At 67.6% G+C, this 91,932-nt stretch carries 91 protein-coding genes and 3 tRNA genes; 56 read left to right on the top strand and 38 right to left on the bottom strand.

The annotated features are described in order from the left end of the window. Positions 1-92: 92 nt before the first annotated feature. Positions 93-1,100 carry a GTP 3',8-cyclase MoaA gene (moaA, locus tag F804_RS0112255; RefSeq protein ID WP_022708035.1) on the bottom strand — a complete coding sequence of 336 codons (1,008 nt, stop codon included), beginning with the start codon at positions 1,098-1,100 and terminating at the stop codon, positions 93-95. Positions 1,101-1,241: 141 nt separating this feature from the next. Here moaA and F804_RS0112250 point away from each other — a divergent pair, with 141 nt between their 5' ends. Then, the gene (locus tag F804_RS0112250) at positions 1,242-1,736 is read left to right on the top strand and encodes a hypothetical protein (protein ID WP_028725941.1); all 495 of its coding nucleotides are present in this window, start codon (positions 1,242-1,244) and stop codon (positions 1,734-1,736) included. On the opposite strand, the gene F804_RS16460 is transcribed toward F804_RS0112250, so the two are convergent. Next, complete coding sequence (locus tag F804_RS16460; protein WP_022708033.1) at positions 1,721-2,374, bottom strand: DNA alkylation repair protein; 654 nt, start codon at positions 2,372-2,374, stop codon at positions 1,721-1,723. The genes F804_RS0112250 and F804_RS16460 overlap by 16 nt on opposite strands. A 115-nt stretch (positions 2,375-2,489) precedes the next feature. Between F804_RS16460 and aroA the strand changes: the two genes are divergently transcribed. Next, on the top strand, positions 2,490-3,821 hold the full coding sequence (gene aroA, locus F804_RS0112240; protein WP_022708032.1) for a 3-phosphoshikimate 1-carboxyvinyltransferase: 1,332 nt from the start codon (positions 2,490-2,492) through the stop codon (positions 3,819-3,821). A 26-nt stretch (positions 3,822-3,847) separates the two neighbouring features. Here the strand turns inward: aroA and F804_RS0112235 are convergent, their stop codons facing one another. After that, on the bottom strand, positions 3,848-5,746 hold the full coding sequence (locus F804_RS0112235; RefSeq protein ID WP_022708031.1) for a propionyl-CoA synthetase: 1,899 nt from the start codon (positions 5,744-5,746) through the stop codon (positions 3,848-3,850). Positions 5,747-5,903: 157 nt separating this feature from the next. After that, a complete protein-coding gene (locus tag F804_RS0112230) occupies positions 5,904-8,183 on the bottom strand; it encodes an NADP-dependent malic enzyme (RefSeq protein ID WP_022708030.1) in 2,280 nt (759 codons plus the stop codon). 122 nt (positions 8,184-8,305) lie between these two features. On the opposite strand from F804_RS0112230, the gene F804_RS0112225 reads away from it, so the two are divergent. The 6 genes from F804_RS0112225 to F804_RS0112200 all read left to right on the top strand — a co-directional run bounded on the left by F804_RS0112225 (position 8,306) and on the right by F804_RS0112200 (position 13,679). Continuing rightward, positions 8,306-8,704, top strand: a complete 399-nt coding sequence (locus F804_RS0112225; RefSeq protein ID WP_022708029.1) for a cytidine deaminase — start codon at positions 8,306-8,308, stop codon at positions 8,702-8,704. Further along, positions 8,701-9,981 (top strand): thymidine phosphorylase, encoded by a 1,281-nt coding sequence (locus tag F804_RS0112220; protein ID WP_022708028.1) that lies wholly within the window; start codon positions 8,701-8,703, stop codon positions 9,979-9,981. Before F804_RS0112225 ends, F804_RS0112220 begins: the two co-directional genes overlap by 4 nt. Continuing rightward, positions 9,978-11,159: a phosphopentomutase gene (locus F804_RS0112215; RefSeq protein ID WP_022708027.1), complete on the top strand. Its 1,182-nt coding sequence runs from the start codon at positions 9,978-9,980 to the stop codon at positions 11,157-11,159. Before F804_RS0112220 ends, F804_RS0112215 begins: the two co-directional genes overlap by 4 nt. Further along, a complete protein-coding gene (locus F804_RS0112210) occupies positions 11,156-12,115 on the top strand; it encodes an adenosine deaminase (RefSeq protein WP_022708026.1) in 960 nt (319 codons plus the stop codon). The genes F804_RS0112215 and F804_RS0112210 overlap by 4 nt, the downstream gene beginning before the upstream one ends. Beyond that, positions 12,112-12,747: a uracil phosphoribosyltransferase gene (gene upp, locus F804_RS0112205; RefSeq protein ID WP_022708025.1), complete on the top strand. Its 636-nt coding sequence runs from the start codon at positions 12,112-12,114 to the stop codon at positions 12,745-12,747. Before F804_RS0112210 ends, upp begins: the two co-directional genes overlap by 4 nt. A gap of 68 nt (positions 12,748-12,815) precedes the next feature. Continuing rightward, a complete protein-coding gene (locus tag F804_RS0112200) occupies positions 12,816-13,679 on the top strand; it encodes an SPOR domain-containing protein (protein WP_022708024.1) in 864 nt (287 codons plus the stop codon). Here the strand turns inward: F804_RS0112200 and hemE are convergent. Next, on the bottom strand, positions 13,676-14,704 hold the full coding sequence (gene hemE, locus F804_RS0112195) for a uroporphyrinogen decarboxylase (protein ID WP_022708023.1): 1,029 nt from the start codon (positions 14,702-14,704) through the stop codon (positions 13,676-13,678). The genes F804_RS0112200 and hemE overlap by 4 nt on opposite strands. A gap of 73 nt (positions 14,705-14,777) precedes the next feature. On the opposite strand from hemE, the gene hemC reads away from it, so the two are divergent. Continuing rightward, entirely contained in the window at positions 14,778-15,716 is a 939-nt protein-coding gene (hemC, locus tag F804_RS0112190) for a hydroxymethylbilane synthase (protein WP_028725940.1), read from the top strand. 4 nt (positions 15,717-15,720) lie between these two features. On the opposite strand, the gene lexA is transcribed toward hemC, so the two are convergent. The 7 genes from lexA to F804_RS0112155 form a co-directional block, all read right to left on the bottom strand. After that, on the bottom strand, positions 15,721-16,443 hold the full coding sequence (gene lexA, locus F804_RS0112185; RefSeq protein WP_022708021.1) for a transcriptional repressor LexA: 723 nt from the start codon (positions 16,441-16,443) through the stop codon (positions 15,721-15,723). An 89-nt stretch (positions 16,444-16,532) separates the two neighbouring features. Next, the gene (locus F804_RS0112180; RefSeq protein ID WP_022708020.1) at positions 16,533-17,711 is read right to left on the bottom strand and encodes a molybdopterin molybdotransferase MoeA; all 1,179 of its coding nucleotides are present in this window, start codon (positions 17,709-17,711) and stop codon (positions 16,533-16,535) included. Continuing rightward, complete coding sequence (gene moaC, locus F804_RS0112175) at positions 17,708-18,181, bottom strand: cyclic pyranopterin monophosphate synthase MoaC (protein WP_022708019.1); 474 nt, start codon at positions 18,179-18,181, stop codon at positions 17,708-17,710. The genes F804_RS0112180 and moaC overlap by 4 nt, the downstream gene beginning before the upstream one ends. Further along, on the bottom strand, positions 18,178-18,969 hold the full coding sequence (gene trpC, locus F804_RS0112170; RefSeq protein ID WP_022708018.1) for an indole-3-glycerol phosphate synthase TrpC: 792 nt from the start codon (positions 18,967-18,969) through the stop codon (positions 18,178-18,180). Before trpC ends, moaC begins: the two co-directional genes overlap by 4 nt. Positions 18,970-18,978: 9 nt before the next feature. Beyond that, positions 18,979-19,644 (bottom strand): uracil-DNA glycosylase, encoded by a 666-nt coding sequence (locus F804_RS16455; RefSeq protein WP_022708017.1) that lies wholly within the window; start codon positions 19,642-19,644, stop codon positions 18,979-18,981. Then, complete coding sequence (gene trpD / locus F804_RS0112160; protein ID WP_022708016.1) at positions 19,641-20,660, bottom strand: anthranilate phosphoribosyltransferase; 1,020 nt, start codon at positions 20,658-20,660, stop codon at positions 19,641-19,643. The genes F804_RS16455 and trpD overlap by 4 nt, the downstream gene beginning before the upstream one ends. Further along, positions 20,657-21,247, bottom strand: a complete 591-nt coding sequence (locus F804_RS0112155) for an anthranilate synthase component II (protein WP_022708015.1) — start codon at positions 21,245-21,247, stop codon at positions 20,657-20,659. The genes trpD and F804_RS0112155 overlap by 4 nt, the downstream gene beginning before the upstream one ends. Positions 21,248-21,433: 186 nt before the next feature. Here F804_RS0112155 and F804_RS17020 point away from each other — a divergent pair, with 186 nt between their 5' ends. Genes F804_RS17020 through trpE form a run of 4 tightly spaced genes read left to right on the top strand, consistent with a single transcriptional unit; the run spans position 21,434 to position 26,650 of the window. Next, entirely contained in the window at positions 21,434-22,033 is a 600-nt protein-coding gene (locus F804_RS17020; RefSeq protein ID WP_022708014.1) for a hypothetical protein, read from the top strand. Then, positions 22,030-23,214, top strand: a complete 1,185-nt coding sequence (locus F804_RS0112145) for an aminotransferase (protein ID WP_169447696.1) — start codon at positions 22,030-22,032, stop codon at positions 23,212-23,214. Before F804_RS17020 ends, F804_RS0112145 begins: the two co-directional genes overlap by 4 nt. A gap of 35 nt (positions 23,215-23,249) precedes the next feature. Further along, the gene (locus tag F804_RS0112140) at positions 23,250-25,145 is read left to right on the top strand and encodes a SurA N-terminal domain-containing protein (protein ID WP_040596027.1); all 1,896 of its coding nucleotides are present in this window, start codon (positions 23,250-23,252) and stop codon (positions 25,143-25,145) included. Then, entirely contained in the window at positions 25,145-26,650 is a 1,506-nt protein-coding gene (trpE, locus tag F804_RS0112135; RefSeq protein ID WP_022708011.1) for an anthranilate synthase component I, read from the top strand. The genes F804_RS0112140 and trpE overlap by 1 nt, the downstream gene beginning before the upstream one ends. A gap of 54 nt (positions 26,651-26,704) precedes the next feature. Here the strand turns inward: trpE and F804_RS17015 are convergent, their stop codons facing one another. The 4 genes from F804_RS17015 to fabI form a co-directional block, all read right to left on the bottom strand. Further along, complete coding sequence (locus F804_RS17015; RefSeq protein ID WP_022708010.1) at positions 26,705-27,472, bottom strand: PRC-barrel domain-containing protein; 768 nt, start codon at positions 27,470-27,472, stop codon at positions 26,705-26,707. 141 nt (positions 27,473-27,613) lie between these two features. After that, positions 27,614-28,102, bottom strand: a complete 489-nt coding sequence (gpt, locus tag F804_RS0112120) for a xanthine phosphoribosyltransferase (protein WP_022708009.1) — start codon at positions 28,100-28,102, stop codon at positions 27,614-27,616. A gap of 36 nt (positions 28,103-28,138) precedes the next feature. After that, complete coding sequence (locus F804_RS0112115; protein WP_022708008.1) at positions 28,139-28,747, bottom strand: LysE family translocator; 609 nt, start codon at positions 28,745-28,747, stop codon at positions 28,139-28,141. A gap of 13 nt (positions 28,748-28,760) precedes the next feature. Next, the gene (gene fabI / locus F804_RS0112110) at positions 28,761-29,588 is read right to left on the bottom strand and encodes an enoyl-ACP reductase FabI (protein WP_022708007.1); all 828 of its coding nucleotides are present in this window, start codon (positions 29,586-29,588) and stop codon (positions 28,761-28,763) included. A gap of 82 nt (positions 29,589-29,670) precedes the next feature. On the opposite strand from fabI, the gene pdxH reads away from it, so the two are divergent. The 8 genes from pdxH to F804_RS0112070 all read left to right on the top strand — a co-directional run bounded on the left by pdxH (position 29,671) and on the right by F804_RS0112070 (position 35,849). Beyond that, positions 29,671-30,285, top strand: coding sequence for a pyridoxamine 5'-phosphate oxidase (gene pdxH / locus F804_RS0112105; RefSeq protein ID WP_022708006.1), 615 nt, complete (start codon positions 29,671-29,673; stop codon positions 30,283-30,285). Positions 30,286-30,421: 136 nt separating this feature from the next. Then, positions 30,422-31,015, top strand: a complete 594-nt coding sequence (locus F804_RS16440) for a cold-shock protein (protein ID WP_051142374.1) — start codon at positions 30,422-30,424, stop codon at positions 31,013-31,015. Further along, entirely contained in the window at positions 31,002-31,487 is a 486-nt protein-coding gene (locus tag F804_RS0112095) for a DUF192 domain-containing protein (protein WP_022708005.1), read from the top strand. Before F804_RS16440 ends, F804_RS0112095 begins: the two co-directional genes overlap by 14 nt. A gap of 42 nt (positions 31,488-31,529) precedes the next feature. Next, positions 31,530-31,606: transfer RNA gene (locus F804_RS0112090), tRNA-Pro, on the top strand. A 199-nt stretch (positions 31,607-31,805) separates the two neighbouring features. Continuing rightward, entirely contained in the window at positions 31,806-32,315 is a 510-nt protein-coding gene (locus F804_RS0112085) for a sterol desaturase family protein (protein WP_022708004.1), read from the top strand. After that, positions 32,312-33,460 (top strand): lycopene beta-cyclase CrtY, encoded by a 1,149-nt coding sequence (gene crtY / locus F804_RS0112080; protein WP_022708003.1) that lies wholly within the window; start codon positions 32,312-32,314, stop codon positions 33,458-33,460. The genes F804_RS0112085 and crtY overlap by 4 nt, the downstream gene beginning before the upstream one ends. Further along, positions 33,457-34,941 (top strand): phytoene desaturase, encoded by a 1,485-nt coding sequence (locus F804_RS0112075; protein ID WP_022708002.1) that lies wholly within the window; start codon positions 33,457-33,459, stop codon positions 34,939-34,941. The genes crtY and F804_RS0112075 overlap by 4 nt, the downstream gene beginning before the upstream one ends. After that, on the top strand, positions 34,938-35,849 hold the full coding sequence (locus tag F804_RS0112070) for a phytoene/squalene synthase family protein (protein ID WP_040596018.1): 912 nt from the start codon (positions 34,938-34,940) through the stop codon (positions 35,847-35,849). Before F804_RS0112075 ends, F804_RS0112070 begins: the two co-directional genes overlap by 4 nt. Here the strand turns inward: F804_RS0112070 and F804_RS16435 are convergent. From F804_RS16435 to F804_RS0112055, 3 genes are all read right to left on the bottom strand, one after another. Next, positions 35,846-36,757 (bottom strand): polyprenyl synthetase family protein, encoded by a 912-nt coding sequence (locus F804_RS16435; RefSeq protein ID WP_169447695.1) that lies wholly within the window; start codon positions 36,755-36,757, stop codon positions 35,846-35,848. The genes F804_RS0112070 and F804_RS16435 overlap by 4 nt on opposite strands. Before the next feature lie 141 nt (positions 36,758-36,898). Beyond that, on the bottom strand, positions 36,899-38,074 hold the full coding sequence (locus F804_RS0112060; protein ID WP_022708001.1) for an acetyl-CoA C-acyltransferase: 1,176 nt from the start codon (positions 38,072-38,074) through the stop codon (positions 36,899-36,901). Positions 38,075-38,085: 11 nt separating this feature from the next. Continuing rightward, positions 38,086-38,832 carry an SDR family NAD(P)-dependent oxidoreductase gene (locus F804_RS0112055; RefSeq protein ID WP_022708000.1) on the bottom strand — a complete coding sequence of 249 codons (747 nt, stop codon included), beginning with the start codon at positions 38,830-38,832 and terminating at the stop codon, positions 38,086-38,088. Between the two features lie 102 nt (positions 38,833-38,934). Between F804_RS0112055 and F804_RS17010 the strand changes: the two genes are divergently transcribed. Beyond that, complete coding sequence (locus F804_RS17010) at positions 38,935-39,897, top strand: AraC family transcriptional regulator (protein ID WP_028725935.1); 963 nt, start codon at positions 38,935-38,937, stop codon at positions 39,895-39,897. On the opposite strand, the gene F804_RS0112045 is transcribed toward F804_RS17010, so the two are convergent. Together F804_RS0112045 and F804_RS0112040 are read right to left on the bottom strand one after the other, a co-directional pair. After that, a tRNA-Leu gene (locus F804_RS0112045) sits at positions 39,876-39,959 on the bottom strand. The genes F804_RS17010 and F804_RS0112045 overlap by 22 nt on opposite strands. Before the next feature lie 52 nt (positions 39,960-40,011). Continuing rightward, complete coding sequence (locus tag F804_RS0112040) at positions 40,012-41,439, bottom strand: NAD(P)H-hydrate dehydratase (protein WP_245540361.1); 1,428 nt, start codon at positions 41,437-41,439, stop codon at positions 40,012-40,014. Positions 41,440-41,630: 191 nt separating this feature from the next. On the opposite strand from F804_RS0112040, the gene F804_RS0112035 reads away from it, so the two are divergent. The 3 genes from F804_RS0112035 to F804_RS0112025 all read left to right on the top strand — a co-directional run bounded on the left by F804_RS0112035 (position 41,631) and on the right by F804_RS0112025 (position 43,893). Then, complete coding sequence (locus F804_RS0112035; protein ID WP_022707998.1) at positions 41,631-41,969, top strand: P-II family nitrogen regulator; 339 nt, start codon at positions 41,631-41,633, stop codon at positions 41,967-41,969. Between the two features lie 79 nt (positions 41,970-42,048). Continuing rightward, positions 42,049-43,455 carry a type I glutamate--ammonia ligase gene (glnA, locus tag F804_RS0112030; RefSeq protein WP_022707997.1) on the top strand — a complete coding sequence of 469 codons (1,407 nt, stop codon included), beginning with the start codon at positions 42,049-42,051 and terminating at the stop codon, positions 43,453-43,455. Between the two features lie 174 nt (positions 43,456-43,629). After that, on the top strand, positions 43,630-43,893 hold the full coding sequence (locus tag F804_RS0112025; protein WP_022707996.1) for a hypothetical protein: 264 nt from the start codon (positions 43,630-43,632) through the stop codon (positions 43,891-43,893). 49 nt (positions 43,894-43,942) lie between these two features. On the opposite strand, the gene F804_RS0112020 is transcribed toward F804_RS0112025, so the two are convergent. Continuing rightward, entirely contained in the window at positions 43,943-45,010 is a 1,068-nt protein-coding gene (locus F804_RS0112020; RefSeq protein ID WP_022707995.1) for an alkene reductase, read from the bottom strand. Between the two features lie 186 nt (positions 45,011-45,196). On the opposite strand from F804_RS0112020, the gene F804_RS16425 reads away from it, so the two are divergent. From F804_RS16425 to F804_RS0111995, 5 genes are all read left to right on the top strand, one after another. Then, positions 45,197-47,746 (top strand): cation:proton antiporter, encoded by a 2,550-nt coding sequence (locus tag F804_RS16425; RefSeq protein WP_022707994.1) that lies wholly within the window; start codon positions 45,197-45,199, stop codon positions 47,744-47,746. 33 nt (positions 47,747-47,779) lie between these two features. Beyond that, positions 47,780-50,071 (top strand): Tex family protein, encoded by a 2,292-nt coding sequence (locus tag F804_RS0112010; RefSeq protein WP_022707993.1) that lies wholly within the window; start codon positions 47,780-47,782, stop codon positions 50,069-50,071. 10 nt (positions 50,072-50,081) lie between these two features. Further along, the gene (locus tag F804_RS0112005; protein ID WP_022707992.1) at positions 50,082-51,323 is read left to right on the top strand and encodes an AGE family epimerase/isomerase; all 1,242 of its coding nucleotides are present in this window, start codon (positions 50,082-50,084) and stop codon (positions 51,321-51,323) included. A 107-nt stretch (positions 51,324-51,430) separates the two neighbouring features. Then, entirely contained in the window at positions 51,431-52,501 is a 1,071-nt protein-coding gene (locus F804_RS0112000; RefSeq protein ID WP_022707991.1) for a sensor histidine kinase, read from the top strand. Positions 52,502-52,561: 60 nt separating this feature from the next. Further along, on the top strand, positions 52,562-53,332 hold the full coding sequence (locus F804_RS0111995; protein ID WP_022707990.1) for a transglutaminase-like domain-containing protein: 771 nt from the start codon (positions 52,562-52,564) through the stop codon (positions 53,330-53,332). On the opposite strand, the gene cbiB is transcribed toward F804_RS0111995, so the two are convergent. Together cbiB and F804_RS0111985 are read right to left on the bottom strand one after the other, a co-directional pair. Further along, entirely contained in the window at positions 53,325-54,224 is a 900-nt protein-coding gene (gene cbiB / locus F804_RS0111990; protein ID WP_022707989.1) for an adenosylcobinamide-phosphate synthase CbiB, read from the bottom strand. The genes F804_RS0111995 and cbiB overlap by 8 nt on opposite strands. Further along, positions 54,221-54,763, bottom strand: coding sequence for a histidine phosphatase family protein (locus F804_RS0111985; RefSeq protein WP_022707988.1), 543 nt, complete (start codon positions 54,761-54,763; stop codon positions 54,221-54,223). Before F804_RS0111985 ends, cbiB begins: the two co-directional genes overlap by 4 nt. A gap of 157 nt (positions 54,764-54,920) precedes the next feature. On the opposite strand from F804_RS0111985, the gene F804_RS0111980 reads away from it, so the two are divergent. From F804_RS0111980 to F804_RS0111950, 7 genes are read left to right on the top strand one after another with little or no spacing between them, the layout of a single operon-like run. Then, positions 54,921-56,081: an isovaleryl-CoA dehydrogenase gene (locus F804_RS0111980; RefSeq protein WP_022707987.1), complete on the top strand. Its 1,161-nt coding sequence runs from the start codon at positions 54,921-54,923 to the stop codon at positions 56,079-56,081. Then, the gene (locus F804_RS0111975) at positions 56,081-57,613 is read left to right on the top strand and encodes an AMP-binding protein (RefSeq protein WP_022707986.1); all 1,533 of its coding nucleotides are present in this window, start codon (positions 56,081-56,083) and stop codon (positions 57,611-57,613) included. Before F804_RS0111980 ends, F804_RS0111975 begins: the two co-directional genes overlap by 1 nt. 2 nt (positions 57,614-57,615) lie before the next feature. After that, entirely contained in the window at positions 57,616-58,062 is a 447-nt protein-coding gene (locus F804_RS16420; RefSeq protein ID WP_022707985.1) for a lysozyme inhibitor LprI family protein, read from the top strand. Positions 58,063-58,082: 20 nt separating this feature from the next. Next, a complete protein-coding gene (locus tag F804_RS0111965; RefSeq protein ID WP_022707984.1) occupies positions 58,083-59,687 on the top strand; it encodes a carboxyl transferase domain-containing protein in 1,605 nt (534 codons plus the stop codon). 7 nt (positions 59,688-59,694) lie between these two features. Next, positions 59,695-61,623: an acetyl/propionyl/methylcrotonyl-CoA carboxylase subunit alpha gene (locus tag F804_RS0111960; RefSeq protein WP_022707983.1), complete on the top strand. Its 1,929-nt coding sequence runs from the start codon at positions 59,695-59,697 to the stop codon at positions 61,621-61,623. Next, positions 61,616-62,479 carry a hydroxymethylglutaryl-CoA lyase gene (locus tag F804_RS0111955; RefSeq protein ID WP_040596015.1) on the top strand — a complete coding sequence of 288 codons (864 nt, stop codon included), beginning with the start codon at positions 61,616-61,618 and terminating at the stop codon, positions 62,477-62,479. Before F804_RS0111960 ends, F804_RS0111955 begins: the two co-directional genes overlap by 8 nt. Continuing rightward, positions 62,472-63,254 (top strand): crotonase/enoyl-CoA hydratase family protein, encoded by a 783-nt coding sequence (locus tag F804_RS0111950; protein ID WP_028725932.1) that lies wholly within the window; start codon positions 62,472-62,474, stop codon positions 63,252-63,254. The genes F804_RS0111955 and F804_RS0111950 overlap by 8 nt, the downstream gene beginning before the upstream one ends. 60 nt (positions 63,255-63,314) lie before the next feature. On the opposite strand, the gene glyA is transcribed toward F804_RS0111950, so the two are convergent. Beyond that, positions 63,315-64,610 (bottom strand): serine hydroxymethyltransferase, encoded by a 1,296-nt coding sequence (glyA, locus tag F804_RS0111945; protein WP_022707982.1) that lies wholly within the window; start codon positions 64,608-64,610, stop codon positions 63,315-63,317. A gap of 176 nt (positions 64,611-64,786) precedes the next feature. Between glyA and F804_RS0111940 the strand changes: the two genes are divergently transcribed. Further along, the gene (locus F804_RS0111940; RefSeq protein WP_022707981.1) at positions 64,787-65,548 is read left to right on the top strand and encodes an NAD kinase; all 762 of its coding nucleotides are present in this window, start codon (positions 64,787-64,789) and stop codon (positions 65,546-65,548) included. Positions 65,549-65,552: 4 nt separating this feature from the next. Here the strand turns inward: F804_RS0111940 and F804_RS0111935 are convergent, their stop codons facing one another. The 3 genes from F804_RS0111935 to F804_RS0111925 form a co-directional block, all read right to left on the bottom strand. Further along, entirely contained in the window at positions 65,553-66,566 is a 1,014-nt protein-coding gene (locus tag F804_RS0111935) for a hypothetical protein (protein WP_022707980.1), read from the bottom strand. A gap of 76 nt (positions 66,567-66,642) precedes the next feature. Beyond that, entirely contained in the window at positions 66,643-67,551 is a 909-nt protein-coding gene (gene rpoH / locus F804_RS0111930) for an RNA polymerase sigma factor RpoH (protein ID WP_022707979.1), read from the bottom strand. Positions 67,552-67,692: 141 nt separating this feature from the next. Further along, positions 67,693-68,715, bottom strand: a complete 1,023-nt coding sequence (locus tag F804_RS0111925; protein WP_022707978.1) for an RluA family pseudouridine synthase — start codon at positions 68,713-68,715, stop codon at positions 67,693-67,695. Between F804_RS0111925 and F804_RS0111920 the strand changes: the two genes are divergently transcribed. Beyond that, on the top strand, positions 68,714-69,019 hold the full coding sequence (locus tag F804_RS0111920; RefSeq protein WP_022707977.1) for a DUF6476 family protein: 306 nt from the start codon (positions 68,714-68,716) through the stop codon (positions 69,017-69,019). The two genes, F804_RS0111925 and F804_RS0111920, sit on opposite strands and share 2 nt — an antisense overlap. On the opposite strand, the gene F804_RS0111915 is transcribed toward F804_RS0111920, so the two are convergent. Continuing rightward, complete coding sequence (locus F804_RS0111915) at positions 69,016-69,264, bottom strand: accessory factor UbiK family protein (protein WP_022707976.1); 249 nt, start codon at positions 69,262-69,264, stop codon at positions 69,016-69,018. The genes F804_RS0111920 and F804_RS0111915 overlap by 4 nt on opposite strands. A 130-nt stretch (positions 69,265-69,394) precedes the next feature. Here F804_RS0111915 and lgt point away from each other — a divergent pair, with 130 nt between their 5' ends. From lgt to pgeF, 3 genes are read left to right on the top strand one after another with little or no spacing between them, the layout of a single operon-like run. Then, positions 69,395-70,276, top strand: coding sequence for a prolipoprotein diacylglyceryl transferase (gene lgt, locus F804_RS0111910; RefSeq protein WP_022707975.1), 882 nt, complete (start codon positions 69,395-69,397; stop codon positions 70,274-70,276). Continuing rightward, positions 70,273-71,316, top strand: coding sequence for a class I SAM-dependent methyltransferase (locus F804_RS0111905; RefSeq protein ID WP_028725930.1), 1,044 nt, complete (start codon positions 70,273-70,275; stop codon positions 71,314-71,316). Before lgt ends, F804_RS0111905 begins: the two co-directional genes overlap by 4 nt. A 1-nt stretch (position 71,317) precedes the next feature. Then, on the top strand, positions 71,318-72,085 hold the full coding sequence (gene pgeF / locus F804_RS0111900; protein WP_022707973.1) for a peptidoglycan editing factor PgeF: 768 nt from the start codon (positions 71,318-71,320) through the stop codon (positions 72,083-72,085). Positions 72,086-72,094: 9 nt separating this feature from the next. Here pgeF and F804_RS0111895 read toward each other — a convergent pair whose 3' ends face one another. Beyond that, complete coding sequence (locus F804_RS0111895) at positions 72,095-72,595, bottom strand: Lrp/AsnC family transcriptional regulator (protein WP_022707972.1); 501 nt, start codon at positions 72,593-72,595, stop codon at positions 72,095-72,097. A gap of 144 nt (positions 72,596-72,739) precedes the next feature. Here F804_RS0111895 and trxB point away from each other — a divergent pair, with 144 nt between their 5' ends. The 4 genes from trxB to F804_RS0111875 all read left to right on the top strand — a co-directional run bounded on the left by trxB (position 72,740) and on the right by F804_RS0111875 (position 77,994). Continuing rightward, the gene (trxB, locus tag F804_RS0111890) at positions 72,740-73,735 is read left to right on the top strand and encodes a thioredoxin-disulfide reductase (protein ID WP_028725929.1); all 996 of its coding nucleotides are present in this window, start codon (positions 72,740-72,742) and stop codon (positions 73,733-73,735) included. Positions 73,736-73,951: 216 nt separating this feature from the next. After that, positions 73,952-75,661, top strand: a complete 1,710-nt coding sequence (locus tag F804_RS0111885; protein WP_022707970.1) for a bifunctional sulfate adenylyltransferase/adenylylsulfate kinase — start codon at positions 73,952-73,954, stop codon at positions 75,659-75,661. A gap of 111 nt (positions 75,662-75,772) precedes the next feature. Continuing rightward, a complete protein-coding gene (locus F804_RS0111880; protein WP_022707969.1) occupies positions 75,773-77,185 on the top strand; it encodes an MFS transporter in 1,413 nt (470 codons plus the stop codon). Next, positions 77,182-77,994 (top strand): TolB family protein, encoded by an 813-nt coding sequence (locus F804_RS0111875; protein ID WP_022707968.1) that lies wholly within the window; start codon positions 77,182-77,184, stop codon positions 77,992-77,994. The genes F804_RS0111880 and F804_RS0111875 overlap by 4 nt, the downstream gene beginning before the upstream one ends. Here the strand turns inward: F804_RS0111875 and F804_RS0111870 are convergent. Both F804_RS0111870 and F804_RS0111865 read right to left on the bottom strand, forming a co-directional pair. Further along, complete coding sequence (locus F804_RS0111870) at positions 77,988-78,209, bottom strand: DUF1150 family protein (RefSeq protein ID WP_022707967.1); 222 nt, start codon at positions 78,207-78,209, stop codon at positions 77,988-77,990. The genes F804_RS0111875 and F804_RS0111870 overlap by 7 nt on opposite strands. Before the next feature lie 10 nt (positions 78,210-78,219). After that, complete coding sequence (locus tag F804_RS0111865; RefSeq protein WP_022707966.1) at positions 78,220-78,630, bottom strand: Hsp20 family protein; 411 nt, start codon at positions 78,628-78,630, stop codon at positions 78,220-78,222. A 198-nt stretch (positions 78,631-78,828) separates the two neighbouring features. Between F804_RS0111865 and F804_RS0111860 the strand changes: the two genes are divergently transcribed. Genes F804_RS0111860 through F804_RS0111845 form a run of 4 tightly spaced genes read left to right on the top strand, consistent with a single transcriptional unit; the run spans position 78,829 to position 81,062 of the window. Continuing rightward, positions 78,829-79,047: a YdcH family protein gene (locus F804_RS0111860; protein WP_022707965.1), complete on the top strand. Its 219-nt coding sequence runs from the start codon at positions 78,829-78,831 to the stop codon at positions 79,045-79,047. 59 nt (positions 79,048-79,106) lie between these two features. Continuing rightward, positions 79,107-79,592: a 5-(carboxyamino)imidazole ribonucleotide mutase gene (gene purE / locus F804_RS0111855; protein ID WP_028725927.1), complete on the top strand. Its 486-nt coding sequence runs from the start codon at positions 79,107-79,109 to the stop codon at positions 79,590-79,592. Next, on the top strand, positions 79,585-80,619 hold the full coding sequence (locus tag F804_RS0111850) for a 5-(carboxyamino)imidazole ribonucleotide synthase (protein ID WP_022707963.1): 1,035 nt from the start codon (positions 79,585-79,587) through the stop codon (positions 80,617-80,619). Before purE ends, F804_RS0111850 begins: the two co-directional genes overlap by 8 nt. After that, positions 80,616-81,062: an NUDIX domain-containing protein gene (locus F804_RS0111845; protein WP_022707962.1), complete on the top strand. Its 447-nt coding sequence runs from the start codon at positions 80,616-80,618 to the stop codon at positions 81,060-81,062. Before F804_RS0111850 ends, F804_RS0111845 begins: the two co-directional genes overlap by 4 nt. Before the next feature lies 1 nt (position 81,063). Here F804_RS0111845 and purF read toward each other — a convergent pair whose 3' ends face one another. The 3 genes from purF to radA all read right to left on the bottom strand — a co-directional run bounded on the left by purF (position 81,064) and on the right by radA (position 84,700). Then, complete coding sequence (gene purF / locus F804_RS0111840) at positions 81,064-82,554, bottom strand: amidophosphoribosyltransferase (protein ID WP_022707961.1); 1,491 nt, start codon at positions 82,552-82,554, stop codon at positions 81,064-81,066. 132 nt (positions 82,555-82,686) lie between these two features. Beyond that, entirely contained in the window at positions 82,687-83,280 is a 594-nt protein-coding gene (locus F804_RS0111835) for a CvpA family protein (RefSeq protein WP_022707960.1), read from the bottom strand. A gap of 43 nt (positions 83,281-83,323) precedes the next feature. After that, positions 83,324-84,700 carry a DNA repair protein RadA gene (gene radA, locus F804_RS0111830; protein WP_022707959.1) on the bottom strand — a complete coding sequence of 459 codons (1,377 nt, stop codon included), beginning with the start codon at positions 84,698-84,700 and terminating at the stop codon, positions 83,324-83,326. Positions 84,701-84,819: 119 nt separating this feature from the next. Here radA and F804_RS0111825 point away from each other — a divergent pair, with 119 nt between their 5' ends. Continuing rightward, a complete protein-coding gene (locus F804_RS0111825; protein WP_022707958.1) occupies positions 84,820-86,121 on the top strand; it encodes a lipoprotein-releasing ABC transporter permease subunit in 1,302 nt (433 codons plus the stop codon). After that, positions 86,114-86,773 (top strand): ABC transporter ATP-binding protein, encoded by a 660-nt coding sequence (locus F804_RS17005; RefSeq protein ID WP_022707957.1) that lies wholly within the window; start codon positions 86,114-86,116, stop codon positions 86,771-86,773. The genes F804_RS0111825 and F804_RS17005 overlap by 8 nt, the downstream gene beginning before the upstream one ends. Positions 86,774-86,794: 21 nt before the next feature. Here the strand turns inward: F804_RS17005 and selD are convergent, their stop codons facing one another. Beyond that, on the bottom strand, positions 86,795-87,856 hold the full coding sequence (gene selD, locus F804_RS0111815) for a selenide, water dikinase SelD (RefSeq protein ID WP_022707956.1): 1,062 nt from the start codon (positions 87,854-87,856) through the stop codon (positions 86,795-86,797). A 158-nt stretch (positions 87,857-88,014) separates the two neighbouring features. Between selD and tig the strand changes: the two genes are divergently transcribed. The 3 genes from tig (at position 88,015) to F804_RS0111795 (ending at position 89,993) form a co-directional block, all read left to right on the top strand. Continuing rightward, a complete protein-coding gene (gene tig / locus F804_RS0111805) occupies positions 88,015-89,349 on the top strand; it encodes a trigger factor (RefSeq protein WP_028725926.1) in 1,335 nt (444 codons plus the stop codon). Between the two features lie 101 nt (positions 89,350-89,450). Beyond that, positions 89,451-89,873, top strand: a complete 423-nt coding sequence (locus F804_RS0111800; RefSeq protein ID WP_022707953.1) for a DUF1489 family protein — start codon at positions 89,451-89,453, stop codon at positions 89,871-89,873. A 46-nt stretch (positions 89,874-89,919) separates the two neighbouring features. Then, positions 89,920-89,993, top strand: a tRNA-Gly gene (locus tag F804_RS0111795). 77 nt (positions 89,994-90,070) lie between these two features. Here F804_RS0111795 and F804_RS0111790 read toward each other — a convergent pair. Together F804_RS0111790 and F804_RS0111785 are read right to left on the bottom strand one after the other, a co-directional pair. Further along, positions 90,071-91,135, bottom strand: a complete 1,065-nt coding sequence (locus F804_RS0111790) for a tyrosine-type recombinase/integrase (protein ID WP_051142371.1) — start codon at positions 91,133-91,135, stop codon at positions 90,071-90,073. Between the two features lie 197 nt (positions 91,136-91,332). Beyond that, positions 91,333-91,590, bottom strand: coding sequence for a DNA cytosine methyltransferase (locus F804_RS0111785; protein WP_028725924.1), 258 nt, complete (start codon positions 91,588-91,590; stop codon positions 91,333-91,335). 79 nt (positions 91,591-91,669) lie between these two features. Here F804_RS0111785 and F804_RS16410 point away from each other — a divergent pair. Further along, positions 91,670-91,932 (top strand): IS5 family transposase (locus tag F804_RS16410; protein WP_040596020.1); only part of this gene is annotated, 263 nt, incomplete at its 3' end.

Here is a 91,932-nt window from a genome sequence, read left to right as displayed (position 1 = left end):
GTGGTCGTGGCGCTTCCATGATGAACTTGTCCCAGAGGGCATCCTTCCGCTGTTGAGAAAGGATCGCACAATCAAACCGTAGGATCAAACAACTAGCCGCCCGTATGGCTCATGTGGCGGGTCATCTGGCCGCCGACGGATTGCCGGGAATAGTCGAAATCGTGGCCCTTGGGCTTCAGCGCGATCGCATTGCGGATCGCGTCGCGGAGGGGGGCGTCGTCGGAATGGGCGCGCAGGGGTGCGCGCAGGTCGGCGCGGTCTTCCTGGCCCAGGCACATGAACAGCTCTCCGGTGCAGGTCAGGCGCACGCGGTTGCAGCTTTCGCAGAAATTGTGGGTCAGGGGCGTGATGAAGCCGATCTTCTGGTCCGTCTCCTCCAGCCGGACATAGCGGGCGGGGCCGCCGGTGCGTTCGGGCAGGTCGGTCAGGGTGTAACGCTCGGCCAGGCGGGCGCGCAGGTCGGACAGGGGCCAGTACTGGTCCAGCCGGTCCTCGCCGCCCAGATCGCCCATGGGCATCACCTCGATGAAGGTCAGGTCGTGGCCTTCATCGGCGCACCAGCGGGTGATGTCGAACAGCTCGTCCTCGTTGACGCCCTTCAGCGCCACGACGTTCAGCTTGACCCGCAGGCCCGCATCCCTGGCGGCGCGGATGCCGTCCAGAACCTGGGGCAGGCGGCCCCACCGGGTGATCCGCGCGAACTTGTCCGCGTCCAGCGTATCCAGCGAGACGTTGACGCGCCGGACGCCGCAATCGAACAGTTCCTGCGCGAAGCGGCCCAGCTGGCTGCCATTCGTGGTCAGGGTCAGTTCTTCCAGCCCGTTGCCCAGGTGGCGCGACATGTTGCGGAAGAAGCCCATGATGCCGCGACGCACCAGCGGTTCGCCGCCGGTGATCCGCAGCTTCTGCACGCCCATCCCGACGAAGGTGGAACACAGGCGGTCCAGTTCCTCCAGGGTCAGCAGCTCGGCCTTGGGAAGGAACTGCATATGCTCGGCCATGCAATAGACGCAGCGGAAATCGCAGCGATCCGTGACCGACACCCGCAGGTACGAGATCGGGCGGGCGAAGGGGTCTATCAGCGGGGCTGGATGCGGCATCTGGCTCATGCGGTGCAATCTAGGCATGCGGCGCGCCGCTCACAAGCGCGGGCGTGATCGTGGCGGTGGTGGACCTTTCGCCGCGGCGCGTGCAATCTGGCCCCCAAGCCTGATGAGGAGATCCTGATGCGTATCGGAACCATGGCAAAAGTCCTTGGCCTTGGCGTGATGCTGGCCGGCTGCGCGCAGATGACGCAGACCGGCGCAAGCGCGCCCGACGCCAAGCCCGAAGCGACCCCCGCCACGGCGGAACAGGTGTCTGCCGCCACCGCGATCACCCGCGCCCCGGCACCGCGTCCGGCGGCCCGCGCGACGGTCGCACAGCTGGACACGACGACGCCCGAACAGCGCGCCGCCGCAGCCGAGGTTCCGACCGAGGCGTCCGAGAAGAAGCTGGGCACGACCGTAGGTTCGCTCGGGAACCCGACCGAGGGGGGGCTGTGGATGAAGACCCCGCTGGTCAAGTCCCGCACGCCGGGGCGGATCGTCTATCCGGCGAACGGCAAATCGGCCAAGGTCGAGCTGATTCCCCTCACGACCGGCGGCAGCGGCAGCCAGGTTTCCCTGTCCGCGCTGCAATTGCTGGGCGTGTCCCTGACGGATCTTCCGACGCTGGAAGTCTACTCGGGGTCTTGATCCGGCTGGTCCTCGACGACCTTCTCGGCCGGTTTCCACGCTGCGGCCCGTTCGGGGTCGTGGCGTGCAAGATCGGACAGCAGCGCCGCGACCGCCTGGCGCACCGCGCCGTTGCCGTCGTGATGCAGATGCGCGGCCCATTCCAGCGCGCGGTCGCGGATCGCGATATCGGCGGGCTTGGGGTGGTTCATCTTGGCCCAGTGGTTCGTCATGGTCATCAGCAGGCGCCGCTGCAGCGGGTTGCGCGATTCCATGAACGGCTCCAGGTCGCCAAGGCGGGCGGGATCCGACGCCAGGCGGCGCTGACCGGCGGCCGCGACTGCATCGGCGATGTCCAGCGCGTCCACCGCGGGCGCCCATTCCATGATCGCGGCCCAGGCGCCGTCATCGGGACGCATCCGCGCCTGCAGCATCAGCTTGGCGGCGGCGATGCGGGCCTCGTGGATGTCGCTTTCCCACAGCTTGCGGGCAAGGGTCACGCGTTCCTCGGGGGTCAGCGCCGCGCGCCATCCGGCGACCAGCGGCTCCAGCTGGGCGGGCGCGATGCCAAGCGTCTCGCGATCGCGCTTGTGGCGGGCGGCCATCTTCGCGGCGCGGTCGGCGTCGCCCAGGGCGCGCAACTGTTCGATTTCCTGCATTCGGGGTCCTTTCCGTTTCAGCCCTTCTAGAAATCCCGCGCCCTCGCGGCAAGAAGGTGGTGGAAGCGCCGCACGGCCCACGCTAGAAGCGCTTGCGTTAACACGAGGTAGCCCCATGTCCCATTCCGCCGAACCCCGTCCGATGACCTCTGGCAAATGCGGCCCGCTGTCGGGTGAGGCGCAGGTGCCCGGAGACAAGTCGATCAGCCACCGCGCGCTGATCCTGGGCGCGATGTCGGTGGGGCAGACGCGCATCACGGGCCTTCTGGAAGGGCAGGACGTCCTGGATACCGCCAAGGCGATGGAGGCGTTCGGCGCCACCGTCACGCGCCACGGTCCGGGCAGCTGGACGGTGGACGGCGTGGGCGTGGGCGGCTTCGCCTCGCCCGAGGGGGTGATCGACTGCGGCAACAGCGGCACGGGCGTGCGCCTGATCATGGGTGCGGTGGCCACGACGCCGATCACCGCGACCTTCACCGGCGATGCCAGCCTGTCGCGCCGTCCGATGGCGCGCGTGACCGACCCGATCGCGGAATTCGGCGCACGCATCACCGCGCGCGAGGGCGGGCGCCTGCCCATCACCATCGAGGGCGCTGCCGATCCCGTTCCCGTCACCTATCGCACGCCGGTCGCCAGCGCGCAGATCAAGTCCGCGATCCTGCTGGCCGGTCTGAACGTCCCCGGGGAAACCGTCGTGATCGAGTCCGAACCCACCCGCGACCATTCCGAACGCATGCTGGCGGGCTTCGGCGCCGACATCCGGGCCGAGACGACTGCCGACGGCCATGTCATCACCCTGCAGGGCCGCCCCGAGCTGCGCGCCCAGAACGTGGCCGTGCCGCGCGATCCCTCCAGCGCGGCCTTCCCGGTGGCGGCTGCCCTGATCGTTCCGGGGTCCGAGATCCGCGTGCCGGGCGTCAGCCGCAACCCGACGCGCGACGGCCTGTACGTGACGCTGCTGGAGATGGGCGCAGACATCACCTTCGAGAACCCGCGCGAAGAGGGCGGCGAGCCGGTCGCCGACCTGCTGGTGCGGCATGCGCCGCTGAAGGGCGTGACCGTCCCCGCCGAACGCGCGGCCAGCATGATCGACGAATTTCCGATCCTGTCGGTGATCGCATCCTATGCCCAAGGGACGACCGTGATGAACGGCGTGGCCGAGCTGCGCGTCAAGGAAAGCGACCGCATCGACGCGATGGCCCGGGGCCTTGAGGCGAACGGCGTCAAGGTCGAGGAGACGAAGGACAGCATGACCGTCCACGGCACCGGCAGCGTCCCGGGCGGCGCGCAGGCGGTGACCCATCTGGACCACCGCATCGCGATGTCCTTCATGGTGCTGGGCCTGAATGCCGAGAACGCCGTCGGCATCGACGATGCGGGGCCGATCATGACCTCGTTCCCGGATTTCGTTCCGCTGATGGAACGGCTGGGCGCCAGCTTCGGGTAAGGGAAAGGGGGCCGCGGCCCCCTTCTTCATGCGCTGGCCTTCATCGGGTATCCGAGGGCTGCCAGCGCGGCCTCGATTTCGGTCAGGATGGCGGGGTCGTCGATGGTTGCGGGGGTCGTGACCTCGTGCCCGTCCGCGATCTTGGCCATGACGGCGCGCAGGATCTTGCCCGAGCGCGTCTTGGGCAGGCGTTCCACGATGCAGGCCAGCTTGAAGCAGGCGACGGGGCCGATCCGGTCGCGGACCATTGCGATTGCCTCGGCCACGACATCCTCGGGCGGGGTGGTGACGCCCTTCTTGAGGCACAGAAGCCCAAGCGGGATCTGACCCTTCAGCGCATCCGCGATCCCGATGACCGCGCATTCCGCGACGGCGGGGTGGGCGCCCAGCACCTCCTCCATCGCGCCGGTCGACAGGCGGTGGCCCGCGACGTTGATGACATCGTCGGTGCGCGCCATGATGAACAGGTATCCGTCATCATCGACATAGCCCGCATCTCCGGTCTCGTAATACCCCGGAAAGCGTTCGAGATAGGCCTTGCGGAAGCGCGCCTCGGCATTCCACAGCGTCGGCAGCGTGCCGGGGGGCAGGGGCAGGCGGATGGCGATGGCGCCCAGTTCGCCCGCAGGCATCGGCCGTCCCTCTGCGTCCAGCACCTGCACGTCGTATCCGGGCATCGCGACGGCGGGACTGCCCTTGCGGATCGGCAGGGTCTCGATCCCCAGGGGGTTCGCGGCGATGGCCCAGCCGGTCTCGGTCTGCCACCAGTGGTCGATGACGGGGACCTTCAGGTGATCCTCGGCCCAGGTGATGGTGTCGGGATCGGCGCGTTCGCCCGCAAGGAACAGGGCCTTCAGGCACGAGATGTCATGGCCGGGGATCATGCGCCCTTCGGGATCGTCGCGACGCACGGCCCGGATCGCCGTCGGCGCGGTGAAGAAGCTCTTGACCCCGTGCTGCGCGATCACCCGCCAGAAGGTGCCCGCATCGGGGGTGCCGACAGGCTTGCCCTCGAACACGATGGTCGTGGCCCCCGCGATCAGCGGGCCATAGCAGATATAGCTGTGACCGACGACCCAGCCCACGTCCGAGGCCGCCCAGAACACGTCGCCCGCGCCGATGTCGTAGATGTTCGACATGCTCCAGGCCAGGGCGACGAGGTGCCCCGCCGTGTGGCGCACCACGCCCTTCGGCTGACCGGTCGTCCCCGAGGTATAGAGGATATAGGCCGGATGGTTTCCCGCCACCGGCACGCAGTCGGCGGGTTCGGCATCGCGGGTGATCCGGTCCCAGTCCAGATCGCGCCCCCCGATCAAGGACGCGGGTTCCTGTTCGCGCTGCAGGATCACGCAGAATTCGGGCTTGTGCCGCGACTGTTCGATCGCGCGGTCCAGAAGCGGCTTGTAGGGTACGATGCGCCCCGGTTCGATCCCGCAGGACGCCGCGATGATCGCGCGCGGTTGCGCGTCGTCGATCCGCACCGCCAGTTCGTGAGAGGCGAAGCCGCCGAACACGACCGAATGGATCGCGCCCAGCCTTGCGCAGGCCAGCATCGCGACCAGCGCCTCGGGGACCATCGGCATGTAGATGATCACGCGGTCGCCCGCCCCGACGCCGCGTTCGGCCAGCGCGCCCGCCAGCCGCGCGGTCCGGTCCCGAAGTTCCGCATAGGTCAGCCGCGAGATGCTGCCCGTGATCGGGCTGTCATGGATGATCGCGATCCGGTCGCCATGGCCCGCCGCGACATGGCGGTCCACCGCGTTCCAGCAGGTGTTGACCATGCCGTCCGCGAACCATTCGCCCGCCGGACCCTGGTCGAAAAATGCGGCCGACGGCGCGTGATCCCAGTCGATGGCCTGCGCGGCGGCGGTCCAGAACCCCTCGGGGTCGGCCTTCCACGCATCATGGATGTCGCGATACGACATGGCAGTTCCTCCCTCTCCCTTGCGGGTATCCTAGCGCGGGAAAGGGGGCGTCCGGCAAGCGTGTTAGCGCCCTGCATTCGCAAACTGTGATGCGGAGTTTGCAAAGGCCGAAAGCGAACGGCGGCCCCGAAGGACCGCCGCCGCATGTTTGCAAAGATCAGCCGTAATGGGCGACCGGCGTTCCGGCCAGCACGCTCATGTTCAGCAGGCCGCGCGTCGTGATCGAGGGGGTCACGATATGGGCGCGGTTGCCCATGCCCATCAGGATCGGCCCGACCTCGAGCCCGCCTGCCTTCATCTTCAGCGCGTTGCGCACCCCCGAGGCCGCGTCGGCATTGCCGAAGACCAGGATGTTCGCAACACCCTCCAGTCGCGATCCGGGGAAGATGCGGTTGCGGATGTCGGGGTCCAGCGCGCTGTCCACGTGCATTTCGCCGTCATACATGAAGTCCGGCTCTCGGGCGTCCAGCAGGGCCATGGCCTCGCGCATCTTGCGGCCGCTGTCGCTGTCCAGGTTGCCGAACTGCGAATGGCTGCACAGCGCGACGCGGGGCGTCAGGCCGAAGCGGCGCACATGGCGCGCGGCACCGCAGACGGTTTCGGCGATCTGTTCCGGCGTCGGGTCCTGGTGGACCTGCGTGTCGGCGATGAACAGCGGGCCGTCCTCGAGGATGATCATCGACAGCGCGCCCTGCGGACGCAGGCCGCCACGGGCCAGGATCTCGCGGACATAGCGCAGGTGCCAGCTGTACTGCCCGAAGGTGCCGCAGATCAGGCTGTCGGCTTCGCCCCGGTGGACCATGACGGCACCGATCGCGGTGGTGTTGGTGCGCATGATCGCCCGTGCGATGTCGGGGCTGACGCCCTGGCGCGCCATCAGCGTGTGATAGGTTTCCCAATAGTCGCGATAGCGCGGATCGTTCTCCGGGTTCACGATCTCGAAGTCGCGCTCGGGGCGGATGGGCAGGCCCGCGCGCTCGGCGCGCATGGCGATGACCTCGGGGCGGCCGATCAGGATCGGGACGTCCGTGGTTTCTTCCAGCATGGCGTTCGCGGCGCGCAGCACGCGCTCGTCCTCGCCCTCGGCGAAGGCGATGCGACGGGTCGCGGTCGCGGCGGCGTCGAAGACCGGGCGCATGATCATGGCCGAGCGGAAGACCGAACTGTCGAGCTTCTGCTTGTAGGCGGCCACATCCTCGAGCGGGCGGGTCGCCACGCCGCTGTCCATCGCGGCCTTGGCCACGGCGGTGCTGACGATGCCGACCAGGCGCGGGTCGAAGGGCTTCGGGATCAGGTAGTCGGCGCCGAAGGTCAGCGTTTCGCCGCGATAGGCGGCGGCGGCCTCGGCCGCGGTGGTCGCGCGGGCCAGTGCGGCGATGCCTTCGATGCAGGCGATCTTCATCTCGTCGTTGATCGTGGTCGCGCCCACGTCAAGCGCACCGCGGAAGATGAAGGGGAAGCACAGGACGTTGTTGACCTGGTTCGGGTAATCGCTGCGCCCCGTGGCGATGATCGCATCGGGCGCGACCTCGCGGGCAAGGTCGGGCATGATCTCGGGCATGGGGTTGGCCAGCGCGAAGATGATGGGCCGCGATGCCATGCGGGCGACCATCTCGGGTTTCAGCACGCCGGGGCCGGAGAGGCCCAGGAACAGGTCCGCGCCGTCGATCACGTCGTCCAGCGTCCGCTTGTCGGTCGCCTGCGCATAGGCGGCCTTCTGCGGGTTCATGTCTTCCTGCCGGCCCTCGTGCACCAGGCCGTGGATGTCGCACAGCCAGACGTTCTCGCGCTTGACGCCCAGCTTCAGCAGCATGTCGAGGCAGGCGATGCCCGCCGCTCCGCCGCCGGTGGACACGATCTTGATGTCCTCGAACTTCTTGCCGGCGATGCGCAGCGCGTTGGTGGCCGCCGCGCCCACGACGATGGCGGTGCCGTGCTGGTCGTCGTGGAAGACGGGGATGTTCATCTTCTCGCGGCAGATCTTCTCGACGATGAAGCAGTCCGGCGCCTTGATGTCCTCCAGGTTGATCGCCCCGAAGGTCGGCTCCAGCGAGCAGACGATCTCGGCCAGCTTCTCGGGGTCGGGCTGGTCCACCTCGATGTCGAAGCAGTCGATATTGGCGAATTTCTTGAAGAGGACGGCCTTGCCCTCCATCACCGGCTTGGATGCCAGCGCGCCGATATTGCCAAGCCCCAGCACCGCGGTGCCGTTGCTGACCACCGCGACCAGGTTGCCGCGGCTGGTATAGCGTGCGGCGGTCGAGGGGTCGGCCTTGATCTCGACGCAGGCCTCGGCCACGCCGGGCGAATAGGCGCGCGAGAGGTCGCGCCCGTTTGCAAGCGGCTTCGTCGCGCGGATCTCCAGCTTACCCGGTCGCGGGAATTCGTGATAATCCAGCGCTGCCTGTCGCGCCTTGTCCTGCCTGCGGTCTTCCATTTCTGCCTCCGGTTCCGGAATTGGTTGACCGTTAAATCATTTCGACGGCCAAGAACAGCGGCCTTGCACCCATCCGCACGCGGGCGCAGAAAAGAGGGCAGGATTTTCAGGAAGGCCCCGGCATGAGCAACGATCTGGTCGATACCGCGCGCGACGTGCGCGAAAGGGCATACGCCCCCTATTCGCGCTTCAAGGTGGGGGCCGCGGTGCGCTGCGCCGACGGGTCGGTCCACGCGGGCTGCAATGTCGAGAACGTCGCATATCCCGAAGGCACCTGCGCCGAGGCCGGCGCCATCGCCGCCATGATCGCCGCCGGACAGACGCGCCTGACCGAGGTCGCCGTCATCGCCGACAGCCCCGCGCCCGTGCCCCCCTGCGGCGGCTGCCGCCAGAAGCTGGCCGAGTTCGGCGATGCCGACACGCCCGTCACGCTGGCGACCACGGATGGCGTCGTGTTCCACACGACCATCGGCGACCTGCTGCCCGGTCGATTCGACGCGGGCCACATGGCGCGCACATGACCGACCCCAGGCCGGTGATCGCGTCCCTGCGCAACGGGCGGGGACTGGACGGCCCGGGCGCCGCGCTGATCGCGCAGGGCCTGGCCGACGGGTCGGTCAGCGACGCGCAGGCGGGCGCCTTCGCGATGGCCGTGCTGACGCGCGGGACGGGCGATGCGGGGCGCGTGGCGCTGACGCGCGCGATGCGCGATTCGGGCGACGTGCTGCACTGGGATCTGTCGGGTCCGGTCGTGGACAAGCATTCTACCGGCGGCATCGGGGATACGACCAGCCTGATCCTTGCGCCGCTGCTGGCGGCTGCGGGGGTCTTCGTGCCGATGATCTCGGGGCGGGGGCTGGGCCATACGGGCGGCACGCTGGACAAGCTGGAGGCCATCCCAGGCTTCCTCTGCGACCAGCCCGAGGACGCGTTCCGCCGCATCGTGGCGCAGGTCGGCTGCGCCATCGTGGCGGCGACCGGCGATGTCGCGCCCGCGGACCGCAGGCTCTATGCCATTCGCGATGAAAGCGGGACGGTCGAATCCATCGACCTGATCACGGCCTCGATCTTGTCGAAGAAGCTGGCCGCCGGGATTGACGCGCTGGTGCTGGACGTGAAGGCCGGTTCCGGCGCCTTCATGCGCGAGGATGGCGGCGCGCAGCGTCTTGCGCAGGCGCTGGTATCGACCGCGAACGGGGCGGGATGCCGCTGTTCGGCGCTGATCACCGACATGGACCAGCCGCTGGCCCGCTCGGCGGGCAATGCCCTCGAGGTGCACGAGGCGATCCGCGTGCTGCGCGGCGAACGCGGCCCCCTGCGCGACCTGACGCTGGCGCTGGCTGCGGAATGCCTGTCGCTTGCCGGGCGTCCGGCGGATGCGCTGGAGGGGCTTCTGGACGGCGGCGCGGCGGCCGAGGTCTTCGGGCGGATGGTCGCGGCCCAGGGCGGGCCTGCCGATCTGGTCGAGCGGCCCGATGCTCATCTGCCGCAGGCCCCCGTCATCTGTCCGGTTCCGGCACCCGCAGGGCGTGTCGGACATATCGACGTGACCGCGCTTGGCCATGCCGTCGTGGCCCTTGGCGGCGGTCGCGTCCGCAAGGACGAGGCGATCGACCATGCCGTCGGCCTGACCGCTCTTGCGAAGCTGGGCGAGGAGATCGGTCCCGACCGTCCGCTTGCGATGGTCCACGCCGCCGACGACACCGCCGCCGAGGTCGCCATCGCCGCCGTGCAGGCGGCCTATGGCCCGGGCGACGGCGAAACCGGCCCCCTCGTCCGCGAGAGGATCACCGCATGAGCCGCGCCTTCCTGATCGTGATGGACAGCGTGGGCATCGGCGGTGCGCCCGATGCCGACCGCTTCTTCAACGAGGGGCTGCCCGATACCGGGGCGAACACGGTCGGTCATATCGCGCAGGCGCAGGGGCTGGCGATGCCGAACCTTGCGCGGCTGGGCCTCGGGTCCGCCGTGCGGCTGGCATCGGGGCTGGACGCGCCGGGGCTGGGGGGCGAGCCGCAGGGCCTGTGGGGTGCCGCGACCGAGATCTCGAACGGCAAGGACACGCCTTCGGGCCATTGGGAGATCGCGGGCGTTCCCGTTCCCTGGGACTGGCACTATTTCCCCGACACGAACCCCGCCTTCCCCCCCGAGGTGACGGCCCGCATCTGCGAGATCGCGGGCACGGACGGCATCCTTGCGAACTGCCACGCATCGGGCACGCAGGTGATCGAGGATTTCGGGGCCGAGCATCTGCGGACGGGACGACCCATCTGCTATACCTCGGTCGACAGCGTGCTGCAGATCGCCGCGCACGAGGAGGCCTTCGGGCTGGACCGCCTGATCGCGCTGTGCGAGGGGCTGGCCCCCATGCTGCACCGGATGCGGCTGGGCCGTGTCATCGCGCGACCTTTCCTTGGCGATGCGCCGGGCAATTTCCAGCGCACACCGAACCGCCGCGATTTCGCAATCGCGCCGCCCGCGCGGACGATCCTGGACATCGCCGCAGGGGCAGGGCGCGCGACCCACGCCATCGGCAAGATCGGCGATATCTTCAGCCATCGCGGCATCGCGCATCTGCACAAGGGCAGATCCGACGCGGATCTTGCGCAGCACCTGGTCCGCCTGGGGTCCGAGGCCGAGGAAGGTAGCCTGACCTTCGCCAATTTTGTCGAGTTCGACACGAATTACGGCCATCGGCGCGACGTTGCGGGCTATGCCCGGCAGCTGGAATGGTTCGACGGCGTTGCGGGCCGGCTGATCGACGCGCTGCGCCCCGGCGACCTTGCGGTCTTCACCGCCGATCACGGCAACGACCCGACATGGCGGGGCACCGATCACACCCGCGAACGCGTGCCGGTGCTGGGTCACGGCGTGGGGCCGCGCGCCGTGGGGCAGGTGGGCTTCGCCGATATCGGGGCCTCGGTCATGGCACATCTGGGCCTGCCCGCGCCCGAACAGGGAAGGAGCTTCCTGTGAAGAAGCTGGAACTGCACCTGCACCTGGAAGGCGCGGCCCCGCCCGCCTTCGTGCGCGACCTTGCCGCCCGCAAATCCGAGGATGTGGGCGGCATCTTCGACGAAAGGGGCAATTATGCCTATCGCGGCTTCGACGAATTCCTGAAGGTCTACGAGGCCGCGACCAGCGTGATCCGCGGACCCGAGGATTATGCCCGCCTGCTGGAGGTCGTGCTGGAGAACTGCGCCGAGAACGGCGTGATCTATGCCGAGCTGTTCGTCTCGCCCGAATTCTGCGGGGGCGGCGACCTGGCCGCATGGCGCGAGCATCTGCACGCAATGACCGAGATGGCCGCGAAGATGCGCGGGCAGGGGATCGACAGCCGCGCGATCCTGACCTCGATCCGGCATTTCGGCCCCGAACGGTCGAAGGCCACCGCGATCTGCGCGGCGGAAACCGCGGGCGACTGGGTCACCGGCTTCGGCATGGGCGGGGCCGAGGGCGTGGGCCGCGCGACCGATTACGCCTGGTCCTTCGACTGCGCGCGAGAGGCGGGCCTGGGCCTGACCTGCCACGCTGGCGAATGGGGCGGCCCCGACAGCATCCGCGACGCCCTGTCGCTCGGCTGCTCGCGCATCGGGCACGGCGTCCGCGCGATCGAGGACAACGCCCTGGTCGAGCGCCTGGCCGAGGACGGGATCACGCTGGAGGTCTGCCCGGGCTCCAACATCGCGCTCGGGGTCTATTCCCGGCTGCGCGACCACCCCATTGCGAAGTTGATCGAACGCGGAGTCCGCGTGACCGTATCCACCGACGATCCGCCATTCTTCCACACCACCATGCGGCAGGAATACGACGCGCTTGCCCGGGTCTTCGACTTTGCCGAGCCGGAATTCGACCGCATCGCCCATTGGGCCATTGACGCCGCCTTCTGCGACGACGATACCCGCGCCCGCCTGCGAAAGGAGTTCTCGTGACCCAACCCCATCTGACCGTCGTCACCCACCCGCTTGTCCAGCACAAGCTGTCCGTCATGCGCCAGAAGGACCTGTCGACCGCCGGTTTCCGTCGCCTGCTGCGCGAAATCAGCCTGCTGCTGGCCTACGAGGTCACGCGAGAGCTGGAGCTGACGACCACCCGCGTCCAGACCCCCATCTGCGAGATGGACGCCCCCACGCTGGAGGGCAAGAAGCTTGCGCTCATCTCTATCCTGCGTGCGGGCAATGGCCTGCTGGACGGGATCCTGGAACTGATCCCCGGTGCGCGGGTCGGTTTCGTGGGCCTGTATCGCGACCCCGAGACGCTGAAGCCGGTCGAATACTACTGCAAGGTCCCGCGCGAGCTGGACGCCCGCATGACCATCGTGGTCGATCCGATGCTGGCCACGGGCAACAGCTCGGTCGCGGCCATAGACATGCTGAAGGAACGAGGCGCGAAGAACCTGCGCTTCCTGTGCCTGCTGGCCGCGCCGGAAGGCGTGGAGCGCATGCGCGAGGCCCATCCCGACGTGCCGATCTATACCGCCTCGCTGGATGAGAAGCTGGACGAACACGGCTATGTCGTGCCGGGTCTTGGCGATGCGGGCGACCGGATGTTCGGCACGAAATAAGGCCGGCGTTAACCCCGCCTTCAATCCTGCCCCGCTAGAAGGGGCGGGAATTGCAGCGGGGATGAAAGATGGCGGTCTGGCGATACGGTTCGATCTGGTTTTGCCTTGTCGGGGTGGCAAGCGCCGCCCCGATGCCGCCCCCGCCCGCAGGTTTCGCGGGCGATCAGTATATCGATGCGCAGGGCTGCGTGTTCCAGCGTGCAGATACGGGCTGGACCGCGCGGCTTGACGGTGCGGGCACTGCCCTTTGCGGCTTTCCGCCCAGCATTGCGGCGACGTCCGTTGCCATCCCCGAACCCGATGCCGAGGCTGTCCTGGTCGAGAAGTTGACCGAAGGACTGCGCCCCGAGGAGTTCGCGGCGGGCCCCAAGCCGACTGCAGAGCGTCTGCCCCCTCCGCCCTCGCGTCACCCCGACCCGTTGCAGACGGCGATCGCGGGGGCCGTCGCGATGGATCCGGTCCTGCGGCAGAAGGCCGGTCTGTCCGGCCCGCAGGATCTGTGCGCCCGCATGGGCTATCGCCCGGATCCCCAAGCGGTGGTGGGGCTTGGGCTATGCCCCGGAATGTCGGTGCCGAAGCCCGTTGCAGCGACCCCGGAACCTGTGCCTGCGCCTTCGCCTGCTGTCAGACAGAAGCGACCCGCACCGCCCAAACAGGCAAGACCAGAGCCGCCCGCGGCACGGCCGCGCCCGCCCGGCGACCTGATCGCCGCGGGTGCCCGATATGTGCAGGTGGGGGCATTCGAGGATGCAGGCGCGGATGCCGCCCTGCGCCGCATCGCCGCGCAGGGGCATCCCACGGCGCAGATCAGACCGAATGGGGACAAGGGCCCGCGCATCGTCCTTGCGGGCCCCTTTGCCGATCGCGCATCTTTGGCGGCGGCTCTGGCCGCCCTGCGCAGCGCGGGCTTCGCGGGCGCCGTCGCGCGCTAGGCGCTGCGCACCGCGTCGATCATCCGGGCGACATTGTCGGGATCCGCGTCGGGCGTGATCCCGTGGCCCAGGTTGAACACGTGCGGACCGTTGCGCAAAGCACGCGTGATGCGCTGCGCCTCGGCGACCAGTTCGGGGCCGCCGGTGACCATGTGCTGGGGGGCCATGTTGCCCTGCACGCAGATCTCGGGCTGGACATTGGCGGCAACCCATTCGGCCGAGACCGAATTGTCGGTCGCCACGCAATCCGCACCGGTCGCCGCCGCAAATCCGACATAGCGGTCGCCAGCCTCGCGCGGGAAGGCGATGACGGGAACGCCGGGATGCCGCTCCTTCAGCGCCGCGATGATCCGCTTGGCCGGTGCCACGGCGAAATCGTCGAAATCGCGACCCTTGAGGCTGCCCGCCCAGCTGTCGAACAGCTTGACCACCTCGGCCCCCGCGTCGATCTGCCGCGACAGGTATTCGACCGTCGCGTCGGTGATCCGGTCGATCAGGGCGCTGAACGCCGCGCGATCCGCATCCTTCCAGGCATGGGCGGGGCCTTGGTCCTTGGTGCCGCGACCCGCCACCATGTAGGTGGCAACCGTCCAGGGCGCACCGGCAAAGCCGATCAGCGCGGTTTCCTTGGGCAGTTCCCGCGACAGGATGCGCACCGTCTCATAGATCGGGTTCAGGCGTTCGTGGATCTCGTCCACGGGTTTCAGCCGCGCGACCTGATCTGCCGAGGTGATCGTCGACAGGCGCGGCCCTTCGCCCGTCACGAACCACAGATCGGCGCCAAGCGCCTGCGGCACAAGCAGAATATCGGCAAAGAGGATTGCCGCGTCGAAGCCAAAGCGCCTGATCGGTTGCAGCGTGACCTCGGCCGCCAATTCCGGATTGTAGCACAGCGACAGGAAGTCGCCCGCCTGCGCACGCGTCGCGCGGTACTCGGGCAGATAGCGACCGGCCTGGCGCATCATCCAGATCGGCGGGGTGTGAAGGGTCTCGCCCTGAAGGGCGCGCAGCAGAAGTTTGGTCATATGGCCTCCTGCTCGCCATGAAGGTCACGGGCAGCCCGTTGTCAACCCGCGCCCCGGCAGCTATGCCAGCGGCATGAACACGATGCCCGACCCCACCCGCCCCCTGAAGATCGGAACCCGCGGATCGATCCTTGCGCTTGCGCAGGCGCACGAGACGCGCGACCGCCTGATGGCCGCGCACGGCCTGCCGGTCGATGCGTTCGAGATCGTCGTCATTAAGACCACGGGCGACCGCATCACCGACCGCGCGCTGCGCGAGATCGGCGGGAAGGGGTTGTTCACGCGCGAGATCGAAGAGGCCCTGACCGAAGGCGGGATCGACATCGCCGTGCACTCGATGAAGGACATGCCGACGCTGCAGCCCGATGGGTTGGTGATAGACTGCCTGCTGCCGCGAAACGATGTGCGCGATGCCTTTGTCAGCCTGAAACATGACAGCATCGCCTCGCTGCCGAAGGGGGTCGTCGTGGGGTCGTCCAGCCTGCGCCGTCGTGCGCAGCTGGCGCATCGTCGCCCCGATCTGCAACTGGTGGAGTTTCGGGGCAACGTGCAGACGCGCCTGAAGAAGCTGGAAGATGGCGTGGCCGAAGCGACATTCCTCGCCATGGCCGGCCTGCGCCGCATGGACATGACCGACGTGGCGCGAGGCGCTGTCGATCCGGAGGAAATGCTGCCGGCCGTCGGGCAGGGCGCCATCGGGATCGAACGTCGCGAGGGTGATGATGCGGTCGCAGCGCTTCTTGCGCCGATCAACCACGTCGAGACGGCGGATCGTCTGCGTGCGGAACGGGCGTTCCTTGCACGTCTTGATGGTTCTTGCGAGACGCCGATTGCAGGTCTTGCCGATCTGGACGGCGACCGCCTGATCCTGCGCGGTGAGATCCTGCGTCCCGATGGAAGCGAGGTTCACGCAGCCACGCGCGAAGGCGCGATCAGCGATGGTGCAGCCATGGGCCAGGATCTGGCCGACGAGCTTCTGAAACGCGCCGGCCCCGGCTTCCTGACCCTGTAAGCGGTCAATAGCTGCGGATAAGGCCCACCAGCCGCCCCTGGATGCGGACCCGGTTCTCGGGCAGCATGCGGGTTTCGTATGCGGGGTTCGCGGCTTCGAGCGCAATCATCGAGCCGCGGCGGCGATAGCGTTTCAGCGTCGCCTCCTGATCATCGATCAGGGCAACGATGATATCGCCATTCTCGGCCGTGTCCTGTTCGCGGATCACCACGACATCGCCGTCATTGATCCCGGCCTCGATCATCGAATCGCCGGTGACCTCCAGCGCGTAGTGATGTTCGCGGCCGGCAAGCATCGTGCCCGGTACGGCCACGTGATGCGAGATCTCGGAAATGGCCTCGATCGGAACGCCTGCCGCGATGCGGCCCATCAACGGCAGTTGCACGGCGGGGCTGTCGACGACCGTCAAGGCACCGCGCGGGCGCGGCGGACGGGTGTTCGAGATGACGCGCGGGGTGAAACCGCCCGACGCCTGATCCGAGGGTGCCTCTGCCTCGGTCAGATGCGCGAGGGCGTCGGGAAGGCGCAGCACCTCGAGCGCGCGGGCGCGATGCGGAAGGCGGCGGATAAAGCCGCGTTCCTCCAGTGCGGTGACCAGCCGATGGATGCCAGACTTGGACCGCAGATCCAGTGCATCCTTCATTTCGTCGAATGATGGCGGGACGCCGTCGCGCAACATGCGCCGTTGGATGAATTCCAGCAGTTGGATCTGCTTCTTGGTGAGCATGCCCGCCCTCGTCATCTATGTTCCGTTATTGTTCTATCCTAGCCCGCGAATCGCGTCAATCACAACAACATCGCAGGGTGAACAAAGAGTTAACGGTTGATCCTGACGATCTGGACCTGGCTTCCCTGCGCCCTTTCCGGATCATGCGCGGGACGCAACAGCAGAGCGTCCGCCTCGGCCATGATCGAAAGGCGTGCCGAGTCCTGATCGGCAAAGGGGGTCACCGTCAGCGCGCCGTCCACGGTCGCCAGCCGTGCCCGAAGATAGTGCTGGCGCGGGCCCTCGGGGCCCAGATCCACACCCAGCCGGGCCGTTTCTGTACGCGCGACATCGGCAAATCCCTGCATCCTCCTGATCAGAGGTTGCATGAATATCATCGCGCAAACCATTGCAGAAACAGGGTTTCCGGGCAGGCCCAACATCGCCAACGGCCCCATGCTGCCTGCCATCAGGGGTTTGCCCGGTCGCATGGCGATCTTGTAGAAGGCGCGTGTCATTCCCGCTTCGGCTGCGACCTTGCCGATCAGATCGTGATCGCCGACCGAGGCCCCGCCAATCGTGACCAGAAGGTCGGCACCCTTGGCCGCGCGAAAGGCGGCGTGCAGGCTTTCCTCGGTGTCGCGGGCGATGGGCAGGATCTGGGGCGTTCCGCCCGCATCCTCGACAAGGGCCGCGATGGCAAGATCGTTCGAGCTGACGATCTGACCCGGACCGACATCCTCTCCGGGTCGGACCAGCTCGTCGCCGCCTGCGAGGATGGCGACGCGGGGGCGTGCGGCGACCGTCACCTCGGGGATGTTCATCGCCGCAAGCAGTCCGATATCGGCAGCGTTCAGAACCCTGCCGGGGGCAATCGCGTCGCCCTTGGTAAAGTCGTTTCCTCGGGCGCGGATGTTGCTGCCGCGGGACCGCGTCTGGACGCGGATCGTGTCGCCGTCACGCAAGACGTTTTCCTGCAGCTCGACATGATCGAAGCCCTGCGGGACAGGCGCGCCGGTAAAGATGCGGATTGCGGTCCCCTGAGCGGCCTTGCCCTGCCACGGATGGCCCGCTGCGCTCGTCCCGACGACCTGCAACGGCAGGGCAATGTCTTCGGCGCGCATCGCATAGCCGTCCATCGCGGAGGCGTCGAAGGGCGGCTGCGTCAGTCGCGCGACGGCGGGTTCCAGCAGCACGCGCCTGCGCGCCTGCGCCAGCGTCACCGTCTCGGGTCGAGGCGCTGTCGCCAGCGCAAGGACCTTGGCCAGCGCCTCGTCGACCGAGATCACGACGCGGCCTCGTAATCGACGGACTTGCCGCCGGATTTCTGCAGCAGGCGGATGCCCTCGATTCGCATCGACTTCTCGGCAGCCTTCAGCATGTCATAGACGGTCAGGCAGGCGGTGCTGACGGCGGTCAGGGCCTCCATCTCGACGCCGGTGCGCCCGGTGGTCCGGACGGTCGCGGTGACGCGGATGCCCGGCAGCGCGTCGTCGGGCACGAGGTCCAGCGTCACCTTCGAGATCGGCAGCGGATGGCACAGCGGGATCAGGTCCGAGGTGCGCTTGGCCCCCATGATCCCGGCCAGCCGTGCGACTCCCATCACGTCGCCCTTGGCCGCGCCGCCCCTGGCAAGGGCCAGCGTTTCGGCGGACATGACGACGTGGCCAGTGGCGACAGCCTCGCGCCGGGTCTCGTCCTTGTCGGACACGTCGACCATGTGGGCCTGACCCTGCGCGTCGAAATGCGTCAGGCTCATGCCGGAACGTCCAGGATGGCGCGGGTGGCAGCGGCGACATCGTCCTGCCGCATCATGCTTTCGCCGATGAGGAAGCGGCGAGCGCCCACCTCCATCATCGCGCCAAGGTCGGCGGGCGTGAAAAGCCCGCTCTCGCAGACCACGTCGCGATCCGCAGGTATGCGCGGCGCCAGTTCGCGCGTCACATCAAGTGTCACGTCGAAGGTATTGAGATTGCGGTTGTTTATCCCGATCATGGGCGACTTCAGGCGCAGCGCGCGATCCAGTTCATCGGCATTGTGCACCTCGATCAGGGCGTCCATGCCCCAATGGATCGCGGCATCCTCCAGCTCGGCCGCCAGGGCATCGTCGACGGATGCCATGATGATCAGGATGCAATCGGCTCCCCAGGCGCGGGCCTCGGCGACCTGGTAGGTGTCATAGAGGAAATCCTTGCGCAGCGCGGGCAGGTCGCAGGCGTCGCGCGCCGCGGTGAGGAACTCGGGTGCGCCCTGGAAGCTGGGGCCGTCGGTCAGCACCGAGAGGCAGGCGGCACCACCGGCCTGATAGGCGCGGGCCAGCGCGGGGGGATCGAAATCGGGCCGGATCAGGCCCTTGGACGGGCTGGCCTTCTTGATCTCGGCGATCAGCGCGGGCCCGCTCTTCGCCTTTTCCGTCAGCGCATCCGCGAAACCGCGCACGGGCGATGTGGCGCGTGCGGCGGCCTCGACCTCGGCCAGCGGGCGGGCGGCTTTGGCGGCGGCGATCTCTTGCAGCTTGTAGGCCTTGATCTTGTCCAGAATATCCATGGCCGTCTTCTATCCTTCCTGCGAGGGTGCGAAAAGTCCCCCGGTTCCGATCCAGTCTATGGCAGGTTCGTCCCGCGCGGTCAGCCAGTCGTTGACGCGGCTGAAGGGGCGGCTGCCGAAAAATCCCCGTCGTGCCGACAGGGGCGAGGGGTGCGCGGTCTCGATCAGCAGATCGACGTCGCGGGGCATGCCCTTCAGCGCCTTCTGCGCATGCGCCCCCCAGAGGATGAACGCCACGGGGCGGTGCGACTGCGCCAAGGCCACTGCCTGCCGCGCAAGGCCGTCCCAGCCCCATTTCGCATGGACGCCCGCCTGCCCGGGCAGCACGCTGAGCGATGTGTTCAGCAGCAGCACGCCCTGCGCCGCCCAGTGCGACAGGTCGCCGTCATTCGGGCGTTCGCCAAGGTCGTCGGCCATCTCGCGATAGATATTGGCCAGCGATCGCGGCAGCGGCGTTTCCGGCGTGACCGAGAAGGCAAGCCCGTTCGCGTGGCCCGGCGTGGGATAGGGGTCCTGACCCAGGATCACGACGCGGACATCCTGCGGCGGCAGTCCCTCGAGCGCGGCAAAGACGCGATCGGGTCCCGGCAGGAAATCGTCCGGGAGGCGGTTGCGGATCGCGGGCCACGGGTCGTCGAAGAAGGGCAGGTCGGCCCAAGGCGCGGGCGGTCTCACGTTTCCGGTGCGCCCGTCACGTCGGACAGGGCCGCAAGCCGCGCCTTGGCAGCGCCGCTGTCGATGGCGGTCGCGGCCATCGCGGCACCCGCGCGCAGATCGTCCACCTTGCCCGCCACCAGCAGGGCTGCAGCCGCGTTCAGCAACACCGCGTCGCGATAGGCGCCGGTCTCGCCGTCCAGCAGCCTGCGGAAGGCGGCGGCGTTATAGGCAGGCTCTCCTCCGACGATGGCTTCGAAGGGGTGACGGGGCAGGCCGGCATCCTCGGGGGTGATCGTGAATTCGGCGATGCGGCCGTCCTTCAGCTCGCAGACCTTGCTGGGTTCCGCGATCGACAGCTCGTCCGTGCCGTCGCCGCCATGGACAAGCCAGGCCGCGTCGCTGCCCAGATCGCGCAGCACCTCGGCCATGGGGCGGATCCAGTCGGCGCTGAAGGCACCGGTCAGCTGGCGCCGCACCGATCCTGGATTGGTCAGCGGCCCCAGCAGGTTGAAGACGGTGCGGGTCCCAAGCTCGGTCCGGGGCGGGCCGACATGGCGCATGGCAGGGTGGTGCATGGGCGCCATCATGAAGCAGATGCCCGCGCGGTTCAGCGCGTCCTGCGCAACGGTGGGGCCGCCCATGACGTTGATGCCCATCTGGGTCAGCGCATCCGCCGCGCCCGATTTCGACGACAGGTTCCGGTTGCCGTGCTTGGCCACGGGAACGCCCGCACCCGCCACGACGAAGGCCGTCGCGGTCGAGATGTTCAGCGTGCCCTTGCCGTCGCCTCCGGTGCCCACGATGTCCATCGCGCCTTCGGGCGTCGTGATGCGGTTCATGCGGGCGCGCATGGCGCGGGCGGCGGCGGCGATCTCGTCCACGGTCTCGCCTCGGACGCGCAGGGCCATCAGCAGCCCGCCGATCTGGGCGGGGGTGGCCGCGCCGTCGAACAGGATCGAGAATGCCTGCTCGGCCTCGGGGCCGGTCAGGGGGCGGGTCGCGGCGATGCCGATCAGCGGCCGGATATCGGTCATGCCGCTTCCTTCGCGGCTTCGCAGCGGCGCAGGAAGTTGCGGATCATCTCGTGCCCGTTCTCGGATGCGATCGATTCGGGGTGGAACTGCACGCCCTCGATGGGCAGCGCCTCGTGGATCAGCCCCATGATCGTCCCGTCATCCGAGGTCGCGGTGACGCGCAGGCTGTTCGGCATGCTTTCGGGTTCGACCGTCAGCGAGTGATAGCGCGTCGCGTTCATGGGCGAGGGCAGGCCCGCGAAGACGCCGGTGCCGTCATGGCTGATCGCATCGACCTTGCCATGCAGGATGCGGTTGGCGCGGACGACCTTGCCGCCGAAGGCCTCGCCGATGGCCTGGTGGCCCAGGCAGACGCCGAACAGCGGGATCTCGCGTTCGGCCGCGGCGCGGATCAGGTCGATGCAGATGCCCGCCTGCGCCGGATCGCAGGGCCCGGGCGAGATGACGATCCCGTCCGCGTTCATGGCCAGCGCCTCCTCGACGGTGATCTGGTCGTTGCGGCGCACGACGACCTCGGCCCCGGCCTCGCCCATGTAATGGACCAGGTTCCAGGTGAAGCTGTCGTAATTGTCGATCAGAAGGATCATGTCGGGCCACCTGTGGGCTTTGGGTCGTGCAGTGGGTCGCAGGGGCGGTTTCCCCCTGCTTCGGCGTCGGCTATAGATGTGGCAAAGCGCGACCGGGGGTCAAGACCGACAGCCCGGAAAACGTGCGTGATGACAGGCAGGGACGGCCCCTTCGTGGGGTTCGGACCGAAGCGAAAGCAGGGCGGAATGGCGACGGGTTTCGGAAAAGGGGCGTTTCACGGTGCGCTGATCGGCGTGGCGGGGCTGGTCGCGCTGTCGCTGGCGGCGCCGCTGGACCGACCGGCCCCGGAACAGCCCGAGCCTGCACCGGCTGCCACGCCCGAGCCCGCGCCCCGCGATCCCGACGCCCCCGTCGCCGACGAGGTCGGCCTGCCGGTCGGGTCCGAGTTCGGACGCGGCGGCGATGTCGCGCCGCGTCTTCCCGCACCGGTCGCCGAGACATCCCGCCAGTCCGAGCCGATGGCGGTGCGCGCGCCCGTGGCCGAGCCCGCGCCCGTTCGCGCACCCGTCGACAACGCCCGCCCTCAGACCCAAGGGCAGCCCGAAGGGCCGGTCCAGTCCCGCCCCGACAGCGCCGAGATCGCCCCGCAGCTGGACCTGCCCGCAGCGCCGCAGGCCACGCGCACCGACGCCGCGGCCCCGCGGCCCCAGCAGGGCGCCGCGCCCGACAGCCTGCCCGAACGCCCCGCAACGGGCGACACCGCCCAGCCGCCCGCACTGCCGTCGCCCGCGCTGGATTTGTCGCTTCCCGATCTCTCTGACCTGCCCGGAATAGAACAACGCTGATGCGCCCCCTCAATCCCGCCCTGACCCAGACCTTCGTGCCGCCCGTGATGGAGGCCCGCCGCTGGCTGGATGGCGTCAGCTTCACCCCCGAACGCCCGCTGATTAATGTCAGCCAGGCCGCCCCCGTCGCGCCCCCGCCCGAGGCGCTGCGCCGCGTCATCGCGGATGCCGCGCTGAACATGCCCGAGGCGCATCTTTACGGTCCGGTGATGGGCGATCCGGAATTGCGGCAGGCGGTGGCGGATGCCTTCTCGTTGCCCGGGGTGGCGCTGGACGCATCGCAGGTCGCGATCACGCAGGGCTGTAACCAGGCGTTCTGCGCCGCGATCGCGGCCCTTGCCGGTCCGGGGGACGAGGTGATCCTGCCGACGCCGTGGTATTTCAACCACAAGATGTGGCTGGACATGGCGGGCGTCCGCGCCGTCCCCTTGCCCTGCCGCGAGGGGATGCTGCCCGACCCCGACGAGGCCGCGCGCCTGATCACCGAGCGCACGCGTGCCATCGTGCTGGTCACGCCCAACAATCCCACCGGCGCGGAATATCCGCAGGGGCTGGTCGCGGCTTTCCACGACGTGGCCAGCCGCGCGGGCCTGACGCTGATCGTGGACGAGACCTATCGTGATTTCGATTCGCGTCCCGGTCCGGTCCACGACCTTCGCGCCCGCGATGGCGGCCGTGTCGTGCAGCTCTACAGTTTCTCGAAGACCTACCGCCTGACGGGCCACCGGGTAGGCGCGCTGATCGCGGATGCGGATTTCATGGTCGAGGTCGAGAAGTTTCTCGACACCGTCGCGATCTGCCCCAACCAGCTGGGCCAGATCGCGGCGCTGTGGGGGATGCGCAACCTTGGCGACTGGGTGCAGGGCGAACGGGCCGAGATCCTTGCGCGCCGTGCCGCCACGGTCGACAAGCTGGGCGCGATCCCCGGCTGGACGCTGAAAAGCGCGGGCGCCTATTTCGCGTGGCTGGAACATCCCTTCGACGAGCCCTCGAACGAGCTGGCCCGCCGCATGGTCGCCGAGGCCGGTGTCCTGGCGCTGCCCGGCACCATGTTCGCCCCGGATGACGACCCGCAGGGCCCGCGCCATCTGCGCATCGCCTTCGCCAATGTCGACGTGGACGGGATCGGCATTCTGGCCGACCGGCTGGCCGCACTTGTGGCTGACGTGCCCGCGTCCTAAAGACAGCAGCGACAAGACCACGAGGAATGCCGACCATGCCCAATCTGCGCACCAAGGGGAAATCGTCCATCGTCTGGATCCTGATGGGTCTGATGGTGATGGGGCTGGGCGGCTTCGGCGTCACCAGCTTCTCGGGCGGGTCCACCCGTCTGGGCAAGGTCGGCGATACCGACATCACCGCCCAGGATTACGGTCGTGCCCTGCAGGCGCAGATCAACGCGATTTCCCAGCAAAGCGGTCAGCGCATCACCATGGCGCAGGCCCGCGAGATGGGCGTGCCGCAATCGGTCGTCCAGCAGCTGGTCTCGGCCGCGGCCCTGGCCGAAGAGGCGGGCCGCATCGGTGTGTCGGTCGGCGACAGCCAGGTCGCGCAGGCGATCCGCGGGCTGGGCGCCTTCCAGGGGCCGAACGGCGATTTCGACCGCACCGCCTATGGCCAGGTCCTCCAGCGCGAGGGCTATACCGAGAGCAGCTTCGAGGAACAGATCCGCGAGGATGAGGCCCGCCTGATCCTGCAGCGTGCCGTCGTGGGCGGCGTCGCGGCACCCGATGCGATGGTCGATCAGACCGCGCGCTGGATCCTGCAGACCCGCGACCTGTCCTGGGTCGAACTGACCGAGGCCGATCTGACCGAAGGCCTGGCGACCCCCGACGACGAGACGCTGCGCGCCTGGCATCAGGCCAATGCCGACCGCTTCACCGCCCCCGAGACGCGCAAGCTGACCTATGCCTGGGTCACACCCGACCGGCTGGCCCCCGAGGTCGAGCTGGACGAGGACGCCCTGCGCGCGACCTATGAACAGCATATCGACGAATACCAGCAGCCCGAGCGCCGCATCGTCAGCCGCCTGGTCTTCCCCTCGCAAGAGGAGGCGGATGCCGCGCTTGCGCAGATCGAGGCCGGTGAGGCCGATTTCGACAGCTTCGTGCTGGCACGCGGCCTGACCGCCGAGGATGCGGATATGGGCGAGGTGACCGAGGCCCAGCTTGGCGCGAACGGCCCCGAGGTCTTCGCGCTGCAGGACACGGGCGTCGCAGGCCCGCTGCAGACCGATCTTGGCCCGGCGCTGTTCCAGGTGAACGCGATCCTCGATCCGATCGACATCCCGTTCGAGCAGGCGCAGGAGGATCTGCGCACCGAGGCCGCCATCGACCGCGCCGCGCGCCAGATCGCGACCCGCAGCCCGGACTACGAGGATCTTCTGGCCGGCGGCGTCCCGCTGGAGGAGATCGCCGAGGATACCGAGATGGAGCTGGGCCAGATCGACTGGACCGCCGAACTGCAGCCCGAGGGCGGCAGCATCGCAGGCTATGACGGCTTCCGCGAGGTTGCCGCACAGATCACCGCAAGCGATTTCCCCGAACTGCACGAGCTGGCCGATGGCGGCGTCTTCGCGGCCCGGCTGGACGAGATCGTCCCGCCTTCGCTGATCCCCTTCGAGGAGGTCCGCGACGAGGTTGAGGCCGACTGGCGCCAGTCCGAGATGCACCGCCAGCTGCTGGCGCGCGCCGCGGACCTGCGCCTGCAGGAAATGTCGGATGACGTGCCCGCATCGGTCGATGCCGAACCCGCCCAGCCCGCCCGTCAGGACGCGCCGCTGGACTGGACCGCCGAGACCGACCTGTCGCGCGACGCCTATCTTGGCGATCTGCCGCAGCAGATCCTGTCGCAGGCCTTCGATCTGGACGAGACCGGAGAGACCGAGGTCGTCGATGCGGGTAATCGCGTCTTCCTCGTGCGGCTGGACCAGGTGACCGAGGCCGACCTGTCCGACGACAACGCCGCAGGCATCCGCGATGCGCTGAGCGCGCGACTGAACCAGTCGCTGCAGGGCGACATCTTCGACTTCTATGCGCGCCACGTGCAGCGCAACCTGGATGTGACGGTCAACCAGCAGGCCGTCGAATCCGTCAATTCCCAGGTGCAGTGATGCAGATCCATCCCGAGTTCTCGGCCTTCGAGGCCGAATGGAATGCCGGCCGCAACCAGCTTGTCACGATCAGCCTTGCGGCCGACCTGGACACGCCCGTCAGCCTGATGCTGAAACTGGCCGAGGCCGGACCCCAGAGCTTCATGCTGGAATCCGTGACCGGCGGCGAGGTTCGCGGCAGGTACTCGATCGTGGGGATGAAGCCCGACCTGGTGTGGCAATGCCGCGACGGCAATGCGCGGATCAATCGGCAGGCGCGCTTCTCGGACCAGTTCGAGGACGATCCGCGCCATGCGCTGGACAGCCTGCGCGCGCTGATCGCCGAGAGCCGGATCGAGAACATGCCCGACGGCGTGCCCCCGGTCGCGGCGGGGCTGTTCGGGTACCTGGGTTACGACATGATCCGGCTGGTCGAGAACCTGCCCGATGTGAACCCCGATCCGCTGGACCTGCCCGACGCGATCCTGATGCGCCCGTCCGTGGTGGCGGTGCTGGACGGGGTCAAGGGCGAGGTCACGCTATGCGCGCCCGCATGGCATGACGGCGACGACAATGCCCGCGCCGCCTATGCCCGCGCCGCCGAACGCGTGATGGAGGCGCTGCGCTCGCTGGACCGTCAGCCCTCGGAACCCCGCGCCCTGGGCGAGGACCGCCAGATCGGCGAACCCGTCTCGAACTTCGCGAAGGCCGACTACCTGGGCGCGGTCGAGAAGGCCAAGGAATATATCCGCGCCGGGGACATCTTCCAGGTCGTCCCGTCGCAGCGCTGGAAGATGGACTTCCCGCTGCCGCCCTTCGCGCTCTATCGCAGCCTGCGCCGGACGAACCCGTCGCCCTTCATGTTCTACCTGAACATGGACGGCTTCCATATCGTCGGTGCCAGCCCCGAGATCCTCGTGCGCCTGCGAGAGGGAGAGGTGACGATCCGTCCCATCGCAGGCACGCGTCCGCGTGGTGCCGACGAGGCCGAGGATCGCGCGCTGGAAGAGGATCTGCTGTCGGACCAGAAGGAGCTGGCCGAACATCTGATGCTGCTGGACCTGGGTCGCAACGACGTGGGTCGCGTCGCCCGCCCGGGCACCGTCCGCCCGACCGAGAAATTCGTGATCGAGCGTTACAGCCACGTCATGCATATCGTCTCGAACGTCGTCGGCGAACTGCGCGAGGGCGAGGATGCACTGTCCGCGCTGCTGGCCGGTCTGCCTGCGGGCACGGTTTCGGGTGCCCCGAAGGTCCGCGCGATGGAGATCATCGACGAGCTGGAGCCCGAGAAGCGCGGCGTCTATGGCGGCGCGGTCGGCTACTTCGCCGCCAATGGAGAGATGGACATGTGCATCGCCCTGCGCACCGGCGTCATCAAGGATGACAGCCTGTATATCCAGGCGGGCGGCGGCGTCGTCTATGACAGCGACCCCGAGGCCGAGTTCCAGGAGACGGTGAACAAGAGCCGCGCCCTGCAACGCGCCGCCGAAGGTGCGGCCCGCTTCGTGCGCGGCAACGGCTGACATGAAAAAGGCGGCCCGATAGGGCCGCCTTATCTTGGATCAGTCCAAGGCAGATCAGTTCGCCGGAGTGGTCTCGGGCGCGTTCGGATCGTTGCCCGTCATGTCGCTCTCGGCTTCTTCCATGTTGGCTTCGGTGTCACCGGCCTCCATGTCGCCCGGTTCCATGTTCTCACCGTCCATCGGCGCGGTCGGCTCGGCCATCGGATCCTCGCCCTCGGCAGCCATCGGATCGGCGGCCATCGGGTCGGCAGCCTCGTCGCCGCTCATGGCGTCGGTGGTCTCGGCCTCGGTCGCGGCCTGATCGCGGAAGACGTATTCCGGCGCGGCGTCGGCCTGTTCCTGCGTCAGGGTCGCGGTGATTTCCTGCGCGTCCGAGTTGACCGTCAGGTCGGTCCAGGGCAGGGCGATCTGCTTCTCGCCGATGCCGAGGAAGCCGCCGACGCCGATGATCGCGGCCTTCATCTCGCCGGTGTCGCCGTCGATGATCAGGTCGTTGATCTCGCCGATATCGTCGCCTTCAGGCGAGGTGACGTTCGTGCCGGTGATCCAGTCGAGGCGCAGCTCGTTCTGGGCCTGCTCGACCTCGACCATCTCGGCGGCCTCGGCTGCGGCTGCTTCCTGCTCGGCTGCGGCGGCATCGGCCTCGGCGTCCGCGGCCATCGCATCTTCGCCAGCCGGGTCGTTCGCCGGGTCGGTGGCCATCGGCTCGGTCTGGGTCATCGTGTCTTCTGCGGCGGGTTCGGTTGCCATGCTATCCTGAGCGTATGCGGCACCGAAGCCGATCGGCAGGACCAGGGCGGTCGTCATCAGAATGTTGCGCATGTCAATCTCCTTTTGACTGCGTGGCACGCTGCCACGTTGGATGAATGGACAATGCACAATCTGAAAGCACGGTTCCCAAGACAAAGGGCACCGGTGGAAAGCCGCCGGTGCCCTGAAACCTTGTCGAAAGGTCCGTGATTCTCAGTCTTCGCCCCGGAAAGGCTGCACATACTGCAGCGCCATGTCCCAGGGGAAGAAGATCCAGGTGTCCTGGCTAACCTCGGTCACATAAGTGTGAACCTGCGGTTTTCCCTTCGGCTTGGCATAGACGGTGCCCAGATGCGCCTTCGGATACATCTGGCGGACCAGTTCCAGCGTGCGCCCGGAATCGACCAGGTCGTCGATGACGAGGATGCCTTCGCCGTCGCCCATCAGTTCGGGATCGGGCGATTTCAGGACCTTCAGGCCGCCCTGTTCCTGCTTGTGATAGGATTTCACGCTGATCGTGTCGATCGTGCGGATGTCCAGTTCGCGCGCGACGATCATCGCGGGCACAAGGCCGCCGCGGGTGATCGCGACGACCGCGCGCCAGTCCTTGCCGTCAAGGCGCCACGCCAGGGCGCGCGCGTCGCGGTGCAGCTGGTCCCAGCTGACGTGAAAACCTTTTTCGTGGGGCAGGCGATCGTTCATCGTTCCCTTCCTTCAATTCTGGCCGGCGGGGCCTTCTCAGTGACGCAGGATCAGCGAGGCGCCGAGGGCGGCGATGGCCAGCCCCGCGCCGCGGTCGATCCAGAACTTGGCTGCGTGATAGCGTTTCCGGAGAACCGGCAGCGCCATGAGCAATGCAAGCGCGGTATAGAAGAAAAGCTCGACCGACAAGGCTGTCAGGTAGATCGCGCCCTTGTCCATCGGGGCAAGGATGGCGGGAAAGATCGACAGCAGCACGGCCGAGTAGAAGAGCGCGGGCTTGGGGTTCGACATGTTCAGCGCGATGCCGCCGGCAAAGCCCATGCCGGGATTTCCGCCCTCGGGCAGGGGATCGGCGGCATGGCGCCACATCTTCAGCCCGATATGGATCAGGTAGGTGCCGCCCGCCACCTTCATGGCGATCAGCGTCCAGGGGGCGACGCGGAACAGCGCCGTCAGCCCCAGCAGCGCAAAGAGGCACCAGAACGACGCCCCGAGCGCCAGCCCCCAGCCATAGGCCAGCGCCGACCTGCGCCCAAGCGAGAATGCCCCCTGGCTGACCGCGATCACGCCGGGACCCGGCGACAGGATCGCGGCCGTCAGGGTGGCCACGAACAGGGCCAGCTGATCCAGCGTGATGTTCAGCAAGGCCCTGCCGTCCTCAGTCCTTCTTGGTCGTGGCGATGTCGGGCGCGTCCACGGCCTTCATCCCCACCACGTGATAGCCCGCATCGACGTGATGCGTCTCGCCGGTGACGCCCGAACCCAGGCGCGACAGCAGGTACAGCGCCGAGTTCCCAACGTCTTCCTGCGTGACATTGCGACGCAGAGGAGAGTTCAGCTCGTTCCACTTCATGATATAGCGGAAATCGCCGATGCCCGAAGCGGCCAGCGTCTTGATCGGACCCGCGCTGATCGCGTTCACGCGGATGTCGTCCTTGCCGAAATCCTCGGCCAGGTAGCGGACGGACGCCTCGAGCGCGGCCTTGGCGACGCCCATGACATTGTAATGCGGCATGACGCGTTCGGCACCGTAATAGGTCAGCGTCAGCATCGAGCCGCCATCCGTCATCATCGCGGCGGCGCGACGGGCGACGGCGGTGAAGCTGTAGACGGAAATGTCCATCGTCATCAGGAAGTTCTCGCGCGTGGTCTCGGCATAGCGGCCGCGCAGCTGTTCCTTGTCCGAGAAGCCGATGGCGTGGACGAGGAAGTCGATCTTGCCCCATTTCTCGGACAGGGCCGCGAACAGCTGGTCGATCGACTCGCCATCCGACACGTCGCAGGGCAGCACGGTATTCGAGCCCAGTTGGGCCGCCAGCGGGTCGACGCGCTTCTTGAGCGATTCACCCTGATAGCTGAAGGCAAGCTCGGCCCCCTCGGATGCAAGCGCCCTGGCGATGCCCCAGGCAATCGACTTGTCGTTGGCAAGCCCCATGATGAGGCCGCGCTTGCCGGCCATCAGGCCGCCCTTGTGATCGCTTGACATGTAATGTCCCCCGCGCTTTCAACCCAGTATCAGCGGTGATTAGGCCAACTGCCCTGCCGCATCAAGCACAAGGACCAGCGCCATGACCGACCGAGGCGGAATATTCGCGGGCGACGACCCCTTCGAGATCGTCCGTTCTTGGCTGCAAGAGGCCGAGCAGTCCGAACCGAACGACCCCAATGCCATCGCCCTTGCGACCTCTGACGCCACGGGAATGCCCGATGTGCGGATGGTCCTGCTGAAGGACGTGGACGGGCAGGGGGCGGATGGCAGCTTCGTCTTCTACACCAACTACGAAAGCGCGAAGGGCATGCAGCTGGCCGAGAATGCCCAGGCGGCCTTCGTGATTCACTGGAAGTCGCTGCGCCGCCAGATCCGCGTCCGCGGCCATGTCGAACGCGAAGAGGGTCCGCAGGCCGACGAATACTATGGCAGCCGCGCCCTGCAGAGCAGGCTGGGTGCCTGGGCCTCGCGGCAGTCGCGCCCGCTGGACAGCCGCACCAGTCTGATGGCCGATGTCGCCAAGGCCGGTCTGCGCCACGGAACGCAGCCCGAACGGCCGCCCTTCTGGGGAGGTTTCAGGATTCGTCCGACCCAGATCGAGTTCTGGGCGGATGGCGCATTCCGGCTTCATGACCGATTTGTGTGGACAAGAAACGGGCAATCCGATTGGGATATCAAACGATTGTGTCCCTGACGATCGGCGACATCACGCCACTGTCGTTAAATATAGGAGGACAAGCGCTATCTCCGGCGGGTATGTTGTTGTGGAGAGTTAATACTGCGAATATTCTCTGTATCTTGATTGGTTCAATAGTGACTGTGGGAAAGCGATGACAGAAGACAGCGGCATGAAGCTGGCGACCGGTTTGGTGAAGTGGTTCGACCCCGCCAAAGGTTACGGCTTCATCCTCAATAGCGAAGGTGGGGCGGACATTTTGCTGCATGCGAATGTCCTGCGCAACTTCGGCCGCAGCTCGGTCGCGGACCAGTCCCGCGTGACCGTCAAGGTCCAGGACACGCAGCGCGGCGTCCAGGCCGCCGAGGTCCTGTCGATCGAACCGCCCGAAAGCGACGGCCAGCCCCCCATCGCCGATCTGGATGCCGAGGTGATCGAGCATCTGGACGCGCTGCCGCTGCGTCCGGCCCGCGTCAAGTGGTTCGACAAGGCCAAGGGCTTCGGCTTCGCCAACATCTTCGGCCACCCCGAGGACGTGTTCATCCATATCGAGGTGCTCCGTCATTCCGGCTTCTCGGACCTCGTGATCGGCGAGGCGATCTGCCTCCGCGTCGTCGAGGGTCCGCGCGGGCTGATGGCCGCGCAGATCGCGGCATGGGACCTGGCGCTGCATGACCGGAACGAGGATGCGCAGGGTCAGCAGGATCTCGGCGCCGAGCAGTCCTATCTTGCCCATGTGGCCGAGTAAGGCCGCAGCGCTTCTTGCGGTCCTGATGCCCGCCGCCGCGGCGGCGGTGGAATGCGCGCCCGGCAGTCTTGTCGTCGATACCGGTGCGGAAACGCTCGGGTTTCGGGTCGAGGTCGCGGACAGCCCCGAAGAGCGCGCGCAGGGCCTGATGTTCCGCAAGGAGCTGCCTGCGGGCACCGGAATGCTGTTCATCTACGAATCGCCCCAGCCGGTGTCCTTCTGGATGCGCAACACACTGATCCCGCTGGACATGGTCTTTGCGGATGAAACCGGCGTCATCCGCCACATCCACCGCAATGCGCGCCCGCTGGACGAGACGCCCATTCCGGGCGCGGCGGTCGGCGATCCGGACCCCGACCGGCTGTTCGTCCTCGAAATCGCGGGCGGAGAGGCGGATCGCCTTGGCCTGAAGCCCGGTCAGCCGATGGCGCATCCGGGCATGGGCGACAATGCGGTCCTGGCCTGCGACTAGGTCTTTCCCTTGCCGGAACAATCGGCTAAAGCCTTCCGCAGTCGGGGCGTAGCGCAGCCTGGTAGCGCGACGGTTTTGGGTACCGTAGGTCGGAGGTTCGAATCCTCTCGCCCCGACCATCTTCGGGAAAACATTAATATTTCCAGCGACGGAACGCGTGATGCGCCTGCCGCGTTCGGCGGCGAATGTCACGGATGATCCGCCTATGAGCCCTGAACGCAGATGTCACGCGATGCCCTTTGGTCGCACCCCGATGGGCTGGTCATGCACCGCGCGGCAGCGTAGCCTGTTCCCTGTCATATCAAGCAAGGGGCCGGCATGAGCACTTGGGCCGCAATCCTGACCGTCATCCTGACCGTCGCCGCGATGGAGCTGACGGCCTACTCCGTCCATCGGTGGATCATGCATGGCCCCCTGGGCTGGGGCTGGCATAAATCGCACCACGACGAGGATCACGACCACGCGCTCGAGAAGAACGACCTCTATGGCGTCATCTTCGCGGTAATCTCGATCGTGCTGTTCGCGATCGGCGCGATGGGGTCGGATCTGGCCTGGTGGCTGGCGGTGGGGGTCACCTGCTACGGGCTGATCTACTATTTCCTGCATGACGGCTTGGTGCATGGGCGCTGGCCGTTCCGCTATGTCCCCAAGCGCGGCTATCTTCGTCGCGTCTACCAGGCACACAGGATGCATCACGCGGTCCATGGCCGCGAGAACTGCGTCAGCTTCGGTTTCATCTGGGCGCCCTCGGTCGACAGCCTCAAGGCAGAGCTGAAACGCTCGGGCGCGCTGCTGAAGGACCGCGAAGGGGCGGATCGCAATACATGAGCCATGATCTGCTGATCGCGGGCGCGGGGCTGTCCGGTGCGCTGATCGCGCTTGCCGTTCGCGACCGCAGACCGGATGCGCGCATCGTGATGCTCGACGCGCGGTCCGGCCCCTCGGACCAGCACACCTGGTCCTGCCACGACACGGATCTTTCGCCCGAATGGCTGGCGCGCCTGTCGCCCATTCGTCGCGGCGAATGGACGGATCAGGAGGTCGCGTTTCCCGACCATTCGCGCCGCCTGACGACAGGCTATGGCTCGATCGAGGCGGGCGCGCTGATCGGGCTGCTGCAGGGTGTCGATCTGCGGTGGAATACGCATGTCGCGACGCTGGACGATACCGGCGCGACGCTGACGGACGGCTCGCGGATCGAGGCTGCCTGCGTGATCGACGCCCGTGGTGCCGTCGAGACCCCGCACCTGACCGTGGGTTTCCAGAAATTCGTGGGCGTCGAGATCGAGACCGACGCCCCCCATGGCGTCGAGCGCCCGATGATCATGGACGCGACCGTTCCGCAGATGGACGGGTACCGCTTCATCTATCTGCTGCCCTTCAGTCCCACCCGCATCCTGATCGAGGATACGCGCTACAGCGACGGCGGCGATCTGGACGATGGCGCGCTGGCGCAGGCGTCGCTGGACTATGCCGCCAGGCGGGGCTGGACCGGGCAGGAGATGCGGCGCGAAAGGGGCATCCTGCCCATCGCGCTGGCCCATGACGCCATAGGCTTCTGGCGCGACCACGCGCAGGGGGCGGTGCCGGTTGGGCTGGGGGCAGGGCTGTTCCACCCCGTCACCGGATATTCGCTGCCCTATGCCGCGCAGGTCGCGGATGCCATCGCGGCGCGCGACCTGACGACCGCGTCCGCCCGTCGCGCGGTGCGCGGCTGGGCCATCGATCGCGCGGATCGCGACCGCTTCCTGCGGCTGCTGAACCGGATGCTGTTCCGCGGCTGCCCGCCCGACCGTCGCTATCGCCTGCTGCAGCGGTTCTACCGCCTGCCGCAGCCGCTGATCGAGCGCTTCTATGCCGGGCGCCTGACATTGGCCGACCGGCTTCGCATCGTCACCGGACGCCCGCCCATTCCGCTGTCGCAGGCCGTGCGCTGCCTGCCCGAACGCCCCCTGCTGCAGGAGAGAGCATGAGTTCCGCCATCGTCATCGGCGCAGGTTTCGGCGGGCTTGCGCTTGCCATCCGCCTGCAATCGGCCGGCATCGCGACCACCATCGTCGAGGCCCGCGACAAGCCCGGCGGCCGCGCCTATGTCTGGAACGATCAGGGCCACGTCTTCGATGCAGGCCCGACGGTCGTGACCGACCCCGACAGCCTGCGAGAGCTGTGGGCCCTCAGCGGCCAACCGATGGAGCGTGACGTGACGCTGCTGCCGGTCTCGCCCTTCTACCGGCTGACATGGGCGGACGGCCGCAGCTTCGAATACGTGAACGACGACGACGAGCTGATCCGCCAGGTCGCCTCCTTCAATCCCGCCGATGTCGATGGCTATCGCCGCTTCCACGATTACGCCGAGGAGGTCTATCGCGAGGGGTATCTGAAGCTGGGGACCACGCCCTTCCTGAAGCTGGGCCAGATGCTGAACGCCGCGCCCGCGCTGATGCGCCTGCAGGCATACCGCTCGGTCCACAGCATGGTGGCGCGCTTCATCCAGGACCCGCATCTGCGGCAGGCCTTCTCGTTCCACACGCTGCTGGTCGGCGGGAACCCGTTTTCGACCAGCTCGATCTATGCGCTGATCCATGCGCTGGAACGGCGCGGCGGCGTCTGGTTCGCCAAGGGCGGCACCAACCAGCTGGTCGCGGGCATGGTCGCCCTGTTCGAGCGTCTTGGCGGCACGCTGCTGCTGAATGCCCGCGTCACGCGGATCGACACCGAGGGCGATCGCGCCACGGGCGTCACGCTGCTGGACGGGCGGCAGTTGCGCGCGGATACGGTGGCCAGCAACGGCGACGTGATGCACAGCTATCGCGACCTGCTGGGCCATACCCGCCGCGGGCGCACCAAGGCCGCGATCCTGAACCGGCAGCGCTGGTCGATGTCGCTGTTCGTGCTGCATTTCGGCCTGTCCAAGCGCCCCGAGAACCTGGCCCACCACAGCGTCATCTTCGGCCCGCGCTACAAGGGGCTGGTGAACGAGATCTTCAACGGGCCACGCCTGCCGGACGATTTCTCGATGTATCTGCATTCGCCCTGCGTGACCGATCCCAGCCTGGCCCCCGAGGGGATGTCCACGCATTACGTCCTTGCGCCCGTTCCGCATCTGGGCCGCGCCGATGTCGATTGGGAAGCCGAGGCCCCGGGCTATGCCGAGCGCATCTTCGAGGAACTGGAGCGCCGCGCCATCCCCGACCTGCGCAAGCACCTGACCGTCAGCCGCATCTTCAGCCCCGCCGATTTCAGCACCGAACTGTCGGCCCATCACGGCAGCGCCTTCTCGGTCGAGCCGATCCTGACGCAATCCGCCTGGTTCCGCCCGCATAACCGCGACCGCGCGATCCCGAACTTCTACATCGTGGGGGCGGGCACGCATCCGGGTGCGGGCATCCCGGGTGTCGTTGGCAGCGCCAAGGCCACGGCGCAGGTCATGCTGTCGGACCTGGCCGTCGCATGACCGATCTGACGGCGACTTCCGAAGCGGCCATCGCGCAGGGTTCGCAAAGCTTCGCGCAGGCGGCCAAGCTGATGCCGCCCGGCATCCGCGAGGATACGGTCATGCTCTATGCCTGGTGCAGGCATGCGGATGACGTGATCGACGGGCAGGTGATGGGTTCTGCCCCCGAGGCGGGCGGCGACCCACAGGCGCGGCTGGATGCGCTGCGCGCCGACACGCTGGCCGCGCTGCACGAGGACGGCCCGATGTCGCCGCCCTTCGCGGCGCTGCGCCAGGTCGCCCGGCGGCATGATTTCCCGGACCTTTGGCCGATGGACCTGATCGAGGGTTTCGCGATGGATGTCGCGGATCGCGAATACCGCAGCCTGGATGACGTGCTGGAATATTCCTACCACGTCGCGGGGGTCGTGGGCGTGATGATGGCGCGGGTGATGGGCGTGCAGGACGATGCGGTGCTGGATCGCGCCTGCGATCTGGGCCTTGCGTTCCAGCTGACGAACATCGCTCGCGACGTGATCGACGATGCCGCCATCGGGCGCTGCTATCTGCCTGCCGACTGGCTGGCCGAGGCGGGGGCGACGGTTGAGGGTCCGGTGCCTTCGGACGCGCTCTATTCCGTCATCATCCGCCTGCTTGACGCGGCCGAGCCCTATTATGCCTCGGCGCGGCAGGGGCTTCCGCATCTGCCGCCGCGCTGCGCGTGGTCGATCGCCGCCGCGCTGCGTATCTATCGCGCAATCGGGACGCGCATCCGGCAGGGTGGCCCCGAGGCCTATCGCCAGCGGATCAGCACGTCGAAGGCTGCCAAGATCGGGCTTCTGGCGCGCGGAGGCTTGGACGCGGCCGCATCGCGCCTGCGCGGCGGTGAAATCAGCCGCGACGGCCTGTGGACCCGACCGCGCGCCTAGGCGCTGCGGCGGATGTCATGCGGCAGCACGCGGGCCAGCAGGTCCGCGATCTGCCCCCCGCGGAACAGCCGGGTGCGCATCAGCTCGTCCAGTTGCGCGCGGCTGGCGCGGTAATGCTGCGCCACGTCGCCCATCTGTCCGACCGCCATCAGGCCGCGCTTTGGGCCGGGGGCGGCGGTGTCGCGCCCCGTATCCTTGCCGGTGCTGGCCTTGTCGCCGATCACGTCCAGCAGGTCGTCATAGGACTGGAAGACCCGACCAAGCTGACGCCCGAAGGCCATGAGCTGCTCGGTCTCGGCCTTGTCCAGACCCTTAATAATGGACAGCATCTCGAGGCCCGCGACGAACAGCACGCCGGTCTTGAGGTCCTGTTCACGTTCGATCCCGGCGGCGTCCTTGGGGGCGTGCAGGTCCAGATCCTGCCCTGCGCACAGCCCCACCGGTCCCATCGCGCGCGACATGGATGCGACCAGCCTTGCGCGCTGATCCGGCGTCGCGCCGCGCGCCTCGCCCAAAATCCGCATGGCCTCGGTGATCAGGGCGATGCCCGCAAGCACCGCGCGCCCCTCGCCATGGGCGACATGGGTGGCGGGCTGACCGCGACGGGTCCTGGCATCGTCCATGCAGGGCATGTCGTCGAAGATCAGCGATGCGGCATGGACCATCTCGACCGCGCAGGCGGCATCGACCATCGCATCGCAGACCCCGCCCGAGCTTTCGGCGACCATCAGCATCAGCACGGCGCGAAAGCGTTTGCCGGGGGACAGGGCGGCATCGCTCATGGCCGCGCCGAGCGGGGCCGAGACCACGCCGAACTGGCCCGAGATCTGCGCCAGCCTGATCTCGACCAGATCGCGTAGGGGGAATTGCTGCTTGGGCGTCATCGGTGCCTTCGTTGCGTCAGTCATGCGACCGGATCGGCAACGCCCCATGCGCCTGCCACATCGCGTCACGGGCATGGCCCGAAGACAGGTCGACGCAACCACAACAGGCGTGGCCGTTTCCGGTTCCCCCATCGTGCACGAAAAACGCGGATTCGCGCAAATGAATTAGCTCAGCCGTTCCAGCGCGATGGCCGTCGCCTCGCCCCCGCCGATGCAGACGGATGCGGCCCCGCGCGTCGCGCCCCGCGCCGCCATCGCGTTCAGCAGCGTGACCATGATCCGCGCCCCCGACGCGCCGATGGGATGCCCAAGCGCGCAGGCCCCGCCGTTGATGTTCGTGGCATCGTGTGGCAGGCCAAGCTCCTTCATCGCGATCATGGCGACGACGGCGAATGCCTCGTTCACCTCGAACAGGTCGTAATCGCCAAGGCGGGTGTCCGTGCGGTCCAGCAGCTTGCGCATCGCGCCGATGGGGGCCGTCGGGAACAGGCCGGGACGGTCGGCATGGGTCGCATGACCGATGATCCGCGCGATCGGCGTCAGGCCCAGCTTCTCGGCCTGCGACTGGCGCATCATCACCAGCGCCGCCGCCCCGTCCGAGATCGACGAGCTGTTCGCCGCCGTGACCGTGCCACCGTCACGGAAGGCGGGCTTCAGATGGGGGATCTTCTCGGGGCGGGCCTTGCCGGGCATCTCGTCGGTATCGACGGTGGTCTGCACCTTGCGTGCCGTGACGGTCACGGGCGCGATCTCGGCGGCGAAGGCACCGCTGGCGATGGCGTCCTGCGCGCGGGCCAGGCTGGTCAGCGCATAGTCGTCCTGCGCCTCGCGGGTGAAACCGTGATCGCCGGCGCAATCCTCGGCGAAGGTGCCCATCAGGCGGCCCTTGTCATAGGCGTCCTCCAACCCGTCGAGGAACATGTGATCCAGCACACGGTCATGGCCCATGCGCATCCCCGACCGCGCCTTGGGCAGCAGGTAGGGGGCGTTCGACATGCTCTCCATCCCGCCGGCGACGACGATGCCCGCCGATCCCGCGGCGATCAGGTCATGGCCCAGCATCGCGGCCTTCATGCCCGATCCGCACATCTTGTTGATGGTGGTCGCGCCCGCCGACAGCGGCAGTCCGGCGCCAAGCGCCGCCTGACGTGCCGGTGCCTGACCCTGGCCCGCGGGCAGGACGCAGCCCATCAGCACCTCGTCCACCATGTCGGGCGACAGGCCGTTCAGCGCGGCGCGGATCGCGGCCGCGCCAAGGGTCGGGGCATCCATCGCGGCAAGATCGCCCTGGAATGCCCCCATCGGGGTGCGCATCGCGCCGGTGATGACGATGGGGTCCATGAAACGCTCCTTCACTTGGGGGCCATGCGCAATGCGCCGTCGAGGCGGATGACCTCTCCGTTCAGCATGGGGTTCGCGATGATGTGGTGCAACAGCGCCGCGTATTCCGACGGCTCTCCCAGCCGCGAGGGGAAGGGCACCGCCGCGCCCAGGCTGTCCTGAACGTCCTGCGGCAGCCCCTCCAGCATCGGGGTGCGGAAGATGCCGGGCGCGATGGTCATGACGCGGATGCCGTGCCGCGCAAGGTCGCGGGCCATCGGCAGCGTCATGCCCGCCACGCCCGCCTTGCTGGCCGCATAGGCGACCTGTCCGATCTGTCCGTCCTGCGCCGCGATCGAGGCCGTGTTGACGATCACGCCACGCTCGCCCCGGACGGGCTCGTTCCGGGCCATCGCCTCGGCTGCAAGGCGGGCCATGTTGAAGCTGCCGATCAGGTTGATCGTGACCGCACGGGCAAAGCTGTCCAGTCCATGCGGCCCGTCGCGGCCCAGCATCCGTTCGCCCGGCGCGATGCCCGCGCAGTTCACAAGGCCGTCCAGCCTGCCGAAGCGGTCGGTCGCCAGCGCGATGGCCGTCTGCGCAGCGGTCGCGTCGGTCACGTCGCAGGCCGCGTGAACCGCGCCTTCGGGCGCGTCCTTCGGTTCCGCCAGATCGGCCAGCACGACCTTCGCGCCGCCTTGGGCCAGCATCCGCGCCGAGGCCGCCCCCAGACCCGATGCGGCGCCCGTGACGACAAAGACCCGTCCCTCGATTTCCATGTCTCTCCCCCCCTTGATCCTTCGCGCCATCCTAGCCCTCGGGGCATTGCAAACAATGCCATCACGCGACAGGATCGGTGATCGGTTTTGCAATGACGGGCCATGGATCAGCACATCATCTCGGAAGGGTTCGTGCGCGATGCGCTGGTGGCGGCGGGGCAGGGCGGGCCCACGCGCATCGGGCCCGTCACTGCATCGGAATACGGCGCGATCTGGCGCGACCTTGCGCAGCGGACAGGCTGCGAGTTCTTCGGAATGGGCACGCGCCCCATGCCGCCGGGGGCCTTCGCGATGATGGCGCATGCCGTGCTGGACGCGCCCGATCTGGGGCGCGCGCTGCGTCGTGCGCTGCGGTTCATGGGGATGATGCTGACCGATCCGCAAGGGCGGCTGCTGATCGCGAACGGCCAGGCGCGGATCCTGCTGGAGGATGCCCGTGGCCCCGTCGGCGCCTTTGCCGCGCGGACCTACTGGCTGATCATCCTGGGCCTGATGTGCTGGCTGGTCGGGCGCAGGCTGCCCCTGTCGCAGGTGGATTTGTCCTGCGAGGCGCCGTTGAACCGTGCCGACTATCAGCAGTTCTTCGGGGCTCCGGTCCGGTTCGGGCAGGGCGCGACGGTGCTGGCCTTCGATGCGCGGCATCTGGCGCTTCCGGTGATCCGGGATTCGGCCCAGTTGCGGGGTTTCCTGCAGCAGGCGCCCGCGAACCTGCTGGTCAGGTATCAGCACGATCAGGGCCTGTCGGCGCGTCTGCGCATGATGCTGCGCGATGCCGATCCCGTCGATTGGCCCGACGCGGCGGGGATCGCGCATGGCTTCGGGATATCGGCGGCGACGCTGCGGCGTCGGCTGGCGTCAGAGGGGCAGAGCCTTGCGATGATCCGCGACGATATCCGCTTCGGCCTTGCGCGCGGCCTGCTGCGCGGGCCGCATCTGCCGGTGGACGAGATCGCATCGCGGCTGGGCTATGCCGAACCGAGCGCGTTTCATCGGGCATTCCTGAAATGGTCGGGCAGGACGCCCGACGCGTTCCGTCGGGAAAATGGTGCGGGTGAAGGGACTTGAACCCCCACGCCAAAGGCGCCAGAACCTAAATCTGGTGCGTCTACCAGTTCCGCCACACCCGCTCCGGCGGCTGCTTTAGCAAAGCCTTCGGGCGGGCGCGAGGGGTAATCTGCATCAGCGGATCACATGGGGCAGCATTTCGGGAATGTCGTCCGCGATCATGCCGGGGCCGAAATGGCGGGCCGCATCGGCGTGCAGCTGCGCGCCAAGGCTTGCGGCCTCGAACGGGTCCAGGCCGCGCGCGGCCAGACCGGTGACGATGCCCGCCAGCGCATCGCCCGCGCCCGCCGTCGCCAGCCAGGGCAACGCGAAGTCCGAATGGATCGCGACCCTGCCATCGGGCGCGGCGATCACCGTGTCCGGCCCCTTCAGCAGCACGGTGGCGTTCAGACGCCTGGCCGCCTGGCGGGTGGCATCCAGTTTCGAGAATGCGGGGCCGCGTTCGGGGGCCTGCTTCAACCTCTCGGCCAGATCGGGGCAGAGGCGGGCGAACTCTCCCATATGCGGGGTGAGGATGCAGCGCGGATGGGGGGCAGGCGCGCCGTCGCGGGACAGGGCGGTCAGCGCGTCGGCGTCCAGCACGCAGGGGATATCCGATTCCAGCAGCGCGGGCAGAAGCGCCGCAGCCCTCTCGATGCCCGCACCCGGCCCGAGCGCCACGGCGCCGACGCGCCGGTCCAGCAGGTCGCGAAGGTCGGAGGCATCCTCCAGCGGCTTGCGCATCAGGGCATCCGGCGGTCCAGCGTGATCCGCCATCGCATCGCGCGCGGGGCAGATGGTGACGAGGCCCGCGCCGATCCTCAGGGCCGCGCGGGCGGTCAGCCGCGCCGCGCCCGCCGCCGCCCCCGCGATGACCAGCGCCGAGCCGTGGCCGTATTTATGCGCCGCGCCCGCGCCCTCCTTGCGCAGCCAGCGGGACGTCTGGGCGCTGCGGCCCCGCAGCAGCAGGCCGCAGGAAGGCCCGGTCGCGGCAAGGCCGATATCCTCGACGAACAGCGCGCCGCAATGGGCGGGACCATCGGCCAGCAGATGTCCGGGCTTGGGTCGATGAAAGGCCACGGTCATCGCAGCGCGGGGGGCGTGATCGCCAAGCACGCGGCCACTGTCCATGCACAGCCCGCTTGGCGCGTCGATGGCGACAATATCGGGGAAGTCGCGGACCTTGCGGATCAGGGTCGCAAAGACGCCCTCGGGCGCGCGGGTCAGCCCGGTGCCGAACAGCGCGTCGACCAGCAGATCCTTGGGGTCCAGGGCGTCGGGATCGAAGGGCAGGGTGGCGCCGACCGCCTGCCAATGCCGCAGCGCCGCCGAGGGTTTCGGCGCGTCGCACATGACACGCACCCGCCAGCCCGCCATCTGCAGCAGCCGCGCCACGACGAAGCCGTCGCCGCCGTTGTTTCCCGGTCCGGCCAGTACGGTGACGCGGGCGGGCCTCGGCCATCGCAGACGTATCCGACCCGCGACCGCCCGACCCGCGCGTTCCATCAATTCGTCCCCGCCGACATCGCCACTGCGCATTGCGTCGGATTCGATGGCGCGCATTTGGGCGGAGGTGAGGATTTCGGTGCCGTCCAGCATGGATAATGCCTATTAATTGTGCTGCGTGATCTAATTTTCGGCAGTTTCGCCGGGCAGAACGCTTCCGCACTGTTCAGAACCCGCTGCTGCATTTACGCCTGTGATCAAACGCGCCAATCAGACTTCAGGCAAGCCGCGAGGAAGGATCAATTGCGATGAAGAAGATCGAGGCGATCATCAAGCCGTTCAAGTTGGACGATGTGAAGGAAGCGCTGCAAGAGGTCGGCGTCCAGGGTCTTTCCGTGACCGAAGTCAAGGGCTTCGGGCGTCAGAAGGGTCACACCGAACTGTATCGCGGCGCCGAATATGTCGTCGACTTCCTGCCGAAGGTGAAAATCGAGATGGTCCTGCCGGACGATCAGGTCGAAGCCGCGGTCGAGGCCATCGTCGGTGCGGCGCGCACCGAGAAGATCGGCGACGGCAAGATCTTCGTCCTGCCGGTCGAGCAGGCGATCCGCATCCGTACCGGCGAAACGGGTGACGACGCCGTCTGATCGCGGCAAGGAACCGAACTACAGACTTCCGCGCCCGGCCGCCCTGCCGCCGGGTCGCACATACGAAGAAAGGGAAGAGATGGAAATCAAGGATGTTCTCAAGCTGATCGAGGACGAGGACGTCGCCTATGTCGACGTGCGTTTCACCGATCCCAAGGGCAAGCTGCAGCACGTCACGCTGGACAAGGATCTGGTCGACGCCGACTTCTTCGAGGAAGGCTTCATGTTCGACGGCAGCTCGATCGCGGGCTGGAAGTCGATCGACCAGTCCGACATGAAGCTGATCCCGGACGTGAGCTCGGTCTACCTGGACCCGTTCTATGCCGAGAAGACGCTGTGCGTGCACTGCAACGTGGTCGAGCCGGACACCGGCGAAGCCTACAGCCGCGACCCGCGCGGGACCGCGCTGAAGGCCGAGGCCTATCTGAAGTCGTCGGGCATCGGCGATGCGGCCTATTTCGGCCCCGAGGCCGAGTTCTTCCTGTTCGACGACGTCCGCTTCTCGGTCACGCCGCAGAAGGTCGCGTTCTCGATCGACGCGCTTGACGCCGCGTGGAACACCGACACCGAATACGAGATGGGCAACCAGGGTCACCGCGCCGGTCACAAGGGCGGCTACTTCCCGGTCAACCCGATCGACGCCGGCCAGGACATCCGCGGCGAGATGCTGTCGACCATGAAGCGCATGGGCATGAAGGTCGACAAGCACCACCACGAGGTTGCCAGCGCGCAGCACGAGCTGGGCCTGATCTTCGGATCGCTGACCGAGCAGGCCGACAACCTGCAGAAGTACAAGTACGTCATCCACAACGTCGCGCATGCCTATGGCAAGTCGGCGACCTTCATGCCGAAGCCCATGAAGGGCGACAACGGCTCGGGGATGCACGTCAACATGTCGATCTGGAAGGACGGCAAGCCGCTGTTCGCAGGCGACAAGTATGCCGACCTGTCGCAGGAGGCCCTGTACTTCATCGGCGGCATCCTGAAGCACGCCAAGGCGCTGAACGCCCTGACGAACCCGTCGACCAACAGCTACAAGCGTCTGATCCCGGGCTTCGAGGCCCCCGTCCTGCGCGCGTACTCGGCACGCAACCGTTCGGGCTGCGTCCGTATTCCGTGGACGGAATCGCCCAAGGCCAAGCGCGTCGAAGCCCGCTTCCCGGATCCCTCGGCCAACCCGTATCTGTGCTTCGCGGCACTGATGATGGCCGGTCTGGACGGCATCAAGAACAAGATCGATCCGGGCGCCGCTTCGGACAAGGATCTGTACGATCTGCCGCCGGAAGAACTGGCCGAGATCCCGACCGTCTGCGGCAGCCTGCGCGAAGCGCTGGAAGAGCTGGAGAAGGACATGGACTTCCTGCTGGCAGGTGACGTGTTCACCCGCGACCAGCTGGAAGGCTACATGGCGCTGAAGTGGGAAGAGGTCTACGCCTACGAACACACGCCGCATCCGGTCGAGTACCAGATGTATTACAGCTGCTGATCCGTTTTCGCGGATACGCAAGTGTCTTGGGGTGGTCCTGTCGGGCCACCCCTTTTTCGTGACCTCCGATCACCCGTTCGTCGCGGCCCTTCACAGAAGCGAGAGCGGTGAAACGTCCGGATTCATCTGCGCGTAGTGCAGCCCGCAAATGAATTGAAGACACTGGAGAATGTCATGAGCATCCGCAATTTCGCCGCCATCGCGGCCACCGTCATCCTGTCGGCAGCCCCCGCGCTGGCCACGGTTCAGGGCGGCAACGGCCCCGCGCTGGTGGACGAGCGTCCGGCCACCCCCTACGAAACGGTCGAGCGCCGCGCGGGCGACGTGCTGCAGCAGAAGGATCTGGTTCGCCGCCATCTGGATGCCGACGACATCATCACGGTCAGCCTGGTCCCAAATGCGGGGCCGGTGGACTTCTCCAGCGCCAATGGCGGCTGAGGATCGGACCTGAAAAACCCCGCCGGCGATCCGGCGGGGTTTCTTCATCTCACTCGGCCGCGACTTGCGATGCGGTCGGGTAATCGACATAGCCCTCGGGGCCGCCCGCATAGAAGGTCGAGGGGTCCTGCTCGTTCAGGGCCAGCCCGTTCGCCAGACGATGCGGCAGGTCGGGCGTCGCGATGAAGTCGCGACCGAAGGCCACGGCATCGGCGCGATCCTCGGCCAACAGCTGCGCCGCCAGTTCACGGGTCAGCCCTTCGTTCGCGATGACCGGACCGCCGAAGGCTTCGCGGATTGCGGGCATCAGGCTGTCCTCGGCCACGTGTTCGCGCAGGCACAGGAAGGCAATCCCCTTGTCCCTCATGCTGCGTGCGACGGCGGTGAACAGCGCGTGCCGGTCGCTGTCGCCCATGTCATGCCCGTCCGCGCGCGGCGCCAGGTGCACGCCCACGCGATCCGCACCCCAGACGCCGATCGCCGCATCCGCGATCTCGTTCAGGAAGCGCATCCGGTTCTCGATCGATCCGCCATAGCGATCTGTCCGCGTGTTGGTGCTGTCCTGCAGGAATTGGTCGATAAGATAACCGTTTGCGGCGTGAATCTCGACGCCGTCGAAGCCGGCGCGCAGAGCATTTTTGGCCCCCTTGCGATAGGCTTCGACGATGGCCGGAACCTCGTCTGTCTCCAGCGCGCGGGGCGTCACATAGGGGCGCTTGGGGCGCAGCAGGCTGACATGCCCGTCGGGCTGGATCGCCGAGGGTGCGACCGGCGTCTCGCCACCCAGCAGGCTGGGGTCCGAGATGCGCCCGACATGCCACAGTTGCAGGACGATCTTGCCGCCCTGATGGTGGACGGCCTTGGTGATCTTCGACCAGCCCTCGACCTGCGCGTCGTTCCAGATGCCGGGCGTCGCCTCGTAGCCGACGCCCATGGGCATCACGCTGGTGGCTTCGGTGATGATCATGCCTGCGCCCGCGCGCTGGCGGTAATATTCGACCATCATGTCGTTGGGGATGCGATCCTGCCCGGAACGCGACCGCGTCAGGGGGGCCATGACGACGCGGTTGCGCAGTGAAATGCCGCCAAGATCCAGCCGCTCGAACATCGAGGACATGCAGCCCTCCTTTCGGTTGTTCAGTGTTTTCGTCTGCCCATTCGGGCACGGGTTCTGAATTGTGGTCGCCGCCACCGCGTTTCAAGCGCGGCGCCGCGCGGTCAACTTCGCGTCAACCGCGAAAACTGCGCCACATATCGCGTCCGCCGACTTCCCACCCCCCAGAAATGGCGGTATTCCAACGGCATGGATATCGTGCTGCTGACCACTTTCACCGGGTTCCTGTTCGTCCTGATCGCCGCCGCCGAGCCTTTGGCCGCGCGGCTTGCCTTGCCGTTCAGCGTGATCCTGGCGGGCATCGGCATCCTGATCGGTGGCGGCGCGACCTTCCTGCTGCGGACCGAGCTGACCGACAGCTTCAACGCGGTGGCCGAGAGCATCCTGTCCCTGCCGATCCGGTCCAGCGTCTTCATCTATGTCTTCCTGCCGATCCTGATCTTCCAGGCCACGCTGGAGATGAACATCAGGCGCATGCTGGACGACTGGGTGCCGATCCTGACGCTGGCGGTGGTCGCGGTCGTGGTGGCGACACTGACGATCGGATACGCGCTGTCCTGGATCGGGGGGCTGCCGCTGATGGTGGGCCTGCTGATCGGCTCGATCGTGTCCACCACGGACCCCTCGGCGGTGGTCAGCATCTTCCGCTCGATCTCGGCGCCCAAGCGCCTTGCCCGCATCATCGAGGGCGAGAGCCTGCTGAACGACGCCGCGGCCATCGCGCTGTTCGGCCTGTTCATGTCCTATGTCATGCTGGGTGTCCCGAACCCCAGCCTGTCCGAGGCGCTGGAAGGGTTTCCCCAGCTGATCCTGGGCGGAATGGGCGCGGGCTGGCTGACCGCGCGGCTGGGCCTTGCACTGATGGGCATGTTCTGGCGGTTCGAGACCGCGCAGATCTCGATCTCGGTCGCGGTGCCCTATCTGGCCTATCTGGGGGCGGAACAGCTGTTGGGCGCGTCGGGCGTGATCGGCGTCGTGGTGGCGGGCCTGACGCTGAACTTCATGGGGCCGGGGCGGCTGGCGCCCGCCTTCTGGACCAACATGAAAGAGGTGTGGTCGCTGCTGTCGCATTGGGCCGGCGCGCTCATCTTCATCCTGGCGGCGCTGCTGATCCCGCGCCTGCTGGACGACGTGCAGCTGACCGACCTGTTCCTGGTGGGCGTGGTGGTGCTGGCGGCCTTCGTGGCCCGCGCGGCGATCCTGTTCCTGCTGCTGCCGCTGCTGACGGGGCTGAAGCTGTCGCCCAAGATCCAGCGGCCCTATCGCTATGCCATCATGTGGGGCGGATTGCGCGGCGCCGTCACGCTGGCGCTGGCGCTGGCGGTGACCGAGAACCTGCGCGTTCCCGTCGAGACGAAGCGCCTTGTCGGTATCCTTGCAACAGGTTTCGCGCTGTTCACGCTGATCGTGCAGGGGACGACCCTGCGGGCGGTGATCCGCCTGCTGGGCCTGGACAAGCTGTCGCCGCTGGACAGGGCGCTGTCGGACCAGGTCGTCGCCGTCGCCCTGCAAAGCGTGCGCGAGGATCTGCAGGGCACGACCGAGAACTACGAGCTGACGCGCGAGACCGTGCGGTCCGAGGCCAAGCGCTTTGCCGAACGGCTGGATGCCGCCGTGGACCGGGCCGAGGCCGACGGCACCGTCGAGATCCTGGACCGCGACCGCATCACCCTGGGCCTGATCGCCCTTGCAGGCCACGAACGCGAGATGATCCTTCAGCGCGTCCGCGAACGCGCGATCTCGGCCCGGCTGTCGGAACAGGCGCTGTTCGACGTGGACCGCTTGATCGAGGGCGCACGGTCCGGCGGGCGGCACGGGTATCAGCGTGCCTCGCGCGGGGCGCTGCGCTATGGTCCGAACTTCCGCCTTGCCGCCTTCCTGCACAGCCGCCTTGGCGTTTCGGGGCCGCTGGCGAACCTGACCGCCGACCGCTTCGAGACGCTGCTGGCCAAGCGCCTGATCCTGCGCGACCTGCACGGCTTCATCGACCGGCGCATCCGCCGCATCCACGGTCGCCGCGTGGCCGACCTGCTGCACGAGCTGCTCAACCGCCGGATCGAGGCCGTCGAGACCGCGCTGGACGGTCTGCGCCTGCAATATCCGGGGTACTACGAAGAGCTGGAGCGCCGCTTCATCCGCCGCACCGCCCTTCGCCTGGAGGAACGCGAATACAACGCCATGCGCGAGGACGGGCTGATCGGCACCGAGGTCCATACCGAGCTGATGGCCGAGATCACGCGCCGCCGCGCCCGCGCCGAGATGCGCCCCTCGCTGGACCTGGCGCTTCGCAAGAACGACCTCGTGCGCGTCTTTCCGCTGTTCTCGGACCTGGACGAATCCGAGCTGCGCCGCCTCAGCCGTGCGCTGCGGACCCGCTATGTCAATGCGGGCCATGTGATCACCCGCAAGGATCAGCCCGCGCGGTCGGTGTTCTTCGTGGCCTCTGGCGCGGTCGAGCAGGAGGTCGCGGGCCAGGTGACGCGACTGGGCCGGGGCGAGATGTTCGGCCAGCTGGGCGTGCTGACCAGCCGCCTGCGCCGGACCGAGGTGCGCGCGATCACGCCGACGACGCTGCTGGTCCTGGACGAGATCGACTTCCGCAGGCTGCTGCGGCGCAGTCCCGCGCTGCGCGATGCCGTGCGCGGCAGCGTCGCGGGCAAGACGATCGAGGCCGAGGTGCTGCAGCTGTCCGAACTGCAGGTCGATACCCCGCTTGGCGACGGCGCGGCCAAGGGCTAGACAGATCGCCGGACTACCAGAAGGGGACAGACCATGGACGCCAACCCGCGCATCGCCCGCCAGATCGCGACCGAGATCGGGGCAAGTCCCCAGCAGGTTCAGGCCGCGACGGAACTGCTGGATGGCGGCGCGACCGTCCCCTTCGTCGCAAGATACCGCAAGGAGGCGACGGGCGGTCTGGACGACACGCAGCTGCGCACGCTGTCCGAGCGCCTGACCTATCTGCGAGAGATGGAGTCCCGCCGCACGGCCATCACCTCGAGCATCCGCGAGCAGGGCAAGCTGACCGACGATCTGGCCCGCCGGATCGCCGCCGCCGATACCAAGGCCGCGCTCGAGGATATCTATCTTCCTTACAAGCCCAAGCGCCGCACCAAGGCCGCGATCGCGCGCGAAAACGGGCTGGAGCCGCTGCTGGCGGCGATCCGCAACGCGCCCTCGGCCGATCCGGCATCGCTGGCGGGGGGCTTCCTGAATGCCAATGTCGAGACGACCAAGGCCGCGCTGGACGGCGCCCGCGACATCCTGGTCGAGGAGCTGTCCGAGAATGCCGAGGTGCTCGGCCCCTTGCGCGATTTCATGCGCCGCGAAGGGCGCATCGCGGCCCGCGTGGTGCCGGGCAAGGAAGAGGCGGGCGCCAAGTTCGCCGACTATTTCGACCATGCCGAGAAATGGTCCGACATCCCCGGCCACCGTGCGCTGGCGATCCTGCGCGCCGCCAAGGAGGAGATCGTCACCATCGACATCGCCCCCGATCCCGAGACCGGCGTCGCGCGGGCCGAGGGGATCGTCGCGCGCGGGCTGGGTCCGGTCGGGCAGGGCCCGGGTGCCGACTGGCTGCGCGGTGTCGCGGGCTGGTGCTGGCGCGTGAAGCTGTCGAACAGCATGTATATCGACCTGCTGACCGAATTGCGCCGCCGTGCGCATGAAGAGGCCATCCGCGTCTTCGGCCGCAACCTGCGCGATCTGCTGCTGGCGGCGCCCGCAGGGGCCAAGACGACCATCGGGCTGGATCCGGGCATCCGCACCGGCGTCAAGGTCGCCGTGGTCGATGCCACGGGCAAGCTGCTGGACACGACCACGATCTATCCCTTCCAGCCCAAGAACGACCTCCGCGGGTCCGAGGCTGCGCTGAGCGCCCTCATCGCGCGTCACGGGGTCGAACTGATCGCCATCGGCAACGGCACCGCCAGCCGAGAGACCGAGCGCATGGTCGCGGATATCCTCAAACGCCTGCCCAAGGGCACGAAGGCGCCGACCAAGGTGGTCGTGTCCGAAGCCGGTGCCTCGGTCTATTCCGCCTCGGAACTGGCCGCGAAGGAATTTCCGGGCCTCGACGTGTCGCTGCGCGGCGCGGTGTCGATCGCGCGCAGGCTTCAGGACCCGCTGGCCGAGCTGGTCAAGGTGCCGCCCCAGTCCATCGGGGTCGGGCAGTATCAGCACGACGTCGACCAGCGGCACCTGTCCAAGGCGCTGGAGGCCGTGGTCGAGGATGCGGTGAACGCGGTCGGCGTCGATCTGAACACGGCCTCGGCCCCGCTTCTGGCGCATGTCGCGGGCCTGGGGCCGTCGCTGGCGCAGAACATCGTGGCGCATCGCGATGCGACCGGCGCCTTCCCGTCGCGCAAGGCGCTGAAGAAGGTCGCGGGCCTCGGGCCGCGCGCGTTCGAGCAATGCGCCGGCTTCCTGCGCATCCGCGACGGCGAAGAGCCGCTGGACGCGTCCGCCGTCCACCCCGAGGCCTATGGCGTGGCGCGCGGCATCGTGAAGGCCTGCGGTCGCGACCTGCGCCAGCTGATGGGCGACACCAAGGCCGTGGCCAGCCTGCGCCCCGAGGATTTCGTGACGCCCGATTTCGGCCTTCCGACCATCCGCGACATTCTTGCGGAGCTGGAAAAGCCGGGCCGCGACCCGCGCCCCGCCTTCGTGACCGCCAGCTTTGCCGACGGGGTCGAGGAGATCACCGACCTGCGCCCCGGCATGATGCTGGAAGGCACCGTGACCAATGTCGCGGCCTTCGGCGCCTTCGTCGACATCGGCGTGCATCAGGACGGCCTGGTCCATGTCAGCCAGCTGGCCGACCGCTTCGTCAAGGACCCGCACGAGGTGGTCAAGGCGGGCGACGTGGTCAAGGTCCGCGTGACCGAGGTGGACGTCCCGCGCAAGCGCATTGGCCTGTCGATGCGCAAGGATGGCGGCGATGCGCCCAAGGCCCAACGCGGCGGCAAGCCCGCCCATGCCCCGAAGCCGCAGCGCGGCCCGGCCCCGAAACCCGAGCAGGGCGCATTCGGCGCGGCCCTTGCCGATGCCCTGAAGCGCCGCTGAGGATCACGTGATGCAAGCAGGCGACCCGAATGCGACCGCACCCTGGCTGGAGGACGCGACGCACCGCGCCTTCCTGGTCCATGACGCGAAGCGCGCGCTGGATTTCTTCGACCGCTCGGCCCGCCAGGGGGCAGGGTTCCATGTCCTGGATCTGAAAGGTGCCCCCCAGGTATCGCAGGTGCAGGAGATCCATACGACGACGCGGCTGGTCCATTCCTATGCGCTGGCCTCGCTGGCGGGTCGGCCCGACCGCGCCGGGATCATCGACAGGGGCATGGATTTCCTGTGGTCGCATCACCGCGACGCGCAGCATGGCGGTTACCTGTGGGGGCTGGACGACGGCGCCCCGATGGACCGCCCGAAGCTGGCTTACGGCCATGTCTTCGTGCTGCTGGCGGCGTCCAGCGCGAAGCTGGCGGGGCATCCCGATGCCGACCGCCTGCTGACCGACATCACCGAGGTTCTGGACCGCCACTACTGGGACGACGGGGCCGGGCTGTTCCGCGACGAGTTCACGCGCGACTGGCAGGTCTTTTCCGGCTATCGCGGGATGAACGCGAACATGCACGGGGTCGAGGCGCTTCTGGCTGCGCACGAGGCCACGGGCGAGTCGGTCTTCCTGGACCGTGCGGGCCGGATCCTGCGTTTCTTCATCGCGGGGCAGGCCGCATCGCATGGCTGGCGCATCCCCGAGCATTACCACGAGGATTGGAGCCCGGACCCGGCCTATGCCGGCGATCCGATGTTCCGCCCGGCAGGCACGACCCCGGGCCACAGCTTCGAGATGGCCCGCCTGCTGCTGCAATGGTGGGATGCGGCAGGTCGCCCGGCGGGGGATGCCGTCGCGCAGGCCCGCGCGCTGGTCGATACCGCGCTGGCCGATGCCTGGAACCCCGCGCAAGGGGGGCTTGCCTATACGCTGCAGATGGATGGCGCGGTGGACATCGCCGACCGCTACTGGTGGCCCGTGACCGAGGCGATCGGCGCGCTGGCGGCGCTGCAGAAGGTCGATCCGACCGACCAGACCGAAGCCTGGTATCGCCGTATGTGGCAATTCGCCGCCGAGCGGTTCATCGATCACGACCACGGCGGATGGTTCCCCGAGATCGGCCCCGACGACCGCCCGCAGGTGACGCAGTTCGCGGGAAAACCCGATATCTATCATGCGCTTCAGGCCGATCTTCTGCCGCTTGCGCGCGGCCTGTCCGCACAAGCGTCCGAGCTGTCCCGGATACAACCCTTGCAGGATTGATCTTTCTTTGCCGGGGGGAATTGCCTTGACAGGTCGTCCCCTCGGCTGCGATCCCCGAAGGACGCCTGTGGCGATCCTGCGCGGCGGTCATGAAAGACGCCCCCGAAATGAAAATGCTCGAAGCCAATCATGCGGCGCTCGACCTTCTTGCGGGGGTCGAGGGCGGGTTTGCGCTCTCGGTCCTCGACAGCTCGCCCGACTGCATCAAGATCCTCGACCGCCATGGCCGTCTGGTCTTCATGAACCGCAACGGCATGTGCGCGATGGAGATCGCCGAGTTCGGCGCCGTCGCGGACCGTCCCTGGCCGTCGCTCTGGCCTGCCGAATCGCATTCCCTTCTGGAGGGCGCGATCGAGGCCGCCCTGCATGGCGAGACCCGCATATTCGAGGCGTTCTGCCCGACCGCTTTGGGCAAGCCGCGGTGGTGGCACGTGACCGCGGCCCCGATCAGGGGCGCGCACGGCATCGACAACATCCTCGTGACCTCTCGCGACATATCCGAGCTGGTCGGCGCCCGAGAGGCGCTGCGCGCCGAGGTCGCCGCCAAGGAGGACGCGCTGCGCCGCCAGAAGCTGCTGCTGGGAGAGATCGACCACAGGGTGAAGAACAGCTTTGCCGCCGTGATGGGCTTGTTGCGGATGCAGGCGCGCCGGCATCGCGACGATGCATCGGGGCAGGCGCTGACGGATGCCGCGACGCGGATCGCGACGCTGGCGCGGGTCCATGACCAGCTGCATCTGGATCCCGGTGCGCCGGACCTGCCGCTGATCGACTATGTCGGGGCGCTTGCCAGCGATCTGGGGCAGGCGCTGAACGCGCGGGTGGAAATGGGGCATACGCCCGCCTCGACCCTGCGGGTTAGCGCGACGCAGGCCGCGGGCATCGGGCAGGTGCTGGCCGAGCTGGTGGGCAACGCGGTCAAGCATTCCGGCGGCCATCGGCGGGCGCGCGTGGTGATCTGCCTCGACCTGGTGGGCGACGGATTGTCCATGAAGGTCTGCGACAACGGCCCCGGTCTGCCCGAGGGGTTCGACCCCGCCGCGCAGGACGGGCTGGGGATGCAGATCTGCCTGACCTATGTCCAGCAGATGCAGGGGCGGCTGGAACATGGCCGCTCGGATCTGGGCGGCGCGATGTTCCGCGCGGTCATCCGCCCCGAGCCTGTCGCGACCCATTGACATGCCGGGCCTTCGGGTCCATCTGGCCGCCTTTCCCACCCTTTCGGAAGGAGCTGCGCGATGCGCATGGTGATCGACGTCACGCTCGACTATCGGCTGTCGCTGCCGGGCACGGCCATCCTGATGATCGAGCCCGCCTCGACCGCGGGCCAGACCGTCGAGAATTGCGAGGTCGAGTTCGGTTCCCCCTCGTTGATCGTGCGCCGCGACGCGGACGAGGGCATCGGTGAACGCCTGATCGTCGATATCGACGACCGCCTCAGCTGCCGCCTGCGCGCCGAGGTTTCGGTGGACCGGCCCCGCGTCGCGCTGGCCTCGCTTGCGGCAACGCCCCTGGTCGCGCTGCCCGCCGAGGCGCTGCGTTACCTGATGCCGTCGCGATATTGCGAGGTCGAGCGGTTCCTGCATTTCACATCGACCCGGTTCGCGGGCCTGACCGGCGGGGCGCTGGTCAAGGCGATCGAGAACTGGATCCAGCGCAACATGGAATACGTCCCCGGTGTCAGCACGACCGAGACGACGGCAGGCGACAGCTTCCTCGACCGGCGCGGGGTCTGCCGCGACTATGCCCACCTGATGATCGCGATGTGCCGCGCCATGCAGATCCCGGCGCGGATCGTCAGCGCCTACGGCCCCGAGGTGAACCCGCAGGATTTCCATGCCGTGGTCGAGGTGTTCCTGGACGGCGCGTGGCACCTGGTCGATCCGACGGGGATGTCCGATGCCGACAGGCTGGCCGTGATCGCGGTCGGGCGCGATGCGACGGACGTGGCCTTCCTGACCACGACCGGCCCCGCACAGCTGTCCAAGCTGCGCGTCGCCGTCAGCTGATCGCCAGAAGGATCAGCAGCACCCCGGCCAAGGCGACGGCTCTGCGATAGATGCGCAGGGCACGCGCCAGGTCGGCGGCCTGCGGATCGCGGGCCCCCTCGTTCAGCCATGGCTCTTCCGCGATGCGGTCGGCATAGACGCGCGGCCCCGACAGCCGCACCCCGAGCGCGCCCGCCATCGCGGCCTCGGGCCAGCCCGCATTGGGCGAGCGGTGCTTGCCGGCGTCCCGCAGCACGATCCGCCCGCCCTTGCCGGACACCGCGACGAACAGCAGCGCCGTCAGCCGCGCGGGGATCAGGTTCACAACATCGTCCAGCCGCGCGGCCACGCAGCCGAAGCGTTCATGTCGCGGCGTCCTGTGCCCGATCATCGAATCCAGCGTGTTGATCGCCTTGTAGGCCGCGATCCCAGGCAGACCCGCGACCGCCGCCCAGAACAGCGGCGCGATCACGCCGTCGCTTGCATTCTCGGCCAGGCTCTCGGTCGCGGCGCGCGCCAAGGCCTGCTCGTCGGCGCGGGTCACGTCGCGCCCGACGATCATCGAGGTCGCGTGCCGCGCCCTGGCCAGATCGCCCTGCGCCAGCGGCCGCATGACCGCCGCGACGTGATCGTGAAGCGACCGCGAGGCGACCAGCGGCCATGCCAGGACCGCCGCAACCCAGAACCCCAGCAGCGATTGCAGCACCATCGCCGGAAGGGCCGCCGCCAGCACGGTCAGCGCGACGGCCAGCGCCCCCTTGGCTTGCCGATGCGGCCCCCTGTTCAGGCGGTCGTCCAGCGCCGAGATCAGGCGCCCCAGCCAGATCACCGGATGCCCGATCCGCCTCAGCGCGGCATCCGGCCAGCCGATCGCGGCGTCGATCAGCAGGGCGATCGCGGCCAGCGCGCTCATGCGGTCAGGTTCGACAGCTCGACCGCCCAGTCGGCTCCGTGGCGCGTCAGGATGGTCAGGGACAGGGGCGCGACGCGAAACGACAGGGCGGTCGGCCCGACAACCATCGCCAGCGCCGAACGCACCGTGCCCGCATGCGCGACGACCACGGTATCGCCGCTCAGCGCGCGCAATGCGGGCTGCACGCGGGCGCACATGTCGTCGAAGCTCTCTCCGCCCTCGGGGCGGTGTCGGGCCAGCTGGGCGGGGGGCAGGGCGCCCAGATCGGGCAGCCGGTCGAAGGGCAGCCCCTCCCACGCGCCGTAATCCTGTTCCCACAGCGTCTCGTCGGTGCGGTGCGGCAGACCAAGCGTCGTCGCGGTCTTCACGCAGCGCAGCGCGGGGCTGCTGACGGTCGCGGCACCCGCCATCCGTCGGGCGACCGCCGCGCGCATGGCCGCAAAGGCCGCGACGTCCGTGCAATCGGCGTCCACGTCGCGGCGTCCCGCCAGCCTGCCGCCGTGCAGCGGGGGTGCATGTCGAATGATGGCCAGTCGCATCGGGTGATCTCCTTTCGGCCTGTCTGTCGTCGCGGTCCGGGCTTGGCAAGCCCGCTTGACGGAATATCCCGACGGGCGCAGCCTTGGACTTGACGCGGCGAGGGGTGGCGCTGTAGGAAATGAACAAGTGTTCAATAACGGCTTGGGAGGGCCCGTCATGTTCACGCGGGGGATGGAATTCGATCTGGGCGAAGACGTGAATGCGCTGCGCGAGATGGTGCACCGCTGGTCGCAGGACCGCGTCGCGCCCATCGCCGCCGAGGTTGACCGCACCAACGCCTTTCCGAACGACCTGTGGACCGAGATGGGCGAGCTGGGCCTTCTGGGCATCACCGTCGCCGAGGAACATGGCGGCAGCGGCATGGGCTATCTTGCGCATGTCATCGCGACCGAGGAGATCGCGCGGGCCAGCGCGTCCGTCAGCCTGTCCTATGGCGCGCATTCGAACCTGTGCGTGAACCAGATCAAGCTGAACGGCACCGACGAACAGCGGGCGCGGTATCTGCCGGACCTGTGCAGCGGCAAGGCGGTCGGTGCGCTGGCCATGTCCGAGGAGGGCGCGGGCAGCGACGTCGTCGGCATGAAGCTGCGGGCCGAGAAGAAGAACGACCGCTATGTCCTGAACGGCAACAAGTACTGGATCACCAACGCCCCCGATGCCGACACGCTGGTCGTCTATGCCAAGACCGACCCCGACGCGGGCAGCAAGGGCATCACCGCCTTCATCGTCGAGCGCGGCATGAAGGGGTTCAGCACAGGCCCGCATTTCGACAAGATGGGCATGCGCGGATCGAACACGGGCGAGCTGATCTTCGAGGATTGCGAGATCCCCTTCGAGAACGTCCTGGGCGAGGAAGGGCGCGGCGTCCGCGTGCTGATGTCGGGGCTTGATTACGAACGCGTCGTCCTGTCGGGCATCGGCACCGGCATCATGGCTGCGTGCCTGGACCAGGTGCTGCCCTATGTCGCGGAACGCAAGCAGTTCGGCCAGCCGGTCGGGTCCTTCCAGCTGATGCAGGGCAAGATCGCCGACATGTATGTCGCGCTGAACACCGCCCGCGCCTATGTCTACGAGGTCGCGCGCGCCTGCGACACGGGCCGCGTGACGCGGCAGGACGCGGCGGGGGCCGTGCTCTATGCCAGCGAACAGGCGATGGTGCAGGCGCATCAGGCGGTGCAGGCGCTCGGGGGGGCGGGCTTCCTGAACGACAGCGTGGTCAGCCGACTGTTCCGCGACGCCAAGCTGATGGAGATCGGCGCAGGCACCAGCGAGATCCGCCGGATGCTGATCGGCCGGGAACTCATGGGCCTCGTCTGATGGATTTCAGCGGCATCCCCGATTGGCAGGCCATGCGCGAGGGGTTCCGGTGGGACTTTCCGGCGCGGTTGAACATGGCCGACCAGTGCCTGTCGCATCCGGCCTCGCGACTGGCGATCCTGGAATACGGGGCAAGGCCTGTGCGCGTGAATTTCGGGCGGCTGACGGCCATGACCGACGATCTGGCGCATCTGCTGGCGGCAGGTCGCGGCGATCGCGTGGGCGTCCTGCGCACGCAATCGGCCTGGACCGCCGCTGCCCACCTGGCGATCTGGAAATCGGGCGCGATCTCGGTCCCGCTGTTCAAGCTGTTCGGCCCCGAGGCGCTGGCCCTGCGCCTGCGCGATGCGGGCGTCCGCACCGTCATCGCCGATCCCGAAGGGCGCGAGATGCTGCGAGACTTCCCCGACCTGAACGTCATCGTCCCCGAGGACGGCGTGCCGGATGCCGGGCGGTTCGCCTCGGTCGATACGGGGCCGAACGACCCCGCCGTGCTGATCTATACCTCGGGGACGACCGGCGCGCCCAAAGGGGCGCTGCACGGGCATCGCTGCCTGACGGGGCACCTGCCGGGGGTCTGTCTCAGCCATGATCTGCTGGGCCAGCCCAACGACATGATCTGGACGCCCGCGGATTGGGCCTGGATCGGCGGGCTGTTCGACGTGGCGATGCCCGCGCTGGCGCTTGGCGTGCCGCTGGTGGCCGCGCGCGCGGGCAAGTTCGATCCGCAGGCCGTCGCGGGCATGATCGCGGAATGCGGCATCCGCAACGTGTTCTTCCCGCCGACCGCGCTGAAAATGCTCAAGGCGTCGGGCATCCGCATCGGTGGCCTTCGCAGCGTCGCGTCGGGCGGCGAGACCCTGGGCGCCGAGATGCTGGACTGGGGCCGCGAGGCACTGGGCCTGACCATCAACGAATTCTACGGCCAGACCGAATGCAACATGGTCGCGACCTCGGCCTCGTGCCTGTTTCCGGTGCGTCCCGGCGCGATCGGACGCGCCGTGCCGGGCTTCGACATCGCGGTCGTGGACGATGACGGCACCCCCGTCCGGTCCGAGGGCGACATCGCCATCCGTCGCGGCGCGGGCAGCATGATGCTGGAATACTGGAACCGTCCGGATGCCACCGCCGAGAAGTTTCGCGGCGACTGGATGCTGACCGGCGATCGCGGCGTGATCGAGGACGGCTATATCCGCTTTGTCGGGCGCGACGACGACGTGATCACCAGCGCCGGCTATCGCATCGGTCCGTCCGAGATCGAGGACTGCCTGCTGCGCCACCCCGCCGTCGCGCAGGCGGGCGTCGTGGGTAAGCCCTGTCCGACGCGCACGCAACTGGTCAAGGCCTATGTCGTCCTGCGCGACGGCTACGCCCCCTCGGACGCGCTGGCCGCCGAATTGCAGGACCACGCCAAGCGCCTGAGCGCGGCACATTCCTATCCCCGAGAGATCGCCTTCATGGAGACGCTGCCGATGACCGTGACGGGCAAGGTGATGCGCCGCGAATTGCGCAAGCTGGCCGAGGCCGAATGAGGATGCTTGCGCTGATCCTGGCCCTGATGCCGCTGCCCGCGCTGTCGCAGACGGTGCCGATGGATGCGGCTTCGGTCGCGTCCTGCCGCGACGGCGCTGCGCACGGGGAGGTCGCGCCCGACTGCATCGGCCTGGCCGCGCAGGCCTGCCAGCAGGCGCATTCCCAGCCCGACACGACCCTTGCCATCAGCCAGTGCATGATGGCCGAGGCCGCCGCCTGGGATGACCTGCTGAACGACGAATACACGGCCTTGCGCGATGCACGCCCCGCACAGGCCGATATGCTGCTGGACGCGCAGCGGGCATGGATCGCGCTGCGCGATGCGGATTGCACGATGGCCCATGACATCCACAACGGCGGTTCGATGCGGGTGATCGCCGCCGCCGATTGCCAGTTGCGCCACACCGCCATCCGGACCCTGCAGCTGCGCGACATGCAGCCGAACTGACGCCCGATCGGAGAACGCCCATGAAGTTGAACAGCAACGCCCTGACCGGCTCGGAGACGTTCGAGGCCAACCGCAAGGCGCATCTTGCCCTGATCGAACAGACCGCCGAGGCCGCGCGCCTGGCCGCCGCGGGCGGTGGTCCCAAGGCGCAGGAACGCCATGTCGGGCGGGGCAAGATGCCCCCGCGCGAACGGGTCGCGAACCTGCTGGACCCCGGCAGCCCCTTCCTCGAGATCGGCGGCGTCGCGGCGCACGGGATGTATGACGGCGCGGCCCCCTGCGCGGGCGTGATCGCGGGCGTCGGGCGCGTCCACGGGCAGGACGTGATGGTCGTGGCGAACGACGCGACGGTGAAAGGCGGCACCTATTACCCGCTGACCGTCAAGAAGCACCTCCGCGCGCAGGAAATTGCCGAGGAATGTCATCTGCCCTGCGTCTACCTGGTCGACAGCGGCGGTGCGAACCTGCCCAACCAGGACGAGGTCTTTCCCGACCGCGACCATTTCGGGCGCATCTTCTACAACCAGGCCAGGATGAGCGCGAAGGGCATTCCCCAGATCGCCGTCGTGATGGGCTCCTGCACGGCGGGCGGCGCCTATGTGCCCGCCATGTCGGACGTGACGATCATCGTGCGCGATCAGGGCACGATCTTCCTGGCCGGTCCGCCGCTGGTCAAGGCCGCGACCGGCGAGGTCGTGTCCTCCGAGGATCTGGGCGGCGGCGACGTGCATACCCGCCTGTCGGGCGTCGCGGACTACCTGGCCGAGGATGACGCCCACGCGCTCGCGCAGGCCCGCCGCGCCATTGCCAGCCTCAACCGCCGGATGCCCGACACGGTGAACTGGCAATCCCCCGAGGATCCGGCCTATGACCCCGACGAGATCCTGGGCGTCGTTCCTGCCGACCTGCGCACCCCCTATGACATCCGCGAGGTGATCGCGCGGACCGTCGACGGCAGCCGCTTCGACGAGTTCAAGGCGCGCTTCGGGGAAACGCTGGTGACGGGCTTCGCGCATGTGAAGGGCTGCCCGGTCGGCATCGTCGCCAATAACGGCGTGCTGTTCTCCGAGGCCGCGCAGAAGGGCGCGCATTTCGTCGAACTGTGCAGCCAGCGTGGCATCCCGCTGGTCTTCCTGCAGAACATCACCGGCTTCATGGTCGGTCGCAAATACGAGAACGAGGGCATCGCCCGCCACGGCGCCAAGATGGTCACCGCCGTCGCCACGACCAGCGTGCCCAAGATCACCATGCTGGTCGGCGGCAGCTTCGGCGCGGGCAATTACGGCATGGCGGGGCGGGCCTATTCGCCGCGCTTCCTGTGGACCTGGCCCAACAGCCGCATCAGCGTCATGGGCGGCGAACAGGCCGCGGGCGTCCTTGCCACCGTCAAGCGCGACGGGATCGAGCGGCAGGGCGGCACCTGGTCCCCCGAGGAAGAGGCCGAGTTCAAGCGCCCCACCATCGAGATGTTCGATCGCCAGTCGCACCCGCTCTATGCCTCGGCGCGGCTGTGGGACGACGGCATCGTCGATCCGCGCAAGACCCGCGACGTGCTGGCCCTGTCCCTGCGTGCCAGCCTGAATGCCCCAATCGAGCCGACGCGCTTCGGCCTGTTCCGGATGTGAGGCTGCCATGTTCGACAAGATCCTGATCGCGAACCGGGGCGAGATCGCCTGCCGCGTCATCGACACCTGCCGCCGGATGGGGGTCGCGACCGTCGCCGTCTTCTCCGATGCCGACCGCGATGCCCGCCATGTCGCCATGGCCGACGAGGCCGTCCATATCGGCGGCCCCGCACCCGCCGACAGCTATCTTCGCGGCGATGCCATCATCGACGCGGCGCTGGCGACCGGCGCGCAGGGCATCCATCCCGGATACGGCTTCCTGTCCGAGAACCCCGATTTCGTCGATGCGGTGCAGGCGGCGGGGCTGATCTTCATCGGCCCGTCCGCCGATGCGATCCGCGCGATGGGCCTGAAGGACGCTGCCAAGGCGCTGATGGAGAAGGCGGGCGTGCCGGTCGTTCCCGGCTATCACGGGGCGGAACAGGACGCGGCGCATCTGGCGCAGCAGGCGGACGACATCGGCTATCCGGTGCTGATCAAGGCGGTCGCGGGCGGCGGTGGCAAGGGCATGCGCCGCGTCGATGCCCCCGAAGGCTTTGCCGAGGCGCTGCGATCCGCCCAGTCCGAAGCGAAGGGCGCCTTCGGCAACCCTGCCGTCCTGATCGAGAAATACGTCCTGCAACCCCGCCATATCGAGGTGCAGGTCTTCGGCGACGGCACCCGCGCCGTGCATCTGTTCGAACGCGACTGTTCCCTGCAGCGCCGCCACCAGAAGGTGATCGAGGAGGCACCGGCCCCAGGCATGACCCCCGAGATGCGCCAGGCCATGGGCGATGCCGCCGTCCGCGCCGCCGAGGCCATCGGCTACAAGGGGGCGGGCACGATCGAGTTCATCGTGGATGGCAGCGACGGCCTGCGCCCCGACGGGTTCTGGTTCATGGAGATGAACACCCGCCTTCAGGTCGAACACCCCGTGACCGAGGCGATCACGGGCGTGGATCTGGTCGAATGGCAGCTGCGCGTCGCCAGCGGCGAGGATCTGCCCGCCCGCCAGTCCGACCTGTCGATCCGCGGCCATGCCTTCGAGGCGCGGCTCTATGCCGAGGATGTTCCGGCGGGCTTCCTGCCCGCGACGGGCCGGCTTGCGCATCTGGAATTCCCCGCAGGCGCGCGGATCGAGACCGGCGTGCGGACCGGCGACCGGATCAGCCCGTGGTACGATCCGATGATCGCCAAGGTCGTCACCCACGGCCCGACCCGTGCGGCCGCGCTGCAATCGTTGGACCGCGCGCTGACGCGGACCGAGGTCGCGGGCTCGGTCACGAATCTCGATTTCCTGATCGCGCTGACGCGTCACGCGGGCTTTCGGGCGGGGGATGTCGATACCGGCCTGATCGAGCGTGACCTAGACGCGCTGATCGCGCCGCGCGATGCGGATGCCGCCGCGATGGCGCTTGGCGTGATCGGGCTGGCGGGTCTGGATCTGCCGGACGCGGAATGGGGCGCGACGCTGTGGCAGCCCCTGCGCCGCCGTATCGGCTGGCAGGGCGGCGAAGCCGTGCTGGAGGTTCTGGCCCGCGATCATGCGCGTGTCACCATCGACGGCACCGCGCATGACGTCACCCGCGCGGGTGGCCGCTGGCTGGTCGATGGCGCGGCCCGTCCCGATGCGATCCGCCATTTCGACGGCGGCGTCGGCGTCTTCGGTCAGGCCACGCTGATCCTGATGGCCGAGGACCCGCTGGACCGACAGGGGGCCGCCGATGGCGGCGACGGGCTGACGCGATCGCCGATGCCGGGGCTGGTCCGGGCGATCCACGTCTCGGCGGGGCAGGCGGTCGCCGCGGGCGACCGGCTTGCCATCCTCGAGGCGATGAAGATGGAACACACCCTGACCGCCGCCCGCGACGGCGTCGTGGCCGAGGTTCTGGCGACCGAGGGCCAGCAGGTCGAGGCCGGCGCCCCCCTGATCCGGCTGGAGGATGCCGATGGCTGACCCGGTCGAGATCTTCGAGATGGGCCCGCGCGACGGGCTGCAGAACGAAAAGCGCCTGATCCCCGCGCAGGACAAGATCGCGCTGGTGGACATGCTGTCGCGCGCGGGCTTTCGCCGGATTGAGGTGACCAGCTTCGTCAGCCCGAAATGGGTGCCGCAGATGGCCGATGCGGCGCAGGTGCTTGCGGGCATCACGCGGCAGCCGGGCGTGTCCTATGCCGTGCTGACGCCGAACATGCAGGGCTATGACGCGGCGCGGCAGGCGCGGGCCGATGCGGTGGCGATCTTTGCCAGCGCGTCCGAGGGGTTCAGTCGCGCCAACCTCAACGCCTCGATCGACGAGAGCCTTGCGCGGTTCCGCCCCGTGGCCGAGGCCGCGCGCACGGACGGCATCCCCCTGCGCGGCTATGTCAGCATGGTGACCGACTGCCCCTTCGACGGGCCGACCGATCCGGGCGCGGTGGCTCGCGTCGTGGCCGAACTGATTGCGATGGGCTGTCACGAGGTCAGCCTGGGCGACACGGTGGGGCGCGGCACGCCCGAACGGATCGACGCGATGCTGGCCTCGGTGCTGTCCGTCGCGCCGCCCGAACGGCTGGCGGGCCATTACCACGACACCGGCGGTCTTGCGCTGCAGAACATCGAGGTCAGCTTGGAACGCGGGCTGCGGGTCTTCGACGCGGCTGTAGGCGGGCTGGGCGGCTGCCCCTATGCCCCCGGCGCGGCGGGGAATGTCGCGACCGAGGCCGTCGCCGCAAGGCTGGCCGAACTGGGCCACGACACCGGGCTGGACCCGGCCATCCTGAACGAGGCAGCCGCCCTTGCACGCGGCATGAGGGGGGCAGACCATGCCTGAGACGATCCGTATCCAGCACGACGACCGCGGCGTCGCGACCCTGTGGCTTGCCCGCCCCGAGAAGCATAACGCCCTGTCGCGGCAGATGCTGGACGAACTGACCGAGGCCGCGACCGCGCTGGCCGCCGACGACAGCGTCCGCGTGGTCGTGCTTGCCGCCGAGGGGCCCAGCTTCTGCGCGGGCGGCGATCTGGCGTGGATGCGCCAGCAGATCGACACGGATGCCGCGACGCGACGCGCGGGCGCGCATGCGCTGGCGGGAATGCTGTCGGCGCTGAACCTGCTGCCCAAGCCGCTGATCGCGCGGGTGCATGGCAATGCATTCGGCGGCGGGGTCGGGATGATGGCGGTCAGCGACGTGGCGCTGGTCGCGGATCAGGCGCGCTTCGGCCTGACCGAGGTGAAGCTGGGCCTGATCCCCGCCACCATCGGCCCCTATGTCATGGCCCGCATGGGCGAGGATCGCGCGCGGCGGGTCTATTTCTCGGGGCGGCTGTTCGATGCGGCCGAGGCGCGGGACCTGAACCTCGCGACGCGCGTGCTGCCTGCCGGGGATCTGGACGCGGCGGTCGAGGCCGAGATCGCGCCCTATCTTCTGGCCGCCCCGCGCGCCATCGCGGCGGCCAAGGCGCAGTGCCGCGCGCTTGGGCCGCGCATCGACGCACAGGTGATCGAGGATAGTATCGACCGTCTTGTCGCCACGTGGGAAGGCCCCGAGGCGGTCGAGGGGATCACGGCCTTCTTCGACAAGCGCGCCCCAAGCTGGCAGAGCTGAGGCGGACATGAAAAGGCCCGCCGCGCGGAACGCGGCGGGCCTTTCGTCATCTTTCGAAGATCACATGCCCTGATACAGCGGGAAGCGCGCGCAAAGCTCGGTCACTTCGTTGCGGACCTTCTCCTCGACCGCGGCATTGCCTTCCTCGCCATTGGCGGCAAGGCCGTCCACGACCTCGACGATCCAGCGGGCGATCTGGCGGAACTCGGGTTCGGCGAAGCCGCGGGTGGTGCCAGCCGGTGCGCCCAGGCGGATGCCCGAGGTCACGAAGGGCTTTTCCGGGTCGAAGGGCACACCGTTCTTGTTGCAGGTGATGTGCGCGCGGCCCAGGGCGGCCTCGGTCGCCTTGCCGGTCACGCCCTTCGGACGAAGGTCGGCCAGGCACAGGTGGTTGTCGGTGCCACCCGAGACGATGTCGATCCCGCCCTTCATCAGCTCGTCCGCCATGGCGGCGGCGTTCTTGACGACCTGCGCGGCATAGTCCTTGAACTCGGGGCGCAGGGCCTCGCCGAAGGCAACGGCCTTGGCGGCGATCACATGCATCAGCGGACCGCCCTGCAGACCGGGGAAGACGGCGCTGTTGATCTTTTTGGCGATGTCGGCGTCGTTGGTCAGGATCAGACCACCGCGCGGGCCGCGCAGCGACTTGTGCGTGGTCGAGGTGACGACGTGCGCATGGGGCAGGGGCGAGGGGTGCTGACCGCCCGCGACCAGGCCCGCGATATGGGCCATGTCCACCATCAGGTATGCGCCGACCTCGTCCGCGATGGCGCGGAAGGCGGCCCAGTCCCAGACGCGGCTATAGGCGGTGCCGCCCGCGACGATCAGCTTGGGCTTGTGCTGGCGCGCAGCCTCGGCGATGGCGTCCATGTCCAGCATCTGGTCCTGCTGGCGCACGCCATAGCTGACGACGTTGAACCACTTGCCGGACATGTTCACGGGCGAACCGTGGGTCAGGTGACCGCCCGAGTTCAGGTCCAGGCCCATGAAGGTGTCGCCCGGCTGCAGCAGCGCCAGGAACACGGCCTGGTTCATCTGGCTGCCGCTGTTGGGCTGGACGTTGGCATATTCGCAGCCGAACAGTTCCTTGGCGCGTTCGATCGCCAGGTTCTCGGCGATGTCGACGAACTGGCAACCGCCATAGTAGCGCTTGCCCGGGTAACCCTCGGCGTATTTGTTGGTCAGGACCGAACCCTGAGCCTCCATGACGGCGCGGCTGACGATGTTTTCCGATGCGATCAGCTCGATCTCGTCGCGCTGGCGGCCCAGTTCCTGGGTGATGGCGCGGGCGATCTCGGGGTCGCGGGTTTCAAGCGTTTCGGTGAAGAAGCCAGTGTCGCGGGTCGGGGCGTTCATGTCGCGCGTCCTTTATGGCTGTGGGCTGCAGATGGGGCGCGTTCTAGCGCAAGGTTCGCGTTGCGGAAAGTGACAAAACGACCCGCCATGCGCGGGGGGCGACCTCGACAGGGGTTGTCATCGCGAAGATGCCGTCCGATGCTTCGCCACTGCGAACCGGGGGACAAGACGGGCAGATGACGCGGAAGATCCATTTCACCGCCAGCCAGGCCGAGGCCGCGCTGATGGCCCATGAACGGCTGGAAGCACGCTATGGCTCGGTTCCGCTGCCCGAGGCCGATGTCGTCGTGGCACTTGGCGGGGACGGTTTCATGCTGCAGACGCTGCACGCGATGAAGGGGCGCAACCTTCCGGTCTACGGGATGAACCGCGGCACGGTGGGCTTCCTGATGAACAACTTCTCCGAGGAAGGGCTGCAGGAACGCCTTGCCGCGGCCGAGGAGACGGTGATCAACCCCCTGCGGATGCGCGCGACCTGCGGTGACGGCATCTGCCACGAGGAACTTGCCATCAACGAGGTCAGCCTGCTGCGCCAGGGTCCGCAGGCCGCCAAGCTGCGCATCCATGTCGATGGCCGCTTGCGGATGGAGGAGCTGGTCTGCGACGGTGCGCTGGTCTCGACCCCTGCCGGCTCGACGGCCTACAACTATTCCGCGCATGGTCCGATCCTGCCCATCGGGTCCGAGGTTCTGGCCCTGACGGCCATCGCTCCCTTCCGTCCGCGTCGCTGGCGCGGCGCGCTGATCCCCAAGGCCGCCCGCGTCACGGTCGAGGTCCTGAACCCCGCCCGCCGACCCGTCATGGCGGATGCCGACAGCCGTTCCGTGCGCGACGTGATCAAGGTCGATATCGAGAGCGTGCCGACCATCGCCCACCGGCTGCTGTTCGACAACGGGCACGGGCTGGACGAAAGGCTGCTGCGCGAACAGTTCGTTTAAGGGATCAGCCCGCGCAGATCTGCTGCAATGCCAGCCATTGCTCATCCGTCAGGATGCTTCTGGCGGGTGCGGGATCATTCTGGATCAGCGACATGACGCTGGCGCCGGTCGGGTCGATGGATCGGGCATAGGGCGTGGTCGGAACGCCCTTGGCGGCGAAGACCTGCGGCAGGCCGTCGAAATCGGGGCGCGGCAGCGGCTCGGCAAGGATCTCGGCGCCATAGCCGGGAACCGAGCCCTCGGGGACGGTGCCGATGGTCATCATGCGCAGGCTGGTCAGAAGCCCGGCATGGCGCAGCGCGTCCAGCGTGACCGGCTCGGGGTCCTGCGCCTGCTGCGCGGCAAGAAGATGCCCGGCGGCCGCCTCGGGGCCGTTGCTGGCAAGCAGCATGTCCTCGCCCATGACATAGATGTCGCCGGGCAGGCGGCGCGCGCCGTTCAGCGGGCCGGGGATGACGAAGATCTGCGCGTTCTCGCCCAGAAGCCGGGGGGCCAGCCAGTCCAGCACCTGCTGACCGGTCTTGCGGCGGCAGACCGCGCCGCCGCTGCGCGACAGATCGTGCAGCACCGCCATGCCGACCGCCTGCGCCTGCGCGGGTGGGGCGATGCGGGCCGCGTGCCGGATCAGCGCGTCGGGCAGCCACATCGCCCCCGCCACGCCGATCCCGATGATGGCCATGATCAGCAGCAGCGCGCCCCGCAGCCTTCCGGGACGAGAGCGGTGATTGGCGATCGCACGCTGCACGCGCTCGATCGCCTCGATCATCAGCGGATCGTCGATCTCGACCGTTTCGTCTCGATCGACCGATGAGGGGGTATAGGATGCGGGCAGCCTGCCGGGGTTCAGCCGCGTCACCGCAGGCAGCGACCAATGGGTCAGCGGGCGGTCGGTCGAAGGCTCCATCAGCGTCAGCGTCGCTTCGCCAAGGGACACGATCACGTCGCGCGCGTCCTTCGCATTCGTGGCACGCCACGATCCCTGCGCCTCGAGCCGCTGGAATTCCGTCAAGGCAGTCATGGTCGAAGGTCGGCTCTGGAACTGAAGGTCACAGTGCCGACCATAGCGTTGCCGCCAGCCGCGTCAATCGGGCGTGTCAGTCCATCGTCTCGGCGATGCGCATGCCCTTTTCGCGCGCGAGGACGCGCATGCGCTCCTGCAGCTTCTCGAAGGCGCGGACCTCGATCTGGCGGATGCGCTCGCGGCTGACATTGTAGCGACCCGACAGGTCTTCCAGCGTCATCGGATCGTCGCGCAGGCGACGCTCCATCAGCACGTCCTTCTCGCGGTCGTTCAGCACGTCCATCGCGGCGATCAGCATCTGGCGGCGGGTGTCCAGCTCCTCGCTCTCGGCATAGGCGTCGGCCTGGTTGGCGTCCTCGTCCTCGAGCCAGTCCTGCCACTGGGCCGAACTGTCGCCGTCGCTGGCACCGACCTGGGCGTTCAGCGACGCGTCACCGCCCGACAGGCGGCGGTTCATGTCGATGACTTCCTGTTCGGTGACGTTCAGGTCGTTCGCGATCTGGGCGACATTCTCGGGGCGCAGATCGCCGTCCTCCAGCGCGCCGATGCGGGATTTCGCCTTGCGCAGGTTAAAGAACAGCTTCTTCTGCGCGCTGGTCGTGCCCATCTTCACCAGCGACCAGGACCGCAGGATGTATTCCTGGATCGAGGCACGGATCCACCACATCGCATAGGTCGCAAGGCGGAAGCCCTTCTCGGGATCGAAGCGCTTGACCGCCTGCATCAGGCCGACATTCGCCTCCGAGATGACCTCGGCCTGCGGAAGGCCATAGCCGCGATAGCCCATCGCGATCTTGGCGGCCAGCCGCAGGTGGCTGGTCACCAGCCTGTGCGCGGATTCGCTGTCCTCGTGATCGGCCCATGCCTTGGCCAGCATGTATTCCTCTTCGGGTTCCAGCAGGGGGAACTTGCGGATCTCCTGAAGATAGCGGTTCAGGCCCTGTTCGGGACTCGGGGCCGGAAGGTTGCCATAATTTGCCATGATGCTTGCCTTTCCCAGAGACCGTCGAACGCCATGCGAAACCCGCCGGTTCCGCAGGACCGGTCCGTGGCGGGCAGCCGCATGGGGTCAATTCTGACGCCTGCGGCAGGGGATGTCATCTGGGGATCGCTCACATCCGCGTCAAGATGTCTGGCGCAGCGCGTCAAGAAGTCGTTGCATATCATCGGGAAGCGGGCTGTCGAAGGCCATCTGCCGACCATCCACCGGATGGGTGAACCCCAGATGCGCCGCGTGCAGCGCCTGGCGACGGAATGCCGCAACCTCGGCGGCGGCGAGGCCAAGCGCCTTGAACGATGCCTTGCGCGCACCGCCATAGACCGGATCGCCGATCAGCCCCAAGCCGGCATGTGCCATGTGGACGCGGATCTGGTGGGTGCGCCCGGTTTCCAGCCGACATTCGACCAGCATCGCCGTGGGCGGGGTGCCGAAGGCCTCCAGCAGGCGCGCCCGGGTGACGGCGTGGCGGCCCTTGTCGAAATAGACCGCCTGCTTCTGCCGGTCGGACGGGTGGCGGGCAAGACCGGTGGTGATCTTGAGGACGGCGCCGTCCTCGAAATTCGTGCCGCGGGTGCCGCGAAGGCGCGGATCGGCGGGGTCGATGATGCCATGCGCCAGCGCCAGATAACGGCGGCTGGCGGTATGCGCCTCGAACTGTGCGGCAAGGCCGTGATGCGCGCGATCCGATTTCGCGACGACCAGCAACCCCGAGGTGTCCTTGTCGATGCGGTGCACGATGCCGGGGCGCTTCTCTCCTCCGATGCCCGACAGCGATTCGCCGCAATGCGCCAGCAGCGCGTTGACCAGCGTCCCCGAGGGACTGCCGGGGGCGGGGTGCACCACCATTCCGGCGGGCTTGTCGATCACGATCAGGTCATCGTCCTCGTGGACGACGACAAGGGGGATGGCCTCGGGCCGGGTCTCGACCTCTTGCGCGGGTTCGATGGCGATGCGGAAGACCTGTCCCTCGGAAACGCGGGCCTTGAGATCGGTGACGACGCCTTCGGGGCCGCTGACGGCTCCGTCGGCGATCAGGCGGGCAAGGCGCGACCGCGACAGGGCGGCTTCCTCTGGCACCGCGACGGCAAGCGCCTTATCAAGCCGCTCGGGCGGGTTTGCCGGAATGATGACATCAAGGTGCGACATGAGGGACGAGGATACCGATTGGAAGGACGCGGCGAAAGCCGTCCCCGAGCTGCGCTGGCTGAAGGCGCTGGTCACGGGGCTGACGCTGGTCATGGGATTGGGAATGATCGCGGTCGTCGCGATGCTGTGGGTGCGGCTGAACCAGCCTGCGCTGCCCGAACTGCCCGACGACATCGCGCTGCCCGAAGGGGCCGCGCCTGCCGCCGTCACCTTTGCCCGCGACTGGATCGTCGTCGTCACCGACGCGGGCGAGGTGCTGCTGTTCGACCGTGCAGGCGCGCTGCAGGACCGGATCGCGCCTTAGGCTTCGGATTTGCCTTCCAGCGCGTCCAGCCGTGCCTTCAGCTCGGCATTCTCGGTGCGGGCCTTGATCGCCATCTCGCGGACGGCCTCGAATTCCTCGCGCGTCACGAAATCGCGTTCGGCCAGCCAGCGGTCGATCCAGCCCTTCATGGCGGTCTCGGCCTCGGAGCGGGCGCCCTGCGCCACGCCCATGGCGTTCGTCATCAGCTTGGACATGTCGTCGAAGAAGCGGTTCTGGGTGGTCATGGGCGTCAAGTTCCCTGTATTGGCTTTGGCCCTATATGGCCGCCATCGTGGCGGGGTTCAATGTTGACATGCCCTGCTGCGACACTAGCGTGCGCGCCGAATTGCACCGCCCCTTCGATCCCGAGGCCACATGATCCCCTTTCCCGACATCTCGCCCGAGATCTTCACGATCCAGCTTGGCGGTTTCTCGTTCTCGCTGCGCTGGTACGCGCTGGCCTATATCGCGGGGCTGATCCTGGGCTGGCAGCTGATCGTCGCCATGATGCGCAGGCCCGCGATCTGGGGCGGCACGCCGCCGATGCAGGCCGAGAAGGTGGACGATCTGCTAACCTGGGTGATCCTGGGCGTGATCCTGGGGGGCAGGCTGGGCTTCGTGCTGTTCTACGAGCCTGCGTATTACATGGCGAATCCGGGCCAGATCCTTCAGGTCTGGCAGGGCGGGATGAGCTTCCATGGCGGCTTCGCGGGGGTCATCCTTGCGACCTGGATCTATGCCCGCCGCAACGGCATTCCCGTCATGCGCATCGCGGATGCGATGGCGGTCGTCGCGCCGATCGGGCTGTTCTTCGGGCGGGTCGCGAATTTCATCAATGCCGAGCTGTGGGGCCGTCCGACCGATCTGCCCTGGGGCGTGATCTTTCCGGGGCAGGCCGCGCAGTCCTGCCCGGGGATCGAGGGGCTTTGCGCGCGCCATCCCAGCCAGCTGTACGAGGCGGGGCTTGAGGGTCTGCTGCTGGGCCTGATCCTGTGGGGGCTGGTCCGCATGGGTACACTGCGCCGTCCGGGAACCGCCTTCGGCGTGTTCCTGCTGGGCTATGGCCTGGCGCGCATCTTCGTCGAGCTGTTCCGCGTGGCCGATGCGCAGTTCATCACGCCCGACAATCCGCTTGGCCATGTGATCGGTGGGCCGGTGATCGGCCTGACGATGGGGCAGGTGCTGTCGCTGCCGATGGTGGTGATCGGTCTGGTGTTGATCCTGTGGGCGCGGTCGCGCCCGCCCGTCGCCGCATGACGCCGCTGGCCGAACAGATCGCGATGCGCATTCGCGCGACGGGGCCGATGCCGCTGTCGGAATACATGCGCATCTGCCTGCTGGACGGCCGCCACGGATATTACGCCACCCGCGATCCCTTCGGTCGGGCAGGCGATTTCACCACCGCCCCCGAGATCCACCAAATATTCGGAGAGCTTTGCGGCCTCGCCCTTGCGCAGGCCTGGATGGATCAGGGCAGCCCCGCGCCGTTCACCCTGGCCGAGCCCGGCCCTGGGCGCGGCACGCTGATGGCCGACATGCTGCGCGCGATCCGGCTGGCCCCCGGCATGTCCGAAGCTGCCCAGGTCGCATTGATCGAGGCATCGGCCCATCTGCGCAAGGTCCAGGCGCAGCGCATACCTTCGTCCGCGCATCTCGACAATGTCGAGGATTTTCCTGACATCCCGTTGTTCCTAATGGCAAACGAGTTCATCGATGCGCTGCCCATTCGGCAATACCAGATGGGCGGTGACGGCTGGCACGAAAGGCTGGTCGGCCTGTCCGACGATGGCACCCTTGCGATGGGACTGGGGCCTGTGGTCCCGCTTGGCCGCAAGGGCCGCCCCGGTGATATCGTCGAGGAATGCCCAGAAGGCGTCGCTGCGATCCGCAGCATCGCCGCCCGCATCGCCGCGCATGGCGGCGCCGCGATCATCGTCGATTACGGCGGCTGGAACGGGTATGGCGACAGCTTCCAGGCGCTGCGCGACCACGCCCCCGAGGATCCGCTGGCCAATCCCGGCCTCGCCGACCTGACCGCCCATGTCGATTTCGCGCCGTTGGCCGCAGCCGCGCTGGATGCGGGTGCGCAGGTCTCCCGACCGATCCACCAAGGCGACTGGCTGCGGCTGCTGGGAATCGAGGCCCGCGCAAATGCCCTGACCCGCGCGGGCGACGCCGGGGCCGCCGCCGCGCTTCACCGCTTGACCGACCCGCAGGAAATGGGTCACCTGTTCAAGGCAATCGCGATCTGGCCGAAGGGGGCACCCGCGGTCCCCGGCTTTACCCCGCTGGAGTGACATGCAGACCACGCTTGAAATCCTGACCCACCCGCTGCTGGAAGGCACGCGCCACGGCTTCTTCACCCGCAAGGGGGGCGCGTCGTCGGGCCTGTTCGCTGGCCTCAATTGCGGCAGGCGATCCTCTGACCAGTCCGAGATGGTGCAGGTGAACCGCGCCCGCGTCGCGCAGGCGATGGGCGTGCCGGAAGTGGGGCTTGCCACCGTCAAGCAGGTGCATTCGCCGGACGTGGTGACGCTGGACGATGCGGCTGATCCGGTCGCCACGCGCGATGTCCAGGCGGACGGGATCGTCACCGCGCGACGCGACGTGGCGCTGGCCGTGCTGACCGCGGATTGCCAGCCGATCCTGCTGGCGGATGCCGATGCGGGCGTGATCGGTGCCTGCCATGCAGGCTGGCGCGGGGCCATCGGCGGCGTGATCGAATCCACGGTGGATGCGATGCGCGCCCTTGGTGCGACCGATATCCGCGCGGTGATCGGGCCGACGATCTCGCAGGCGAATTACGAGGTGGGGGACGAGTTCATGGACGAGTTCCTGTCCCTCGATCCCGACAGCGAACGCTTCTTCGCGGGCGGTCCGAACGGCAGGCCGATGTTCGATCTGCCCGCCTTCGGACTGATGCGCCTGCGACAGGCAGGAGCGACGGCCGAATGGTCGCGCCACTGCACCTATGCCGATCCGGACAGGTTCTTCAGCTATCGCCGTTCCACCCATGAAGGGCAGGCCGATTACGGGCGGCTGATCTCGGCCATCGCGCTTGGCTGAGGCATCGCCTCAGCCCGCTTCGCGGATCCGTTCCTCGACCACCTCGAACGGGACCGAGGGTTCGTCCTTGGCCCCGCGGATCACCAGCGAGGTCTTGACGCTTGCGACATTCGGCGCCGCCGTCAGCTTTTCCGTCAGGAAGCGCTGGAAGGTCGACAGATCCGGCGAGACGCATTTCAGGATGAAGTCGATCTCGCCGTTCAGCATGTGACATTCGCGGACCAGCGGCCAATTCTGGACGCAGGCCTCGAAGGCCGAGAGGTCGCGTTCGGATTGCTGGGCCAGGCGGACCATCGCGAAGACCTGCACCTCGAATCCCAGTTCGCGCGCGTCGATATCCGCGTGATAGCCGCGGATATAGCCCAGCTCTTCCAGCGCGCGGACGCGGCGCAGGCAGGGAGGGGCGGAAATGCCGACGCGGCGCGCCAGTTCGACATTGGTCATTCGGCCGTCGGCCTGTAGTTCGGCCAGGATCTTGCGGTCGATGTCGTCCAGTTTGGCGCCGGCCATGCTGCTCTTTCTTGTATTCAATTCAGGCGTTGCCGGAAACTACAATGGGCAGCCGGTCCGCGCAACATTCTTTCTGAAAATGCGGCAGGTCCGGGATGCGTTGCAGTTACGCTCCGGAGGGACTACCTCATGCACAAAGCGGGAATGAGGCGCAAGATGACCGAACGCAGCCATGTGAAAGTTTTGATCGTCGGATCGGGTCCGGCAGGCTATACCGCCGCCGTCTATGCATCGCGCGCGATGCTGGAGCCGATGCTGATCCAGGGGATGCAGCCCGGCGGGCAGCTGACGATCACCACCGAAGTCGAGAACTGGCCGGGCGAGACCGAGATCCAGGGCCCCGAGCTGATGGTGAAGATGGAAGAGCACGCCCGCGCGATGGGTGCCGAAATCGTGACCGACCTGGTGACCGAACTGGACCTGCAGAAGCGTCCCTTCACGGCGACCTGCGACAGCGGGCGCGTCGTGACCGCCGATGCGGTCATCCTTGCGACCGGCGCGCAGGCCCGCTGGTTGGGCCTTCCCTCCGAGGAGAAGTTCAAGGGCTTCGGCGTCAGCGCCTGCGCGACTTGCGACGGCTTCTTCTATCGCAACCGCGAGGTGCTGGTGATCGGCGGCGGCAACACTGCCGTCGAGGAGGCGCTGTTCCTGACCAAGTTCGCCAGCAAGGTGACGCTGGTCCATCGCCGCGACAGCCTGCGCGCCGAGAAGATCCTGCAGGACCGCCTGTTCAAGAACCCCAAGGTCGAGGTGATCTGGGACCACGAGCTGACCGAGGTGCATGGCGCCGAGGATCCGATGGGCGTGAACGCCGCCACGCTGACTTCGACCAAGGACGGATCCACGCGCGAGGTCGCGGCGGATGGCGTATTCGTCGCCATCGGTCACGCGCCGTCGTCGGAACTGGTGGCCGACCAGCTGGAGCTGCACAATGGCGGCTACGTCAAGGTCGAGCCGGGCACGACCCGCACCTCGATCCCCGGCGTCTTCGCCGCGGGCGACCTGACCGACCACGTCTATCGGCAGGCCGTGACCAGCGCCGGGATGGGCTGCATGGCCGCCCTGGACGCCGAGCATTTCCTGGCCGCGCAGGGCGAGGTCGAGGTTGCCCCCGAGAACCTGGTGGCCGAAATCAGCTGACCAGTCCAAGGGGCCGGAACAATGGGGCAGGGCGTTCGCGTCCTGCCCTTTTTCATGGCGTCTTGTGCCCCATCGGCATCAGGGCGCCAAGAATCCGCCAAGGCGTTTTCCCAGACTTGAATATCGGTTTTCCGACGGCTATGGGACGAATGCGTTGCGTGGTCATCCGGTGGCCGCGCGGCTTCGTATTCATCCGCAACCACCCGAGCCCGAGATATGACGCATCCCAACCAGACCCCGATCCCCGAGCTCTATGTCTCGGCTGACGCCGCCGCCGCCCTCAAGGACGAAGCCGGCAACATGCCCAGCTGGGACCTGACCCCGCGCCAGATCTGCGATCTGGAACTGCTGATGAACGGCGGCTTCAACCCGCTGAAGGGTTTCCTGACCGAGGCCGATTACGACGGCGTCGTCAGCGACATGCGCCTGACCTCGGGTGAGCTGTGGCCGATGCCGATCACGCTGGATGTCAGCGAGAAGTTCGCCGAGGGCGTCGCGCCCGGCACCGACATCGCGCTGCGCGACCAGGAAGGCGTGATCCTGGCGATCATGTCGCTGACCGACAAATGGGTCCCGAACAAGGCGCTGGAAGCCGAGAAGGTCTTCGGTGCGGATGATCTGGCCCACCCGGCCGTCAACTATCTGCACAACGTCGCGGGCCCGGTCTATCTGGGCGGCCCGATCAAGGGCCTGCAGGCGCCGACGCATTACGATTTCCGCGCCCGCCGCAACACGCCGAACGAACTGCGCGCGCAGTTCAAGAAGCTGGGCTGGCAGCGCGTCGTGGTCTTCCAGACCCGCAACCCGCTGCACCGCGCGCACCAGGAACTGACCTTCCGCGCCGCCAAGGAAGCCCAGGCCAACCTGATGATCCACCCGGTCGTCGGCATGACCAAGCCGGGCGATGTGGACCACTTCACCCGCGTCCGCTGCTACGAGGCGGTGCTGGACAAGTACCCGCAGGCCACCACCACGCTGTCGCTGCTGAACCTTGCCATGCGCATGGCCGGCCCGCGTGAGGCCGTGTGGCACGGCCTGATCCGCCGCAACCACGGCGCGACGCACTTCATCGTCGGTCGCGACCATGCAGGCCCCGGCAAGAACAGCGCCGGCGACGACTTCTACGGCCCCTATGACGCGCAGGACCTGTATCGCAAGCACCAGGACGAGATCGGCGTCGAGATGGTCGACTTCAAGCACATGGTCTATGTGCAGGAGCGCGCCCAGTACGAGCCCGCCGACGAGATCGAGGAAGGCGTGACCGTCCTCAACATCAGCGGCACCGAGCTGCGCCGCCGTCTGCGCGAAGGTCTGGACATCCCGGAATGGTTCAGCTTCCCCGAGGTCGTGAAGCAGCTGCGCCGCACCTCGCCCCCGCGCGCCCAGCAGGGCTTCACGGTGTTCTTCACGGGCCTCTCGGGTTCGGGCAAGTCGACCGTCGCCAACGCGCTGATGGTCAAGCTGATGGAGATGGGCGGCCGCCCCGTGTCGCTGCTGGACGGTGACGTCGTGCGCAAGCACCTGTCGTCGGAACTGGGCTTCTCGAAAGAGCACCGCGACATCAACATCAAGCGCATCGGCTATGTCGCGTCCGAGATCACGAAGAACGGCGGCATCGCGATCTGCGCGCCGATCGCCCCCTATACCGCGACCCGCCGCGCCGTGCGCGAGATGGTCGAGGCCGGCGGCGCCTTCGTCGAGATCCACATCTCGACCCCGCTGGAGGAATGCGAGCGTCGTGACCGCAAGGGGCTCTACAAGCTTGCGCGCGAAGGCAAGATCAAGGAGTTCACCGGCATCTCGGATCCCTACGAGGAACCGCAGAACCCCGAGCTGGTCGTCGACACGACCGATATCGACGTCGATGGCGCAGCGCATCAGGTGCTGCTGAAGCTGGAAGGCATGGGCCTGATCGGCCTGTCGTGATCCACGCGTGACCAAGAAAGGGGCCCCGGCAATCGCCGGGGCCTTTTTCGTCGCGGGGGAACCCTTCCGCGCGGGGCGGGTTGCCCACGCTCATCCACGGAACCGAGGCGCATGACGATCGAAACGCAGACCACGCCGAACCCATGGGCCGCCACCGTGCTGCTGCTGATGGGCAATTTCATGAACCTGATCGATGTCAGCATCGTGAATGTCGCGCTGCCCTCGATCCGCGACAGCTTGCAGGCGTCCGAAACGCAGATCGAGTGGATCTCGGCGGCCTATGTGCTGACCTTCGCGGTGGGGCTGCTGCCCTGCGGGCGCTTCGGCGACAAGCTGGGTCGCAGGCGGCTGTTTCTGTCGGGGGTGTCGCTGTTCACGCTGGCATCGGCGTTCTGCGGGCTCGCCCCGAATGTCGAGGTTCTGATCGCATCGCGCGCCCTGCAGGGGATCGGCGGGGCGATGATGGTGCCGCAGGTCATGGCGATCATGCATGTCATCTTCCGCCCCGAGGAAAAGGCCCGCGCCTTCGCGCTGGCGGGCGTCATCATCAGCCTGGGCGCGGTGACGGGACCGCTTCTTGGCGGCGTGCTGATTACCTTCGACATGGGCGGGCTGGACTGGCGGCCGATCTTCCTGGTGAACCTGCCGTTCGGCATCGTCGTCGTGCTGGCCGGGATGCGGCTGATCCCGCGGCTGAACCCGGATCGCACCATGCGCATCGACTGGCCGGGCGTTCTGCTGTTCGGGTTGACGATCACGCTGGTCGTCCTGCCCGTGATCGAGGGGCCGCTGCTGGGCTGGCCCGCCTGGTCCATCGCGGCCCTCGTCTCGGCGCTGCCGGTGGGCGCGCTGTTCCTGCGCCGCCAGATCGGGCTGGAGCGTCGGGGCCAGGCGCAGCTGCTGCCGGTGTCGCTGCTGCAAGATCGCGGGTTCCTGTCGGGCATCAGCATCGTGATGCTGCATTTCTCGGCCATTCCGGGCATGTTCCTGGTCTTCGCGATCTATCTGCAGACGGGGTTCGGGTTCACGCCGCTGGAGTCCGGCCTGGCCACCGCGCCGTTTCCGCTTGGGGTGATGACCGGCAGCTGGATCACGGGGCGCTTCGGGACGAAGGGCATCCCGTGGCGCATCGCTACCGGGGCCGCCATTCTTCTGTGCGGGATGACCTGGTTCCGCATGATGACCGGCCAGCCGCCCGAGGGGCTGCACATCTGGACCTTTGCGCCGCCTCTGGCCGTCAACGGGCTGGGGATGGGCCTCGCGATCTCTCCTCTGTTCCAGCTGGTCCTGCGCGATGTTCCGGGCCGGATCGCGGGTGCCGCGACGGGGACGATGCAGGCGCTTCAGCAGGTCGGCGCGGCAATCGGCATCGCGATCGTCTCGGGGTTGTTCTTCGTCAGGCTGCAGGCGCAGGGCTATTCCGAGGCGATGCACCACGCGCTCGGCTATCAGATCGTGGTGTTCGCGGCGATCCTGACGATCCTGGGGCTGCGGGCCATCGCCCTTCGCGGACGCCGGACATGAGCTGGCGTTCATCGCTGGAGGTCTGCGACATCGCGACCGGTCGGACGCATGTCGTCCTGCGCAGCGAACGCCTGATCGAGGCGCCGAACTGGCATCCCGACGGCTGGTTCCTGGTGAATGGCGAGGGTCGTCTGTGGCGCGCCGACGCCACGGGGCTGACCGCCATCGAGACCGGCAGCGCCGAGCGGTGCAACAACGACCACGGCTTTCTGCCCGATGGACGGATCGTCTTCTCGGCCCATGACGGAACAGGGGCTGGGATGCATGTGTTCGGCCCGGTTGGGCTGACGACGCTGCCCCAGCCGCGCCCCAGCTGGTGGCACGGAGCGCATGGTCGGCATCTTGCATATGCATGCGTTCGGGGCGGCGACCGCGTCGTGCGGATCGCGGTCCATGACGGCGAAACCGAAACGGTGCTGACGGATTGGGCGGGACATCACGACGGGCCGGATTTCTCGGCCTGCGGGAACTGGATCTGGTTCAATTCGGACGCCACGGGGCATGCGCAGATCTGGCGGATGCGCCTCGACGGGACCGACGCCGCCCCCGTGTTCCGGGACGAGCGGGTGAACTGGTTCCCCCATCCCTCGCCCTGCGGAGGGCACGTGATCTACCTGTCCTATCCCCCGGGAACCTTGGGGCACCCGAGGGATCTGGACGTGTCCATCTGGGAGATGGCGCCGGACGGGTCGGGCAGGCGCAAGCTGTTCGACCTGTTCGGCGGGCAGGGCAGCATCAACGTGCCCTGCTGGTCGCCCGACGGGCGCGCATTCGCCTTCATGCGATACGCGCCCGCAACGGATCAGTGAACGCTGACCGGGCTCAGTTCGTTCTGGCGGGCCAGCGTGAAGGCCATGCGACGGTCCGAGACCAGCGCCAGCCTTTCGCCATCGGTGTCGTGGACCGCGTACATGGTCGCGACATCGCCGATCTGTTCACGGACATCGTCCGGCAGCGTTTCGGGTGCGACCTCGCGCACATAGACGGTCTGCTTCGTATCGCCGAAATCATATTCGTGGTTCATCGTGACCCCCTTACTTGCGGCTGATCGGAATGTTCTGGACGACCTGTTCGGGCTGGACGCGCTTGAGGTCCACGTTCAGCAGCCCGTTCTCCATCGCGGCGCCCACGACCTCGACCCCGTCCGCCAAGACGAAGCTGCGCTGGAACGCGCGCGAGGCGATGCCACGGTGCAGGAAGACGCGTTCGCCGTCGCTTTCGGGCATGCGGCCGCGGATGACCAGCTGCCGATCCTCGGTCGTGACCGACAGGTCGTCATCGGCGAAACCGGCCACGGCCAGCGTGATGCGGAAGCCGTCCGGCGCGATATGTTCGATATTGTAGGGCGGATAGCCCTCGGCCCCCTTGGCGGCGCGTTCCGCCATGCGTTCCAGCTGGTCGAAGCCCAGCAGATAGGGATGCGAGCCCAGTGAGATCTTGGTCATGTCAGCCCTTCGAAGGTTAAGCGACTGGTCGTCCGGGGCCCCGAAGCGGCAACCCCTTCGGGTTTCAATATGTGTGCAGGAACCCATCCGCGCAAGTCCGCGCTGTTTCTTCCGCAGATCGTGCAAGAACTGTTAACAGGCGGGCGGCAAAGCGGTATGATCGGGCGGAACAGCATCCAGCAAGCCCCGAGACGCCCGATGAACATGCAGCATTCCATGAACCACGAAGAGATCGTCCGCGCCCGCCTTGCGGCGCTGCGCTTCGAACATCGGGATCTGGACGAGGCGATCTCGGCCCTGCAGGGGCAGGGGACGGCGAACACGCTGACGCTTCAGCGGCTGAAGAAGCAGAAGCTGGTGCTGAAGGACCGCATCGCGCGACTGGAAGACGAACTGACCCCCGACATCATCGCCTGATTGCGGGCAGGGGCCTCACGCGCTATGGCGTGCACAGGCTAACGCACGGGGAAATGGCGATGGATACACCGGTCGGAATTATCATGGGCAGCCAGTCGGACTGGTCGACGATGCGCGAGGCCGCGGCCATCCTGGACGAGCTTGCGATCCCCTACGAGACGAAGATCGTCAGCGCCCATCGCACCCCCGACCGGCTGTGGGATTACGGCAAGACCGCCGTCGCGCGCGGCCTTCGGGTCATCATCGCGGGTGCAGGCGGCGCGGCGCATCTGCCGGGCATGATGGCCAGCAAGACGCGCGTGCCGGTGATCGGCGTGCCGGTCCAGACGCGCGCGCTGTCGGGCGTCGATTCGCTCTATTCCATCCTTCAGATGCCGAAGGGCTTTCCGGTTGCCACCATGGCGATCGGGTCGGCGGGTGCCGCGAATGCGGGCCTGATGGCGGCGGGGATCCTTGCCGTGTCCGACGCCGATCTTGCCGCGCGGCTGGATGCCTGGCGCGACGCGCTGTCGGCCTCGATCCCCGAGGAGCCTTCCGATGACTGAGATCCGCACCATCGGCATCCTCGGCGGCGGCCAGCTGGGCCGCATGCTGTCGGTCGCGGCCAGCCGCCTGGGGCTTCGCTGCCACATCTACGAACCCGGTCACAGCATCGCGGGCGATGTCGCGTGGCGCGTGACGCAGGCCCCCTACGAGGACGAGGCCGCGCTGCGTGCATTCGCGGACTCCGTGGATGTCATCACCTACGAATTCGAGAACGTGCCCACCTCGGCGCTGGACCTGCTGGAAAGCCTGCGCCCGATCCGGCCCAACCGGCGCGCGCTTGCCGTGTCGCAGGATCGCCTTACCGAGAAGACCTTCCTGCAGCAGATCGGCCTGCGCACCGCGCCCTTCGCCAATGTCGAGGATGAAGGCGAGCTGGCCGCCGCGATCGACCGGATCGGTCGCCCCTCGATCCTGAAGACCCGACGCATGGGGTACGACGGCAAGGGCCAGGTGCGGATCGGCGACGGTCCCGCCGAATGGACCGGCGCGCCGTCGGTCCTGGAAGGCTTCGTCGATTTCAGCGCCGAGATCAGCGTGATCATCGCGCGCGGTGCGGACGGCCAGGTCGCGGCCTTCGATCCGGGCCTGAACGTCCACGAGGGCGGCATCCTGCGCACGACCACCATCCCCTGCGGCCAACCGGCCCGCGTGACGACCGATGCGGTCCTGATGGCCGCGCAGATCGCGAATGCGCTGGATTACGTCGGGGTTCTGGGGGTCGAGCTGTTCGTGACCCCCGACGGGCTGATCGTCAACGAGATCGCGCCGAGGGTCCACAATTCCGGCCATTGGACGCAGGCAGGCTGCGCCGTCGACCAGTTCGAGCAGCATATCCGCGCGGTCGCGGGGCTGCCGCTTGGCGATGGCAAGCGCCATGCCGACGTGGTGATGGAGAACCTGATCGGCGACGATCTGGACCGCGTGCCCGCGCTGCTGGCCGAACCGAAGGTGCAGCTGCATCTCTATGGCAAGGGCGATCCACGTCCGGGCCGCAAGATGGGGCATGCCAACCGGATCACGCAATGATCCAGGCCCGGCCCCGTATCGCGGTTCGCGCCGCGATCCTGCACGAGGGCCGGGTCCTGATGGTCAACGCCTATCCGGGTGAGAGGTCCGACCTGTGGTGCCTGCCCGGCGGCGGGGTCGAACGTGGCCAGTCCCTGACCGAGAACCTTGCGCGCGAGATCCACGAGGAAACCGGTCTGCGGGTCGTCATCGGTCCGCCCTTCCTCGTGAACGAATTCCACGATCCCGCCAGCGGCTTTCACCAGATAGAGCTGCATTTCCGCGCCGTCCTGTCGGGCGGCGCGAATGTCGTTCTGGACGATCCCGAAGGTGTGGTGAACCGTTTCCGGTGGGTCGATCGGGACGAACTGTCGGGCCTGCGCTACAAGCCCGACAGCCTGATCGATCTGATCTGGGACAGCACTGCCGCCCATTACGACCCGCTGGAGCGGATCGTAGGCTGAGTTACTCTGCCGCGACCTTCTTCGCGGTTTCCGAACCGGGCTTCATCGCGAAACCGCGTTCCAGCTGGTCGAAGGGCGCGACCGGGTAGTCGCCCGAGAAGCACGCATCGCAATATTGCGGGCATTTCGCGTTCCGGCCCTCGGCCTCGCCCACGGCGCGATAGAGCCCGTCGAGCGAGACGAAGGACAGGCTGTCCACGCCGATCCAGTCGCGCATCTCCTCGGGGGACATGTTCGCGGCCAGAAGCTTCTCGCGGTCGGGGGTATCCACGCCGTAGAAGCACGGCCATGCGGTGGGGGGCGATGCGATGCGGAAATGCACCTCGGCCGCGCCGGCATCCAGGATCATGTCCTTGATCTTGCGGCTGGTGGTGCCGCGCACGACGCTGTCATCGACCAGCACGACGCGCTTGCCCGCGATCAGCGCGCGGTTCACGTTCAGCTTCAGGCGGACGCCCATGTTGCGGATCTGGTCCGTCGGCTCGATGAAGGTCCGGCCCATATACTGGTTGCGGATGATCCCCATGCCATAGGGAATGCCCGATTCCTGCGCAAAGCCGATGGCCGCGGGGGTGCCGCTGTCGGGGACGGGGCAGACCAGGTCGGCCTCGATCGGGGCTTCGCGCGCCAGTTCCACGCCGATCTGGCGGCGGGTCTCATAGACCGAGCGTCCGCCGATGATCGAATCGGGGCGCGAGAAATAGACATGCTCGAAGATGCAGAAGCGACCGGTCGAGGGACCGAAGGGGCGAGAGCTTTCGACCTCGCCCTTCGAGATGACGACCATCTCGCCGGGGTCGATCTCGCGGACGAACTCGGCGCCGATGATGTCCAGCGCGCAGGTCTCGGATGCGAGGACATAGCCGTCCTCGCCCACGCGGCCCAGGACCAGCGGGCGCACGCCCAGGGGGTCGCGCACGCCGATCAGCTTGGTGCGGGTCATGGCGATGACGCTGAACGCGCCCTCGACCCGGCGCAGGGCGTCCTTCATCCGTTCGGGGATGTTGCGCTGGATCGAACGCGCCATCAGGTGGATGATGCATTCGCTGTCGCTGCTGGACTGGAAGATGCTGCCGCGCTCGATCAGTTCGCGGCGCAGGGCGGCGGCGTTCGTGATGTTGCCGTTATGCGCGATGGCGCAACCGCCCATCGAGAATTCGCCGAAGAAGGGCTGCACGTCGCGGATCGCGGTCGCGGCCTTGGTTCCGGCGGTCGAGTAGCGCACATGCCCGATGCCAAGCTGGCCGGGCAGGGTCTCCATCACGTCGGGCTTCGTGAAGTTGTCGCGGACATAGCCGAAGCGATGCGCGCTGTTGAAACCGTATTCCGGGTGGAAGGCCACGATTCCGCCCGCTTCCTGCCCGCGATGCTGAAGAGCATGCAGGCCGAGCGCGACGAAGTTCGAGGCATCGGCGACACCTATCGCCCCGAAGATCCCGCATTCTTCATGCAGGCGATCGGAATCGAAGGGATGGGCCAGAAAGGGTTGCATCGGCACGTCCTGATGGCTGGGGGCTGTCGCGGGTGGTGTAGTGCCATCATCCCATAAAGTCACGCCCCCGCCGAGAGGCGAGGGCGTTTTTTCGTCATCTTTCCGTCGCAACCCGTGCAGGCTGTCGAAAAATCAGTTCGATGCGGGTGCCGTGGCGGCAGGTGCGGGCGCGTCGGCGGTGCAGGCGCGGACCATCTGCTCATAGCGGGTGACGATCCAGCCGGGCGCATCCTCGGGCAGCTGCTCGTCCATGGAACCGCGCATGCGCTCGAACACTTGGGCCGAGCGGCTTTCCTCGACGATGGCCAGTTCCTGGCTGGTCATCACGCGGTCGTGGATGATGAAGGCGATCGCCACCAGCAGGATGCCGCGCGCCACGCCGAACAGGAAGCCCATGCCCTGATCCACCCCGCCAAGCGCCGAACGCTGCACGACCGAGGAAAAGAGCGGCGTGATGATCGAGAAGACGACCAGCGCCAGCGCGAAGACCACGGCGAAGCCCGCGATGGTCGCCAGCTCGCAGCTGTCGCCCATGAAGCGGTCCAGGACCGGGATCTGGGCGATCATCGGGCGCACGGCGGGCGCGAACAGGAACGCCAGGATGGCCGCGGCGATCCAGCCGAGGATCGCCAGCGATTCGCGCACGAAGCCGCGCGACCACGCCAGGATCGCCGAAAGGATGATGACGCCGGCCACCACCGCGTCGATGATCGTGAAACCGTCCATATTAACTGTCCTCGCGCCGGTTGTTCATCTTGTTGCAGGCGGTTCAGCCGGCGCCGAAGACCTCGCCCACGAAGCCGGTCAGGTCCGCGATCCTTCGGAAACCCATCCCGCCACGTTCGTTGTCGTTACCCTCGACCTTCGTGGCGTCGGGCAAAATCGCTTGTGTGAAACCAAGTTTCTGCGCTTCTTTCAACCGATTTTCGGCCTGGGCGACGGGACGTAGCGCGCCAGACAGGCTGATTTCGCCGAAAAGCACCGCATCGGCGGGCAGGGCGCTGTCCTCGCGCGCGGACAGAAGGGCTGCAGCGATGGCAAGGTCGGCCGCCGGTTCGACGACCTTCATCCCCCCGGCAACGTTCAGGAAAACATCGAGACCCGCGAAGGGGATCCCGCAGCGCGCCTCGAGAACGGCAAGGATCGTGCTGACCCGCCCGCTGTCCAGCCCGACGACCGTTCGGCGGGGACTTGCCAGTGTCGAGGGGGCGACCAGCGCCTGCACCTCGGTCAGGACGGGGCGCGTGCCCTCGATCCCCGCGAAGACCGCGCTGCCCGCCACGGGCTGTCCGCGTTCGGACAGGAACAGCGCCGAGGGGTTCGTGACCTCGGCCAGGCCCGCGCCGGTCATCTCGAAGACGCCGATCTCTCCGGCGGGGCCGAAGCGGTTCTTCACGCTGCGCAGGATGCGGAACTGGTGCCCGCGCTCTCCCTCGAAGTAAAGGACGGTATCGACCATGTGCTCGACCACTCGGGGGCCCGCGATCTGGCCTTCCTTGGTCACGTGGCCGACAAGGATCACGGCGACGCCGCGCCGCTTGGCGAATGTCACCAGTTCATGCGCCGAGGCGCGCACCTGCGAGACGCTGCCCGGCGCGGCCTCGACCGTGTCCGACCACAGCGTCTGGATCGAATCGATCACCGCGACATCGGGGCGCTCGGCGTCCAGCGTCGTCAGGATGTCGCGCAGGTTCGTCTCGGCGCCCAGTCGCATCGGTGCCTCGGCCAGGCCCAGCCGGTGGGCGCGCATGCGGACCTGCGCGCTGGCTTCCTCGCCCGAGATGTAGATCGCGTGCTTGCCCGCATTCGAGAACGCGGCCGCCGCCTGCAGCAGCAGGGTCGATTTGCCGATGCCGGGATCGCCGCCGACCAGCAGGGCGGATCCGGGGACCAGTCCGCCGCCAAGCACCCGGTCCAGTTCCGCGATGCCCGCATTGATGCGCGGGGGCGGGGCCTCGTGCGCCTGCAGGTTAGACAGCGGGATCGCGCGGCCCTTGATCGCGCCCAGGCCGCGCCCCGGTCCCTGTGACAGGGGGGCCTCTTCGACGATGGTGTTCCATTGGCCGCAGGCATCGCAGCGTCCGGCCCATTTCTTATGGGTCGCGCCGCAGGCAGTGCAGGTGAAGACGGTGGTAGGTTTCGGCATTCCGCGTTTGTGGCACCGCCGCGCGGGTGCCGCAAGACGGCAACTCACGCCAATGTCGGCTTGATATTCGCCCGCCCTGCGGTCAGGGTCCGCCGAAGTTTAAGTAACGGGCGGAAGCGATGGCCGGAACGGGACCCTTCTCACGCTATGAATTCATGATCGCGTGGCGTTACCTGCGCGCAAGACGCGCCGAGGGCGGCGTCAGCGTCATGACATGGATCAGCCTGATCGGCATCGCGCTTGGCGTGATGGCGCTGATCGCGACGCTGGCCGTGCGGGCGGGTTTCCGCGCCGAGTTCGTCGACACGATCCTGGGCGCGAATGCCCATACCTCGGTCTACATGGTCCCCAACCGGATCGAGAACGAGATCACCGGCGAGACCTATGTCAGCGCGGGCCGCATCCAGGATTACGCCGAAATGGCCGCCCGCCTGGCCGAGGTGCCGGGGGTCGAGAGGACCGCCGCCGTGGTCAAGGGGCAGGTGATGGCCAGCGCCAACGACGCCTCGAACGTGGCCGAGGTGTTCGGCATCTCGGACGGGGACCTGGCTGCCATTCCCAGCATCGCCGATCCCGAAACCTCGCAGGGGGATATCGCCCGCTTCGGCGATGGCGTGGCGATCGGCGCGGGCATCGCGCGCGAACTGGCGCTGGATGTGGGCGACCGCATCCGGCTGATCGCGCCCGAGGGCGCGCGCACCGCATTCGGCACGACGCCCCGCGTGAAGGCCTACGAGGTGACCTATATCTTCAGCGCGGGCCGATACGACATCGACCGGACGCGCATCTACATGCCGCTGGCCGAGGCCCAGAGCTATTTCAACCGCGAGGGCGTCGCCGACGAGATCGAGGTCTTTGTCGCGGACCCCGAGAAGGTCGACGACCTGACCGTCCCGCTGCTGCAGGCCGCAGGCGTCGGCGCGCAGGTCTGGAGCTGGCGCGACGCGTCGGGCAGCTTCCTGTCGGCGCTGGACATGGAGGATGACGTGATGTTCGTCATCCTGTCGGTGCTGGTGCTGATCGCGTCCATGAACATCACCAGCGGCCTGATCATGCTGGTCAAGAACAAGGGGCGCGACATCGGCATCCTGCGCACGATGGGCCTGACCGAGGGGTCGGTGCTGCGGGTCTTCTTCCTGTGCGGGGCCTTCACCGGCGTCATCGGCACGCTTGCGGGCGTCGTTCTGGGCGTCGCGCTGGCGTTGAACGTCGAAAATATCATGGCACTGCTGAACACGCTGACGAATGGCGGCGCGTGGCAGCCCGAGGTGCGCGGCATCTATCGCCTGCCCGCCGAATTGCGGGCATGGGATCTTGCCCGCGCGGTGGGGCTGTCGCTGGCGCTGTCCTTCGTCGTCACGATCTTTCCCGCGCGCCGCGCCGCGCGCATGAACCCGGTGGAGGCCCTGCGCTATGAATGACGTGTTGCGGCTGGAGGGGATCGGCAAGACCTATAACGCGGACGGCCCCGCGCCGGTCGAGGTGCTGTCGGCGCTGGACCTGCATGTCGCCCGCGCCGAGGTCGTGGCCCTTGTCGCGCCTTCGGGTGCAGGCAAGTCCACGCTGCTGCATATCGCGGGGCTGCTGGACACGCCCGATCGCGGCAAGGTCTGGCTGGACGGGCGCGACATGACGGGCCTGCCCGACCGCGCCCGGACCGAGGCCCGCCGCCGTCAGCTCGGCTTCGTCTATCAGTTCCACCACCTGCTGCCCGAATTCAGCGCGGCCGAGAACATCGTCCTGCCGCAGCTGGCCGATGGCGTGTCCGCGAAGAAGGCTCAGGCGCGCGCGGCGGATCTGCTGTCGCGGGTGGGGCTGTCGCATCGCGCGGACCACCGTCCCGCGCAGCTTTCGGGCGGGGAACAGCAGCGGGTGGCCTTCTGCCGTGCGCTTGCCAATGCGCCCGCGCTGCTGCTGGCGGACGAACCGACGGGCAACCTCGATCCCGAAACCTCGGACAAGGTGTTCGGCGTGCTGATGGATCTGGTGCGGGAAACGGGCCTGTCGGCGCTGATCGCGACCCACAACCACGAGCTTGCGGGCCGCATGGACAGGCTGGTGAACCTCGGCTGAGGTTCACCGCAGGGGCGCGGATCAGTCCAGGCGGACGCGCGGCTGGTCCGACGGGTCGCCCACGCGTCCGATGGCCGTCGCATCCGCGAAGCCGTGACGGGCGAAGACGGCCAGAACCTCGTCTGCGGCCTCGGGGGCGCAGGCGACCATCAGGCCGCCGCTGGTCTGCGGATCGGTCAGCAGCGCGCGATCGGCATCCGAGAAGCCGTCCGGCAGGACCACGCCGCTGCCATAGCTGTCCCAGTTCCGCCCCGAAGCGCCGGTGACATTGCCCGCGGCGATCAGCGCGTCGATGCCCGGCAGGCGCGGAACCGCGGGCCAGTTCAGATGGATGTCGCAGCCCGACCCGCGCGCCATCTCCAGCGTGTGGCCGCCAAGGCCGAAGCCGGTCACGTCGGTCATCGCATGGACGCCGGGCAGGGCGGCAAGATCCGGTCCGGGCCGGTTCAGCCTGGTCGTGACCCCGATCATGCGGGCGTAATCGTCCTCGCCCAGCAGGCCCTTCTTCAGCGCGGCGGACATGACGCCCACGCCAAGCGGCTTGCCCAGGATCACGACATCGCCCGGGCGCGCGGCGGCGTTCTTGGCGATCCGGTCGGGATGCACGATCCCAAGCGCCACGAGGCCGTAGATCGGCTCGACCGAATCGATGGTGTGGCCGCCCGCGATGGGAATGCCCGCCTCGCGGCAGATGGATGCACCGCCATCGAGGATCCGCCCGATCGTTTCGTGCGAGATCGCGTTGATCGGCATGCCCACCACCGCCAGCGCGAAGATCGGCGTCGCGCCCATCGCATAGACGTCGCTGATCGCGTTCGTCGCGGCGATGCGGCCGAAATCATGCGGATCGTCCACGACCGGCATGAAGAAGTCGGTCGTGGCCACCAGCGCCTGCTGATCGTTCAGCCTGTAGACCGCGGCATCGTCCGAGGTTTCGATCCCGACCAGCAATTCCGGGGGCACGGGCAGGGCGGCACTGCCCCGCAGCAGGCCCGACAGGACCCCCGGCGCGATCTTGCACCCGCAGCCGCCGCCATGGGCAAGCGAGGTCAGGCGCGGTTCGGAAAGGGTGGTGTCAGGCATGATGCTCTCCGGTGATTTCGGGCGGAACATAGTCGCTGATCGCGGGCTGTTCCAGCGGGCCACGCTCTATCTGCTTGCAGGGACGGTTCGTGGCGACTAGAACGGCGCAAATTCTCAGGCCGCCGGGTCCGGTGGCCCTTCTTGCTATGAGGACGATGATGCAGGTCAAGGAAACCCAGAACGAAGGTCTGAAGCGGGGCTATCAGTTCACCCTGCCCGCCGCCGAGCTGGCCGAGACGGTCGACGCCAAGCTGAAAGAGGCACAGCCCGAAGTCGAGATGAAGGGCTTCCGCAAAGGCAAGGTCCCGATGGCCATGCTGAAGAAGCAGTTCGGCCAGCGCGTGCTGGGCGATGCGATGCAGGAAGCCGTCGACGGCGCGCTGCGCAAGCATCTCGAGGAATCGGGCGACCGTCCCGCGACCCAGCCCGCGGTCGAGATGGAGAACGGCGAGACCTGGAAAGAGGGCGACGACGTCGTCGTCAACGTCTCGTATGAAAAACTGCCCGAGATCCCCGAGATCGACCTGTCGGGTCTGAAGCTCGAGCGTCTCAAGGTCGAGGCCGAGGACGCCGCGATCACCGAAGCGCTGGAGAACCTGGCCAAATCGGCGCAGAACTTCGAAGACCGCCGCAAGGGCAGCAAGGCCAAGGACGGCGATCAGGTCGTCATCGACTTCAAGGGCTTCGTCGACGGCGAAGCGTTCGAAGGCGGCGAGGCCGAGGACTATCCGCTGGTCCTGGGTTCCAATAGCTTCATCCCCGGCTTCGAGGACCAGCTGGTCGGCGCGAAGGCCGATGAGGACGTCACCGTCACCGTCAAGTTCCCCGAGGAATACGGCGCTGCGCACCTGGCCGGCAAGGAAGCCACCTTCGAGTGCAAGGTGAAGGCCGTGAAGGCCCCCAAGGAAGCCGAGATCGACGACGAGCTGGCCAAGAAGTTCGGCGCCGAGGATCTGGACGGTCTGAAGAAGCAGATCTCCGAGCGTCTGGAAGCCGAGTATGCCGGTGCCTCGCGCGCCGTCATGAAGCGCGGCCTGCTGGACCAGCTGGACGAGCAGGTGAAGTTCGACCTGCCGCAGTCGCTGGTCGACGCCGAGGCTGCGCAGATCGCGCACCAGCTGTGGCACGAGGAGAACCCCGAGGTTCAGGGCCACGATCACGGCAGCATCGAGCCGACCGACGAGCACAAGAAGCTGGCCGAGCGCCGCGTGCGCCTGGGTCTGCTGCTGGCCGAGATCGGCCAGAACGCCGAAGTGACCGTGACCGACCAGGAAATGACGCAGGCCGTGATGCAGGCCGCCCGTCAGTATCCGGGCCAGGAACGCGCCTTCTTCGAGTTCATCCAGCAGAACCAGCAGGCCCAGCAGCAGCTGCGCGCCCCGATCTTCGAGGACAAGGTCGTCGATCACATCGCCGAAAAGGCCGAAGTGACCGAGAAGACCATCTCGAAGGACGAACTGGAGAAGGCTGTCGAGAAACTCGACGAGCTGTGATCCTGCCGCAAGGCGATTGATCGGGGCCGCATCCTTCGGGGTGCGGCCTCTTTTCGTTTCTGCGCTTGAGAAGCGGGCGCGGCGCGACTAGATGCCGTGGCATGAGCGGTTCTCTCAATCTGATGAAGCTGTGCGTCGGCGCGGAAGGCCCCGACGACTTGGCCGCGTGGCAGGCGCAGCGCTTCGGCGACGGCAATGCGCGCCACGTCACCCGCATGTGGCCCAAGCGCGAGGCCGAGCTGCTGGATGGCGGCTCGATCTTCTGGGTGTTCAAGGGGGTCATGCTGGCACGCCAGCGCATCCTGGACCTGCAGCGGGTCGAGGGCGAGGACGGCGTGCAGCGCTGCGGGATCGTGCTGGATCGCAAGCTGGTGCGCGTCTCGGCGGTGCCGCGCCGCCCGTTCCAGGGCTGGCGCTATCTTGCCGGTGCCGACGCGCCGCAGGATCTGCCCGAGGGCCGCGAGGTCGAGGAACCGCTGCCCCCCGCCATCGCCGCCGCGCTGGCCGAAATGGGCTTGCGCTAAAGGCCGCTTGACGATGGCGCGGCCATGGGATACGCGATCAGCCAAGGCGGGTGTAGCTCAATGGTAGAGCAGAAGCTTCCCAAGCTTACGACGAGGGTTCGATTCCCTTCACCCGCTCCAATATCTTCAATGAAAATATGCTATTTCAAGGGTTTGGGGCTCGATGTGTCCCACGCCGGAACTGTCCGTGGAACACTTCACCAATCCAGCGCCTCGAGCGCGGCCATCGCGTCGCGCGCCATGCGCCATCTTTCGACGCCCTTGGTGTAGATTTCGGACGTCTTTGCCTGGGTGTGCCCGTGCACCGTCATGATCTGGTATTGGGAACATCCGTCTTGGGCCAGCAGGTGACCCGCGGCCTTGCGGATCCCGTGAGACGAGCGATCGGCCAAGCCTGCTTCCCGGCACCAGCGACGGAACATCTGGCCCAGCGAATCTGGCGTCGCGAAGGGCTTGCCCTTGCTGTTCAGCAGGTAGGTCTCGCCCGCGATCTTCATCGACCTGGTCGCGCGATAGAGCGGGGGAAGCATGGGAATCGCGACCTCGGCGGAGCCGCGCTTGACGGGATGCCATCGAAGCGCTCGAACGCCCTCTATCGTCGTCTCGTGCTGCCGGCCCAGCCTGATGGCATCCGAGATCCTGCATGCAGTGAACATGAACAGTGTCAGCGTCAAATGGGCAGCGCTCCCCGGCGGATGCTTCTGGCGATACTTGCGAAGATCGTCGGGCGACCACGGTTTCGCACCGCCTTTGCCGCGATCAATTCGCGCAATGCCTACGGCCGGGTTTACCGCGCACAGCCGCCGCTCTGTCGCCCAACGATAGATAACCCGGGTGCCCTCGATGACGCTGTCCGCCCATGCTGGAGTCTCGATCATATCGTCGCGCAGCTCGACCAGCTTTGCCTGCGGGATCTCCATTGCATAGTCAGCGTATCGCTCAGTAAGAACCTTGCCGACCGACCGCCGCTTCTTGAGCGTCAGAGGCCACATGGCGCCCGCCTCGACGGCGGCTTCCATCGCGGTCAGATGCTTGGCCACAAGCCAGCCAACAGAACCCCGGATGGCGCGCTCTTCGGCTGACGCCTCAGGGTCGAGCCGGACACCTGCCCTGGCGGCGTGGTAGATCTCGACAAATTGCGGATGATTTGGGGTGACCGAAAGCGGGATGCGCTTTGTCTTGTCGCCCTCGACGCGCACGCGATATCGGAGCGCGCCGGACGGCAGGCGTTCCTGCAGCAGGCCTGGATAGGCGATCTTCATGTTTGTCAGTTCCACGGGATGGATGTCCGTCCATCCTGGGGCCTGTCGCTCTTGGGGCAACGTCCTTCGTTTCAGGGAGGATTCGGACGGTGCCCGCTTCGGTCACGATCTCTACCACGGATCTGGGATCCTCGGCCCGGGCCGCGCGGATGAAGCGGCGCGCTTGGGCTTCGGTCATTACGGCACGTTTTCCCATGTCAGCCCTCGGCTTCCGTCTTGCGTTCCTGTCCGGCTGCCTGCAGGTGCCCGCAATTAGCTGACACGATAGCCTCGGCCAAGGGCGGGCAAACGCTGTTGCCGCAGCAGCTGACTTGCACATCCTTTGCGAAGGGCCGCCAGGTCGGGCTGTCGCTGTCGAGGCCGTCCCAGACCCCCTCGATGACGTAATCCGTCGGGAAGCCCTGGGCGCGAAACAGTTCGCGCGGGGTCAGCATCCGCATGCCGATGTCGATCACGACATAGGGTCAGGACCCATTAATTTTCTTGATGCCGTCCTGTCGGCGTGATTCACGCTCCCAAACAGGTGGGGGCATCATGAGTAATCTTTTCTGGCTGACGGACGAACAGATGGAGCGGCTGAAGCCGTTCTTTCCCAAGAGCCATGGTAAGCCGAGGGTCGATGACCGGCGCGTGCTGAGCGGCATAATCTTCATCAACCGCAATGGGTTGCGGTGGTGCGATGCGCCCCGGGAGTATGGCCCGCCCAAGACGCTCTACAACCGGTGGAAGCGCTGGAGCGAGATGGGCGTGTTTGCCAGGATCTTCGAGGGATTGGCCTCGGAGGCAACGGATCAGAA

This window comes from Paracoccus zeaxanthinifaciens ATCC 21588 (genome assembly GCF_000420145.1).
Lineage (GTDB): Bacteria > Pseudomonadota > Alphaproteobacteria > Rhodobacterales > Rhodobacteraceae > Paracoccus > Paracoccus zeaxanthinifaciens.
The sequence above is the reverse complement of the archived record's forward strand: the minus strand, read 5'-3'. Positions and strand labels throughout refer to the sequence as shown.

What these genes read in the sequence shown, in the direction of transcription:
- moaA (WP_022708035.1), bottom strand. Translation starts at nt 1,100, where the DNA reads ATGCCGCATCCAGCCCCGCTGATAGACCCCTTCGCCCGCCCGATCTCG.
- F804_RS0112250 (WP_028725941.1), top strand. Translation starts at nt 1,242, where the DNA reads ATGGCAAAAGTCCTTGGCCTTGGCGTGATGCTGGCCGGCTGCGCGCAG.
- F804_RS16460 (WP_022708033.1), bottom strand. Translation starts at nt 2,374, where the DNA reads ATGCAGGAAATCGAACAGTTGCGCGCCCTGGGCGACGCCGACCGCGCC.
- aroA (WP_022708032.1), top strand. Translation starts at nt 2,490, where the DNA reads ATGTCCCATTCCGCCGAACCCCGTCCGATGACCTCTGGCAAATGCGGC.
- F804_RS0112235 (WP_022708031.1), bottom strand. Translation starts at nt 5,746, where the DNA reads ATGTCGTATCGCGACATCCATGATGCGTGGAAGGCCGACCCCGAGGGG.
- F804_RS0112230 (WP_022708030.1), bottom strand. Translation starts at nt 8,183, where the DNA reads ATGGAAGACCGCAGGCAGGACAAGGCGCGACAGGCAGCGCTGGATTAT.
- F804_RS0112225 (WP_022708029.1), top strand. Translation starts at nt 8,306, where the DNA reads ATGAGCAACGATCTGGTCGATACCGCGCGCGACGTGCGCGAAAGGGCA.
- F804_RS0112220 (WP_022708028.1), top strand. Translation starts at nt 8,701, where the DNA reads ATGACCGACCCCAGGCCGGTGATCGCGTCCCTGCGCAACGGGCGGGGA.
- F804_RS0112215 (WP_022708027.1), top strand. Translation starts at nt 9,978, where the DNA reads ATGAGCCGCGCCTTCCTGATCGTGATGGACAGCGTGGGCATCGGCGGT.
- F804_RS0112200 (WP_022708024.1), top strand. Translation starts at nt 12,816, where the DNA reads ATGGCGGTCTGGCGATACGGTTCGATCTGGTTTTGCCTTGTCGGGGTG.
- hemE (WP_022708023.1), bottom strand. Translation starts at nt 14,704, where the DNA reads ATGACCAAACTTCTGCTGCGCGCCCTTCAGGGCGAGACCCTTCACACC.
- hemC (WP_028725940.1), top strand. Translation starts at nt 14,778, where the DNA reads ATGAACACGATGCCCGACCCCACCCGCCCCCTGAAGATCGGAACCCGC.
- lexA (WP_022708021.1), bottom strand. Translation starts at nt 16,443, where the DNA reads ATGCTCACCAAGAAGCAGATCCAACTGCTGGAATTCATCCAACGGCGC.
- moaC (WP_022708019.1), bottom strand. Translation starts at nt 18,181, where the DNA reads ATGAGCCTGACGCATTTCGACGCGCAGGGTCAGGCCCACATGGTCGAC.
- trpC (WP_022708018.1), bottom strand. Translation starts at nt 18,969, where the DNA reads ATGGATATTCTGGACAAGATCAAGGCCTACAAGCTGCAAGAGATCGCC.
- trpD (WP_022708016.1), bottom strand. Translation starts at nt 20,660, where the DNA reads ATGACCGATATCCGGCCGCTGATCGGCATCGCCGCGACCCGCCCCCTG.
- F804_RS0112155 (WP_022708015.1), bottom strand. Translation starts at nt 21,247, where the DNA reads ATGATCCTTCTGATCGACAATTACGACAGCTTCACCTGGAACCTGGTC.
- F804_RS17020 (WP_022708014.1), top strand. Translation starts at nt 21,434, where the DNA reads ATGGCGACGGGTTTCGGAAAAGGGGCGTTTCACGGTGCGCTGATCGGC.
- F804_RS0112140 (WP_040596027.1), top strand. Translation starts at nt 23,250, where the DNA reads ATGCCCAATCTGCGCACCAAGGGGAAATCGTCCATCGTCTGGATCCTG.
- trpE (WP_022708011.1), top strand. Translation starts at nt 25,145, where the DNA reads ATGCAGATCCATCCCGAGTTCTCGGCCTTCGAGGCCGAATGGAATGCC.
- F804_RS17015 (WP_022708010.1), bottom strand. Translation starts at nt 27,472, where the DNA reads ATGCGCAACATTCTGATGACGACCGCCCTGGTCCTGCCGATCGGCTTC.
- gpt (WP_022708009.1), bottom strand. Translation starts at nt 28,102, where the DNA reads ATGAACGATCGCCTGCCCCACGAAAAAGGTTTTCACGTCAGCTGGGAC.
- fabI (WP_022708007.1), bottom strand. Translation starts at nt 29,588, where the DNA reads ATGTCAAGCGATCACAAGGGCGGCCTGATGGCCGGCAAGCGCGGCCTC.
- pdxH (WP_022708006.1), top strand. Translation starts at nt 29,671, where the DNA reads ATGACCGACCGAGGCGGAATATTCGCGGGCGACGACCCCTTCGAGATC.
- F804_RS16440 (WP_051142374.1), top strand. Translation starts at nt 30,422, where the DNA reads ATGACAGAAGACAGCGGCATGAAGCTGGCGACCGGTTTGGTGAAGTGG.
- F804_RS0112095 (WP_022708005.1), top strand. Translation starts at nt 31,002, where the DNA reads ATGTGGCCGAGTAAGGCCGCAGCGCTTCTTGCGGTCCTGATGCCCGCC.
- F804_RS0112085 (WP_022708004.1), top strand. Translation starts at nt 31,806, where the DNA reads ATGAGCACTTGGGCCGCAATCCTGACCGTCATCCTGACCGTCGCCGCG.
- crtY (WP_022708003.1), top strand. Translation starts at nt 32,312, where the DNA reads ATGAGCCATGATCTGCTGATCGCGGGCGCGGGGCTGTCCGGTGCGCTG.
- F804_RS0112075 (WP_022708002.1), top strand. Translation starts at nt 33,457, where the DNA reads ATGAGTTCCGCCATCGTCATCGGCGCAGGTTTCGGCGGGCTTGCGCTT.
- F804_RS0112070 (WP_040596018.1), top strand. Translation starts at nt 34,938, where the DNA reads ATGACCGATCTGACGGCGACTTCCGAAGCGGCCATCGCGCAGGGTTCG.
- F804_RS16435 (WP_169447695.1), bottom strand. Translation starts at nt 36,757, where the DNA reads ATGACTGACGCAACGAAGGCACCGATGACGCCCAAGCAGCAATTCCCC.
- F804_RS0112060 (WP_022708001.1), bottom strand. Translation starts at nt 38,074, where the DNA reads ATGGACCCCATCGTCATCACCGGCGCGATGCGCACCCCGATGGGGGCA.
- F804_RS0112055 (WP_022708000.1), bottom strand. Translation starts at nt 38,832, where the DNA reads ATGGAAATCGAGGGACGGGTCTTTGTCGTCACGGGCGCCGCATCGGGT.
- F804_RS17010 (WP_028725935.1), top strand. Translation starts at nt 38,935, where the DNA reads ATGGATCAGCACATCATCTCGGAAGGGTTCGTGCGCGATGCGCTGGTG.
- F804_RS0112040 (WP_245540361.1), bottom strand. Translation starts at nt 41,439, where the DNA reads ATGCGCGCCATCGAATCCGACGCAATGCGCAGTGGCGATGTCGGCGGG.
- F804_RS0112035 (WP_022707998.1), top strand. Translation starts at nt 41,631, where the DNA reads ATGAAGAAGATCGAGGCGATCATCAAGCCGTTCAAGTTGGACGATGTG.
- glnA (WP_022707997.1), top strand. Translation starts at nt 42,049, where the DNA reads ATGGAAATCAAGGATGTTCTCAAGCTGATCGAGGACGAGGACGTCGCC.
- F804_RS0112025 (WP_022707996.1), top strand. Translation starts at nt 43,630, where the DNA reads ATGAGCATCCGCAATTTCGCCGCCATCGCGGCCACCGTCATCCTGTCG.
- F804_RS0112020 (WP_022707995.1), bottom strand. Translation starts at nt 45,010, where the DNA reads ATGTCCTCGATGTTCGAGCGGCTGGATCTTGGCGGCATTTCACTGCGC.
- F804_RS16425 (WP_022707994.1), top strand. Translation starts at nt 45,197, where the DNA reads ATGGATATCGTGCTGCTGACCACTTTCACCGGGTTCCTGTTCGTCCTG.
- F804_RS0112010 (WP_022707993.1), top strand. Translation starts at nt 47,780, where the DNA reads ATGGACGCCAACCCGCGCATCGCCCGCCAGATCGCGACCGAGATCGGG.
- F804_RS0112005 (WP_022707992.1), top strand. Translation starts at nt 50,082, where the DNA reads ATGCAAGCAGGCGACCCGAATGCGACCGCACCCTGGCTGGAGGACGCG.
- F804_RS0112000 (WP_022707991.1), top strand. Translation starts at nt 51,431, where the DNA reads ATGAAAATGCTCGAAGCCAATCATGCGGCGCTCGACCTTCTTGCGGGG.
- F804_RS0111995 (WP_022707990.1), top strand. Translation starts at nt 52,562, where the DNA reads ATGCGCATGGTGATCGACGTCACGCTCGACTATCGGCTGTCGCTGCCG.
- cbiB (WP_022707989.1), bottom strand. Translation starts at nt 54,224, where the DNA reads ATGAGCGCGCTGGCCGCGATCGCCCTGCTGATCGACGCCGCGATCGGC.
- F804_RS0111985 (WP_022707988.1), bottom strand. Translation starts at nt 54,763, where the DNA reads ATGCGACTGGCCATCATTCGACATGCACCCCCGCTGCACGGCGGCAGG.
- F804_RS0111980 (WP_022707987.1), top strand. Translation starts at nt 54,921, where the DNA reads ATGTTCACGCGGGGGATGGAATTCGATCTGGGCGAAGACGTGAATGCG.
- F804_RS0111975 (WP_022707986.1), top strand. Translation starts at nt 56,081, where the DNA reads ATGGATTTCAGCGGCATCCCCGATTGGCAGGCCATGCGCGAGGGGTTC.
- F804_RS16420 (WP_022707985.1), top strand. Translation starts at nt 57,616, where the DNA reads ATGCTTGCGCTGATCCTGGCCCTGATGCCGCTGCCCGCGCTGTCGCAG.
- F804_RS0111965 (WP_022707984.1), top strand. Translation starts at nt 58,083, where the DNA reads ATGAAGTTGAACAGCAACGCCCTGACCGGCTCGGAGACGTTCGAGGCC.
- F804_RS0111960 (WP_022707983.1), top strand. Translation starts at nt 59,695, where the DNA reads ATGTTCGACAAGATCCTGATCGCGAACCGGGGCGAGATCGCCTGCCGC.
- F804_RS0111955 (WP_040596015.1), top strand. Translation starts at nt 61,616, where the DNA reads ATGGCTGACCCGGTCGAGATCTTCGAGATGGGCCCGCGCGACGGGCTG.
- F804_RS0111950 (WP_028725932.1), top strand. Translation starts at nt 62,472, where the DNA reads ATGCCTGAGACGATCCGTATCCAGCACGACGACCGCGGCGTCGCGACC.
- glyA (WP_022707982.1), bottom strand. Translation starts at nt 64,610, where the DNA reads ATGAACGCCCCGACCCGCGACACTGGCTTCTTCACCGAAACGCTTGAA.
- F804_RS0111940 (WP_022707981.1), top strand. Translation starts at nt 64,787, where the DNA reads ATGACGCGGAAGATCCATTTCACCGCCAGCCAGGCCGAGGCCGCGCTG.
- F804_RS0111935 (WP_022707980.1), bottom strand. Translation starts at nt 66,566, where the DNA reads ATGACTGCCTTGACGGAATTCCAGCGGCTCGAGGCGCAGGGATCGTGG.
- rpoH (WP_022707979.1), bottom strand. Translation starts at nt 67,551, where the DNA reads ATGGCAAATTATGGCAACCTTCCGGCCCCGAGTCCCGAACAGGGCCTG.
- F804_RS0111920 (WP_022707977.1), top strand. Translation starts at nt 68,714, where the DNA reads ATGAGGGACGAGGATACCGATTGGAAGGACGCGGCGAAAGCCGTCCCC.
- F804_RS0111925 (WP_022707978.1), bottom strand. Translation starts at nt 68,715, where the DNA reads ATGTCGCACCTTGATGTCATCATTCCGGCAAACCCGCCCGAGCGGCTT.
- F804_RS0111915 (WP_022707976.1), bottom strand. Translation starts at nt 69,264, where the DNA reads ATGACCACCCAGAACCGCTTCTTCGACGACATGTCCAAGCTGATGACG.
- lgt (WP_022707975.1), top strand. Translation starts at nt 69,395, where the DNA reads ATGATCCCCTTTCCCGACATCTCGCCCGAGATCTTCACGATCCAGCTT.
- F804_RS0111905 (WP_028725930.1), top strand. Translation starts at nt 70,273, where the DNA reads ATGACGCCGCTGGCCGAACAGATCGCGATGCGCATTCGCGCGACGGGG.
- pgeF (WP_022707973.1), top strand. Translation starts at nt 71,318, where the DNA reads ATGCAGACCACGCTTGAAATCCTGACCCACCCGCTGCTGGAAGGCACG.
- F804_RS0111895 (WP_022707972.1), bottom strand. Translation starts at nt 72,595, where the DNA reads ATGGCCGGCGCCAAACTGGACGACATCGACCGCAAGATCCTGGCCGAA.
- trxB (WP_028725929.1), top strand. Translation starts at nt 72,740, where the DNA reads ATGAGGCGCAAGATGACCGAACGCAGCCATGTGAAAGTTTTGATCGTC.
- F804_RS0111885 (WP_022707970.1), top strand. Translation starts at nt 73,952, where the DNA reads ATGACGCATCCCAACCAGACCCCGATCCCCGAGCTCTATGTCTCGGCT.
- F804_RS0111880 (WP_022707969.1), top strand. Translation starts at nt 75,773, where the DNA reads ATGACGATCGAAACGCAGACCACGCCGAACCCATGGGCCGCCACCGTG.
- F804_RS0111875 (WP_022707968.1), top strand. Translation starts at nt 77,182, where the DNA reads ATGAGCTGGCGTTCATCGCTGGAGGTCTGCGACATCGCGACCGGTCGG.
- F804_RS0111870 (WP_022707967.1), bottom strand. Translation starts at nt 78,209, where the DNA reads ATGAACCACGAATATGATTTCGGCGATACGAAGCAGACCGTCTATGTG.
- F804_RS0111865 (WP_022707966.1), bottom strand. Translation starts at nt 78,630, where the DNA reads ATGACCAAGATCTCACTGGGCTCGCATCCCTATCTGCTGGGCTTCGAC.
- F804_RS0111860 (WP_022707965.1), top strand. Translation starts at nt 78,829, where the DNA reads ATGAACATGCAGCATTCCATGAACCACGAAGAGATCGTCCGCGCCCGC.
- purE (WP_028725927.1), top strand. Translation starts at nt 79,107, where the DNA reads ATGGATACACCGGTCGGAATTATCATGGGCAGCCAGTCGGACTGGTCG.
- F804_RS0111850 (WP_022707963.1), top strand. Translation starts at nt 79,585, where the DNA reads ATGACTGAGATCCGCACCATCGGCATCCTCGGCGGCGGCCAGCTGGGC.
- F804_RS0111845 (WP_022707962.1), top strand. Translation starts at nt 80,616, where the DNA reads ATGATCCAGGCCCGGCCCCGTATCGCGGTTCGCGCCGCGATCCTGCAC.
- purF (WP_022707961.1), bottom strand. Translation starts at nt 82,554, where the DNA reads ATGCAACCCTTTCTGGCCCATCCCTTCGATTCCGATCGCCTGCATGAA.
- F804_RS0111835 (WP_022707960.1), bottom strand. Translation starts at nt 83,280, where the DNA reads ATGGACGGTTTCACGATCATCGACGCGGTGGTGGCCGGCGTCATCATC.
- radA (WP_022707959.1), bottom strand. Translation starts at nt 84,700, where the DNA reads ATGCCGAAACCTACCACCGTCTTCACCTGCACTGCCTGCGGCGCGACC.
- F804_RS0111825 (WP_022707958.1), top strand. Translation starts at nt 84,820, where the DNA reads ATGGCCGGAACGGGACCCTTCTCACGCTATGAATTCATGATCGCGTGG.
- F804_RS17005 (WP_022707957.1), top strand. Translation starts at nt 86,114, where the DNA reads ATGAATGACGTGTTGCGGCTGGAGGGGATCGGCAAGACCTATAACGCG.
- selD (WP_022707956.1), bottom strand. Translation starts at nt 87,856, where the DNA reads ATGCCTGACACCACCCTTTCCGAACCGCGCCTGACCTCGCTTGCCCAT.
- tig (WP_028725926.1), top strand. Translation starts at nt 88,015, where the DNA reads ATGCAGGTCAAGGAAACCCAGAACGAAGGTCTGAAGCGGGGCTATCAG.
- F804_RS0111800 (WP_022707953.1), top strand. Translation starts at nt 89,451, where the DNA reads ATGAGCGGTTCTCTCAATCTGATGAAGCTGTGCGTCGGCGCGGAAGGC.
- F804_RS0111790 (WP_051142371.1), bottom strand. Translation starts at nt 91,135, where the DNA reads ATGAAGATCGCCTATCCAGGCCTGCTGCAGGAACGCCTGCCGTCCGGC.